This is a genomic window from Streptomyces sp. SYP-A7185 (assembly GCF_046103685.1).
Taxonomy (GTDB): Bacteria; Actinomycetota; Actinomycetes; order Streptomycetales; family Streptomycetaceae; genus Streptomyces.
This window is the reverse complement of the sequence record NZ_CP122310.1, coordinates 6,207,787-6,321,777: the sequence shown is the minus strand read 5'-3', so window position 1 is coordinate 6,321,777 and position 113,991 is coordinate 6,207,787. Positions and strand designations below refer to the sequence as shown.

Annotated in this window: 103 protein-coding genes, 1 tRNA gene and 2 pseudogenes (2 of these 106 cut by a window edge); 45 read left to right on the top strand and 61 right to left on the bottom strand. The window is 69.7% G+C overall.

Annotated elements, in window-relative coordinates:
- The 4 genes from QBL25_RS27915 to QBL25_RS27900 all read right to left on the bottom strand — a co-directional run.
- Nucleotides 1-1,291, bottom strand: the 5' portion of a protein-coding gene (locus QBL25_RS27915) for an ATP-binding protein (RefSeq protein WP_409059714.1). 1,205 nt of this gene lie to the left of the window's left edge; 1,291 of the gene's 2,496 nt are visible here — the first part of the coding sequence; the start codon lies at nt 1,289-1,291; the stop codon falls past the left edge of the window.
- Between the two features lie 247 nt (nt 1,292-1,538).
- The gene (locus QBL25_RS27910; RefSeq protein WP_055696792.1) at nt 1,539-1,862 is read right to left on the bottom strand and encodes an STAS domain-containing protein; all 324 of its coding nucleotides are present in this window, start codon (nt 1,860-1,862) and stop codon (nt 1,539-1,541) included.
- Between the two features lie 163 nt (nt 1,863-2,025).
- Nucleotides 2,026-2,874 (bottom strand): 3-hydroxyacyl-CoA dehydrogenase family protein, encoded by an 849-nt coding sequence (locus QBL25_RS27905; protein WP_409059713.1) that lies wholly within the window; start codon nt 2,872-2,874, stop codon nt 2,026-2,028.
- Nucleotides 2,875-3,030: 156 nt separating this feature from the next.
- Nucleotides 3,031-3,672 carry a TetR/AcrR family transcriptional regulator gene (locus tag QBL25_RS27900; RefSeq protein ID WP_409059712.1) on the bottom strand — a complete coding sequence of 214 codons (642 nt, stop codon included), beginning with the start codon at nt 3,670-3,672 and terminating at the stop codon, nt 3,031-3,033.
- A gap of 84 nt (nt 3,673-3,756) precedes the next feature.
- Between QBL25_RS27900 and QBL25_RS27895 the strand changes: the two genes are divergently transcribed.
- The 3 genes from QBL25_RS27895 to QBL25_RS27885 are packed head-to-tail and all read left to right on the top strand — an operon-like array spanning nt 3,757 to nt 5,923.
- Nucleotides 3,757-4,539: an ABC transporter ATP-binding protein gene (locus QBL25_RS27895; protein ID WP_409059711.1), complete on the top strand. Its 783-nt coding sequence runs from the start codon at nt 3,757-3,759 to the stop codon at nt 4,537-4,539.
- Between the two features lie 42 nt (nt 4,540-4,581).
- Nucleotides 4,582-5,337, top strand: coding sequence for an ABC transporter permease (locus QBL25_RS27890; protein ID WP_409059710.1), 756 nt, complete (start codon nt 4,582-4,584; stop codon nt 5,335-5,337).
- Nucleotides 5,338-5,350: 13 nt separating this feature from the next.
- Nucleotides 5,351-5,923: a cob(I)yrinic acid a,c-diamide adenosyltransferase gene (locus tag QBL25_RS27885; protein ID WP_409059709.1), complete on the top strand. Its 573-nt coding sequence runs from the start codon at nt 5,351-5,353 to the stop codon at nt 5,921-5,923.
- On the opposite strand, the gene QBL25_RS27880 is transcribed toward QBL25_RS27885, so the two are convergent.
- Nucleotides 5,920-6,537 (bottom strand): hypothetical protein, encoded by a 618-nt coding sequence (locus tag QBL25_RS27880; protein WP_409059708.1) that lies wholly within the window; start codon nt 6,535-6,537, stop codon nt 5,920-5,922. The two genes, QBL25_RS27885 and QBL25_RS27880, sit on opposite strands and share 4 nt — an antisense overlap.
- Before the next feature lie 153 nt (nt 6,538-6,690).
- Between QBL25_RS27880 and QBL25_RS27875 the strand changes: the two genes are divergently transcribed.
- The 3 genes from QBL25_RS27875 to QBL25_RS27865 all read left to right on the top strand — a co-directional run bounded on the left by QBL25_RS27875 (nt 6,691) and on the right by QBL25_RS27865 (nt 10,557).
- Nucleotides 6,691-7,896, top strand: coding sequence for a sensor histidine kinase (locus tag QBL25_RS27875; protein ID WP_409059707.1), 1,206 nt, complete (start codon nt 6,691-6,693; stop codon nt 7,894-7,896).
- A complete protein-coding gene (locus tag QBL25_RS27870; RefSeq protein ID WP_409059706.1) occupies nt 7,893-8,546 on the top strand; it encodes a response regulator in 654 nt (217 codons plus the stop codon). Before QBL25_RS27875 ends, QBL25_RS27870 begins: the two co-directional genes overlap by 4 nt.
- A gap of 172 nt (nt 8,547-8,718) precedes the next feature.
- On the top strand, nt 8,719-10,557 hold the full coding sequence (locus QBL25_RS27865) for a glycosyl hydrolase family 18 protein (protein WP_409059705.1): 1,839 nt from the start codon (nt 8,719-8,721) through the stop codon (nt 10,555-10,557).
- Nucleotides 10,558-10,626: 69 nt separating this feature from the next.
- Here QBL25_RS27865 and QBL25_RS27860 read toward each other — a convergent pair whose 3' ends face one another.
- From QBL25_RS27860 to QBL25_RS27810, 11 genes are all read right to left on the bottom strand, one after another.
- The gene (locus tag QBL25_RS27860; RefSeq protein WP_409059704.1) at nt 10,627-11,076 is read right to left on the bottom strand and encodes a DUF2550 domain-containing protein; all 450 of its coding nucleotides are present in this window, start codon (nt 11,074-11,076) and stop codon (nt 10,627-10,629) included.
- 130 nt (nt 11,077-11,206) lie between these two features.
- Nucleotides 11,207-11,581, bottom strand: a complete 375-nt coding sequence (locus QBL25_RS27855; protein WP_409059703.1) for a F0F1 ATP synthase subunit epsilon — start codon at nt 11,579-11,581, stop codon at nt 11,207-11,209.
- 109 nt (nt 11,582-11,690) lie between these two features.
- Entirely contained in the window at nt 11,691-13,133 is a 1,443-nt protein-coding gene (gene atpD, locus QBL25_RS27850; protein ID WP_409059702.1) for a F0F1 ATP synthase subunit beta, read from the bottom strand.
- A complete protein-coding gene (locus QBL25_RS27845; RefSeq protein ID WP_409059701.1) occupies nt 13,133-14,050 on the bottom strand; it encodes a F0F1 ATP synthase subunit gamma in 918 nt (305 codons plus the stop codon). Before QBL25_RS27845 ends, atpD begins: the two co-directional genes overlap by 1 nt.
- A gap of 20 nt (nt 14,051-14,070) precedes the next feature.
- Entirely contained in the window at nt 14,071-15,669 is a 1,599-nt protein-coding gene (atpA, locus tag QBL25_RS27840; protein WP_409059700.1) for a F0F1 ATP synthase subunit alpha, read from the bottom strand.
- Between the two features lie 127 nt (nt 15,670-15,796).
- Nucleotides 15,797-16,618, bottom strand: a complete 822-nt coding sequence (locus QBL25_RS27835; RefSeq protein WP_409059699.1) for a F0F1 ATP synthase subunit delta — start codon at nt 16,616-16,618, stop codon at nt 15,797-15,799.
- Nucleotides 16,615-17,169 carry a F0F1 ATP synthase subunit B gene (locus QBL25_RS27830; protein WP_409059698.1) on the bottom strand — a complete coding sequence of 185 codons (555 nt, stop codon included), beginning with the start codon at nt 17,167-17,169 and terminating at the stop codon, nt 16,615-16,617. The genes QBL25_RS27835 and QBL25_RS27830 overlap by 4 nt, the downstream gene beginning before the upstream one ends.
- Before the next feature lie 41 nt (nt 17,170-17,210).
- Nucleotides 17,211-17,456, bottom strand: coding sequence for an ATP synthase F0 subunit C (atpE, locus tag QBL25_RS27825; RefSeq protein ID WP_365820561.1), 246 nt, complete (start codon nt 17,454-17,456; stop codon nt 17,211-17,213).
- 71 nt (nt 17,457-17,527) lie between these two features.
- A complete protein-coding gene (gene atpB, locus QBL25_RS27820; RefSeq protein WP_409062799.1) occupies nt 17,528-18,298 on the bottom strand; it encodes a F0F1 ATP synthase subunit A in 771 nt (256 codons plus the stop codon).
- 276 nt (nt 18,299-18,574) lie between these two features.
- Nucleotides 18,575-19,012 carry a hypothetical protein gene (locus tag QBL25_RS27815; RefSeq protein WP_409059697.1) on the bottom strand — a complete coding sequence of 146 codons (438 nt, stop codon included), beginning with the start codon at nt 19,010-19,012 and terminating at the stop codon, nt 18,575-18,577.
- A 260-nt stretch (nt 19,013-19,272) separates the two neighbouring features.
- Nucleotides 19,273-20,634, bottom strand: coding sequence for an MraY family glycosyltransferase (locus QBL25_RS27810; protein WP_409059696.1), 1,362 nt, complete (start codon nt 20,632-20,634; stop codon nt 19,273-19,275).
- 673 nt (nt 20,635-21,307) lie between these two features.
- On the opposite strand from QBL25_RS27810, the gene QBL25_RS27805 reads away from it, so the two are divergent.
- Nucleotides 21,308-21,670 carry a hypothetical protein gene (locus QBL25_RS27805; RefSeq protein WP_409059695.1) on the top strand — a complete coding sequence of 121 codons (363 nt, stop codon included), beginning with the start codon at nt 21,308-21,310 and terminating at the stop codon, nt 21,668-21,670.
- A 158-nt stretch (nt 21,671-21,828) separates the two neighbouring features.
- Here the strand turns inward: QBL25_RS27805 and glyA are convergent, their stop codons facing one another.
- The 14 genes from glyA to QBL25_RS27735 all read right to left on the bottom strand — a co-directional run bounded on the left by glyA (nt 21,829) and on the right by QBL25_RS27735 (nt 38,038).
- On the bottom strand, nt 21,829-23,094 hold the full coding sequence (gene glyA, locus QBL25_RS27800) for a serine hydroxymethyltransferase (protein ID WP_409059694.1): 1,266 nt from the start codon (nt 23,092-23,094) through the stop codon (nt 21,829-21,831).
- Between the two features lie 119 nt (nt 23,095-23,213).
- Nucleotides 23,214-23,855, bottom strand: coding sequence for a protein-tyrosine-phosphatase (locus QBL25_RS27795; RefSeq protein WP_409059693.1), 642 nt, complete (start codon nt 23,853-23,855; stop codon nt 23,214-23,216).
- Nucleotides 23,852-24,499 (bottom strand): L-threonylcarbamoyladenylate synthase, encoded by a 648-nt coding sequence (locus QBL25_RS27790; protein ID WP_249587745.1) that lies wholly within the window; start codon nt 24,497-24,499, stop codon nt 23,852-23,854. Before QBL25_RS27790 ends, QBL25_RS27795 begins: the two co-directional genes overlap by 4 nt.
- 47 nt (nt 24,500-24,546) lie before the next feature.
- Nucleotides 24,547-25,392, bottom strand: coding sequence for a peptide chain release factor N(5)-glutamine methyltransferase (gene prmC / locus QBL25_RS27785; RefSeq protein WP_361050016.1), 846 nt, complete (start codon nt 25,390-25,392; stop codon nt 24,547-24,549).
- 53 nt (nt 25,393-25,445) lie between these two features.
- Entirely contained in the window at nt 25,446-26,522 is a 1,077-nt protein-coding gene (prfA, locus tag QBL25_RS27780) for a peptide chain release factor 1 (protein ID WP_409059692.1), read from the bottom strand.
- A gap of 134 nt (nt 26,523-26,656) precedes the next feature.
- Nucleotides 26,657-26,878 carry a 50S ribosomal protein L31 gene (gene rpmE, locus QBL25_RS27775; RefSeq protein ID WP_409059691.1) on the bottom strand — a complete coding sequence of 74 codons (222 nt, stop codon included), beginning with the start codon at nt 26,876-26,878 and terminating at the stop codon, nt 26,657-26,659.
- Between the two features lie 159 nt (nt 26,879-27,037).
- On the bottom strand, nt 27,038-28,162 hold the full coding sequence (locus tag QBL25_RS27770) for an LCP family protein (protein WP_409059690.1): 1,125 nt from the start codon (nt 28,160-28,162) through the stop codon (nt 27,038-27,040).
- A 358-nt stretch (nt 28,163-28,520) separates the two neighbouring features.
- Nucleotides 28,521-30,581, bottom strand: a complete 2,061-nt coding sequence (gene rho, locus QBL25_RS27765) for a transcription termination factor Rho (protein ID WP_409059689.1) — start codon at nt 30,579-30,581, stop codon at nt 28,521-28,523.
- Between the two features lie 373 nt (nt 30,582-30,954).
- Complete coding sequence (gene thrB, locus QBL25_RS27760; RefSeq protein WP_409059688.1) at nt 30,955-31,872, bottom strand: homoserine kinase; 918 nt, start codon at nt 31,870-31,872, stop codon at nt 30,955-30,957.
- A 316-nt stretch (nt 31,873-32,188) separates the two neighbouring features.
- Nucleotides 32,189-33,247 (bottom strand): threonine synthase, encoded by a 1,059-nt coding sequence (gene thrC / locus QBL25_RS27755; protein ID WP_409059687.1) that lies wholly within the window; start codon nt 33,245-33,247, stop codon nt 32,189-32,191.
- 6 nt (nt 33,248-33,253) lie between these two features.
- Nucleotides 33,254-34,546: a homoserine dehydrogenase gene (locus QBL25_RS27750; protein ID WP_409059686.1), complete on the bottom strand. Its 1,293-nt coding sequence runs from the start codon at nt 34,544-34,546 to the stop codon at nt 33,254-33,256.
- A 138-nt stretch (nt 34,547-34,684) separates the two neighbouring features.
- The gene (gene lysA, locus QBL25_RS27745) at nt 34,685-36,076 is read right to left on the bottom strand and encodes a diaminopimelate decarboxylase (RefSeq protein WP_409059685.1); all 1,392 of its coding nucleotides are present in this window, start codon (nt 36,074-36,076) and stop codon (nt 34,685-34,687) included.
- A 44-nt stretch (nt 36,077-36,120) separates the two neighbouring features.
- A complete protein-coding gene (nrtL, locus tag QBL25_RS27740) occupies nt 36,121-37,341 on the bottom strand; it encodes an ArgS-related anticodon-binding protein NrtL (protein WP_409059684.1) in 1,221 nt (406 codons plus the stop codon).
- Between the two features lie 115 nt (nt 37,342-37,456).
- On the bottom strand, nt 37,457-38,038 hold the full coding sequence (locus tag QBL25_RS27735) for a response regulator (RefSeq protein WP_409059683.1): 582 nt from the start codon (nt 38,036-38,038) through the stop codon (nt 37,457-37,459).
- Nucleotides 38,039-38,204: 166 nt separating this feature from the next.
- Between QBL25_RS27735 and QBL25_RS27730 the strand changes: the two genes are divergently transcribed.
- Both QBL25_RS27730 and QBL25_RS27725 read left to right on the top strand, forming a co-directional pair.
- Nucleotides 38,205-38,276: transfer RNA gene (locus QBL25_RS27730), tRNA-Arg, on the top strand.
- Between the two features lie 290 nt (nt 38,277-38,566).
- The gene (locus QBL25_RS27725) at nt 38,567-39,220 is read left to right on the top strand and encodes a hypothetical protein (RefSeq protein WP_409059682.1); all 654 of its coding nucleotides are present in this window, start codon (nt 38,567-38,569) and stop codon (nt 39,218-39,220) included.
- Nucleotides 39,221-39,287: 67 nt separating this feature from the next.
- On the opposite strand, the pseudogene QBL25_RS27720 reads toward QBL25_RS27725, so the two are convergent.
- The 3 genes and pseudogenes from QBL25_RS27720 to QBL25_RS27710 form a co-directional block, all read right to left on the bottom strand.
- Nucleotides 39,288-40,659, bottom strand: a pseudogene (locus QBL25_RS27720) (tyrosine-type recombinase/integrase).
- The gene (locus QBL25_RS27715) at nt 40,656-40,850 is read right to left on the bottom strand and encodes a helix-turn-helix transcriptional regulator (RefSeq protein WP_409059681.1); all 195 of its coding nucleotides are present in this window, start codon (nt 40,848-40,850) and stop codon (nt 40,656-40,658) included. Before QBL25_RS27715 ends, QBL25_RS27720 begins: the two are co-directional and overlap by 4 nt.
- Nucleotides 40,801-41,196, bottom strand: a pseudogene (locus QBL25_RS27710) (replication initiator); the annotation flags it as partial. The gene QBL25_RS27715 and the pseudogene QBL25_RS27710, both read right to left, overlap by 50 nt.
- On the opposite strand from QBL25_RS27710, the gene QBL25_RS27705 reads away from it, so the two are divergent.
- Nucleotides 41,197-42,291 (top strand): DUF1152 domain-containing protein, encoded by a 1,095-nt coding sequence (locus tag QBL25_RS27705; protein WP_409059680.1) that lies wholly within the window; start codon nt 41,197-41,199, stop codon nt 42,289-42,291.
- Nucleotides 42,292-42,772: 481 nt separating this feature from the next.
- On the opposite strand, the gene QBL25_RS27700 is transcribed toward QBL25_RS27705, so the two are convergent.
- The 4 genes from QBL25_RS27700 to QBL25_RS27685 form a co-directional block, all read right to left on the bottom strand.
- Nucleotides 42,773-43,354 carry a hypothetical protein gene (locus QBL25_RS27700; RefSeq protein WP_409059679.1) on the bottom strand — a complete coding sequence of 194 codons (582 nt, stop codon included), beginning with the start codon at nt 43,352-43,354 and terminating at the stop codon, nt 42,773-42,775.
- Between the two features lie 410 nt (nt 43,355-43,764).
- Nucleotides 43,765-44,304 (bottom strand): DUF6932 family protein, encoded by a 540-nt coding sequence (locus QBL25_RS27695; RefSeq protein WP_409059678.1) that lies wholly within the window; start codon nt 44,302-44,304, stop codon nt 43,765-43,767.
- A gap of 635 nt (nt 44,305-44,939) precedes the next feature.
- A complete protein-coding gene (locus QBL25_RS27690) occupies nt 44,940-46,163 on the bottom strand; it encodes a DNA cytosine methyltransferase (RefSeq protein WP_409059677.1) in 1,224 nt (407 codons plus the stop codon).
- A 116-nt stretch (nt 46,164-46,279) separates the two neighbouring features.
- Complete coding sequence (locus tag QBL25_RS27685; RefSeq protein WP_409059676.1) at nt 46,280-50,452, bottom strand: AAA domain-containing protein; 4,173 nt, start codon at nt 50,450-50,452, stop codon at nt 46,280-46,282.
- A 436-nt stretch (nt 50,453-50,888) separates the two neighbouring features.
- Here QBL25_RS27685 and QBL25_RS27680 point away from each other — a divergent pair, with 436 nt between their 5' ends.
- Nucleotides 50,889-51,473, top strand: a complete 585-nt coding sequence (locus tag QBL25_RS27680; protein ID WP_409059675.1) for a dihydrofolate reductase family protein — start codon at nt 50,889-50,891, stop codon at nt 51,471-51,473.
- Between the two features lie 22 nt (nt 51,474-51,495).
- Here QBL25_RS27680 and secD read toward each other — a convergent pair whose 3' ends face one another.
- The 3 genes from secD to QBL25_RS27665 form a co-directional block, all read right to left on the bottom strand.
- Entirely contained in the window at nt 51,496-53,874 is a 2,379-nt protein-coding gene (secD, locus tag QBL25_RS27675; RefSeq protein WP_409059674.1) for a protein translocase subunit SecD, read from the bottom strand.
- A gap of 1,843 nt (nt 53,875-55,717) precedes the next feature.
- Nucleotides 55,718-56,422 (bottom strand): response regulator, encoded by a 705-nt coding sequence (locus tag QBL25_RS27670; RefSeq protein ID WP_409059673.1) that lies wholly within the window; start codon nt 56,420-56,422, stop codon nt 55,718-55,720.
- Nucleotides 56,419-57,420: a HAMP domain-containing sensor histidine kinase gene (locus QBL25_RS27665; RefSeq protein WP_409059672.1), complete on the bottom strand. Its 1,002-nt coding sequence runs from the start codon at nt 57,418-57,420 to the stop codon at nt 56,419-56,421. The genes QBL25_RS27670 and QBL25_RS27665 overlap by 4 nt, the downstream gene beginning before the upstream one ends.
- Nucleotides 57,421-57,740: 320 nt before the next feature.
- On the opposite strand from QBL25_RS27665, the gene QBL25_RS27660 reads away from it, so the two are divergent.
- From QBL25_RS27660 to QBL25_RS27645, 4 genes are all read left to right on the top strand, one after another.
- Nucleotides 57,741-58,067, top strand: coding sequence for a TraR/DksA family transcriptional regulator (locus QBL25_RS27660; RefSeq protein WP_409059671.1), 327 nt, complete (start codon nt 57,741-57,743; stop codon nt 58,065-58,067).
- 143 nt (nt 58,068-58,210) lie between these two features.
- Nucleotides 58,211-58,597: a TraR/DksA family transcriptional regulator gene (locus QBL25_RS27655; RefSeq protein ID WP_409059670.1), complete on the top strand. Its 387-nt coding sequence runs from the start codon at nt 58,211-58,213 to the stop codon at nt 58,595-58,597.
- A complete protein-coding gene (locus tag QBL25_RS27650) occupies nt 58,594-59,445 on the top strand; it encodes a hypothetical protein (protein WP_409059669.1) in 852 nt (283 codons plus the stop codon). Before QBL25_RS27655 ends, QBL25_RS27650 begins: the two co-directional genes overlap by 4 nt.
- Before the next feature lie 83 nt (nt 59,446-59,528).
- Nucleotides 59,529-60,191: a hypothetical protein gene (locus QBL25_RS27645; RefSeq protein ID WP_409059668.1), complete on the top strand. Its 663-nt coding sequence runs from the start codon at nt 59,529-59,531 to the stop codon at nt 60,189-60,191.
- Nucleotides 60,192-60,261: 70 nt separating this feature from the next.
- Here the strand turns inward: QBL25_RS27645 and QBL25_RS27640 are convergent, their stop codons facing one another.
- The 3 genes from QBL25_RS27640 to QBL25_RS27630 form a co-directional block, all read right to left on the bottom strand.
- Nucleotides 60,262-61,755 carry a DUF1254 domain-containing protein gene (locus tag QBL25_RS27640; RefSeq protein ID WP_409059667.1) on the bottom strand — a complete coding sequence of 498 codons (1,494 nt, stop codon included), beginning with the start codon at nt 61,753-61,755 and terminating at the stop codon, nt 60,262-60,264.
- Nucleotides 61,756-61,848: 93 nt separating this feature from the next.
- Nucleotides 61,849-62,112, bottom strand: coding sequence for a type B 50S ribosomal protein L31 (locus tag QBL25_RS27635; protein WP_409059666.1), 264 nt, complete (start codon nt 62,110-62,112; stop codon nt 61,849-61,851).
- A 122-nt stretch (nt 62,113-62,234) separates the two neighbouring features.
- Nucleotides 62,235-63,206, bottom strand: coding sequence for a Ku protein (locus tag QBL25_RS27630; RefSeq protein WP_409059665.1), 972 nt, complete (start codon nt 63,204-63,206; stop codon nt 62,235-62,237).
- Between the two features lie 69 nt (nt 63,207-63,275).
- Here QBL25_RS27630 and ligD point away from each other — a divergent pair, with 69 nt between their 5' ends.
- The 3 genes from ligD to QBL25_RS27615 all read left to right on the top strand — a co-directional run bounded on the left by ligD (nt 63,276) and on the right by QBL25_RS27615 (nt 65,633).
- Nucleotides 63,276-64,211 carry a non-homologous end-joining DNA ligase gene (gene ligD / locus QBL25_RS27625; protein ID WP_409059664.1) on the top strand — a complete coding sequence of 312 codons (936 nt, stop codon included), beginning with the start codon at nt 63,276-63,278 and terminating at the stop codon, nt 64,209-64,211.
- Entirely contained in the window at nt 64,208-65,089 is an 882-nt protein-coding gene (locus QBL25_RS27620; protein WP_409059663.1) for an ATP-dependent DNA ligase, read from the top strand. The genes ligD and QBL25_RS27620 overlap by 4 nt, the downstream gene beginning before the upstream one ends.
- A 115-nt stretch (nt 65,090-65,204) precedes the next feature.
- Nucleotides 65,205-65,633, top strand: a complete 429-nt coding sequence (locus tag QBL25_RS27615; RefSeq protein WP_409059662.1) for a nuclear transport factor 2 family protein — start codon at nt 65,205-65,207, stop codon at nt 65,631-65,633.
- Between the two features lie 85 nt (nt 65,634-65,718).
- On the opposite strand, the gene QBL25_RS27610 is transcribed toward QBL25_RS27615, so the two are convergent.
- The gene (locus tag QBL25_RS27610) at nt 65,719-66,522 is read right to left on the bottom strand and encodes a nuclease-related domain-containing protein (RefSeq protein WP_409059661.1); all 804 of its coding nucleotides are present in this window, start codon (nt 66,520-66,522) and stop codon (nt 65,719-65,721) included.
- A gap of 255 nt (nt 66,523-66,777) precedes the next feature.
- Between QBL25_RS27610 and QBL25_RS27605 the strand changes: the two genes are divergently transcribed.
- The 7 genes from QBL25_RS27605 (at nt 66,778) to QBL25_RS27575 (ending at nt 73,339) form a co-directional block, all read left to right on the top strand.
- Nucleotides 66,778-67,071, top strand: a complete 294-nt coding sequence (locus QBL25_RS27605; RefSeq protein ID WP_409059660.1) for a hypothetical protein — start codon at nt 66,778-66,780, stop codon at nt 67,069-67,071.
- An 82-nt stretch (nt 67,072-67,153) separates the two neighbouring features.
- On the top strand, nt 67,154-67,828 hold the full coding sequence (locus QBL25_RS27600; RefSeq protein ID WP_409059659.1) for a class F sortase: 675 nt from the start codon (nt 67,154-67,156) through the stop codon (nt 67,826-67,828).
- Nucleotides 67,829-67,907: 79 nt separating this feature from the next.
- The gene (locus QBL25_RS27595) at nt 67,908-68,663 is read left to right on the top strand and encodes a hypothetical protein (protein WP_409059658.1); all 756 of its coding nucleotides are present in this window, start codon (nt 67,908-67,910) and stop codon (nt 68,661-68,663) included.
- Nucleotides 68,660-69,961 carry an ATP-binding protein gene (locus QBL25_RS27590; RefSeq protein ID WP_409059657.1) on the top strand — a complete coding sequence of 434 codons (1,302 nt, stop codon included), beginning with the start codon at nt 68,660-68,662 and terminating at the stop codon, nt 69,959-69,961. Before QBL25_RS27595 ends, QBL25_RS27590 begins: the two co-directional genes overlap by 4 nt.
- Nucleotides 69,962-70,091: 130 nt before the next feature.
- The gene (locus tag QBL25_RS27585) at nt 70,092-70,451 is read left to right on the top strand and encodes an SH3 domain-containing protein (protein WP_409059656.1); all 360 of its coding nucleotides are present in this window, start codon (nt 70,092-70,094) and stop codon (nt 70,449-70,451) included.
- Nucleotides 70,452-70,514: 63 nt separating this feature from the next.
- Nucleotides 70,515-71,882: an FtsW/RodA/SpoVE family cell cycle protein gene (locus tag QBL25_RS27580; protein ID WP_409059655.1), complete on the top strand. Its 1,368-nt coding sequence runs from the start codon at nt 70,515-70,517 to the stop codon at nt 71,880-71,882.
- Entirely contained in the window at nt 71,879-73,339 is a 1,461-nt protein-coding gene (locus QBL25_RS27575) for a penicillin-binding transpeptidase domain-containing protein (RefSeq protein ID WP_409059654.1), read from the top strand. The genes QBL25_RS27580 and QBL25_RS27575 overlap by 4 nt, the downstream gene beginning before the upstream one ends.
- Before the next feature lie 31 nt (nt 73,340-73,370).
- Here QBL25_RS27575 and QBL25_RS27570 read toward each other — a convergent pair whose 3' ends face one another.
- A complete protein-coding gene (locus QBL25_RS27570) occupies nt 73,371-74,483 on the bottom strand; it encodes a ferritin-like domain-containing protein (protein ID WP_409059653.1) in 1,113 nt (370 codons plus the stop codon).
- Between the two features lie 185 nt (nt 74,484-74,668).
- Between QBL25_RS27570 and QBL25_RS27565 the strand changes: the two genes are divergently transcribed.
- The 4 genes from QBL25_RS27565 (at nt 74,669) to QBL25_RS27550 (ending at nt 78,015) form a co-directional block, all read left to right on the top strand.
- Complete coding sequence (locus QBL25_RS27565; protein ID WP_409059652.1) at nt 74,669-75,607, top strand: AurF N-oxygenase family protein; 939 nt, start codon at nt 74,669-74,671, stop codon at nt 75,605-75,607.
- Nucleotides 75,608-75,666: 59 nt separating this feature from the next.
- Nucleotides 75,667-76,395: a TetR/AcrR family transcriptional regulator gene (locus QBL25_RS27560; protein WP_409059651.1), complete on the top strand. Its 729-nt coding sequence runs from the start codon at nt 75,667-75,669 to the stop codon at nt 76,393-76,395.
- 33 nt (nt 76,396-76,428) lie between these two features.
- The gene (locus tag QBL25_RS27555; protein WP_409059650.1) at nt 76,429-76,707 is read left to right on the top strand and encodes a hypothetical protein; all 279 of its coding nucleotides are present in this window, start codon (nt 76,429-76,431) and stop codon (nt 76,705-76,707) included.
- 150 nt (nt 76,708-76,857) lie between these two features.
- Nucleotides 76,858-78,015 carry an NlpC/P60 family protein gene (locus QBL25_RS27550; RefSeq protein ID WP_409059649.1) on the top strand — a complete coding sequence of 386 codons (1,158 nt, stop codon included), beginning with the start codon at nt 76,858-76,860 and terminating at the stop codon, nt 78,013-78,015.
- Between the two features lie 18 nt (nt 78,016-78,033).
- On the opposite strand, the gene QBL25_RS27545 is transcribed toward QBL25_RS27550, so the two are convergent.
- The 5 genes from QBL25_RS27545 to QBL25_RS27525 are packed head-to-tail and all read right to left on the bottom strand — an operon-like array spanning nt 78,034 to nt 83,781.
- Nucleotides 78,034-79,266 (bottom strand): styrene monooxygenase/indole monooxygenase family protein, encoded by a 1,233-nt coding sequence (locus QBL25_RS27545; protein ID WP_409059648.1) that lies wholly within the window; start codon nt 79,264-79,266, stop codon nt 78,034-78,036.
- A gap of 31 nt (nt 79,267-79,297) precedes the next feature.
- Nucleotides 79,298-79,927: a GTP-binding protein gene (locus QBL25_RS27540; protein WP_409059647.1), complete on the bottom strand. Its 630-nt coding sequence runs from the start codon at nt 79,925-79,927 to the stop codon at nt 79,298-79,300.
- Nucleotides 79,908-80,312: a DUF742 domain-containing protein gene (locus QBL25_RS27535; protein WP_409059646.1), complete on the bottom strand. Its 405-nt coding sequence runs from the start codon at nt 80,310-80,312 to the stop codon at nt 79,908-79,910. Before QBL25_RS27535 ends, QBL25_RS27540 begins: the two co-directional genes overlap by 20 nt.
- Complete coding sequence (locus QBL25_RS27530; protein ID WP_409059645.1) at nt 80,309-80,893, bottom strand: roadblock/LC7 domain-containing protein; 585 nt, start codon at nt 80,891-80,893, stop codon at nt 80,309-80,311. The genes QBL25_RS27535 and QBL25_RS27530 overlap by 4 nt, the downstream gene beginning before the upstream one ends.
- Before the next feature lie 8 nt (nt 80,894-80,901).
- The gene (locus QBL25_RS27525) at nt 80,902-83,781 is read right to left on the bottom strand and encodes a nitrate- and nitrite sensing domain-containing protein (RefSeq protein ID WP_409059644.1); all 2,880 of its coding nucleotides are present in this window, start codon (nt 83,779-83,781) and stop codon (nt 80,902-80,904) included.
- A 356-nt stretch (nt 83,782-84,137) separates the two neighbouring features.
- Here QBL25_RS27525 and QBL25_RS27520 point away from each other — a divergent pair, with 356 nt between their 5' ends.
- On the top strand, nt 84,138-84,983 hold the full coding sequence (locus tag QBL25_RS27520; protein WP_409059643.1) for a hypothetical protein: 846 nt from the start codon (nt 84,138-84,140) through the stop codon (nt 84,981-84,983).
- A gap of 2 nt (nt 84,984-84,985) precedes the next feature.
- On the opposite strand, the gene QBL25_RS27515 is transcribed toward QBL25_RS27520, so the two are convergent.
- The gene (locus QBL25_RS27515; protein ID WP_409059642.1) at nt 84,986-85,474 is read right to left on the bottom strand and encodes a MarR family winged helix-turn-helix transcriptional regulator; all 489 of its coding nucleotides are present in this window, start codon (nt 85,472-85,474) and stop codon (nt 84,986-84,988) included.
- 278 nt (nt 85,475-85,752) lie between these two features.
- Between QBL25_RS27515 and QBL25_RS27510 the strand changes: the two genes are divergently transcribed.
- Nucleotides 85,753-86,595 (top strand): lysozyme, encoded by an 843-nt coding sequence (locus tag QBL25_RS27510; RefSeq protein WP_409059641.1) that lies wholly within the window; start codon nt 85,753-85,755, stop codon nt 86,593-86,595.
- Nucleotides 86,596-86,670: 75 nt separating this feature from the next.
- Here the strand turns inward: QBL25_RS27510 and lon are convergent, their stop codons facing one another.
- Complete coding sequence (lon, locus tag QBL25_RS27505; protein WP_409059640.1) at nt 86,671-89,100, bottom strand: endopeptidase La; 2,430 nt, start codon at nt 89,098-89,100, stop codon at nt 86,671-86,673.
- Between the two features lie 148 nt (nt 89,101-89,248).
- Nucleotides 89,249-90,076 carry a rhomboid-like protein gene (locus QBL25_RS27500; RefSeq protein WP_409059639.1) on the bottom strand — a complete coding sequence of 276 codons (828 nt, stop codon included), beginning with the start codon at nt 90,074-90,076 and terminating at the stop codon, nt 89,249-89,251.
- 167 nt (nt 90,077-90,243) lie between these two features.
- On the opposite strand from QBL25_RS27500, the gene QBL25_RS27495 reads away from it, so the two are divergent.
- From QBL25_RS27495 to QBL25_RS27475, 5 genes are all read left to right on the top strand, one after another.
- Nucleotides 90,244-90,948 (top strand): spermidine synthase, encoded by a 705-nt coding sequence (locus tag QBL25_RS27495; RefSeq protein WP_409059638.1) that lies wholly within the window; start codon nt 90,244-90,246, stop codon nt 90,946-90,948.
- Between the two features lie 66 nt (nt 90,949-91,014).
- Nucleotides 91,015-91,755 carry a response regulator transcription factor gene (locus QBL25_RS27490; RefSeq protein WP_383269477.1) on the top strand — a complete coding sequence of 247 codons (741 nt, stop codon included), beginning with the start codon at nt 91,015-91,017 and terminating at the stop codon, nt 91,753-91,755.
- 13 nt (nt 91,756-91,768) lie between these two features.
- Nucleotides 91,769-92,854 (top strand): ATP-binding protein, encoded by a 1,086-nt coding sequence (locus QBL25_RS27485; RefSeq protein WP_409059637.1) that lies wholly within the window; start codon nt 91,769-91,771, stop codon nt 92,852-92,854.
- A gap of 260 nt (nt 92,855-93,114) precedes the next feature.
- Nucleotides 93,115-96,924, top strand: coding sequence for a multifunctional oxoglutarate decarboxylase/oxoglutarate dehydrogenase thiamine pyrophosphate-binding subunit/dihydrolipoyllysine-residue succinyltransferase subunit (locus QBL25_RS27480; RefSeq protein WP_409059636.1), 3,810 nt, complete (start codon nt 93,115-93,117; stop codon nt 96,922-96,924).
- A 140-nt stretch (nt 96,925-97,064) separates the two neighbouring features.
- Nucleotides 97,065-97,247, top strand: a complete 183-nt coding sequence (locus QBL25_RS27475; RefSeq protein ID WP_003961784.1) for a DUF6104 family protein — start codon at nt 97,065-97,067, stop codon at nt 97,245-97,247.
- A 39-nt stretch (nt 97,248-97,286) separates the two neighbouring features.
- On the opposite strand, the gene QBL25_RS27470 is transcribed toward QBL25_RS27475, so the two are convergent.
- Nucleotides 97,287-98,126 (bottom strand): hypothetical protein, encoded by an 840-nt coding sequence (locus QBL25_RS27470; protein ID WP_409059635.1) that lies wholly within the window; start codon nt 98,124-98,126, stop codon nt 97,287-97,289.
- A 138-nt stretch (nt 98,127-98,264) separates the two neighbouring features.
- Here QBL25_RS27470 and QBL25_RS27465 point away from each other — a divergent pair, with 138 nt between their 5' ends.
- Nucleotides 98,265-99,167, top strand: coding sequence for a DUF4097 family beta strand repeat-containing protein (locus QBL25_RS27465; RefSeq protein ID WP_409059634.1), 903 nt, complete (start codon nt 98,265-98,267; stop codon nt 99,165-99,167).
- A gap of 1 nt (nt 99,168) precedes the next feature.
- Nucleotides 99,169-100,272 (top strand): helix-turn-helix transcriptional regulator, encoded by a 1,104-nt coding sequence (locus tag QBL25_RS27460; protein ID WP_409059633.1) that lies wholly within the window; start codon nt 99,169-99,171, stop codon nt 100,270-100,272.
- 85 nt (nt 100,273-100,357) lie between these two features.
- Here the strand turns inward: QBL25_RS27460 and QBL25_RS27455 are convergent, their stop codons facing one another.
- The 4 genes from QBL25_RS27455 to QBL25_RS27440 all read right to left on the bottom strand — a co-directional run bounded on the left by QBL25_RS27455 (nt 100,358) and on the right by QBL25_RS27440 (nt 103,560).
- Entirely contained in the window at nt 100,358-100,930 is a 573-nt protein-coding gene (locus tag QBL25_RS27455; protein ID WP_409059632.1) for a Clp protease N-terminal domain-containing protein, read from the bottom strand.
- Nucleotides 100,930-101,139 (bottom strand): helix-turn-helix domain-containing protein, encoded by a 210-nt coding sequence (locus QBL25_RS27450; protein WP_361833496.1) that lies wholly within the window; start codon nt 101,137-101,139, stop codon nt 100,930-100,932. Before QBL25_RS27450 ends, QBL25_RS27455 begins: the two co-directional genes overlap by 1 nt.
- A 76-nt stretch (nt 101,140-101,215) precedes the next feature.
- The gene (locus QBL25_RS27445) at nt 101,216-102,178 is read right to left on the bottom strand and encodes a zinc-binding dehydrogenase (RefSeq protein WP_409059631.1); all 963 of its coding nucleotides are present in this window, start codon (nt 102,176-102,178) and stop codon (nt 101,216-101,218) included.
- Between the two features lie 167 nt (nt 102,179-102,345).
- Nucleotides 102,346-103,560: an NADP-dependent malic enzyme gene (locus QBL25_RS27440; protein WP_409059630.1), complete on the bottom strand. Its 1,215-nt coding sequence runs from the start codon at nt 103,558-103,560 to the stop codon at nt 102,346-102,348.
- 540 nt (nt 103,561-104,100) lie between these two features.
- On the opposite strand from QBL25_RS27440, the gene QBL25_RS27435 reads away from it, so the two are divergent.
- The 3 genes from QBL25_RS27435 to QBL25_RS27425 are packed head-to-tail and all read left to right on the top strand — an operon-like array spanning nt 104,101 to nt 106,801.
- Nucleotides 104,101-105,063 carry an ABC transporter substrate-binding protein gene (locus tag QBL25_RS27435; RefSeq protein ID WP_409059629.1) on the top strand — a complete coding sequence of 321 codons (963 nt, stop codon included), beginning with the start codon at nt 104,101-104,103 and terminating at the stop codon, nt 105,061-105,063.
- A 35-nt stretch (nt 105,064-105,098) separates the two neighbouring features.
- A complete protein-coding gene (locus QBL25_RS27430; protein ID WP_409059628.1) occupies nt 105,099-106,037 on the top strand; it encodes an amino acid ABC transporter permease in 939 nt (312 codons plus the stop codon).
- The gene (locus QBL25_RS27425) at nt 106,037-106,801 is read left to right on the top strand and encodes an amino acid ABC transporter ATP-binding protein (protein ID WP_409059627.1); all 765 of its coding nucleotides are present in this window, start codon (nt 106,037-106,039) and stop codon (nt 106,799-106,801) included. The genes QBL25_RS27430 and QBL25_RS27425 overlap by 1 nt, the downstream gene beginning before the upstream one ends.
- Nucleotides 106,802-106,889: 88 nt before the next feature.
- On the opposite strand, the gene QBL25_RS27420 is transcribed toward QBL25_RS27425, so the two are convergent.
- A complete protein-coding gene (locus QBL25_RS27420; protein ID WP_409059626.1) occupies nt 106,890-107,651 on the bottom strand; it encodes a class I SAM-dependent methyltransferase in 762 nt (253 codons plus the stop codon).
- A gap of 103 nt (nt 107,652-107,754) precedes the next feature.
- Between QBL25_RS27420 and QBL25_RS27415 the strand changes: the two genes are divergently transcribed.
- Entirely contained in the window at nt 107,755-108,384 is a 630-nt protein-coding gene (locus QBL25_RS27415) for a CGNR zinc finger domain-containing protein (RefSeq protein ID WP_409059625.1), read from the top strand.
- Here QBL25_RS27415 and sodX read toward each other — a convergent pair.
- The gene (gene sodX, locus QBL25_RS27410) at nt 108,288-108,728 is read right to left on the bottom strand and encodes a nickel-type superoxide dismutase maturation protease (protein WP_409059624.1); all 441 of its coding nucleotides are present in this window, start codon (nt 108,726-108,728) and stop codon (nt 108,288-108,290) included. The genes QBL25_RS27415 and sodX overlap by 97 nt on opposite strands.
- A 144-nt stretch (nt 108,729-108,872) precedes the next feature.
- Here sodX and sodN point away from each other — a divergent pair, with 144 nt between their 5' ends.
- Nucleotides 108,873-109,268: a superoxide dismutase, Ni gene (gene sodN, locus QBL25_RS27405; RefSeq protein ID WP_160507177.1), complete on the top strand. Its 396-nt coding sequence runs from the start codon at nt 108,873-108,875 to the stop codon at nt 109,266-109,268.
- A 151-nt stretch (nt 109,269-109,419) separates the two neighbouring features.
- Here the strand turns inward: sodN and QBL25_RS27400 are convergent, their stop codons facing one another.
- Nucleotides 109,420-110,526, bottom strand: a complete 1,107-nt coding sequence (locus QBL25_RS27400) for a LuxR C-terminal-related transcriptional regulator (protein WP_409059623.1) — start codon at nt 110,524-110,526, stop codon at nt 109,420-109,422.
- A gap of 190 nt (nt 110,527-110,716) precedes the next feature.
- Between QBL25_RS27400 and QBL25_RS27395 the strand changes: the two genes are divergently transcribed.
- Both QBL25_RS27395 and QBL25_RS27390 read left to right on the top strand, forming a co-directional pair.
- Complete coding sequence (locus QBL25_RS27395; RefSeq protein WP_409059622.1) at nt 110,717-112,135, top strand: FAD/NAD(P)-binding protein; 1,419 nt, start codon at nt 110,717-110,719, stop codon at nt 112,133-112,135.
- Nucleotides 112,136-112,266: 131 nt separating this feature from the next.
- Nucleotides 112,267-113,991 carry the 5' portion of a GTP-binding protein gene (locus tag QBL25_RS27390; RefSeq protein ID WP_409059621.1) on the top strand. 303 nt of this gene lie beyond the right edge of the window, so 1,725 of the gene's 2,028 nt are visible here — the first part of the coding sequence; the start codon lies at nt 112,267-112,269; its stop codon lies off the right edge, out of view.

The window sequence follows — 113,991 nt, the reverse complement described above, 5'->3', positions numbered from 1 at the left end:
CGGCGCTCTGGGCCCGCTCGGCGCTGTCGTCCGCGTACCCGGCGGCTTCGAGCTGGGTGCGCACCCCGGCGGCGAGGCGGTAGTGCGAGCCGACGGGGGTGACGAGCGCGGCGGAGACCAGCTCGGCCAAGGCCGCGTCCGCGTGGGTGTCGCCCACGAGGGCGGGCAGATGCGCCTGGTGCGGCAGTTCACCGCCGAGCGCGACGGCGAAGCGCAGCGTGGTGCGCGCCGACGGGCTGAGGCGGGAGGCGAGCAGCACGGCGGGCGCCGCGCCGTCGGCCAGCGAGGGCAGCGGGACCTCGTGGCCCTCGGTGCCGAAGGGCGCGTCGACCGGTCCTTCGGCGTAGTAGCCGTACTCGTCGAAGGCGTTCGGGTCGGCGCGCAGCTGGTCGCGCTGGCGCAGCAGGGCGCCCGCCTGGACGAAGCGCAGGGGCAGGCCCTCCGACTCGAACCAGAGGTCGCCTGCCCAGCCCGCCTCGTCGTCCGTCAGGACGCGGCCGACGGCGCGCTCCAGGAGTTCGAGGCCGCCGCCGCGGCCGAGGCCGCCGAGGAAGACCTCTTCGAGGTGCGAGTCGGGGGACGGCGCCGCGACGTCGGGGGTCGCGGAGATGAGGAAGGCGCACTCGGGTGTCGCGTCGAGCAGCTCTTCGAGGGCGGCCGCGCCGAACTCCAGGTCGTCCAGGACGACGACCGCGCCGATCTCGTGGACGAGTTCGAGCAGCAGGGCGCGGTCGGGGCGGTGCAGGGGTGCGTCGTAGACCGCGGCGAAGAGGTCCTGGAGCAGGTCGGCGGGCGTCTTGTGGTAGCCGGAGAGCCGGATCACTCCGTCCGGTGCGAGGTCCGCGCAGTCTTCGGCGACGGCGTTCAGGAGCGACGTGCGCCCCGAGCCCGCCGGGCCGGTGAGCCGCACCGAGCGCCCGCGGGCGAGCAGGCGCACGAGTCGCTCGCGCTCCTCCTGGCGTTCCAGGAGCGGCATGCGGGGCAGGGCGGGACCCGGCGGCACGGGCGGCGCCGAGGCGCGGCGCTGCTCGGCCCGCTCGGCGGCGGTGCGCTTGACGGGCCGCGTCGGCCGCTCGCCGGGCGGGCAGGGTTCGATCTCGCTGCCGTCGACGGGGTTCACGGTGAGCAGGAAGTCGCCCGAGACGAGCTGGACGGTGCGGGCGAGCGCGGGTGCGGGCTGCCCGAAGTCCGGCGTCAGAGGATCGCGCGGTGGGCGCACGGGACGCGCCGAATCGTCGTCGTTGATGCCGTCATGGCCGTACTCTTCCGGTCCCCGGTTCATCGGGTCCATGGTCAAAGCCCCCCAGATGCGTCGTGTACACAGCCCCCTCCGGCCTTGTGCACACTGCGCTGTCGCTTCTGGTCCGGTGCCCCCGCTCGGGCGTCTGTCTTCGTCATGACGGTGGGCGACCGAACCCTAGACCTTCGCTCAGTATCTCCGAACGGGCGGGGTACCGCCCCGTCCGAGACGTCACAGTCTCGTGAGGATTGTGCGCGAGATGCGTTTGATGCCCGGATGCCCCGGAGATCGTCGCGCATCACACGCGGGGAAGCGATTCCACCCCGATGCCGCCCTCGATGGCGAGGATGCGGTGGAGCCGGGTGGCCACCAGCAGGCGCTGCATCTGGGGCGGCACGTGGCGCAGCACGAGGCGGCGTCCGCACCGTCCCGCGCGCCGGTGCGCGCCCATGATGACGCCGAGTCCCGTGGCGTCCCACGAGTCGAGTTCGGACAGGTCGAGCACCAGGTCACCGGCGCCGTCGTCGACGGCCGAGTGCAGGACCGTTCGGGCGTCCGCCGCGCTGCGTACGTCGAGGCGTCCCCCGACGACCAGCTGGGCCTGGTCGCCCCTGATGTGCATATGCGCTCCCCGAGAGTGCTGAGTTTCCTGTGACGTGTGTTCCGTATGGCGTCTGCGTATGTCACTGCACTTGACTGCCGCATGGGCGAGGAAGTTGCCGTCTGTAAGCGAACCGATACCGAATTCACTCCGAGGGGTGACCCCGCACGGGTGTAAGCAGACGTCAGTGCTTGTAGAAGCCCTGCCCGCTCTTGCGGCCGATGTCACCGGCGTCAACCATCCGGCGCATCAGCTCGGGGGGCGCGAACTTCTCGTCCTGGGACTCCGTGTAGATGTTGCTCGTGGCGTGCAGCAGGATGTCGACGCCCGTCAGGTCGGCGGTGGCGAGCGGTCCCATGGCGTGCCCGAAGCCGAGCTTGCAGGCGACGTCGATGTCCTCGGCGGTGGCGACGCCGGACTCGTAGAGCTTGGCGGCCTCGACGACGAGCGCCGAGATCAGACGGGTCGTCACGAAGCCGGCGACGTCGCGGTTCACGACGATGCAGGTCTTGCCGACGGACTCGGCGAACTCACGGGTGCGGGCGAGGGTTTCGTCGCTCGTCTTGTAGCCGCGCACCAGTTCGCACAGCTGCATCATCGGCACCGGCGAGAAGAAGTGGGCGCCCACGACCCGCTCCGGACGCTCCGTCACGGCCGCGATCTTCGTGATCGGGATGGCGGAGGTGTTCGACGCGAGCACGGCGTCCTCCCGCACGAGTTTGTCGAGCGTACGGAAGATCTCGTGCTTGACCTCGAGCTTCTCGAAGACGGCCTCGACGACGATGTCCGCGTCGGCGACGGCGTCCATGTCGGTGCTCGTCGTGATGCGCCCGAGCGCCGCCTCGGCGTCCTCGGCGGCGAGCTTGCCCTTGCTCACGAACTTGTCGTACGACGCCTTGATCCCGTCGGTGCCACGGGTCAGGGCCTCATCGGTGACGTCGCGCAGGACGACGTCCCAGCCCGCCTGGGCGGAGACCTGAGCGATGCCGGACCCCATGAGTCCGGCTCCGATGACGGCGAGCTTCCGTGCCACTGTTCCGACTCCCCTACCGCTTATCACGCCTGGCTTACACGCTGTTTACGTTTGCCCTTCCGGCGGACATTAGCGGTCGTGAGCGCGGCTGTGGCGGTGAAGAGACGCGCGTCACGTCTCAGATGACGGACATCACACTGGTACGGCGCACCCGGGTCATTCAGCGCCCCGTACCGCGTAGTTGAGGACCTTCTCGCCCAGCAGGTCCTCCATTTCGTCGAGCAGCACCAGGGCGTCGCGCGACACTTCGGCGGGCTTGCGGCACTTGACCATCTCGTCGCCGATCCACGCCATGAGGGTGCTGTGGACCCAGGAGAGCTGACCCGCGATCAGGCCGGGCAGGGGGTCGTCGGCGGCGGCCTTCGTCTCGGCGGCGAGGGTCTCGGTGAGGCGGCCGAGCGCCTCCTGCTGGATCTCCCAGAGTCGGGAGCGCAGCGCGTGGGCGTCGGTGATGACCTTCATGAAGTCGGCCCAGCCCGTGAAGAGCCCGACGGACGGCGAGACGCCCTCCACGTCCGAGCGCAGCTCGCGCAGGATCGCGGCGGCGGCGGACTCCCCCGGGCGACGGCCGCGCACATGGCCGGAGAGCCGGTCGACGACGGACTCGCCCCGGTCGAGGAAGAGGTCCTCCTTGGCCGGGAAGTAGTTGTAGACGGTGTTCACGGAGACGTCCGCGGCCTCCGCGACGTCCGCGACGGTCACCGTGACGAAGCCGTGCTCCAGGAAGAGCCCCGTGGCGATGTCCGAGATCCGCTGCTTCGTCTGCCGCTTCTTGCGCTCCCTGAGTCCTTCAGCCATGCCCTCACCCTACGGCCATGGACTAGGGCCACTAAAAACTTGGAGTCATTGCAAAATTTAAAAGACTCTGTTTTTGTGGTCGCCATGGCAATCATCAGCACGGCCGGGCTCACCCGGACCTTCCGGACCAAGCGCGCCACCGTCGAAGCGGTGCGCGGCATCGACCTCACCGTCGCCCCCGGCGAGATCCTGGGCTTCCTCGGGCCGAACGGCGCGGGCAAGACGACGACGCTGCGCATGCTCACCACGCTCCTGCCGCCCACCGGCGGCGCCGCCACCGTCGCGGGCATCGACCTGGCCCGCGACCCCGCCGCCGTACGGCGCAAGATCGGTTACGTGGCCCAGTCCGGCGGCGTCGACCTGACCGTCTCCGTACGCGAGGAGCTGATCACCCAGGGGCGGCTCTACCGCCTGACGAAGCCCCAGGCCGAGGCCCGTGCCGCGGAGTTGGCCGCCGAGCTGGGTCTCGCCGAGTTCCTCGACCACACGTGCGCGACCCTCTCCGGGGGCCGGCGCAGGCGTCTCGACATCGCCATGGGGCTCATGCACCGGCCCGACGTGCTCTTCCTCGACGAGCCGACCACCGGGCTCGACCCGGGCAGCAGGGCCGACCTGTGGGCGCTGGTGCGGCGGCTGCGCGACGACCACGGCACCACCGTCGTCCTGACCACGCACTACCTCGACGAGGCCGACGCGCTCTGCGACCGCCTGGTGGTCATCGACCAGGGCGTCGTGGTCGCCGAAGGCACGCCGAGCGCGCTCAAGCTCCGGTACGGCGGCTCCATCGACGCCTCCCTCCAGGACACGTTCCTCGCGATCACCGGACGTGACCTCGCTCCGGCGGACACGACGCCCGTCGCCGTCTGACCTCCCGCCCCCCCGACTCTCCCCCGAACCCCAGGACCCCTCATGACCGCGCTGCTCTCCGACACCGCGCTGATCTTCGGGCGGTACGCCCGCCAGACCCTGCGCTCCAAGTTCCAGATCCTCTTCGGCGTCCTGATGCCGCTGCTCTACCTGCTCTTCTTCGGCCCGCTCCTGACCGGCCTGCCGCTCGGCCCGCGCGGCGACTCCTGGCAGGTGCTCGTGCCGGGGCTGCTGCTGCAACTCGGCCTCTTCGGCGCCTCGTACAGCGGTTTCGCGCTCATCATCGAGAAGCAGTTCGGCGTGGTGGAGCGGATGCGTGTGACACCGGTCAGCCGCCTCGCACTGCTGCTGGGGCGGGTGCTGCGCGATGCCGCGCTCTTCGTCTTCCAGGCGGTGCTGCTGGTCCTGGCCGCCGTGGTGATGGGGCTGCGGGCCCCGCTCGCCGGCATCCTCATCGGCTTCGCGTTCGTGGGGGTCCTGACGGTCGTCCTCGCGTCCCTGTCGTACGCGCTCGCGCTGCTCGTCTCCAAGCCGCACGAGTTCGGTCCCGTCGTCAACGCGGTGAGCATGCCCTCGATGCTGCTCTCCGGCCTGATGCTGCCGATGGCGCTCGCGCCGGGCTGGCTGGACGTGCTCTCGCACCTCATGCCGTTCCGCTACCTCGTGGACGCGGTACGGGCTGCCTACGTGGGCGAGTACGCGGGCACGGCGATGCTGTACGGCGTCCTGACCGCCGCCGCGCTCGCGCTGGCGTCCGTGACGGTCGGCACACGTGTCTTCCGGAGGGCCGGCGCGTAACTAGGCTGACCTCATGGTCAATCTGACGCGCATCTACACCAGGACCGGCGACCAGGGCACCACCGCCCTCGGTGACATGAGCCGGACCGCCAAGACCGATCTGCGGATCTCGGCGTACGCCGACGCCAACGAGGCCAACGCCGCCATCGGCACGGCGATCGCCCTCGGACAGCTCGACGAAGAGGTCGTGAAGGTCCTGGTCCGGGTCCAGAACGACCTCTTCGACGTGGGCGCCGACCTGTCCACGCCGGTCGTCGAGGAGCCCAAGTACCCGCCGCTGCGCGTCGAGCAGTCCTACGTCGACAAGCTGGAGAAGGACTGCGACCGCTTCCTGGACGAGCTGGAGAAGCTGCGCAGCTTCATCCTGCCGGGCGGCACGCCCGGTGCGGCGCTGCTGCACCAGGCGTGCACGGTCGTCCGGCGGGCCGAGCGGTCGACGTGGGCGGCCTTCGAGGTGCACGGGGAGGTCATGAACCCCCTGACGGCGACCTATCTCAACCGTCTCTCCGACCTCCTGTTCATCCTGGCCCGTGCGGCCAACAAGGAGGTCGGCGACGTGCTGTGGGTGCCGGGCGGCGAGCGCTAGCCGCTTCGCCGGGCGGTCGGCCGCTCTTCGGCGGGCGCTTCGTGGTGCGTCACGGAGTTCCCCGCGTCCCTGCCGGGCCCGACCGCCGGGGCCTTCTTCGGGAAGACCGTGTACGTCCCGGCGATGATCACGTTGATGCCGATCAGCCACAGCATCCGCTGCTGCCAGGCCCGCAGCGACCCGATGTCCCCGTCGTCCCCGACGTACCAGACCGCTCCCTGCAACAGCGCCATGGCGATCAGTCCCGCCAGGATCCAGCGGGCGGCGATCTTCCACTCGTGGACCGCGCGGGCCACGCCGTACTTCGGGGTCGACGGCGGCGGGCCGCCCGCGAAGCGGTGGGCGACGCGGACGTCCACCCACTTGATCGTGTAGTGGCCGAGCGCGACGGAGTAGCCGATGTAGACGGCGGCGAGTCCGTGCTTCCAGTCCGGCTCCGCGCCGTTCTTCAGGTCGATCGCGGTCACGACGAGCAGGACGACCTCGAGAACCGGCTCGCACAGCAGGACGGCGGCACCGGTGCGCGGCATCTTCGCCGCGTAGCGCAGGGCAAGGCCGCCGGCCAGCAGCACCCAGAAGCCGACCTCGCAGATGATGATCAGCGTGACGATCACGGTTCGCTCCTCTCGGTCACCTTTCCAGGCTCCCGCCCCCGAGCGCGCTGATCGTCGTCGTCAGTGACGAAACCCGACTGCATCCTTCGATGTAGCGCGCGGTTCCTCCCCCAGGATCAGGCATGGCCCCCGCACGCCGTGTTGGATGGGTGCATGGCCCCGCTCCTCCCCCGCCCGCACCGCGTCGACGTACGGATCTCCGTGGCCAGCGCGCTCGCCGGGCTCGTGTTCTGGGGGCTCGGTCTCGAGATGCAGACCGACCGGCCGCTCGGCCCCGCCTGGGGGCTCGCCCCGCTCTTCGTGCTCGCGGGCCTCGAGCTGCTGCGCAGGAGCAGGCCGCAGTTCGCCCTGGCCGTGGGCACGGTCGCCCTGGTCGCCGACCAGTTCACGGCCGGCAACCTCGCCTCGGTCATGATGTTCACGGACATCATGTACGCGGCCGTGGTGTACGGGACTCCGGCCGCCGCCCGGCGCATCCCGGTGACCACCGGGCTGATCACGGTGGCGGTGACCATCGGGTTCCTTGCCTGGTGGAAGGAGCCGGAGGCGCTCCTCATCGGCGTGGTCACCGGCCTGGTGTCCTTCGCCCCCGCCACCACCGGCGTCCTCGTCCGCACCCACCGCGAGGCCGCCGGCGCCGCGCGCCTGCGGGCCGAGCAGACCGCGCTGCTCGCCGAGATGGACCGCGTCCAGGCGATCACGGCCGAGCGGGCCCGGATGGCCCGCGAGCTGCACGACATGGTGGCCAACCACCTCTCGGCGATCGCCATCCACTCCACGGCCGCGCTCTCCCTGGACGACCCGAAGACCACCCGCGACGCCCTCGCCGTCATCCGCGAGAACAGCGTCGAGGGCCTGGCCGAGATGCGCCGCCTCATCGGGATCCTCCGGGACTCCAGCGAGGACAGGGAGCCGGCGGCCACCCCCACCCTGATCGGCCTCGGCGCCCTGGTGGGCAACGCCCGTACCAATGGTCTGGACGTCACCCTCGACGACACCCGCACCCCGGAAGACTCCAAGCTCCCCGCCCCGGTGGAGCTCGCGGCGTACCGCATCGTCCAGGAGTCCCTGACCAACGCCCTCAAGCACGCCTCGCCCGGCCTGGTGACCGTGACGCTCACCCAGCGGCGCCGCTCCCTCGACGTCCTGGTGACCAGCCCGTACGACTCGCCCTCGGGACCGCGCGCCCCCGGCTCCGGAGCCGGCCTCGTCGGCATGCGCGAGCGCACCGAACTCCTCGACGGGACCTTCGGGTCGGGTCCGGAGAGCGGCCCGGACGGCAAGGTGTGGATCGTGCGGGCGACGCTGCCGGTGGACCCCCTGGACCTCGACCCCGCAGATGAAGGAGTGACCGAATGATCCGCGTGCTCGTCGCCGAGGACCAGTCAGCCGTACGGGCGGGGCTCGTCCTGATCCTGCGCAGCGCCCCGGACATCGAAGTGGTCGCGGAGGCCTCGGACGGCGAGGAAGCGGTGGCGCTCACCCGTGAACTGCGGCCCGATCTGGTCCTCATGGACATCCAGATGCCGCGCCTGGACGGCGTCTCGGCGACCCGGCAGGTCGTCGCCGAGGAGCTCGCGGACGTGCTCGTCCTGACCACCTTCGACCTCGACGAGTACGTCTTCGGCGCGCTGCGCGCGGGCGCATCCGGCTTCCTCCTGAAGAACACCGAGGCCAAGGACCTCCTGGAGGCGGTCCGTGCGGTCGGCCGCGGCGAGGGCCTGATCGCCCCGGCCGTCACCCGGCGGCTGATCGCCGAGTTCGCGGCGCCCAGGACCGCGCGCCCCCGGCGGGCGAACGGACCCGATCCCGCCATCCTCGACACCCTCACGCGACGCGAGCGCGAGGTCCTCGCGTGCCTCGGCGAGGGGCTGTCGAACGCGGAGATCGCGGGGCGCCTCGACATGGCGGAGGCGACGGTGAAGACCCACGTCAGCCGACTGCTCGGCAAGCTGGAGCTGCGCAGCAGGGTCCAAGCGGCCGTGTTGGCACAGGAGTTGGGTGTATGAGCCCGGCTGCACCGGTTTCGACCGGTGCGATCCGGCCATTGGTTCAGACCTCTTGACCGCTGGTCCAGACCTTTCTATTCTCGCGGCACTGCGGTGAGCACTCCCCCACGTGTTCACGGGCGGCGCAGGGTTCCACCCCTATGACCCCCGGATCTCACCCGAGGAGCACACAGTGCGCTTCAGACACAGAGCCGTGGCAGGCCTCACCACCCTGCTGCTCCCGCTCGCCACTTTGGTCGCGCTCGGCGGTCCCGCCGAAGCCGCACCGGAAGCCGCCCCCGCGGCCACCGCCACGTACGCCAAGACCCAGGACTGGGGCAGCGGCTTCGAGGGCAAGTGGACCGTCAAGAACACCGGCACCACCACCATCAGCGCCTGGGCCGTCGAGTGGGACTTCCCCACCGGCACGAAGGTGTCCTCCGCCTGGGACGCCACCGTCACCAACTCCGGCAACCACTGGACCGCCAAGAACCTCGGCTGGAACGGGACGCTCGCCCCCGGCGCCTCGGTCTCCTTCGGGTTCAACGGCTCGGGCGCCGGATCGCCCTCCAACTGTACGATCAACGGCGGCAGTTGTGACGGCGGCAGCGTCCCCGGCGACAACCCGCCCTCGGCCCCCGGCACCCCCACCACGTCCGACATCACCAACACCTCGGTGAAGCTGGACTGGAAGGCGGCCACCGACGACAAGGGCGTCAAGAACTACGACGTCCTGCGCGACGGCGCCAAGGTCGCGACCGTCACCGGAACGTCGTACGCCGACAGCGGTCTGACCGCCGGCACCGACTACTCCTACACGGTCCAGGCCCGCGACACCGCGGACCAGACCGGACCGGCGTCCGGCGCCGTCAAGGTGCACACCACCGGCGGCGGCACCGACCCGGGCCCCGGCCCCGGTGACAAGGTCAAGCTCGGTTACTTCGCCCAGTGGGGCGTCTACGGACGCAACTACCACGTGAAGAACATCGACACCTCGGCCTCCGCCTCCAAGATCACGCACATCAACTACGCCTTCGGCAACGTCCAGGGCGGCAAGTGCACCATCGGCGACGCCTACGCCGACTACGACAAGGCCTACACGGCCGACCAGTCGGTCGACGGCAAGGCGGACACCTGGGACCAGCCCCTGCGCGGCAACTTCAACCAGCTGCGCAAGCTCAAGGCCAAGCACCCGAACATCAAGGTCCTGTGGTCCTTCGGCGGCTGGACCTGGTCCGGCGGCTTCACCGACGCCATGAAGAACCCGGCCGCCTTCGCCAAGTCCTGCCACGACCTGGTGGAGGACCCGCGCTGGGCCGACGTCTTCGACGGCATCGACCTGGACTGGGAGTACCCCAACGCCTGCGGCCTGACCTGCGACACCAGCGGCCCGGCCGCCATGAAGAACATGATGCAGGCGTTCCGCACCGAGTTCGGCAAGGACGCCCTGGTCACCGCCGCCATCACCGCGGACGGCTCCAGCGGCGGCAAGATCGACGCGGCCGACTACGGCGGCGCCTCGCAGTACGCCGACTGGTTCAACGTGATGACGTACGACTTCTTCGGCGCGTGGGCGGCCAAGGGCCCGACGGCCCCGCACTCCCCGCTCACCTCGTACGCCGGCATCCCGCAGGAGGGCTTCACCTCCGCCGACGCGATCTCCAAGCTGAAGGCGAAGGGCGTGCCCGCGAGCAAGCTCCTGCTCGGCATCGGCTTCTACGGCCGCGGCTGGACCGGCGTCACCCAGAAGGAGCCCGGCGGCACGGCGACCGGCGCCGCGCAGGGCACGTACGAGGCGGGCATCGAGGACTACAAGGTCCTCAAGAACAGCTGCCCCGCCAACGGCACGATCGCCGGCACGGCCTACGCCCACTGCGGCACCAACTGGTGGTCCTACGACACCCCGGCCACCGTCAAGAGCAAGATGGCCTGGTCGAAGCAGCAGGGCCTGGGAGGCGCCTTCTTCTGGGAGTTCAGCGGTGACACCACCAACGGCGAGTTGGTGAGCGCCATCAACGACGGCCTGAAGTAACAGGGCCGCCGCTCCACGGACGAAGCCGGGAAGACAAGTACGCCCCTTGTCTTCCCGGCTTCTCGCGTTCTAGGCCACGTTGACCCGCTGGCCGGGAGGCGCCGCCTCCAGCCAGGCCAGGAAACCGGTCAGCGCGTCCTCGCCCATCGCGAGCTCCAGGCGGACGCCGCGGTGCAGACAGCCGAGGACGATCGCGTCCGAGAGCAGCGCGAGCTCCTCCTCGCCGTCCGGGGAGCGCCGGTCGACGACCTCGATGGCCGAGCGCTCCAGGACCCGACGGGGCCGGGGAGCGTACGAGAAGACGCGGAACCACTCGATCCGGTCGCCGTTGTAGCGGGCGACGCCGTAGCCCCAGCCCTTGCCGGACGTGTCGCCCTTCTCCGGGGCGTCCCAGCGCAGGCTGCAGTCGAAGGTGCCGCCCGAACGCTGGATGAGCCGGCGCCGGAGCCCGAAGACGAAGAGCCCCACCAACACCAGAACGACCAACACGAGTCCGCACACGAGCAGAGTGAGGATCATCGGCACCGACCTCCTCGCCTCTTCGAAACGGACCAACAGAATTGCACCCGCATTGCCTCAGCCGCGACCCGGTCCGGATTGCTCCGGACCTGGCCGCGGCTGAGTCACGTCAAACGCCGTCGCGCCGGTTTCAGCGCGACGCCACCGCCCGCAGTCGGACGTCCGCGCGACGCTCGGCGGAGGCGTCGGCCTCCGACTTCGCGCGCTCGAGCGCCCGCTCCGCACGCTGGACATCGATCTCGTCCGACAGCTCGACGATCTCAGCAAGCAGTGACAGCTTGTTGTCCGCGAAGGAGATGAACCCTCCGTGGACGGCCGCGACGACGGTGTCGCCGTCGCTCGTACGAATGGTCACCGGGCCCGACTCCAGCACACCGAGCAGCGGCTGGTGACCGGGCATGACGCCGATGTCGCCGGACGTGGTGCGCGCGACGACCAGGGTGGCCTCGCCGGACCAGACACTGCGGTCCGCGGCGACCAGCTCGACATGCAGCTCAGCAGCCAAGGGTGGCTCCTCGGGTCACCACCCGGCGGCTTCGCCGGGTGTTGGGTCAAATTCTAGTGGGCGTATCGGGAGGGGCGGGACCGGCCCACCCCTCCCGTGAGTCATGGACTCAGGAGACGCCGAGCTCCTTGGCCTTCGCCTTCAGGTCCTCGATGCCACCGCACATGAAGAACGCCTGCTCGGGGAAGTGGTCGTACTCACCGTCGATGATCGAGTTGAACGCGGCGATCGACTCGTCGAGCGGCACGTCCGAACCGTCCAGGCCGGTGAACTGCTTGGCGGCGTGGGTGTTCTGCGACAGGAAGCGCTCGACGCGACGGGCGCGCTGAACGACCAGCTTGTCCTCTTCGCTGAGCTCGTCGATGCCGAGGATCGCGATGATGTCCTGGAGGTCCTTGTACTTCTGCAGGATGCCCTTGACGCGCATGGCGGCGTCGTAGTGGTCCTGCGCGATGTAGCGCGGGTCCAGGATGCGGGACGTCGAGTCCAGCGGGTCCACCGCCGGGTAGATGCCCTTCTCCGAGATCGGACGCGACAGCACGGTCGTCGCGTCGAGGTGCGCGAAGGTCGTGGCCGGGGCCGGGTCGGTGAGGTCGTCCGCGGGGACGTAGATCGCCTGCATCGAGGTGATCGAGTGACCACGCGTCGAGGTGATGCGCTCCTGGAGGAGGCCCATCTCGTCGGCCAGGTTCGGCTGGTAACCCACCGCGGAGGGCATACGGCCGAGCAGGGTCGAGACCTCGGAACCGGCCTGCGTGAAGCGGAAGATGTTGTCGATGAAGAACAGCACGTCCTGCTTCTGCACATCGCGGAAGTACTCCGCCATGGTCAGACCGGCCAGGGCGACGCGCAGACGCGTGCCCGGCGGCTCGTCCATCTGGCCGAAGACCAGGGCGGTCTTGTCCAGAACGCCCGACTCTTCCATCTCGTCGATGAGGTCGTTGCCCTCACGGGTGCGCTCGCCGACGCCGGCGAACACGGAAACGCCCTCGTGCAGCTTGGCCACACGCATGATCATTTCCTGGATGAGGACGGTCTTGCCGACGCCCGCTCCACCGAACAGACCGATCTTTCCACCCTTGACGTACGGGGTGAGAAGGTCGACGACCTTCAGGCCGGTCTCGAACATCTCGGTCTTCGACTCGAGCTGGTCGAAGGCCGGGGCCTTGCGGTGGATCGGCCAGCGCTCGGTGACGTCGGCCTCGGCCTCGGGGTGGTTCAGGATCGCACCGAGGGTGTTGAACACCTTGCCCTTGGTGATGTCACCGACGGGGACGGTGATGCCCGCGCCCGTGTCGGTCACCGCGGCCTGGCGGACCAGGCCGTCGGTGGGCTGCATGGAGATCGCGCGGACGATGCCGTCGCCGAGGTGCTGGGCGACCTCGAGCGTCAGCGTCTTCTTCTCGCCGTCCTTGGCCGGGTCGGCCACCTCGACGTGAAGCGCGTTGTAGATGTCCGGCATCGCGTCGACGGGGAACTCCACGTCGACGACCGGGCCGATCACCCGGGCGACGCGGCCCGTGGCAACGGCCGTATCAACAGTGGTCGTCATTACTTGTCACTCCCCGCGGTCGCGTCGGCCAGGGCACTGGAGCCACCGACGATCTCGCTGATTTCCTGGGTGATTTCGGCCTGGCGGGCCGCGTTGGCAGAACGGGTGAGGGCGTTGATCAGGTCACCCGCGTTGTCGGTCGCCGACTTCATCGCGCGGCGCGTGGCGGCGTGCTTGGAAGCAGCCGACTGGAGCAGCGCGTTGTAGATCCGGCTCTCGACGTAGCGCGGCAGCAGGGCGTCGAGGACGTCCTCCGCCGACGGCTCGAAGTCGTACAGCGGGCGGGCCTCGTCACTCTGGCCCGCCTCCTCGGCGACCTTGTCGAGGCTGAGCGGGAGCAACCGGGAACCGGTCGCTTCCTGCGTCATCATCGAGATGAACTCGGTGTAGACGATGTGGAGCTCGTCCACGCCGCCCTCGGCCGTGTCCGTCTCGATGGCCTCGATCAGGGGTGCGGCGATCTCCTTGGCGTCCGAGTAGGAAGGGGCATCCGTGAAGCCCGTCCACTGCCCGGCGATCTTCCGCTCACGGAAGTTGTAGTGCGCGATGCCACGGCGGCCGACGATGTACGTGTCGACCTCCTTGCCCTCGCCCTTCAACTTCTCCGTGAGCTTCTCCGCACCCTTGATGGCGTTGGAGTTGAAGGCGCCGGCCAGACCGCGGTCGCTCGAGAGGAGCAGGACAGCGGCCCGGGTCGGAGCCTCGGCCTCGGTGGTCAGCGGGTGCTTGTCGTTGGCACCCGTGGCCACCGCGGTGACCGCGCGGGTGAGCTCGGTCGCGTACGGAGTGGAGGCGGTCACCTTGCGCTGTGCCTTGACGACACGCGAGGCGGCGATCATCTCCATCGCCTTGGTGATCTTCTTGGTCGCGGTGACGGATTTGATGCGACGCTTGTAGACCCGGAGCTGGGCTCCCATGAGTCAGGTCCCTTCCGTCGTCACTTGGACGCGTCGACGGCGGCCGGAGCGTCCTCGCCGAGCAGCTTGCCGTCCGAGGTCTCGAACTGCTTCTTGAACTCGGCGACGGCGTCGGCGATGGCCGTGATCGTGTCGTCGGACATCTTGCCGCCCTCCTTGATGGAGGTCATCAGGCCCTGCTCCTTGCGGTGCAGGTACTCGAGCAGCTCGCGCTCGAAGCGCCGGATGTCGGCGACCGGTACCTCGTCCATGCGGCCCGTGGTGCCGGCCCAGATCGAGATGACCTGGTCCTCGGTGGCCATCGGCTGGTACTGAGCCTGCTTGAGCAGCTCGACCATGCGCGAACCACGCTCGAGGGAGGCCTTCGACGCGGCGTCCAGGTCGGAACCGAAGGCGGCGAACGCCTCCAGCTCGCGGTACTGGGCGAGGTCCACGCGGAGCCGTCCTGACACCTGGCGGATCGCCTTGTGCTGGGCGGAGCCACCGACACGGGAGACCGAGATACCGACGTTCAGGGCCGGACGCTGACCGGCGTTGAACAGGTCGGACTCCAGGAAGCACTGGCCGTCGGTGATGGAGATGACGTTGGTCGGGATGAACGCCGACACGTCGTTCGCCTTGGTCTCGACGATCGGGAGACCCGTCATCGAGCCCTTGCCCATCTCGTCCGACAGCTTCGCGCAGCGCTCGAGCAGACGCGAGTGCAGGTAGAAGACGTCACCCGGGTAGGCCTCGCGCCCCGGCGGGCGGCGGAGCAGCAGGGACACGGCGCGGTAGGCGTCGGCCTGCTTCGAGAGGTCGTCGAAGATGATGAGGACGTGCTTGCCCTCGTACATCCACTGCTGGCCGATGGCCGAGCCGGTGTAGGGCGCCAGGTACTTGAAGCCCGCCGGGTCGGACGCCGGGGCGGCGACGATGGTCGTGTACTCCAGCGCGCCGGCCTCTTCGAGGGCACCGCGCACGGAGGCGATGGTGGAGCCCTTCTGACCGACGGCGACGTAGATGCAGCGCACCTGCTTGTTCACGTCGCCCGAGCGCCAGTTGTCGCGCTGGTTGATGATCGTGTCGACGGCCAGGGCGGTCTTGCCCGTCTGGCGGTCGCCGATGATCAGCTGACGCTGGCCACGGCCGATCGGGGTCATCGCGTCGACGGCCTTGTAGCCGGTCTCCATCGGCTCGTGGACCGACTTGCGGTCCATGACCGTGGGGGCCTGCAGCTCGAGGGCGCGGCGTCCGGACGTCTCGATCTCGCCGAGGCCGTCGATCGGGGCGCCGAGCGGGTCGACGACACGGCCGAGGTAGCCCTCGCCCACCGCGACCGACAGGACCTCGCCGGTACGGGTGACCGGCTGGCCCTCTTCGATGCCACTGAACTCGCCGAGGACGACGGCGCCGATCTCGCGCTCCTCAAGGTTGAGGGCGAGACCGAGGGTGCCGTCCTCGAACTTCAGCAGCTCGTTGGCCATGGCCGAGGGCAGGCCCTCGACCTTCGCGATGCCGTCACCGGCAACGGTGACCGAACCGACCTCCTCGCGCGAGGCCGCGTCCGGCTTGTACGCCTGGACAAAGTTCTCCAGTGCGTCCCGGATCTCCTCCGGCCGGATCGTGAGCTCCGCCATCTGGGTTCCCTGCTCTCCTTGTTGGGCCCGAAGTTTCACTTTGGGGGTCTGGGGACTCCCCCCAAGTAAGAGGTGAATCCTCTGCACGGCCCAACTAGGGCCGTCATTCCTACGTTTTGAGTTACTGCTAGCTCGCCATGCGGCGGTGCGCGTCCTCGAGGCGGTCCGCGATGCTGCCGTTGATGATCTCGTCGCCCACCTGCACCGTGATCCCGCCGAGGACCGAGGGGTCCACGTCGAGGTTCAGGTGCATCTGGCGGCCGTAGACCTTCGCGAGGACGGCACCGAGGCGCTGCTTCTGCCGGTCCGAAAGCGGAACGGCGGAGGTGACGACGGCGACCATCCGGTCCCGGCGGTCCGCGGCCAGCTTGGAGAGGGACTCGAGTCCCGCCTCCAGGCTACGTCCACGGGGCGCGGTCACGAGGCGCTCGACGAGCCGCTCCGTGACCTCGTTGGCCCGGCCACCGAGCAGGCTGCGCAGCAGCTCGCTCTTGGCCGCACCCGTGGCGGCGCGGTCGGTCAGCGCCGAGCGGAGGCCGGTGTTCGAGGAGACGATCCGGCCGAACCGGAACAGCTCGTCCTCGACGTCGTCCAGCGCGCCGGACTTCTGCGCGCCGGTCAGGTCGGCGAGGTTGGTGAGCTCCTCGAGGGCGTCCACCAGGTCACGCGACTGCGACCAGCGCGAGCGGACCATGCCGGCCACCAGGTCGGCGGTCTCGCCGCTCACCTGCCCGCCGAGCAGGCGCCCGGCGAGCTCCGCCTTGGCCTCACCGGACTGCGACGGGTCGGTCAGGACCCGGCGCAGGGAGACCTCACGGCTGAACAGCGCGGTGACCGAGGCCAGCTCGTCCGCGAGCCGCTTCACGTCCACCGAGGTGTTGTCGGTCAGCGCGTCGAGACGCTCGCGCGCGGCCGCGACGGCCTCGCGGCTGGCTCCGTGCGCTGTCATCGAGCCGCCTCGGCCTTCTCCTCGAGCTCGTCGAGGAAACGGTCGATGGTGCGGCTCTGCCGTGCGGAGTCCTCCAGGGACTCGCCGACGAGCTTGCCCGCCAGGTCGGTGGCCAGCTGGCCCACGTCCTGACGCAGCGACTGCGCGGCGGCCTTGCGGTCGGCGGCGAGCTGCGCGTGGCCTGCGGCCACGATCTCCTCGCGCTGACGCTGGCCTTCGGCGCGCATCTCGGCGATGAGCTGGGCGCCCTGCTCCTGCGCCTCCTGGCGCAGACGCGCGGCCTCGTGCCGAGCCTCGGCGAGCTGAGCCTTGTACTGCTCGAGCACGCTCTGGGCCTCGGTCTGAGCGGCCTCGGCCTTCTCGATACCGCCCTCGATCGCCTCCCGGCGCTCTTCCAGAACCTTGTTGATGTTCGGGAGGAGCTTCTTCCAGAAGAAGAAGAAGACGATGGCGAAGGCGATGGTGCCGACGAGCAGCTCGGGGCCCGGCGGAATGAGCGGGTTCTGCTCCTCCGCATGCTCGGCCGCCAGCTGTACCAGGTTGGCGATCACATCAGTGCCTTTCGTCGAACGGGGCTAATCGTCTTGGGCGATCAGGAGCCGTAGACGAACGGCATGACGATGCCGATGAGGGCGAGCGCCTCACAGAAGGCGAAGCCGAGGATCTGGTTGGCACGGATCAGACCAGCGGCTTCGGGCTGCCGGGCCAGAGCCTCGGTGCCCTTACCGAAGACGATGCCAACACCGATGCCGGGGCCGATCGCGGCGAGACCGTAACCAATGGAGCCGAGGGCCTTGAGGTCACCGGTGACGGCGGCGAGTTCGAGAGTCGCGGACATGCCGTTACTTCCTTCTCTTTCATGGACCGGTGGGGGTTGGCCACCGGGCGCTTTAGGGGTTGCGGAGGGGCTCAGTGGTGCTCGGCGAGAGCGCCCTGAATGTACGAGCAGGCAAGGAGCACGAAGACGTACGCCTGAACGGCCTGCACGAAGAGTTCGAAGAGGATCATGCCGATCGTCATCGCGAAGGAGACGCCGGCCGCGGGGATCAGCCAGCTGTTCAGCAGGTACCAGGAGGCGACGGTGAACATCACCAGCATCAGGTGACCGGCGAACATGTTGGCGAAGAGTCGCACCGCGTGCGTGAAGGGACGCACAAGCAGGTTCGAGAAGAACTCGATGAACGACACGAGCCACTTGATCGGACCGAGTGAGTTGTCGTAACCGGTGATGTTCTTCCAGCCACCGACGAAGCCATGCTTCTTGAAGGTGAGCGGCACCCAGATCAGGTAGACGATGACCGCCAGAACCACCGGGTAGGCGAAGATCGACGCGACCGGGAACTGTGCGAGCGGGATCACCGACCAGATGTTCATGATCCAGATGAAGAAGAAGAGCGACACCATGAGCGGGACGTACTTCTCGCCGTCCTTCTTGCCCATCGTCTCGTAGACGATGCCGCGGCGAACGAAGTCGTAACCGGCCTCGCCCACCATCTGCAGCTTGCCCGGAACAACCTTGGCCTTGCCGAACGCCGCGTAGAAGAAGGTGACAACGACGAGCGTGGCCAGCAAGGCAAGGAGCATCACCTTGTTGAACTCGAACCCACCGACGGTGAAGATCGGCTTGAAGAGGAACGAGTGCAGGCCCGGAGCCGGGAAGCCGCAGCCGTTGTCGGACATGATCCGACAGCTCCAATTGAAGGCGAGCTCAGTTTGGTCAGCACTCACCGCGGGCTCCTTCGGCGTGACGCATAGGTACGGCAACCTCGTTGTCGTGTCGGCGCGGCGCGCAGCCGCGATTCGGCACCAGACTGGTGTTTCGGATGTGGGCGCGGCGTTCAGGCATCGAGCCTCGCGAACGTGCAGGCGTCAGCTCAGATGCCCGCGCCAGCAGTGCCGCAGTTGGCACCGGACGATAGCAGCATCTCGAACGTGCATTTATCCCGGCCCTACCCTTCACGTGGAGGACCCCGACTTCTCCGGCTTGTCGTTCTGCTCGGAGTGGGGTTCAACGTAAAGGATCTTGGCCTTCATGTGTGCACGAGCCTGTGCGGCCATCCACGTAACCGTCGCGACCACGAGGGCGACAGCGAAGGCCTTCGGGTTGAAGAGCGTGGTGTCCTTGAACAGGCTCATGAAGACGAGGAGCAGCAGGAGTTGCGCGACGTAGAGCATCAAGCCCATCGCCTGGAACAACTGCGGAAGCGATTTCGCCGTGCGTTGCAGTACGAACAACCCGAGCCCCATGAAGGCAATGACCACCAAGGTGCCGACGACCGCGCCGAGCGCTCCCTTGCCGCCCGCGACCACGGCGCTCACCGCAGCGGTGATCGCACCGGCGGCAGCAGTGGGCACGGCGGACTGAAGGAGAGTTCGGGTGTCTTGAGACGGCATGGCGGCGCTCCGCTTACTGATGGGGGCAGGGTGTCGTCATGGACGAGCGTAGTCCGGGGTCGAGAGTGTCCCTCGGGCCAATGGACCGTCGCACTACGGTCCTTCGGCTCTATCCCCTGGTTTCGTGAACGGTATCACAAACTATTTGATGAGGTCTTTACCTGCTAGGTGTGCTCGGTGTCACACATGAGAGTTAATCCGCGCGTATGTGCATGCGAGGCGGCAACTTGTCTGGTATTGGGCACGTTTGACGATGGGCGTCAGCTCGACGAACCGGCCTTCCGCCGATCCTCGAAGCGCGAGCGGGTGCCGACGGCCGTCGCTCCGTTGACGCCCGACCCGACCGGAGGCCGACCCTCCGACTCTGCGTCCGTCACGTCCGACCCGTCTGCCCCGTCCGCCCCGTCCGTCACGCCCGCCTCGCCGCCCGCCGGCTCCTGCGCGGCAGCCTGCTTGCGCCGCCGGTAGCGCGGCGGCACGAACGACTCGGCCCAGCGCGGGATGTGCGGCCGGAACCTCGGCAGCATCAGGAGCACGAGGCCCACCGCGCTCAGGGCGACGATCAGCAGCAGGATCCACATGCTGGCCGAGTGGACCGAGTAGGCCACCGTGCCGAAGCCGATCAGTGCCGACCAGAAGTACATGATCAGCACCGCGCGGCTGTGGGAGTGGCCGATCTCCAGGAGGCGGTGGTGGAGGTGGCCGCGGTCGGCGGCGAACGGCGACTTGCCGTTCCACGTACGCCTGACGATCGCGAGGACCAGGTCGGCGAACGGGATCGCGATGATCGTCAGCGGCATCAGGAGCGGGATGAAGACCGGGAGCATCGCGTGCGTGGCATCGCGGCTGCCCCCGAAGTTCAGGCTCATGGCGTCGCCGTCGATCTGCCCGGTGGCGGAGATGGCGCCCGCCGCGAGGACCAGCCCGATCAGCATCGAGCCCGAGTCCCCCATGAAGATCCGGGCGGGATGGATGTTGTGCGGCAGGAAGCCCAGGCACATGCCCATCAGGATCGCCGCGAAGAGCGTGGCGGGAGCCGCGGCCTCGATGCCGTAGCCGTACCAGATGCGGTAGGCGTAGAGGAAGAACGCCGTGGCCGCGATGCACACCATGCCCGCGGCGAGGCCGTCGAGGCCGTCCACGAAGTTGACCGCGTTGATGGTGATCACCACGAGCGCGACCGTCAGGAGCGTGCCCTGGCCCTGGTCCAGGAGGACCATGCCGTAACCGGGGACGGGGATCCACAGGATCGTCAGGCCCTGGAGGACCATGACGCCGGCGGCGATCATCTGGCCGCCCAGCTTGATCAGGGCGTCGATCTCGAACTTGTCGTCCAGGACGCCGATGATCCAGATCAGCGCGGCGCCGGAGAGCAGCGCGCGCGGTTCGTTGGACCGCTCGAAGACGTCGTTCAGGTTCGGCAGGTGGTCGGCGACCAGGAGTCCGGCGCACAGACCGAAGAACATCGCGATACCGCCGAGCCGGGGCGTGGGCTCCCGGTGTACGTCGCGGGCGCGGATCTCCGGCATGGCGCCGGCCACGATCGCGAACTTCCGCACCGGGCCGGTCAGCAAGTAAGTCACCGCGGCCGTGATGCAGAGCGTCAGCAGGTATTCACGCACGGGCTTCCCCACAGGTATCGCTGGCCATCTCAGCCCCACAGCCTAGCTATGTGTGCCTGGGACTGAGCACGCTCGGTGCCCTGACGAGGCTATGTCTCAAAGCGAAGGGTACGCGCCTGCGGGCTCGACCCCACCTCCACAGGCTGTCAGCTCACCCATCCTTACTGCTGTGTCACAGGGCGGCTCAACGCGCGCACCGTTGACGGCCGCAGTGGGGTGAGCCCAAGGGAGAACGCCGCAGCGGCACATATACCGCTGGGGCGAAGGGGGCTTGCGGGCGCTCTCTGCCCTGTCCGTAGTGACTACCTGGCCGATTCCATCCGTGTCAAATCATTTGCGTAATTTGCTAACTCAACTATTCACTGTTCAATGATTCCGCTAAGTAGCCATCGAGAATCAGTCAACATCCACAATGCATGACACCTCACGCCGCCAGGTTGACCGCAAGGAAAAGTCCTTCCGTCTGCATCTTTCTTCACAGTGCACCTCCGCTCACGAATTTCCGGCAGAAAGTCAAGAACAATTCAGGCCATCAACTGACGGTGAAACCTCCCCGATCGAAGATCACCCGTTGATTCCATTCGCTTGCTCGCGATAGAAATACTGAGCAAACGGGGGTCGACATGCTCATGACCAAATGTCGACGCTCTCTTTGGTATACCAAGGAGGTAGCATGCGAAAGATTGCAGGAACCGCTCTAGCTGCGGTCATCATGATGGGGACGCTGGGCGTTTCGGGTAGTGCCGTAGCGGCCGAACCGCAGTCCGGTACACCGGTCTCCGTCACCACGCAGAGCACTTCGGGAGACGTTGAGGCCCAGCGGCGCAAGTGTGTGTCCGTGAAGAAGTGGTACAACAAGCGCTTCAACCGCATGGTGAGGGTCAAGAACGCCTGCGGCTACAAGGTCTGTTTCTCGGTGACCGTCGCGGCATCGAGGGACCCCGAGTTCGCGATCGGCGCTCGCAAGACCGAGGACTTCCGCTACAGCGGGATCGCGTGGACGAAGGGGACCGGGATCAAGCGCGTCTCGTGCTGATTGCGCGGCCGAGACTCGCTGAGTAGCCCCATCACCCTCGGGTTCGCTTGCGGTTACCTGCAGTAGGCCTTCTTGATGGGGCTCCGCGCACGTATGCGTGTCTACAGAGGTGGCCCAGCCTGATTCTCCAGGCTGGGCCACCTCTTCGCGTTTCACCCTCAGTACGGCGGAAATCTCCCCACCAGTTCGCGCACTTCCTCTCGTACTTTCGCGTCGGTCGCCTCCTCGGATTGCTCACGCAGCGCGTCGGCGAAGAGCCCCGCGATCCGCACCATCTCCGCGTCTCCCATGCCCTGCGTGGTGACGGCCGCGGTGCCGAGGCGCAGGCCCCGCCCGTCGGCGTAGGGCAGGGCGCAGGTGTCGAGGACGATTCCGCAGGCGGCGAGTCTGCCGCGGGCCGTGTGCGCGTCGATGCCGAGGGGCGTGGGGTCGGCCAGGATCAGGTGCGTGTCGGTGCCGCCGGTGGTGATCGCGCAGTCGGCCGCGCCCAGGGCCTGGGCCAGGATGCGGGCGTTGGCGACGACCTGGTGGGCGTACGCGGTGTACGCCGGGGTGGCCGCCTCGCCGAACGCGACGGCCTTGGCGGCGATCGTGTGCATCTGCGCGCCGCCCTGCGTGAAGGGGAACACCGCCCGGTCGATGCGCGATGCCAGCTCGGCGCCGCACAGGATCAGGCCGCCGCGCGGGCCGCGGAGCACCTTGTGGGTCGTGGCGCAGACGACGTCGGCGTACGGCACGGGGTTCGGGGCGGCGCCTCCGGCGATCAGGCCGATCGGGTGGGCGGCGTCGGCGATGAGGTACGCGCCGACGTCGTCGGCGATGTCGCGGAAGGCGGCGTAGTCGATGTGCCGGGGGTAGGCGATGGAGCCGCAGACGATGGCCTTCGGCTTGTGCGAGTGGGCCAGCGCGCGGACCTGGTCGTGGTCGATGAGGCCGCTCTCCGCGTCCACGCCGTAGCCCACGAAGTCGAACCAGCGCCCCGAGAAGTTCGAGGGCGAGCCGTGCGTGAGGTGTCCGCCGTACGGCAGGCCCATGGCCAGGACGGTGTCGCCGGGGCGCAGCAGCGCGGCGTACGCGGCGAGGACCGCGGAGGATCCGGAGTGCGGCTGCACGTTGGCGTGCTCGGCGCCGAAGAGGGCCTTGGCGCGGTCGACGGCGATGCGCTCGGCGACGTCCACCAGCTCGCAGCCGCCGTGGTGGCGGGCGCCGGGGTAGCCCTCGGCGTACTTGTTGGCGAGCGGGGAGCCCAGGGCGGCGAGCACCGCGGGCGAGGTGAAGTTCTCCGCGGCGATCAGCTGGAGGGCGGACGCCTGCCGCTCCTGCTCGGCGAGGAGGATCTCCGCCATCTGGGGGTCCGCGCGGCGGAGCGCGTCGAAGTCAGCGGGCGCCGTCGGGGCGGCGGTGGGTGCGGTGCTGACCGGCATCTTGGGCTCCGGGCCTCGCGAGGGGTGCGGGTCCCTCCAATGTAGGCCTGCCCCACCCCGCCCGCGCGGCGTCGGCCCGGATCTTCCGCCCCGGGGGCGCCGGAAGCCGACAGAAAGGTTTAAGCCTTCGCCCGGACGCCCGTCAGCGCCGTCACCACCGGATCGAGCGCCTCGTTGATCTCGTCGCCCACCGAGCGGAAGAAGGGCAGCGGCGCCCCATAGGGGTCGTACACCTCGTCCGCCTCGGCCGTGGGGGCCAGGAGCCAGCCACGCAGCGCCGCGGCGGCCCGTACGAGGGCCCTGGCCCGCTCCACGACTCCCCCGTCGGGGTCCGGCAGCGTCGCCGGGTCTATGGCCCGTACGAGGCGCGTGAACTCCTTGAGGGTGAAGGTGCGCAGGCCCGCCGAGTGGCCCATCGAGATGACCTGCGCCCGGTGGTCCCGGGTGGCCGTCAGGACGAGGTCGGCGCGGATGACGTGCTCGTCCAGGAGCTCGCGCCCCTTGAAGCCGGAGGCGTCCGCGCCGAAGTCCGCGAGCACCGCCTCCGCGTTGGTCTCCATGGGGGCGCCCTCGTGCCCCCACGTGCCCGCGCTCTCCACGATCAGGCCGCCGGTGAAGGGATCACCCAGCCGGTCGGCCAGGGCATGCCTGGTCAGCCGCTCGGTGATCGGTGAGCGGCAGACGTTGCCCGTGCTGACGTGGAGGATGCGGAACGAGTCGGGAAGAGCCGCTATGCCACGCCCCGTCTCAGGGGCTGTCAATTCGCCACCTCGAGGTCGGGTACCACCTTGCGGAGCTCCTCCGCGTCGAGGGCGCCCGCGCGCAGCAGTACCGGCACCTTGCCGGTGACGTCCACGATCGACGACGGGACGATGCCCGGCGTCGGGCCCCCGTCGAGGTAGACCGAGACGGAGTCGCCGAGCATCTCCTGCGCGGCGTCACAGTCCTCGGGGGCCGGGTGGCCCGTGAGGTTGGCCGAGGAGACGGCCATGGGGCCGACCTCGGTGAGCAGTTCGATGGCGACGGGGTGCAGCGGCATCCGGATCGCGACGGTCCCACGGGTGTCCCCGAGGTCCCACTGGAGCGAGGGCTGCTGCTTGGCGACCAGGGTCAGGGCCCCGGGCCAGAAGGCGTCGACGAGCTCCCAGGCCGACTCCGAGAAGTCGGTGACCAGGCCGTGCAGCGTGTTCGGGGAGCCGATGAGGACAGGGGTGGGCATGTTGCGGCCCCGGCCCTTGGCGTCGAGCAGGTCGGCGCACGCCTCCGGCGTGAAGGCGTCGGCACCGATCCCGTAGACGGTGTCGGTGGGCAGGACGACCAGCTCGCCACGGCGGACGGCCGACGCGGCCTCGCGCAGACCGGTCGTACGGTCGGTCGCGTCGTTGGTGTCGTATCGCCGTGCCATTTAGCTGGCCTCCTCGTACACGTACAGCTGGGTTGAAGTGGGTGTGCTCACGGCATGGCCTTGCGGGCCGTGGCGAACCTCGGCCGGTTGTTCAGGTCGGGGTGGTCGGCCGCGTCGGCCCAGCCCCGCTCCTCGGTGAAGATCCACGGCACCTGGCCGCCCTGGGTGTCCGCGTGCTCGATGACGACGACGCCGCCGGGCCGCAGCAGCCGGTGGGCGGTGCGCTCGATGCCGCGGATCAGGTCGAGGCCGTCCTCGCCCGAGAAGAGCGAGAGTTCCGGGTCGTAGTCCCGGGCTTCCGGAGCGACGTACTCCCACTCGGTGAGCGGGATGTACGGCGGGTTGGAGATCAGCAGGTCGACCTGGCCGTCGAGCTCGGGCAGCGCGTCACGCGCGTCGCCCTGGGAGAGCTTGACCCGGGATCCCTCGACGTTCTTGCGCGTCCACTTCAGGGCGTCCTCGGAGAGCTCCACGGCGTGCACGCGCGAGCGCGGGACCTCTTGGGCCATGGCCAGGGCGATGGCCCCGGAGCCCGTACAGAGGTCGACGATGAGCGGCTCGACGACGTCCATCGCGCGCACGGCGTCTATGGCCCACCCGACGACCGACTCGGTCTCGGGGCGCGGCACGAAGACTCCGGGGCCGACCTGAAGTTCGAGATAGCGGAAGAAGGCGCGTCCGGTGATGTGCTGGAGCGGTTCGCGGGCCTCGCGGCGCGCGATCGTCTCCCAGTAGCGGGCGTCGAAGTCCGAATCCTTGACGGAGTGCAGCTCGCCCCGCTTCACGCCGTGCACGAAGGCGGCGAGCTCCTCCGCGTCGTTGCGCGGCGAGGGCACGCCGGCGTCGGCCAGCCGCTGGGTGGCCTGGGCCACTTCCGCGAGCAGCAGGTTCACGCTGGTCCTCCGGGGCTGAGCTGAGCGATGGGCGGGTGCGGTCCGGTCGGGGCTCAGGCTGCCGCGAGCTTGGCTGCGGAGTCCGCGTCGACGCAGGCCTGGATGACCGCGTCGAGGTCTCCGTCGAGCACCTGGTCCAAGTTGTACGCCTTGAAGCCGACACGGTGGTCCGAGATCCGGTTTTCGGGGTAGTTGTACGTCCGGATCTTCTCGGAGCGGTCGACGGTGCGGACCTGGCTGCGACGGGCGTCCGCCGCCTCCTTCTCCGCTTCCTCCACAGCCGCGGCAAGGAGCCTGGAGCGCAGGATACGCATCGCCTGCTCCTTGTTCTGCAACTGGCTCTTCTCGTTCTGGCAGGACGCCACGACGCCGGTGGGCAGGTGCGTGATGCGCACCGCGGAGTCGGTGGTGTTGACGGACTGGCCGCCGGGGCCCGAGGAGCGGTACACGTCGATGCGCAGGTCGTTCGCGTGGATCTCCACGTCGACCTCCTCGGCCTCGGGCGTCACCAGGACGCCGGCCGCGGAGGTGTGGATCCGGCCCTGCGACTCGGTGGAGGGCACGCGCTGCACGCGGTGCACGCCGCCCTCGTACTTCAGCCGCGCCCAGACGCCCTGGCCGGGCTCGGTCGCGCCGTTGCCGCCCTTGGTCTTCACGGCGACCTGGACGTCCTTGTAGCCGCCCAGCTCGGACTCGGTGGCGTCGATGATCTCGGTCTTCCAGCCCACGCGCTCCGCGTACCGCAGGTACATGCGCAGCAGGTCGCCGGCGAAGAGGGCCGACTCGTCGCCGCCCGCGCCCGCCTTGACCTCGAGGATGACGTCCTTGTCGTCGTTGGGGTCCCGGGGCACCAGGAGGAGCCGCAGCTTCTCGGTGATCTCCTCGCGCTGCTTCTCCAGGTCCTTCACCTCCGCGGCGAACTCCGGGTCCTCCGCGGCCAGTTCACGGGCCGTCGCGATGTCCTCGCCGGTCTGCTTCCAGGCGCGGTACGTCGAGACGATCGGGGTCAGCTCGGCGTAGCGCTTGTTGAGCTTGCGCGCGTTGGCCTGGTCGGCGTGGACCGAGGGGTCCGCGAGCTTCGTCTCCAGATCGGCGTGCTCGCCGATCAGTTCCTCGACCGCCTCGAACATCGGGGTCTCCTGAGTTTTCTACGCGAAGGTACTGCGCAAGGGTTCTACGCGAAGGTGGCTGCTGCGTCAGACGGCAAAGCGCCGGTCCCCACCGCCCCCTCCCGGGGGCGGCCGAAGACCGGCGCAGTGGCTCGCTACTTGTTGGCGGCTGCAGCCTTGCCGAAGCGGGCCTCGAAGCGGGCCACGCGGCCACCGGTGTCGAGGATCTTCTGCTTGCCCGTGTAGAACGGGTGGCACTCGGAGCAGACCTCGGCACGGACGGTGCCGCTGGCGATCGTGCTGCGGGTGGTGAACTCCGCGCCGCAGGTGCAGCTGACCTGGGTCTCGAAGTACTCGGGGTGGATGTCGCGCTTCAAGGTGTCTCCTAGTTTCGGGAGGGCACCGGGTCGTACGCGCGGATTGCTCGTACGTGAACCGGGGCCGACGGACCAGTCTGCCAGGACTGGTCGCATCTGCCCAAACCGGGGTGGGTTCCGTTCTATTCCCGGCGGGCCGTGCGGCGGGTGCGGGCGCCGCTAGCCGCTGGTCACGACGTCGCGTGCGTCACCCTTGTCGCCCGCGGACTTCTCCGTGGCGGACTTGGGGATGGGCTTGTCGGCCTTGAGCGCGTCCCAGACCTGCTGGTCGGCCTTCTCCAGGGGCAGGACACGGTTGGGGTCCGCCGGGTCGTACTGGACGGGCAGCGTGACCATCTTCATGTCGCCCGCGCCGATGCCCTTGAGGCCGCCCGCGAAGCCCGCCAGGCTCTTGACGTCGTTCAGGTCGGAGTCGGTGGTGATGGCGCTGGTCGCGTCGTTCGCCAGGTCGTAGAGCTTCTTCGGGTTACTGAAGACGCCGACGTCCTTGACCTGGTTGATCAGGGCCTTGATGAAGGCCTGCTGGAGCTGGATGCGGCCCAGGTCGCTGCCGTCGCCGACGCCGTGCCGGGTGCGGACCAGGCCGAGGGCCTGCTCGCCGGTGAGCTGGTGGGTGCCCGCCTCGAGGTCGAGATGGCTGTCCTTGTCGTTGATCGCCTTCTTGGTGGTGATCTCGACGCCGCCGAGGGTGTTGATCAGCTTCTTGAAGCCCGTGAAGTCCACTTCGACGTAGTGGTCCATCCGGATGCCGGACATCTGCTCCACGGTCTTGACGGCACAGGCGGGGCCGCCGACCTCGTACGCCGTGTTGAACATCTGGCGCTGCCCGCCCGGGTCCTTGCCGCCGTCGTCCGTCGCGCACTCGGGGCGTGATATGAGGGTGTCGCGGGGTATGGAGACGACGCTGGCCGACTTGTGCCCCTTGTTCACGTGCACGACCATCGCCGTGTCCGAGCGGGCGGCGCCCTCGTCCTTGCCGTACTTGGCGTTGTCCCCGGAGCGGGAGTCGGAGCCGAGGACGAGGATGTCCTGCGAGCCGTTGTCGACGTCCTGGGGGCGGTCCGTGCCCAGCGCCGCGTTGATGTCGACGCCCTTGATGTTGCCGTTGAGCTTGAAGTACACGAAGCCGAGGCCCGCGCCGCCGAGGACGACCACCGATGCCGCGGTCCACGCGGTGACGACGAGGACCTTGCTGCGCTTCTCGCGCGGCTTACGACGCCGACCGCCACCGCCCCGGGAGCGTTTCGGTGCCGGTTCCGCCGCGGGTGCGCTCTCGTCGGCCATGTGCTCCTCAGTCCTCGTCGGGTCGGTACCCCCTGCTTTCAGGGTCAGGCGTGGTTTGTCGTCACTTGTCAGACGTCGAAACCGAAAGAAGGGTTGCACAGCGCTTTGTGAGCGCCCCGGCGCGCGCTCGTGACCCGTCGTGCACTCCTTCCCCACGCTTCAAGCTTCTCACCTGCGGTTTTTTTCGTCCTGGGACTACTGCCCGTGACCGTGAGAATCTCTTAAGGGTGTGGCCAAGGTCATTCACCGCCCCCTGCGCGCCCCCTCCACACCCTCCACACCCCCGCCCACGCAAAAGGCCGCCCCCGTCGTGTGACGGAGGCGGCCCTGCGTGACGCGTGACGCGCCCGCGCGAGGACTAGTCGTTGCCGTTGCCCGGCGTCGGGGTCGTCTTCGCGATCTGCATGAGGAACTCGGCGTTCGACTTCGTCTGCTTCATCTTGTCGAGAAGCAGCTCGATGGCCTGCTGCGAGTCGAGCGCGTGCAGCACCCGGCGCAGCTTCCAGACGATCGCGAGCTCTTCGCTGTTGAGCAGGATCTCTTCCTTGCGGGTGGAGGACGCGTCGACGTCCACCGCCGGGAAGATGCGCTTGTCGGAGAGCTTCCGGTCGAGCTTGAGCTCCATGTTGCCGGTGCCCTTGAACTCCTCGAAGATCACCTCGTCCATGCGGGAGCCGGTGTCGACGAGCGCGGTCGCGAGGATGGTCAGCGAGCCGCCGTCCTCGATGTTGCGCGCCGCACCGAAGAAGCGCTTCGGCGGGTAGAGCGCGGTCGAGTCGACACCACCGGACAGGATGCGGCCGGAGGCCGGGGCCGCCAGGTTGTACGCACGGCCCAGACGGGTGATGGAGTCGAGCAGGACGACCACGTCGTGACCCAGCTCGACGAGACGCTTGGCGCGCTCGATGGCCAGCTCGGCGACCGTGGTGTGGTCCTCGGCCGGACGGTCGAAGGTCGAGGAGATGACCTCGCCCTTCACCGACCGCTGCATGTCGGTGACCTCTTCCGGACGCTCGTCGACCAGGACGACCATCAGGTGGCACTCGGGGCTGTTCGTGGTGATCGCGTTCGCGACCGCCTGCATGATCATGGTCTTGCCGGTCTTCGGCGGAGCCACGATCAGACCGCGCTGGCCCTTACCGATCGGCGACACGAGGTCGATGATGCGGGTGGTGAGCACGCCCGGGTCGGTCTCCAGACGGAGCCGGTCCTGGGGGTAAAGGGGCGTCAGCTTGTTGAACTCCGGTCGCCCGCGCCCGGATTCGGCCGCCATGCCGTTCGCCGAGTCGAGGCGGACGAGCGCGTTGAACTTCTCGCGGCGCTCGCCGTCCTTGGGCTGGCGGACGGCGCCGGTGACGTGGTCACCCTTGCGCAGACCGTTCTTGCGGACCTGGGCGAGCGACACGTACACGTCGTTCGGGCCGGGGAGGTAGCCCGACGTCCGGATGAACGCGTAGTTGTCGAGGATGTCCAGGATGCCCGCGACGGGGATCAGTACGTCGTCGTCGGCGACCTGCGGCTCGTTGGCGCCGCCGAACTCGTCGCGGCCACGACGGCCACGGCGGTCGCGGTACCGGCCGCGGCGGCCGCGCCGGCCACCGGCCTCGTCGTCGAAGTCGTCCTGCGGGCCGTTGTCACGCTGGTCCCGCTGCTGACGGTCCTGGCGGTCACCGCGGTCCTGGCGGTCCTGACGGCCTCCGCCCTGCTGGCGGTTGCCGCCCTGCTGCTCGTCGCCCTTGTTGCCGCGGCGGTCGCGGTCACGGCCGCGGCCCTGGCGGTCACGGCGGTCACGACGGCCGTCGTTGTCGCCGGAGCCGTCGCCCTTGGCCTCGGACTGTCCGTCCGTCCTGGCCTCGTTCTTGGCGTCGTTCTTCGGCTCGCTCTTCGCCTCGGCGGTGACCGTCTCGGGGCTGCCCGCGTCGGCGGTGGCACGGCGGCGGCCGCGGCGCTCGCCCTTGTCGGCACCCGCGGGCTGGCCCGGGATGTCGATCTGCTGCTGGGCGGCCTCTTCGGCCTGGGCGGGCGCGGGCTGCTCGGCCTTGTCGGCCTTGCTCGCCTTGGCGGGCTTGTCCGTACCGGCTGCGGTGTCCTCACCCGTCCGGGCCTTCGAGGTCGCGCGGCGCTTGGGCTTCGTCTCGGCCTCGGCCGGCGAAGCGGAGGACGCGGCGGCCTTGGCGGGGGCGCCGCCTGTGGCCTGCGCCTCCTTGATGACCTCGATCAGCTGGCTCTTGCGCATCCGCGCGGTGCCCTTGATACCGAGGCCGGATGCGACCTGCTGCAGTTCCGCCAGCACCATGCCATCGAGGCCGGTGCCGCGGCGCCGCCGGGACCCGGCCGATGCACCGGTGGCAGGCGCCGCAGAGGCGTCCGTGGCGGGCGTGTCGGCAGTCACGCCCATCAGATCGGTGGTGTCGCTCACGAAGGGTCCTTCCCTGGAGCGGACGTCGGCCTGTCTGGCTCGGCGACCGGTTGTGCTGTCCGGAGGTCCTTTGGTGTGTGGACCGTGCCGGGGCGGTGGTCCGCCAACGCGCGGCGGAAGAATTCACTGGTGATGGCGAGTCCCGGTGAGGTGCCACTGAGGTGCGGTGTCACTCGGCTCGGTCACGCCGGTTCCGGAGCGTGCTCGGCACCGCTCAGTGCGGGGCACAGAGCAGTTTGGGAGGCTCCCGGAAGGATGGATGTCCCGGACGGGGACACAAAGCACCTCGCCATGGTGGGGTCGGGTGCAGACTTGAGGTTAACACTACCGGATCCAACAAACATTCCCCCTCTCTAATCCGGCTACCCAGGTGTCAAGGCGCGAGCGGCAGCACGCTCGCACCCGTCGCGTCGAGCGCCAGGCGATTGGCCGCCCAGCCCTCTCCCGCGAGGCGCGCGACCTTGTCCGCCGCACTCTCGTCGGCCAGCGCGAGGACCGTGGGTCCCGCGCCGGAAATCATCGCCGGGACGCCGTCCGCGCGCAGGCGTTCCACCAGTGCGGCGCTCTCGGGCATGGCGGGTGCGCGGTACTCCTGGTGGAGCCGGTCCTCGGTGGCGGGGAGCAGCAGCTCCGGGCGCCTGGTCAGGGCCTCTACGAGCAGGGCGGCCCGGCCCGCGTTGGCGGCCGCGTCGACGTGCGGGACGGTGCGCGGGAGCAGTCCGCGCGCGGTCTCGGTGAGGACGGGCTTTCCCGGTACGAAAACCACCGGAACGATGGAATCGGCGGGCTCCATCCTGATCGCCCGCGCCGCTCCCCCGTCCATCCAGGACAGCGTGAAACCGCCGAGCAGACAGGCGGCGACGTTGTCCGGGTGGCCCTCGATCTCGGTGGCGAGTTCGAGCAGGGCGTTGTCGTCGAGCCGGGCGTCCGCGCCTATCGTCACGGCGCGCGCGGCGACGATGCCCGCGCAGATGGCGGCGGAGGATGAGCCGAGGCCCCGGCCGTGCGGAATGCGGTTGGCGCAGACGATTTCCAGTCCGCGCGGCTGTCCGCCGAGCAGGTCGAAGGCCGTACGCAGGGAGCGTACGAGCAGGTGCGACTCGTCGCGTGGGAGCGTCTCGCTGCCCTCACCTGCGATGTCGATGTTCAGTCCGGTGTCGGCCACCCGCACGACGACGTCGTCGTACAGACCCAGCGACAGGCCGAGGGCGTCGAAGCCCGGGCCGAGGTTGGCGCTGGTGGCGGGGACGCGCACCCGGACGGCGGCGGCGCGGAACGCGGGACCGGCCATCGCTCGATGACTCTCCTTGAGCTGCGATCTTTTGAGGACTTGCCACGTGATGAGGCTCTACCCGAAGGCCGCTCGGCGGCAGCACCGCGGCATATGCGGCGGGGCGGGTTCGGTACAGCCTATCGAAGGAAGGTTCTGTGGCGACATAGGGCGCACAGGAGGCGCACGATGCGTGTCGTAAGCCCCCTGTGCACCCCCTGTACGGAGTTGCGGGTTTTCCAGGCGGTTATGCCCGCCGTCCGGTAGCGGTTATCCCCGACCGGGACGGTTATGCCGGTCCGGCGGTAAATCCGCCGGACCGGAATCGGCCGTTCGGTCAGGCCAGACCCAGGCGTTCGGCCGCGGCGGCCGAGTCGACCGGGACCGTGACCGGCTGCGGAGCGCCCGCGACGGCCCAGTCCGGGTCCTTGAGGCCGTTGCCGGTGACGGTGCAGACGATCTTCTGCCCCTTGTCGACCTTGCCCTGCTCGGCGGCCTTCAGGAGACCGGCGACGGAAGCGGCCGACGCCGGCTCGACGAAGACACCCTCCTGGGAGGCCAACAGCTTGTAGGCGCGCAGGATCTCACGGTCCGTCACCTCGTCGATGAAGCCGTCCGACTCGTCGCGCGCGTCGAGGGCGTACTGCCACGACGCGGGGTTGCCGATGCGAATCGCGGTGGCGATGGTCGACGGGTCCTTGACGATCTCACCGCGCACGATGGGCGCGGAACCGGAAGCCTGGAAGCCCCACATACGAGGAGTGCGCGACGAGATCGAGTCGGCGGCGTACTCCTTGTAGCCCTTCCAGTAGGCCGTGATGTTGCCCGCGTTGCCGACCGGCAGGACGTGGATGTCCGGGGCGTCGCCGAGCGCGTCGACGATCTCGAACGAGGCGGTCTTCTGGCCCTCGATGCGGAACGGGTTCACCGAATTGACCAGCGCCACCGGGTAGTTCTCGGAGAGGGCGCGGGCGAGGTTCAGGCAGTCGTCGAAGTTGCCGTCGACCTGGAGGATCTTCGAGCCGTAGACGAGCGCCTGGCCCATCTTGCCGAGCGCGATCTTGCCCTGCGGCACGAGGACCGCGCAGACCATCCCGGCGCGTACGGCGTAGGCGGCGGCCGAGGCCGAGGTGTTGCCGGTGGAGGCGCAGATGACGGCCTTGGCGCCCTCCTCCTTGGCCTTCGTGATCGCCATCGTCATGCCGCGGTCCTTGAAGGACCCGGTCGGGTTGGCGCCCTCAACCTTGAGATGGACCTCGCAGCCCGTGCGCTCGGAGAGCACCTGCGCGGGGACGAGCGGTGTGCCGCCCTCGCGGAGCGTCACGACCGGCGTCGTGTCGGAGACGGGAAGACGGTCCCGGTACTCCTCGATGATTCCGCGCCATTGGTGGGTCATTGCTGCCTACTCCCCTTCAACCCGCATGATGCTGGCGACACCACGCACGGTGTCGAGATTCCGCAGTGCCTCGACGGTGCCGGTGAGGGCGGCGTCGGGCGCGCGGTGGGTGACGACGACGAGGGAGGCCTCGCCGTCCTTGCCCGTCTGACGGACCGTATCGATCGATACGCCGTGCTCGGCGAAGACCGTCGCGACCTGGGCGAGGACACCCGGCTTGTCGGCTACGTCGAGGCTGATGTGGTACCGCGTGACGACCGCGCCCATGGAGTTCACGGGCAGCTGGGTGTACGCGGATTCGCCGGGCCCGGTGGCCTCGCCGAGCTTGTTGCGGCAGACGGCGACGAGGTCGCCGAGCACGGCCGACGCGGTGGGGGCACCGCCCGCGCCGGGGCCGTAGAACATGAGCTGTCCGGCGGCCTCTGCCTCGACGAAGACGGCGTTGTACGCCTCGCGGACCGAGGCGAGCGGGTGGCTGAGCGGAATCATCGCGGGGTGCACGCGCGCGGTGACGGACCCGCCGTCGGCGGCCCGCTCGCAGATGGCGAGCAGCTTGATGGTGCAGCCCATGCGCTTCGCCGACGCGAAGTCGGCGGCGGTCACCTCGCTCATGCCCTCGCGGTAGACGTCGTCGAGACGCACGCGCGTGTGGAAGGCGATGCCGGCGAGGATCGCGGCCTTGGCGGCGGCGTCGAAGCCCTCGACGTCGGCGGTGGGGTCGGCTTCCGCGTACCCGAGGGCGGTGGCCTCGTCGAGTGCTTCCTGATAGCCGGCGCCGGTGGTGTCCATGGCGTCGAGGATGAAGTTGGTGGTGCCGTTCACGATGCCGAGGACGCGGTTCACCTTGTCGCCGACGAGGGACTCGCGCAGCGGCCGGATCAGCGGGATGGCACCGGCGACGGCGGCCTCGTAGTAGAGGTCACGGCCGTGCTCCTCGGCGGCGGCGTGCAGTGCGGCGCCGTCCTGCGCGATGAGCGCCTTGTTGGCGGAGACGACGGAGGCGCCGTGCTCGAAGGCCGTGGTGATGAGGGTCCTGGCGGGCTCGATGCCCCCGATGACCTCGACGACGACGTCGATGTCGCCGCGTTTGACCAGGGCGGTCGCGTCCGTGGTGACCAGTGAGGGATCGATTCCCTCACGCACCCTGGACGGACGACGGACGGCGACCCCGGCGAGCTCCACCGGGGCGCCGATCCTGGCCGTGAGGTCGTCGGCGTGCGTCGTCATGATGCGCGCCACCTCTGAGCCGACAACCCCACAGCCCAGCAGCGCCACCTTCAGCGGACGCGTACGCATCATCCGACCTCACTTCTCATACATCTACAGTGGGACCAGTCTCACCCACCGGATCGCGGTTTCCGTCCACGGTCCGGATGGTGAGACATCTATTTCACTGGCCGATACTCTGCCAGACGTTGTTCCTCGGCCGGTATTTCCTCAGCCGACATCCAGACGCAGGAGATCTTCCTCCGTCTCGCGCCGGACGATGACCCGCGCCTGTCCGTCCCGCACGGCGACGACCGGCGGACGGAGAGCGTGGTTGTAGTTGCTCGCCATGGACCGGCAGTACGCACCGGTCGCGGGCACGGCGATCAGGTCTCCGGGCGCGAGGTCGGCGGGCAGGAACGCGTCCTTCACCACGATGTCCCCGCTCTCGCAGTGCTTGCCGACGACGCGCACGAGCATGGGCTCGGCGTCGGACGTCCGCGACACCAGCGCGACGCTGTACTCGGCGTCGTAGAGGGCCGTACGGATGTTGTCGGACATGCCGCCGTCCACGGAGACGTACGTACGCAGTCCTTCGAGCGGCTTGACGGTGCCGACCTCGTACAGGGTGAAGGCGGTGGGCCCGACGATGGCGCGCCCCGGCTCGACGGAGATACGGGGCGTCCGCAGGTTCGCGGCCTCGCACTCACGCGTCACGATCTCGCCGAGGGCCTTGGCGATCTCGTGCGGCTCGCGGGGGTCGTCCTCGGAGGTGTAGGCGATGCCGAGGCCACCGCCGAGGTCGATCTCGGGCAGCTCGACGCCGTGCTCGTCCCGCACCTCGGCGAGCAGCTGCACCACGCGGCGCGCGGACACCTCGAACCCGGCCATGTCGAAGATCTGCGAGCCGATGTGGCTGTGCACGCCGATGAGTTCGAGACCGTCGAGCCGCAACGCCCTGCGCACGGCCTCGGCGGCCTGTCCCCCGGCGAGGGCGATGCCGAACTTCTGGTCCTCGTGCGCGGTGGCGATGAACTCGTGCGTGTGGGCCTCGACGCCGACGGTCACGCGGATCTGCACGCGCTGGCGGACGCCGAGCCGGTCGGCGATGTGGGCGACGCGCACGATCTCCTGGAAGGAGTCGAGGACGATGCGTCCCACGCCGGCCCCGACGGCCCGCTCGATCTCGTCCTCGGTCTTGTTGTTGCCGTGGAAGGCGATGCGGTCGGCGGGCATGCCGGCGGCGAGAGCGGTGGCGAGCTCGCCGCCGCTGCACACGTCGAGGTTGAGCCCCTCCTCGTGCAGCCACCGGACGACGGCACGCGAGAGGAAGGCCTTGCCGGCGTAGAAGACGTCGGCGTCGGCCCCGAAGGCGCCGCGCCAGGCGTGGCAGCGGGCGCGGAAGTCGTCCTCGTCGAGGAAGTAGGCGGGGGTGCCGAACTCCTCGGCGAGCTGCGTCACCTTGATCCCGCCGACGGTGACGACACCGTCCGCGTCACGCCCGACGGTCTGCGCCCAGACCTTCGGGTCGAGGGAGTTCAGGTCGTCGGCCGGGGCGGTGTAGTGCCCTTCGGGCAGTACGTCGGCGTGGCGGGGCCCGGCGGGGTGTGCGGAACGGCTCATGTCGCGTTCGTCTCTCTCACTTCATTCACGTCTGTCTTCACGTGTCACAGGTACGCGGGGGCGCTGATGCCGAGCAGGGACAGGCCGCCTGCGAGCACCGTCCCGGCGGCTTCGGCGAGCGCGAGCCGGGCGCGGTGGGCGGCCGAGGGTTTCTCGTCACCGATCGGCAGGACGGCGGGCTGGAAGCCGAGGAGGGCGTCGGCGGTCACCACGAGATGCCGGGCGAGCCGGTCGGGCGCGCGGTGCCGGGCGGCGGCGGCGAGGACGCGGGGGTAGTCGGCCAGGGCGTCGAGCAGATCCTGCCCGTACGGGGGTATGCCACCGCCTCCCGGACCGGCCAGGTCACCGGGGACACCGGTGAAACCGAGATCGGCGGCGTTACGGGTCAGGGCCCGGGCCCGGGAGTGCGCGTACCGCACCCGGAAGAGGGGATTGCTCGCGCGCTGCACCAGGTGCTCGTCACTGATGCGGGGCCGATCGTGCACGGCGGGAGACAGCAGGGCCCAGCGGGCGGCGTCGGGGCCGAGGGGGGCGGGGTCAGCGGGCGCGGGGACGGCTGCGGGGAGCGGGGCGGGCCGCTCGGCCTCGTTGCTCGGCGCGCCGTGGGTGGGGCGGAGGGGGGTGCCCTGGGAGCGGAGGATGCGGTGCAGGGAGTCGGCGAGGGCGGCGGCGCGGGGGTTGTGGGAGCCGTGTGAGTTGTGGGAGCCGTGGGAATCGTCGGGGGTGGCCGGGGCGGGGTGGGGGGTCGGCTCGGCGGGGGGGTGGGGGGCGTGGCCGTAGAGGGGGCCGCGGTCGAGTACCTCACGTACGAGGGCGGCGCTGGTGCCTCGGGGGTTGGTGGCATCGGCGGGGGCTCCGGAGGCACGGGCGTCACGGGCGTCAGCGGAGCCACGGGCGTCACCGGCGGTACCGGCGTCACGGGCGTCACGGGCGAGGGTGATGTTGAGGAAGCCGGGCCCGGTGATGTCGATGGCCGCGATGCCGGGCTCCGCGGCGATCCGCGGGGAGAGCACCTCGGCCACGCGCCGGGGCGACTGCCCGGCGGCACGGGCGACCTGGAGGGCGACGTTGGTGGCGTAGTCCCCGCAGCCACCCGGGCGAGGCCTCTCGACGACGACACGCCAGGCCTGGCCGCCGGTGCCGCTCCCCTCGAGCCCGCTCAGCCGCTCGACCCCGCTGAGGTCACCAAGACCACCGAGCTCGCCGTCGTCGACGGCACCACGCATGGCGCGCAGCACGGTGCGGGAGAGCTCGACGGGGGTCACGGGTCAAGCGTATGGGAGGAGGGGGGTGGGGACGCGACCTGGTTTACCCGATGGTCCGGGATGTGGACGGGGACCGCTGCGGGAGGCGGGGGTGACCGAGGGGCGGGGGCGGAGGTCAGCCGCCGGACCGCCCGGCACGCTCGGCTTCCCCGGAGGCAGAGGCCCCCAGCTCACCACTGAGCGCACCAGCACCACTGCTATTGCTACCCCCGTCAGTGCCGCGGGCGTCAAGGGTGTCGCGGACGTCGAGGGCGTCGAGGCTGTCGACGCGAGTACCAGATTCCCTCAACTGCCGTACGATTCCCAGCAGTTCGGCAGGCTCAAAGGGCTTGGCAAGGAAGGCGTCCACGCCGACCTCGAGCCCGCTCTCGACCTCGTACTGGGTGCAGGCGCTGACGATGACGATGGGCAGATGCCGGGTCCGCGGATCGGAACGCAGCCGAGCGGCGGTGCGCAGCCCGTCCAGGCGGGGCATCACGACGTCGAGGGTGACGACATCGGGTCTGACCTGGTGCACGACGTCCAGGCATTCGGCACCATCGGCCGCGGTCACGACCTCGAAGCCCTCCAGCTCGAGGTTGACCCTGATCAGCTGCCGGATGACCTTGTTGTCGTCCACAACAAGCACGCGGCCTGACACGCCTGACACAACTCGAGAGTAGGTCCGCGCCCACCGCCGCGTCCGGGTTTTCCCCACTTCCGCCCCGTGCGGGGTAGGACGGGACGAAGCCGGGGGTGACCTCTGGGACGCAGGGTGCGGATGCGACGGCCCTCACGGCCATGGAGTGCGGAAATACCTGTTCATGGGGAGCCGTTCGGAGCTGGTAGGGTTCTACACGTCGCCGCGCGAAGCGGGCCGACACGCCCCCGTAGCTCAGGGGATAGAGCAACGGCCTCCGGAGCCGTGTGCGCAGGTTCGAATCCTGCCGGGGGCACCTCGTATTGGGTGCCCAAGACCCCGTCACCAGCGGAAACGCTGAGGCCGGGGTCTTCGCGTATGTGCAGCCAGATGCTGCCCGAAGCGACCGTACGTCGGGGTCCGTGGACGAGGCGTGGACGGGATCTTGGATCATTCCCGCAGGTGATGCGACCCATTGGAGCCAAGCGGGCCCACTCCTCGTTATCGTCGTCCCGGTCTTGGACCGTGCCGCGGGTGGGGAGCCGGAGCGTTGCTGGGGGCCGTCGTGCAGTCTCCAGCCGCTGGCCGCTGGCCGCGGGCAGATGAATGGACGAGTTGGGGGATCTCGTGGATGTGACCACGCTTGCCGTCGCGCTCATCGGCGTCGGTGGAACGCTGGGCGGAACTCTGGGTGGGGCAGTGCTCAGCCAGCGCGTCACCCGGGAGCAGAACCAGCGTGCCGATCGTGAACGGGCAGAGGACCGCCACGACCGCGCGCAGGAAGCCAGGCGGGATCTCTATGCCCGTCTGAACACCGCGGCTCGCGCTTACCGGGTCGCTGCCCGAGACGCAGTCCGAGCAGCCGAGCGCGGTGAAAGCGTCGAACCAGCAGTCCTCGACACCGCCAAGGAAGCGTGGTCAGAGCAGTACTCTTTGGCACAGATGGCACTGCCGAAAAATGTCCATCAGATTGCCTCGACCCTCAACAGGGCGCTCGGAGTCGGGTACTCCGTCATAAAGCAGTTGCCGAGCAGCCCTGCCCCAGACGGGTCGTACGACCGGGCCAAAGCCTGGTTCAGTGGCCCGCTGTCCGACGGGGTGTATCTGTTGCGGGTCGCCCTGCGCCACGACCTCGGCGTCGAGGTCGAGCCCGACTTCGAACGCACTCGCACACAGATGCTCGCTGCGCTCGACACTGAGCGGAGAAGCCTTGAGCGCCAGCTCGCCTCCGAACAGGCCCAGGCCACTAGGCCCACTTGACGGGCAGGGCAAACGACGAGGCCCCATGGCGTCACGCCAGAGGCCTCGGGGGCACGGTCAGGTACCGTCACTCGTATTCGCGCAGCAGGTCCTCGATACGTCGGTTGGCGACGTCCTGACGTCCGTCGAGTCACTTGGCGTAGCGGGTCAGCAGGACCTCAACACTGTTGCCGGCGCGCTCGGCCACCTCGGTGGGGTCGACACCCGCGTTGAGCCACGTCGACAAGGCGGAGTGCCGAAGGTCGTACGGCCGACTCGCGAGAGGCGAAGCCGCTACGGCCGTGGGCAGCGCGAGCAGCCGAGCCTCCTGCCACACGCGGTAGTACGTCGAGGACGGGACGACGGCCCCCTTCTCGCTGAAGAACAACCGCCCGTCATCTGCCGCGCCGAAGGTGGCCAGGTGCTCGCGAAGCACGGCGACGAGGTGAGGCGGGATGGGCACTCGCCGGACATCCTCGTTCGGTCGATTTTTCAGCCCGCGGTCGTCATGGGTCTCCCCCGAGTCGGTCCACTGCTTGCCCACCGACGGGCGAGTTCGGTGGAGCAAGGCCGATCCCCATCCCAGCTCTGGGAGGATCAGGTCCGTCTCAACGAGCCCCACCGCCTCAGCCGGCCGGAGACCGCCGAAGTACATGGCGGCGAACAGACCCACAAGGCGACGGCCACGAGCTCGCCGGTATCCGCCCACGTAGGAAACGGCCGCCAGCAGATTGCGTGCCTGCTCCGGGTTGGCGACAACGCGGGGCGATCTGGTTGGACACCTTCGGCTTCTGCCAGCGGACAGCTGTGATGGGGTTCTCACGAAGCTCTCCCAGGTCGACCGCGTAGTTTGCAGCGTTGACGAGCGTCCGCCGCTTACGCCGTACGGTTTCAGCTGCTGCGGCGGTGCCGTCGAGCTTGAGCTTCAGCGAGTCGAGAACTGCACGGGCCGTGGCGGGTTCGGCAAGGTCGGCGAGGGGCCGGGATGCCTTGGACACCCAGTGAAGAACGTTCCGCACGTCGTCCGGGATTTCGCGGTCGTTGGGCCCCGGGAGCACGAAAGCCCAGTTCCGAAGCGCCTTGCGGATCACTTCATCCGACGGCCGTCCGGCGCGCTCGTCGAGGAGCTCCACTGTCACGCTGGTGAGCGATTCGTTGATGCCATCCCGCGTGTTGGGGGCGGCATGCGGCCACTTCATCGCGAGGTACCTGAGGGCGAAGCCGTACCACGACACAGCCGACTTCTTCTCTTCCATCGAGGCGGGAAGGCCCGACTCCGTGTCGAACTCCTCGCCGTCGCGCATCGCACGCATCAGCTTCGTGCGGTAGTGATCGGCGAGGGCCTTGGTACGGAAGGAGTCGGAGAAGACGTTGCCCGCCACGGACCAGCGGACTCCGTAGGAGGGCGTTTTAGTGTCGCGCTTGCGTACGGCCCACACCTTCACGTCGAGAGACTTCACGCTGCCGCCTCCAAGTGCCTCAGCCACGTGGTGAAGTCACTCCGCCACACCCGGAGCTCCCCGTTGGGCAGCTTGAACACGGCCGGCCCGTATCCGAGCTCACGCCAGCGATAGAACGTCCGGCGAGAAACACCGCCCAGCTCATCCAGGACTTGGCAAACAGTCATCAGCTCGTCGCGACGGTGGTCCATGTCGGTCCCCTTCCGTTCCGGGGGCGGGTTCGAGGGACACGGCGAGCCAGGCTTCGGCGTTGCTGAGCCCGGTTCCGGCGAAGACCCAGTGAGAGAGGACGAGGGTCGATTCCGGGGCCGTTTCGGTCGCCGGGGTGGCTTGTGCTCGGCGCCATTCGGCTCGTGCGTTGCGGAGTGCGCCGAGGGTGGTGGAGTAGCGGCGGGACTTGGTGGAGAAGTGGCCGCGGAAGCCGAGCATGTGAGCCCAGGCCCGAAGGCGGAGCTCGGCGAGTACGGGGCGAGCGCCGAGACTCCAGGCGACGCGGATCATGCGTTCGGCGTGTTCTGAGATGCGTGCCTGGGCCACATGACGCGGTTGATCGTCGCAGCAGGAGGAGGGGGCGACGCAGTCGCCGCCGCAATGCTTGACGCCGCCCTTTACGGCGACGAGGACCAGGCGGTGATCCTCACGTACGCGTGGGACCGCCTCTTGGTCGACCCCGTCCCAGGCCCCCGAGGCCCATCCGACTTCACGGGCCTCGAACCCGTCACTCCCTCGGTCTGGTCGGTGCCGGCCGAAGCCCGCCCGATCGCCCCGGCAGGATCCACCCTCCCGCGACTCGCAGCGGAGCTGCCGCACACTTTCGCTCTGATCGACCCACACCACGGAGCCGAAGGCATCACACGCCAACTCGAAGAGCTCGTCGACCACTTGGAGCCGAGCTCGATCGATCTCCTGGACGTGGGCGGTGACATCCTCGCGCGAGGCGACGAACCGACACTTAAGAGCCCGCTCGCCGACGCCCTCACGCTGGCCGCGTGCTGCCAGGTGACCGCTCCCGTCAGGCTCTTGGTTGCCGGTCCCGGCCTGGATGGTGAACTCCCGATCGACAAGGTGCGCAGCTTGCTCGGGCCCCTCGTCCGCACATTGACCGCCAAGGACGCAGAGTCGGTCAGCTCGGTCCTGGAGTGGCACCCGTCCGAGGCCACCGGGATGCTCGCTGCAACAGCGCGCGGAGTACGAGGCATCTGCGAAGTACGGGACGCCGGACTCCCCATTCCGCTCACGGACGACGGCCCGGCGGTCCATGAAGTCGACCTGGATGACGCCCTGCATCGCAACGAGCTGGCTCGCGCCATCCTGTCGACCGCCAGCCTGGACGAGGTGGAGACCTACAGCCGCGAAGTCTGCGGCTATTCGGAAATCGACTACGAGCGCAACAAGGCCGCTTGGCTCAAGGACCAGCCAGCGGTCAACCTTGACCGCGACAACGTGCTCTCGCGGCTCGCCCGGTTCGAGGAGGCGGCCCGAAGCCGCGGAGTAACCCACACGACGTTCCGCCACCTCACAGAGATCCTGAACCTCAACGGCTCACAACGCGATGACCTGCGCCAGCTCCTCATCAGTAGCCGTCCGGAGCGCTACGTCGCACCGCTGTGGCACATCCCAGCCGATGCCTGAGTAACAACCTTCTCTACGGTTTCAAGCACCCGGCTGCGCTCCGCTCCGCCGGGCGGGCTTCCCGGCTCCGCTCGGGGCGCCGCTCCTGCCTCCGGCCCGCTCCGCCCCGGCTGCGCCGACGCCCGCCCACGTGGATAGGGCCGAAGGCCAATCGGCGATCACCGCACGAAGCGGACCCAGAACAGGGCCATGCCTCCGGCGGGGGCGCTCAGACTCTGGGATGGAGGGGGCGCCGTACGGAGTGCCGGCCCGTCGTGGCGTGCGTGGGGAGCTCCCATCCCGTCCGCCATCGCCCCAGGCAGAGCCGAGCAGACGCGGTCCATGGCGTCCAGGTCGTTCGTACAGTGGCGCGCTCCACCTGGACGCCATGGACCACGCCCGCTCCACGGTGTGTGGGTCGACGGCGGACGGGATGGGAGCTGGGGAGAGTGGTGGGAAGTGTTGGCGTAAAAGACAAGGTCTGAAGCAGCGAGATGGTTCCCTACTCGTCTGCATTTTCCTGAAGGGATAGATCGAGCAAGGCGTAGCTGCGGTGCTCTCGACCACCTGGTGAACGAGCTGTGAGAACGTGCACGTCAGCCACTACGTGTCGCTCTGCGTACGCAGCCACGAGCGCGGTTACGTCCTCCTTTAGAGTCCGGATGACCACCACGCCGCTCCCCTCTACTTCAATCTCAATTACTCCCCGCACCTTGCTCCCGCCGACCACTGTCCCCTCGAGCCGGGCATTGGAGTCCTCCACCTGTGCAGCCCGTAGCGCACTGCGGCACCGTTCAGCACTCTCCGAACTGAAAGAAGCCCGTCGCGCAGTTGCCTTGGTCTCCCAGCTGAGAGTGACATCCGTACCCGAGGAGGCGAGCACATCCGACAATTCGGATAGATGCTTTATGACGCGGCGGCCTAGTGGCAGCGCCGCATCCAAGACCGCTTCTTCCGCACCAATCCCAGAACTCGCGCGGTCAGCCACGTCGAAGATTCGGTTGATCGCCCTGTCTAGCAGGGCATCAGTCCCAATGCCGGGTAGCTCAGCCTGCGCCGAGTCCGCAGCCCCCTCCAAGATCATGCCGTAAGACGATGCGAAGACAGGCCCAGAGAAGAGCTTGGTTGCTCGCTGAATCTCTCTGGGCACGGGCCCCGCGTCGCGCGTGGGACGCAGGTCATCGATCGCATTGGCAACGGACTGGACAGCCGCTTGCAGGGCGCGTAGCCAGTCCCCCAGGACAGCCGATTCGACTCGATTGGCACGCACGGTCTCTCCGTCCAACGCAAAACGGAGGACTGGACGGCCAGGACGATCAAGAGCTTCCGTCCCGGCCTCGGTATGAAGTGACCGCGCGAGGCGCCTGAGCTGGACCGATCGCAGCTCAGACAGATTACGAGGCACTGGCTTCTCCGACGACTCCGACCGCCTAGCCGCCAACCAAGCCCGCATGGCCTTCTTGTCCGTAGCGTCAGGCAAGCTGTGAGGAGTGCTCATAGTGCTACCTCCACGTAGCCCCTACGCTGGCGGTGACCAGCGCGGCAACGCTGCCAGATTTCGTCGTAGAGACCAAGCATCTGGAAGACCTCACTGTCTCCCGCCGCCATCGCGCCAACCGTACCCAGGTCCCGGAAGTCCACAGTGGCAGGCAAACTCAGCAAGTAGGCGTCGATGCGCATGCCGTGCTTCACACACCACTCCCGATCGCTGAGGTTGGCAAGGTCTGCAATCTCGTCAGGCTCGGTGACTCCCCTGTAGGCGTCCGCGTCAATCAGGTAAGCCAGGTCGATATCGCTGGGGTCCAGTTTGCCGCTTACAAAGCTACCTGCGAGCCAAATACGCGTCACGGAACCAAACAGGCACTCAACCAGGGCCCTGTGTGACTGGAGTTCGACCCAGAGGCCCGGTCGAGTGCTCGACGCCTTCCAAGCTGCTGCCCTCACCAGCGAGTACTCAACCTCCTCCCAGGTCATGGGGTATCGACCAGGAGGCGGACACTGCGTGTCCGAGGCAAACGGCGGTAGGGGAGGCATACGGCTCCAAGGACCAAGCGGAGTAGTCCCGACACTCTAGGTGACTCATGCCTCACGCACAGAGTGATCCGGTTGTTCGCGGGCAGACCTTCGGCTGACAGATGGTTGCCTAGAGAGAGCCCCACCAGGCTCGAGCAGTCCCCAAGGGGCCGAAGGACCGAAGAGCAACAACAAGGGGTCGGCGGCGGGCCACCGGCCGGCCGCCGCCCCGCCGCTCAATGTCTGCGCCACCGCCTCGTGTCACCGTCGCCCCCCTCTGCACCCCAGTAACCAGAGCCCAACAAACGGGCCGTGAGAGGCCAGGGAGTCACCACACCACCGGCAACGGACACCTTGGGTTACTGAGGAGGCCGGATCGCGGGAGCTGACAACTACGGGCGGAACCTACTCCCTGGGCCGTTCCCCCGCAGCTGAGGCCAGTCGGCCCCACGGCCTTAAGCAGTCACTTTGGGGCGAGCCTCTAAGGTCATGGACCCAGCGTCGTGGTTAGCGGGCAGTCCACAGACTGCCCAACTCGCCGGAAGCTTAAGGGGCGACCTAGATTCGTCGTCATCTCACCGGTGGTCGACAAAAAACATCACCGACTACGTCTCCATCTGAGGCCACGGAGGCTGATCCCAAGAACCCCCTCTGGGCTAAGCGACTTCCTCAATGGCCATTCGAGGAGATGGGCCACGTCCGTGGCCTGGATGCGCTGCCTTCGCTCCGATGTGCTCTCGGTAGGCGTCTGGTACGGCGAGCACAGGGCCTTCGCTGGGGATCAGTCGGCGTCGAGATCGGAGCAAAGTGGGACGCCGAGACATGAGCTGTACACGCTCCTCGTCCTCTCCCAACCCCAGTTGCGCAACAATTGATCGGCCTAGCACCTCGGCCAACAGAGGAGGGGTCGCATTCCCAACGACTCGTCGCTGCACTCGCTCCATTCCCGAGAATCTCCAGGCGTCCGGGAAACTCTGAAGTCGAGCTTGCTCACGCACAGAGAGGGGACGGTTTTCCCAGTGGAATGGACCTGTACTTGGCCCAGGCGAGGCGGGCAAAGTCCACGACGGGCGATCCTTCGCCAACTTTAGAAGAAACGACCAATATCGGGTACGCCAGCCGAAAATCTCTTCTCCATTACCCCGTGCCGTATGGTGAAGGTAATTGCTACCTTCCGGAATCGAGGGCAACAACCCGGACCAGTAGCCGGAAGGCTCGGGCTTCTTTTCCTCATTGAGATCCCAGAGGGCATCCCAGGACCTCACAGGTTTGCCAAGGTGCGTTGGCCTCGGAAGTTGCACGGCCTGACCTTCACGGTAAGCAATTGCAATAGCTCTCTGCCGATGCTGCGGTACACCGTAGTCAGCTGAGTCAACAATCTCCCACGAAAGGGAATAGTTTGTACTATTCTTCCGATTTATTTCGTCGAGCCGCTCCATCACGACGTCGACTGCACTCTCTTTACCCTGGAGGAATCCAGAAACATTCTCAAGGAGCAACGCCTTCGGGAGGAAGGCGTCGATCAGATCGAACATGCCATGGATGCTCTGTGCGCGGGGATCACGCATTCCTGCACGGGCCGCCCTGTTCCACTGCGCAGCCTTTGAAAATGGCTGGCAGGGAGGCCCGCCCGCGATCAGGTCCAGATCGCCCCGCTTCAGCCCAAGTGCTGCTGGATCCAGCCAGCTTGCTGCGGCCGCCACGTCACCGTTAGCAGGCAGCCACCACGACGGCCTGTTCGCCCGTAGGACAGCCTGGGCATCACCGTCAGTCTCAAGGCATGCGATGGTTGCCAACCCCGCACGCTCAAGGCCGAGGTCTAGGCCGCCAGCGCCCGAAAAAAGGGATAGAACACGCCCGATGGGCCTGCGCGCCCGCACCTGGTCCGCCTCCTGTGGCCTCGATAAGCCGTCATGTCGAGCTCACAGTATCTGAGACTTGGTGTCAAGTGACCTGGTCGTTTGCCGACCGCGCAGGCCCACACCGCCGTCTTCTTCTAATGATCAAGCTGCCGCGGGACTGTGTACACCTCATACTCGGCATCGGCCATACTCCCCTCTCCGACCTTGCGAGTGCAGAGAGAGCGCAGAGACTTCCACAGCAGAGCTGCATGGTAGTCCTCTAGCTCCGCCGGCAGCGCGTCCAGCAGAGACCGGGCGCAGACGACGATGAGGCGCTCCTGTGCCCTACTGAAGGCCACGTTTGACCGATTGAGGTCGAGCAAAAACCGTGCGTTCGACGAGATGGCTGCAGGGTCGCTCGCTGTGCCACTCACGATGATGGTTGGCCTCTCGCCTCCTTGGAGCCGCTCCACAGTGTCAATGACACCCACGCCCTGATTTGTGATCTGAGCCGAGAGCATAGATCGCTGGGCCCTGTGGGGGGTGATGATAGCGACGCTATCCGCAGGTAGCGAACTGTTCGATTCCAGCACTTGCTGAATAATTTCGAGCTCGACAGAGTTGCTCTGTCTCGACGACTTATCGTCGTGCAGAACGAGATATAGCCCTGCTTCCCCACGCCATACCTGCTCTAGACCCTGCCGGTCGACGTCGTCATCAACCTCCCCATCACTAAACGACGCTTCCTTTAGGCTCTTGAGCTCGATCTCGTCGAGGCGGTAAAGGCGAGCGATCACCTCAGTGATCAGCGGTGGCATTCGGAAAGTCAATTCAAGGGCTGAGCGACGCACCGAATTGGGACTGACGTCGTCACGTGCCCCGATCCCACGCAGCGCGTTAAAGGCGCTGGAGAAGGGCTGATACACGACGGACGGTGGACGGTCTTCGTGATCCCAGTCATGAGCAACGATCGGCTGCAGCTGACGATGGTCACCAGCAACAAGTACGTCGCCGTCTGTGGACACCAGTGTCGCCAAACCCAAGAAATGAGGCAGAACCATCATCGAGCCCTCATCGACGACGAGCAAGGGGGCGGAAAACCCACCCCGCTTTTGCCACGTCACCTTAGAATCCAGGCTCTGTGCCATCTTCAGCAATGCAGCCGTCGTACCTCCGAGCACAACAACCGCGTTTTTGCTCAGTTTCTTAATCGCATTGGCGCTCGAGGTAGATAGAATATCTGTCGCACCGAAGGAGTTTCCCGCTACCGGGATCTTCGACGAATGAATTCGCCCAATTTCGATGTCCGGGATTGCCGCACCAGTCTTGCTACCAGCTGCATGAACATCCGGAAGAACTCGTTGCAGACGCTCAAGCAAAGTGTCGACGGCAGCATGTGTATGCGCCGCCACCAAAATAATGTCGCCAACTTGCAAACGATGCGCCGCCCGAATTGCTATAGCCACGCTCGTCGTCTGGGTTTTCCCAGTCCCAGGCGGCCCCTGCAGCACCTGCATACGCGTATCCAGGCCTTCGAGGACAGCTTGCGTTTGGTCCGGAGATAGACCGAACCCGCCTGAAAACTCGATTCCTTCCACGACCGATTTCCACTTAGCTGTTTCAGCCGACGTCAGTGACGGTCGGGGAGCAACCCGCGGACGCTCCGGATCAAGCCACGGATAGACATGAGAGCCAACCGCCGCCGTAAGCCGATCCTCAACTTTACCGGCTACGTAATCGGACGGGGATTCATCCAATGTTGCGAAATCAAAGACGGATTCAGGGTCCTTGCTGGACCACGCGTGGAGGACATACCGAGATTCAGGATTGAAAAACTCTTCGATCTCAATGTCTCCGGTGATCCAATCAATGGTTTTGATAGTCCCCGTGCGTCCACCCTTGCGCAGCTGACGGATGCTTTGCCCCCGATAGGTATCGTCACTGCACGGGTTGATCCTGCACATTGATCCCACTTGAATAGGGGTTCTATTTCGAAGTTCTTCGAGCTCCAAACCGTATTCCGTTGGCACAATTTTACCAACGAGGCGTCCCCGCCCCAAACTTTCCACCCCTTCTAGTGGCAGCGTGCGGCCTGTTGGAACGCGAGACGCCGGCGGTTGAATGTTGGTCGCAGTCCAGTCGTTCAGCTTTACAAAGTGATCTAGTCGCAGGAAGTCGATTCCTGCTGCGGCGACATCATTCACTCCGAGAGTGAAGCGTCGAAGATCCGCAACCTGCAGAGTCGGCTTCACGATGTCGGAATTCTTGAAGGCGATGGCTTCCTCGACCCACCGCAGAGCGAGGATACGGGCTTTCAGGTACTCCTTCAGCATGCCAATCTCGCCGGCTTGCTGGTAACGCCGAATGGCATTCCGCGTATTCGCGGGAATATCAATGACGCTACTATCGGGATCCGGCAGCGTGTCCCAGGCTGCATGCCAATACGGAGCAGGTAGGCTGTCGTGGAATCGGCTTCGAATTTCGAAGCGGTGCGATAGGATCGAATCTTGCGGGCCTTTGGCCCAGTTCCCTTGACCGTCCACCCCGAGCGCGGTCTTGAAGTCGAAGATGTCTTGCGTAAATACCTGATCCAAATCTACTTCTTGACCAGCTACCCGTCGACGCCAGTGGTAAGAGCGGCCGAACCAGGGCAAGGAGGTAACCACAGAGAGCCCTCTCCCTGTCCAGCCCAAGGCGTAGCGACTGTTCACCTCGTCCTGCACACAGGAATAGATGAGCTGCTCAAGGCTTTCCCGGCAGCCGAGCAGCTCCCGCAGAGCGCTGAGAAGCTTGCCGCTGGTTCGCGAGCAGGCCTCGACAAGCCTGCTCATCTCACTGCGGGACCATACATAGAAGTGCAACTTAACGTCTCCGCCATCCGAAATTTCGGCGACGGCCGTGGTCAAATCATTAAAGAATGACTGCAGAATTTGACGTTCGGAACCTGTGTCAGAGCGATACTCTCCGCTCCATTCGGACGACTGGAAATGAACAATCGACTGCCCTTGCACCGGCCGGGGTTCGCCCCACTGCTTCCGCCCCTGAGAGTCAACGGTGTTCAACCGCTCAACCACATCCGGGCTTGGCTGACGAGTCTCACCCTCTTCATCACGCCAAGGCGTATGAATCGTGCCATCACTCTTCGTGATGTGTGCCGCTACCGCACCGATTCGATTCTCCGTGTAGTCGTAGTCGACGGAGAGATACACACGAATAACCCTCTGGCCATCCTGTTCGTATTCAGGAAGCTGACTCGTGGGCGAGGGGCGATAAGCTTGCACACGGAAATTATCCGGGTTCTGGTCACCGCCAGGCAATGTCGAGCGGCGGGTAGCCGCGAGGGTGCGTAGCCGTTCAACTGGTTCTGTGAAGCCGGGGTCCGCTCGGACCATCCGAGCGCGCGGGTCATCTGAATCAATCTCGGCGAGATCATCGATCGTTTCGATCCCCGCTTGCCGAAGCGCAGCTGCCGTCGGCGCACTGATTCCCAATAGTTCGTGACGCCTCTGACGGGCGCTCTCCGTCAAACAGTCGACGCTGAACACACACCCGTCACACTTGGCGTCAAGCTGATAACCAAGGTCATCGAGATCGGTTGCCATGATGTCGGCAAGCGTGCCGTCGTCGGCTACCAGCCTCAGGGCATCTGCCTCTTCAAGGGAAAGATCCAGCGGCGCCATATTCATAATCTGCTGCCGCTCATTGGTCTCTGCATCGATTCTAGCTACGACACATTCAACGCGCTCAGGGTCAAGCCGCTCGCCCGCTACAAATAGAGGCCGAGAGGTTAGCCTGTCCTTAATGAGCAAGGCGTAGAAGGCAACTTGCAGCCTCTGATAGGTCCTGTCCCGGCGGCTAGCCTTGCACTCGACCACCCGAAGTACTGGCAGCCCTCCCTCCCACAGCAGCAACAGGAAGTCGGCACGCCCCTCGACGTCAAAGGCACCCAAGCTGCCAGCCAAGCGGATCTCGCGCCCGTACGCAGTGTGCTGAGCCTCCAAGCCCTCAAGAGCGGCAGCAAAATCGTCCCATGAGGGGAAGGCGCCGGTCTCCTCCACGCTGGGCATGTGCGAGGTGACCTCGCTGAACCCAGCCTCCTGGAGCTCCTGCTCCCAGTGAGTCTCCTGCTCCTTGCCGCGCGCAGACAAGACATAGTCCAGCGGGTTGAATAGGCGCTCAGCAAACGGGAGACGCCGCGTGAGTCGTCGGCGGTTGGAGTCCAACTTGAACCGTCGCTGACACGACTGGTGCCGAACAAACTCACCGATCTCGGAGACTCGTACCTGCGGACGAACCGCCCCCGCCGAGACCGCACTTGCCTCTTGCACTGTCCAGCCCTCCCGTACCGACCTTGGTCGAAGTCTAGGCGCGGGGTACGACAACTGGCCCTGGCTTGCGGACTATCCGTGGACGGAGAGCGCGGTTGGCTCGGCGCTCAGGCGCGCTGACCTGGTCATTCCTGGTAGGGCGAATCGGCCTCCGGAGCCGTGTGCGCAGGTTCGAATCCTGCCGGGGGCACCTTGTATTGGGTGCCCAAGACCCCGTCACCAGCGGAAACGCTGAGGCCGGGGTCTTCGCGTATGTGCAGCCGAGCAGGCTTGGCGTGGCCTCGGAGTCGGTACAGGGCCTAGCAGGCGTCGGAGTTGATCACGTGCCCTGCATTCGGGGGGCATGTGTGGGAATTCTTTGCTTGTGGCGGCGATGAGTTTTTGCGTTCAGGGGTGTCCCTCCTTGTGACATGTGCTTCGTCATTGGGAGGTTGTCGTGTCCGTCAGTTATACGTTCGATGTGTTCTCCAGTCTTGATGGCTTTGGGGCCGCCGGTGGGGACTGGACCGGGTATTGGGGGAAGCAAGGGCCCGAGCTTCTCGATCGTCGGCTTGCGTTGTATCGCCAGGAGCAGCGGATGGTCTTTGGGGCCCATACGTATCGGGCGTTCGCGCAGATGGTGGCCGCGAGTGCCGATGACGCCGATGTGCGTGACCCCTGGGTCACTCGGATGCGGAATCTGCCGGCGACCGTTGTGTCCAGCACGCTGGAAGGGCCTCTCGACTGGCCCGATGCCGAAATTTCCAGGGGTGACGCCGTCGACGTGGTTGCTCGGCTCAAGAAGGAATCCCCTGTGCCGCTGCGCTCGCACGGCAGCCTTGCGATGAACCGGGCGTTGATGGCCGCCGGGCTAGTGGATCGCGTACAGGTGACGCTCTTTCCCGTGATCACCGGTCGGACCGGGTTGGATCCGATCTTCCGGGGGTCCGCCGACTTCGACCTTGAGTTGATCGAGCAGCGGACCCTTGACGGGCATATCCAGGATCTCGTCTATCGGCCCATCTTGCATGGGCATGGGTGAGTTCTCTTCTCTCCTTCGCGTCCTATCCCGGTACTCGGTTTTTCAGTTCTATGGCCAGGGGTGTGGCCGTGAACATGGACGAGTACGTGCCTACCGCCAGGCCGATCAGGAGCGCCAGGGCGAAGTCCGTCAAGGGTGGATCTCCCAGCGTTGCCAGGGCCGTGAGGATGAATGCCGCGCCCATTCCTGTGTTGATGGTGCGGGGCAGGGTTTGTAGGAGTGCCTTGTTGGTTGTTTGGGCGTAGGGGGTGGTGCGGGTGGTCGGATTGCTGTGGGGGGTTGCGGTTTGCTTTTCGCTTCTGGTTTGGGTTTTGGGTTGGGTGCTCGCGTTAAGGGGATTCTGGAGTTTTTTCGTCTTTGTTAGTTCTCTGATTCTGTCGAATACCACCACCGAGTCGTTCACCGAGTAGCCGATCACCGTCAGCAGTGCTGCCAGGAAAATGCCGTCTATCGGCTTGCCCAGCCAAGCGAAGACGCCGACGAGGATGACCACGTCGTGGGCCAGGGCAGCTACCGCTGCCGTTCCGAGCAGGAGGCGGAAGCGGGCCGCCAAGTAAGCGAGTTGGGCTGCCAGGGCTACCGCTAGCGCTATGAGGGCGCTCTGGCGTAGTTCCTTGCCCAGGCTGGGGCCGATCGTCTCGTCTCGGAGTTTCTTCGGGGCTGCGGCTGACTCTTCGTCCGTCAGGGTGGCGATTGTTGCTGTGATTTTGTCCGCTTGGGGGTTCGTCAGGGGTTCGGTGCGGACCATCAGGTGGTTTTCGTCGGTCGTTTGCACCAGCGCCTTCCGGAATCCGGCTTCCGCCAGGGCCGTTCTGGCCTTTTCCGGGTCGATCGGGGCCTTGATGGCGTACTCGATGACGCGGCCGCCCGTGAATTCGATGCCGAAGTCCAGGCCGCGCAGGACGATTCCGGACCCGGCCAGGACCAGGGCCGCCGCTGAAGCCGCCAGCCATCTGCGGGGGTGGCTCATGAGGTGGGGGTTCGCCTTGATGAGGCGGGCGCGGATCGTGCCGATTCCTGCGATGCCGGTCAGGGCGGGGCGGCGGCGTATGGCGGGACGGGCCGCCGCGTAGTCGGCCAGGGCGCGGGTGATGACCAGGGCGCTGAACATCGAGGCCAGGACGCCGATGCCCAGGGTGACGCCGAAGCCTCGTACCGGGCCTGACGCGAGGAAGAACAGCAGGCCCGCGGCGATGAGCGTGGTGATGTTCGAGTCCGCGATCGCGCTGAAGGCGCTGCGGAAGCCGGCGGTCAGGGAGGAGCGGGGCGTGGGGCGGCTTCGGGCCGCGTACTCCTCGCGGGCCCGTTCGAAGACGAGGACGTTGGCGTCGACCGCCATGCCGATGGCCAGGACGAAGCCGGCGAGGCCGGGGAGGGTGAGGGTGGCGCCGAGGGCGGCGAGGGCCGCGTAGGAGATGAGGCCGTAGGCGGCGAGGGCGAGGGTGGCCAGGAGGCCCATGAGGCGGTAGATGGCGATGATGAAGAGGGAGGTCAGCGCGGTGCCGATGGCGGCGGCCCAGATGCTGGCCGTGATGGCTTGTTCGCCCAGGCTGGCGCCTACCGTGCGCTGTTCGACGATTTCCACGGGGACGGGTAGGGCGCCGCCGCTGATGAGCAGGGCCAGTTCGCGGGCTTCGGTGTCGGTGAAGGAGCCGGTGATCTGGGTCGAGCCGCCGGTGATACCTGTTCCGCACTGGACCGAGGGGTCCACCTGGGGTGAGGAGATGATCTTGCCGTCCAGGACGATGGCTACTCGGCGGGACGGGTCTCCGGGTTGGTGGCAGGCCGCCTTGCCGGTCAGGCGGGCCCAGCTGGCCTGACCGCCGGGGCCGTCGCGGTCGTCGGGGTCGTCGGGGCCCTTTGTGTTGGCTTGGTCGCCTTGGCCGGCGGAGTCGTCGGTGTTCTTGAAGTCGACGTTGACGTGCCAGCCGGCGCCTGCTTGTTGGTCGAAGCGGTTCGTTGCCTTTTCGACGTCCTTGCCTGTCAGTGAGGGTGGGGCGAGGTGCAGGGATTCACCGGACCCGCCGGACTCGCCCGCTTCGTTGGATTCGTCGGGCAGGACTTGTTCGCCGGGGCGTTGCTTGGGGTGGGGTTGGTCGGGGTTGCGTGGTGCTGTGCCGAGTACCTCGTGGAAGGTGAGTTCGGCGGTGCGGCCGAGCATGTCCGCCGCTTTGGTGGGGTCCTGGGCGCCGGGTAGTTCGATGACGATGCGGTGGTCGCCGGAGCGGGCGATGGTGGGCTCCGCGACGCCCAGCGCGTCGATGCGGCCGCGGAGGACCTCCATGGTGCGGTCGGTTGCCTGCTTGCCCGTGTCGGAGGTGGCGGTGGGGCGGGTCTCCAGTACGAGTTGGGTGCCGCCGCGTAGGTCCAGGCCGAGTTGGACGGGGACGGTCAGGGCCACGTAGAGGGAGAGGGCTACTGCGGCCAGGGCCAGTAGGGCTCTGAGGTGTGGTGGGCGGCGGGTCGCGGGCGGGCGTGGGAGCCGGGAGTTCGCTTGGCGCGGGCGTCGGGTGGTTGCTGGGCTCGGGGAGCGGGGGGTGGAGGAGAGGCGCGGGGTGGCGGGGCGTGGGGTGGCTTGGCGTGGGGGGTGGTTCGTGTCTGGCTCTGGGGGGCTTTTTGCGTCCGGGGGTGTGGAGCGGTTCGCGTCGGGGTTTGTGGGGCGGTTCACATTGGGGCTTGTGGGGTGGTCTGCGTCGGGGCTTGTGGGGTGGTCTGCGTCGGGGCTTGAGGGGTGGTCCGCGTCGGGGTTTGAGGAGCGGTTCGCGTCGCGGCGTGCGGGGCGTTGCACAGGTGACCTCCGGCAGGCATGCCGCGGCCAAGGCAAGGGCCGCGGTCAAGGGAAGAGGGGGAGCTCAGGTGCCGGGGGTGGGGGCGGTGCGCGTACGCCGGGAGGGCCGGCCGCCTTCAGGGACGCGGGCGGGAGTACTGCCGCCGGGGGCGTCCACGCGGGCTGATGTGCGGCGGCACGCGTGCAGCCTGCCGTCGGGGCGGCGGGGGGCGGCGGCGACGGGCGCTCGCCGGTGGTGTCGCGGTGGCTGCGGGTCGCGGCGCTGGAGACTGCGGGGTCCGCGTCGTCTGCGTGCGGTGCGCTGTGTGTGCGTGGGGTGTTGGGGGTTGGCGCGGCCTTGGACTCGCCGAGTGCGTGGGTGTGGGGAGATGCGGCTGTTGAGCTTGGTGGGGCGTGGGGCTTGCTGAGGGGCTGCGCGGGTCCAGGGCCTGGCTGGGCGTGCACCGCGCGCAGGATGCGTGCGGGCCTCGGGCTTGAGGAGAGGTCCGCCTGGATGGAGGCGTGGGTGGGCTTGGCGGTGTTCGGCGGAACGTAGAACCCGCTGAGGACCTGCGCCGGTCCGGCGCTTGGCTGGGCGTGGGCCGCGCTGGGGATGCGGGCGCGTTCCGGGCTCGTCGAGAGGTAAGTCTCGCTGACGGCGTGGGTGGGCTCTGCGCTTGGCGGGGCGTGGGGCTTGCTGGGGAGGTGGGGGGACGTCTCGTACGGGTGCGGCTGGGGGCCGTTGTGGGGCGGGCCGGAAGGCGTGGCCGGCGTTGCGGCGTTCGCCGTTGGTTGGGGGGCGCTGCCCTGCTCGGGTGCGCCCAGCAAGGCCACGAGGACGGCCAGTACTGCGGCGAGTAGCACTGCCGGGCTCCCGCCGATGGCACGCGGGGGCGTGTGCCGGACCGCACGCGGAGGCGTGGGTCGGGTGGCGCGTGAGGGCGTGGGTCGGGCGGCGCGCTGGAGCCTGTGCCGGGCTGTGCGCGGCACCGCTGTGTGCGGGACGGCGTGCGGGGAGCTTGGCACGATCCGTCCCCTTTCGTGTCGGTGGTGGTTGCCGGTGGGCCTGCTCCGGTGGGCGGCTCAGGTTTGTCCGGGGCGGGACCTCAAGGCCCAGCTGGGGAGTAGCAGCCGGGCCTTGAGGCGGTCTGGTGGTTGGTTCGGGTCGTTCCGGTCGAGTTCGCGAAGTGGTGGTCGGGCCTGTCGGCTCGGCCCTGGTGGTTCCGGCGGTCGTGGTCCCGGCCCCGGTGGTTCCGGCGGCCGTGGTCTCGGTGTCGGTGGTCACGGCGGCCGTGAACCCGGGGCTGGTGGTCCCGGCCGCCCTGGTCCCGGCGCCGGTAGTCCCGGCGCTGGTGGCCCCGGCGGCCCTGGTCCCGGCACCAGCGGTCCCAGCGGCCCTAGTCCCGGCACCGGCGGTCCCGGCGCCAGTGGTCCCGGCACCAGTGGCCCCGGCGCCGGTAACGCGCGGGCCCTGGCGTCAGGGTTCCGTCAGGCCTGCTCTGATGGCGTAGCGCGTGAGTTCCAGGCGGTTGCGTAGGCCCAGTTTGTGGAGCAGGTTCTCTCTGTGCCGGTGGACCGTCTTGATGCTGATGAAGAGCATCTCCGCGATCTCCTTCGAGGAGTGCCCCTCGGCCACCAGCTTGAGGACCTCCTCCTCCCTCGGCGTGAGCACTTGGTCCGGTGGTTCCTCGCCCTGGCGGATTCGGTCCAGGTAGTTGCGGACCAGGGCGGTCACCGCCCCCGGGTAGAGGAACGGCTCGTCGCGCATGGCCGCGCGGCACGCGGCGACCAGGTCCCGGTCCGCCACCGACTTCAGCACGTATCCGCTCGCCCCCGCCTTCAGCGCCTGGAAGAAGTACTGCTCGTTGTCGTGCATCGTCAGCATCAGCACCCGTACGCCCGGCTTCAGCGCGGCCAGTTCGCGTGCGGCCTGGAGACCGGTCATCCGGGGCATCGCGATGTCCAGGACCGCCAGGTCCACCTCGTGCGTGCGGGCCAGCGCGACGGCTTCCGCCCCGTCCCCCGCCTCGGCGACGACCTCCAGATCCGGCTCCCCGTCGAGGATCAACCGCACCCCACGCCGTACCAACGCGTGGTCGTCCGCCAAAAGGATGCGGATCCTGGCCGGCCCGGCGTTCGAGGCGCTCCTCGCGTGGGCGTCAGGGGTGTCACTCGTGTTCATCGCCGCGCCTGCCCGTCGTGCTCATCGTTGTCTTCTGGGGGTGGGGCCGGGGTCCGTACGGGCATCGGCACCGTCAGTCTGACCTGCGTGCCCGCCCCCGGCCGTGACGTCACGTCCAGCGACGCCCCGATGAACAGCGCCCGTTCGCGCATCCCGCGGATCCCCGCCCCCTCGTGCGCGACCCCCGTGCCCCGGCCGTCGTCCTCGACGCACAGGACCACCCCGCCGCCGGCCCGGGCCAGGCTCACCTCGACCCGGTCCGCGTCGGCATGGCGGGCGGCGTTGGTCAGAGCCTCCTGGGCCACCCGGTAGAGGACCAGTTCCGCCTGCTGGTCCAGTGGGGGCAGGTCGGGGTCGAAGCCGCGTACCACCCGCAGGCCCGCGTGCGTGGCGAACTCCGTGGTCAGCGACGTCAGGGCGCTGATCAGGCCCAGGTCGTCCAGCACGCCGGGGCGCAGTCTGCGTACCAGGCGGCGTACTTCGTCCAGGCTCCCCCGGGTGATCTCCTGCGCCTGGCGCAGCTCACCCCGCAGGGGTTCGTCCGCCGCGTCCGACGCCCGTTTGAGGGCCAGCAGGACCGCGGTCATCGTCTGACCCACCTCGTCGTGGAGCTCCTGGGCGATACGGCGCCGCTCGGATTCCTGCGCCAGGAGCACGCGGGCACTGCTGGCGGCCCGTTCCTGTTCCAGCCGTTCGAGCATGGCGTTGAACGTGCGGATCAACTCGGCGGTCTCGCCCCCGCCCTGCTCCGGCAGCCGGTGCCCGGGGCGCAGCAGGTCGACGGTGGTCATCAGCCGGGTGAGCCGTTCCAGCGGGGCCAGGCCTATCCGCAGCAGGGCCGCGTTGGCGACCAGCATGACGGCAAGACCGCCCACGAGGATGACCGCCTCGGTCAGCACCACCGGCACGGAGACGGTCACCGGCGCCCACAGGAGCAGGGCGGTGGCGCTTCCCAGCACCACCGCGTTGAGCGCGAAGATCCGCCAGAACAGGGACAACGGGGTGGCGCCTTTCTCTCTGCTCGCTTCAACGACTTCGTTGATCTTCGTTGATCTTGGTTGACCGGTTGCCGCTGATCTTGGTCGACCGCTTGCCGCTGATCTTCGTTGACCGCTTGCCGCTGATCTTGGCCCGCCTCCTGTCCAGCCTGCCCGCTCCCCTTCCGTCCGTCGATGGGGCCCAATGCCCATTTCCCCACCTCCGGTCCCGGCACAGATGGGTATCGCGCCCGATGGGTTTTACGTCGGGCAGCGGCCACGGTGGGGGGTACGTACGCGCCGCCCTCCCGGCGGCCACCCTGTCGGAAGAAGGACCCGCCATGTCGCTCGACACTCCCCCGCTCGCCGCCCGCACCGAACGGCTGACCCCGCACGACGCCCGTCGGCGCCTGGAGCACGAACGTGCCTCGCGGCTGACACAGTTGCGGGCCATCGACGAAGCCGGGCACGAGGCGGAGGAACAGGTGATGTCCGCGCAGAAGGACACCATCGAACGAGTGCTCAAAGAAGTCGACGCCGCTCTCGCCCGCGTCCGGGACGGCAGCTACGGAACCTGCCCCGCCTGCGCCAAGCCCATCCCCGTCGAGCGCCTGGAGATCCTGCCCTACACGCAGTTCTGCGTGCCCTGCCAGCGCAAAGCCGACTGAACCGACCGGCAGCCCGGCCTCCCGATACCCCGGTATACCCCGGTATACCCCGGCCTCCCGGCCACCCCACACACCGATAGACCGCAGTCTCCCGGCCGACCGCCGGTCCCTCTCTCCGTCTCCCGCCCTGCCCGAGGGGTGAAGTGGTGAACCAACAAACCGTCGACGACTCCCGTACGCGGCAGCTCTCGCCCGAGGATCTCGCCGCCCTGCACGAGAACCTGCGCGAGCAGTTCCTGTTCCGCCGCGAACAGTTGCAGCAGCTCTCCGCCTCCGCGCTGACCCGCGCCGACGCGCTCCTCGACCGGCAGAGTTCCTCCCGTACGGAGGTGCGCATCAAGCTCGCCGCATCCGCCCGCATGGTGCTCGCCGACGTCGAGGCAGCCCTCGTACGCATGGACCGCGGCGATTACGGCGCCTGCCACCTGTGCCGGCACCCCATCGACCGCGAGCGCCTGATGATCGTGCCGCAGGCCCGTTACTGCGCTCGCTGCGCCCACTGCCGGCAGGTGCGCGGAGGCGACCGATGAGCGCGCCCTCGACGACGGCCACCACCTACGTGCCCCGCGGCCGGCACCGCTCCTGGCCCCGGTGCCGGCAGTGCTCCGGCATCGCCCTCGACCTGGGCAGCGCCCGGACCCGCGCCTGGACGTCCGGGCGGCGGATGATCCTCGACGTGCCCACGGTGACCTTTCACGGCGGCTCCGCCGTCTACCCCGTCCGGCGCGGAGCCATCGTCGACACCCCCGGCACCGCCCTGATGCTCGACCGGCTGCTCGGCCCACGGCTGCCCCGCTTCGGGCGGCCCCTGCTCATCCTGACCGCGCCCGTCCTGGGCGGGGTCGCCTACCGGGCCGAGGCCCGCGCGGCCGTCGAGGTCCTCCGCCCGCGGGCCGTCCTGACCCTTCCCACCGCGCGCGCCGTGGCCTCGGCCGTGGACGCCGATCTGTCGCGTCCCCTGCTGGTCGTGGACATCGGCGCCCACCTCACCGAGGTCGCCCTGCTCGCCGACGGTGACGTCGTCGACGCGCGGCACACCGCCCTGGGGACCAGTGACGGAGACGGGCCCACGGGTCCGTGCACCCCCACCCGGATCACCGACAGCGTCCTCGCGATGGTGACCGCCATGCTCGAACAGGACCGCACGTCCCGGACCCTCGAAGCCCTCCGGCGCGGCGCGCTGCTGGCCGGTGGCGGCGCCCTGCTGCCCGACGTCACCTGCGGTCTCGCCGCCGGGCTGCACGCCCCCGTCCAGCCCGTACCCGCCCCGCACACCGCAGCCGTCCGCGGTGCCGCCAAACTCCTCCGGGCCGCCCACGGCCACCCCTCCACGACCGGCAGCCGCAGCGAGGACACCGGCCCCATACGCCCCCATTAGCCCCCGCCTTCCGCTTCTCTCTCCCCCCGTTAGCCCCCCTCCCCTACACCGACCCCGCCCCCTCCACCCCATAAGGAGCTTCCGTGGCCGGCCACATCCCCCCGGCACAGCCGCCTCCCGACAAACACCCGGACCTCCGCTCTCGCCCCAGCCCCCGGCCCGTCCGCCCGTTCCTCCTGTGGCGCTGGCGTCGCAACCCCCTTCGGCGCCGCACCGACCTCCTCCAGGGCTGGATCGCCGTCGGCCTCTTCCTCGCCGTCCTGGTCGCCACCCCGGCCGCCGTCGTCCTGGTCGGTGACACGGCCCGGCGCCATCTGGAACAGACCGCGCGGCACCAGGCCGACACCCGGCACCGCACCACCGCCGTGCTCGTCCACGACGCGCCCCGCCATCCCGAGCCCGGCTCGGCCGAGGCGAGGAAGACCCGGTATCCGGTCACCGTCCGCTTCACCGACCGCCACGGGCACGGCCACACCGCGCAGGCGGACGTCGAACCCGCCCTGGCCGCGGGGGACTCCGTCCGCGTATGGGCGGACGACGACGGCGAGCTCACCGGGCCGCCCCTCACCACGGACGAGGTCCGTGACCACACCACGGGCTACGTCGTCCTGGCCGCCATGGCCGTCCCGATCCTGGGCGCCGCCGCGTACGCCGGCGTCCACCGCAGGCTGGAGCGGCACAACCTCGCCCGCTGGGAAGCGGCTTGGGCGCGTACCGCCCCTCGGTGGACCACCACTCCCCCGTGAGCGCGCCTGATCACGCCCGATCACGCCCCATCCCGCCTGGTCACATCCGATCACGCCCGCCGGGCAGGGCTCAGGCGCGGCGGATCGGCGGCAGCTCGTACGTCCCGTCGAAGACCGCGGCCCGCGGCATGTACATCCGCAGGACCGGGCGGAAGCGGCCCTCCGGCGTGGGGAGCCAGTTCGCGGCCGTCTTGTCGTCGGCCGGGCGCTGCCGCTGGAGGAGGAGCGTGAGGGAGCCGTCGTCGTCGTGACTCAGGCCCGGGGTGCGGTCGCCGATGGAGTGGCGCTCGACGGGGTCGGCGACGAGGCCGCGGTCCGGCAGGCCGTACATCGTGACCGACCAGAACGCGTCCACGGGCGGCGGCTTCTCGAAGCGCAGCGTGTACGCGTGCTCGCCGTCCAGCGGCCTGCCGTCGCCGTCGTCCCACGCCATCGCGTACGCCGCTTCGTATCCGTGCTTGCCCCAGAGCATGGTGTGCGCCGACGTGGCGCGCCGCATGCGGCCCGACTCGCGGTCGGCGCAGATCCATTGGGGGTCCTTGCGGGTGCCGACCTCGAAGTGGTCGGCGTTGAAGTCGAAGGCGTGGTACGAGGGTTGCCAGCCGTTCTGCCGTGCGTCGCCTTGGTCAGCGTGGGCGGATGCGGCGGATGCGGCGGATGCGGCGGATGCGACGGATGCGACGGCTGCCTGCTCGACCTGCTCCTTGCCCGCGGCGAACCCCGCGCGCAGCGCTTTCGCCAGCTCCGGTTCGGGGTGGGCATAGGGGCTCTCGGCGTCCAACAGGCCGAGCGGCGCGAAGCGTTGCTGGTAGGAGCGGTCCGCCGGGGCAGGCGGGAGGGCGGCCATGCGGGCCCGCAGCTTCTCGTAGAAGCGGATTTCCGGTTCCTCTTCGGGGATGTACGTGTGGGTCGGCAGCCCGTGGGACTCTCCGGTCGCCGTCCAGTACGGCTCCAGAAGCGTGTCCTCCTGGAGGGCCCGTACCGCCGCCGCGTCGTCCGGGCCCGTGCAGGCCCACCTGCCGACGATCGTCGCCAGCTCGGTCGGTACGGAGATCCGCGTGGCGCCCAGGGGGACCTCCTCGTCCCAGCCGGGGGGCGTGAGGAGGTAGCTGGCCTCGCCCGTGCCGGTGGCGCGGCGGCCGACGTAGGCGAAGTTGTTGGTCCAGGCGTCCACGAACTGGAGGACGTAGTAGCGGCCGCCGGTGTCCGGGACGGTCAGGAGCAGGGCTCCGCCGGAGAGGTCGAGCTGGGCCAGGGAGTAGAGGAGGTCGTCGTTGGGGTCCGGGGGTGCCGGGGGCTCAGGGGGGCCGGCGGAACCGGCGGGACCGGCACTGGCGTCGGTCGGCACGTCGGAGCCTGGGGACGGGCTGGGACCTGGGCCTGGACCTGGGCCCGGACCCGCGAGCTTGGTGCCGTGGCTGAACTCGTTGAACGGCGCGGGAGGTACCGATCCCAGGCCCGTGCGGGAGACGCGGTCGACTTGGTCGAGGTTGAGCACCATCGGGTAGCCGTAGATGTACGCCTCGGCCGCCAGCGCCTGGAGATCGGTCGTGCCGTCGGTCATGCCCGTCGCCTTCTCGTGGTCAAGCCGGTTCGCTGCGTGGAGAGTCCCGGGGGCCGGGGTCCGGAAGCCCGGCGATCCAGGCTCCCCGGGGCACTACGAGGTCGCCGGAGGTTCCTGGTCGCCGAAGCGGCGTTCGAACTTGGCCACCTGGCCCTCGGAGTCCACGACGCGGGCGCGGCCCGTGTAGAAGGGGTGGCTCTCGGAGGAGATCTCCACCTCCACCAGGGGGTACGTCTCTCCGTCGTCCCACTCGATGGTCTGGTCGCTCTCGGCGGTGGAACGGGTGAGGAAGGCGTAGCCCGCCGAGCGGTCGCGGAAGACGACGGGGCGGTAGTCGGGGTTCTTGTCCTGGGTCATGTCTCCAGGGTCGCCGCGTACGGGGGCCGGGGCGACCCTGGGGACGCCACGCGGGGTACTGAACGGCGGGGCACTGACCTCCGGGGGCACTGAACCGCGGGCACGGATCGCAGGGGTCTTCCCTACGCCCGCGCCCGCTTCTTCGCCTCGGGCTTCTTCTTGGGGGTCGTCTTCTTGGCCGTCGACTTCTTTCCCCCCACCTCCTTCGGCGTGGCCCTCGCCGTCTTCTTCGCCTGCGTGCGCTTCGCCGCCGTTCCCTGCGTGCGCTTCGCCGCCGTCCCCTTCAGCTGCGTCACCTCCGCCACCTCCCCGTCATCCCGGTCCTTCTTCGCCGCGCGCACGCTCTTCTCCAGGGCCGCCATCAGGTCGATCACCTTGCCGTCACCGGAGTCCTCCTCCGTGGGTCGCGCGGGGGCCGTGCCCGAGGCCTTCGCGGCGATCAGTTCCTCCACCGCCGCGCGGTAGTCGTCGTGGAGGGCGGCGACGTCCACCTCCCCCAGCGTGTCCATCAGCGCGTCCGCCAGGTCCAGTTCCGCGTCCCGCACCTTCACCTGCGTGTCCGGGGCCACGCCCTCCGCCGGGCGGATCTCGTCCGGCCACAGCAGCGCGTGCATCGCGATCACGTCGTCCACCACCCGCAGCATCCCCAGCCGCTCGCGCCCCCGCAGCGCGTACCTCGCGATCGCCACCTTCCGGCTCCGCTTCAGCGCCTCCCGCAGCAGGATGTACGGCTTCGTCGCGGGCACCCCGTTGGCCGACAGGTAGTACGCCGTGTCCATCTGCATCGGGTCGATCCCGTCCGCCGGCACGAAGGCGACGATCTCGATCGTCTTGGCCGTCGGCAGCGGCAGGGCCGCCAGGTCCTCGTCCGTGATCGGGATGATCGAGCCGTCGGCGTCCTCGTACCCCTTGCCTATCTCGGCGGGCGTCACCTCACGCTCCTCCAGCTCGCACACCTTGCGGTAGCGGACCCGGCCCCCGTCCTCCAGGTGGATCTGCCGGAAGGACACCGCGTGGTTCTCGGTGGCGTTCATGAGCTTGATCGGGATGCTGACCAGCCCGAAGGAGATCGCACCGTTCCATATGGATCGCACGTCAGGCACCTCTCAGCAGCCGATCCCGGTTTTGGGGTGATTCATCCGCATTCGTGGGACTCTCATCGTATGACGCCGATCACCGAGGTGGAGGGGCGGCGACTGGCCCTCAGCAATCTCGACAAGGTCCTCTACGCCGCATCCGGCTTCACCAAGGGCGAGATGCTGCACTACTACGCCAGTACCGCCGAGGCCCTGCTGCCCCATCTGCGCCACCGGCCCGTCTCCTTCCTCCGCTTCCCCGACGGGCCCGACGGCCAGCGCTTCTTCGCCAAGAACGTGCCCCCGGGCACCCCCGACTGGGTGCACACCGCCGACGTCCGGCGCTCGGACGGAACCTCCCGGCAGGTCGTCGTGGACGATCTGGCCACCCTGATGTGGGCGGGCAATCTCGTGACCGAGTTCCACACCCCCCAGTGGCGGACGGACGCCCCCGCCCGGGCGGACCGGCTCGTGCTGGACCTGGACCCCGGCGAGCCCGCCACCGTCGTCGAGTGCTGCCGGGTGGGCCTGTGGCTGCGCGAGCGCCTGCGGGCCGACGGCCTCGACGTCTACGCGAAGACTTCGGGCTCCAAGGGCCTGCACCTGCTCTGCCCCCTGGAGCCGACGCCCTCCGAGCAGGTGACCGCGTACGCGAAGAAGCTCGCCCAGGACGCCGAGGCCGAGCTGCCCGACCTGGTGGTCCACCGGATGACGCGCAGCCTGCGCCCCGGCAAGGTCTTCGTCGACTTCAGCCAGAACGCCGCCGCCAAGACCACCGCCACCCCCTACACCCTGCGCGCCCGCCCGGAGCCGACCGTCTCCACCCCCGTGACCTGGGAGGAGGTCGAAGGCTGCGGCGACCAGGACCAGCTCGTCTTCCTGGCCGCCGACATCGCGCCCCGCCTGGAGCGGTACGGGGAGCTGCTGGGTCCGCTCAACGACCCCGGGCAAGGCCGGCCCCTCCCCCACGGACCCCACGGACCCCACGGCCCCCGCGGACGCACCCGCGAGGCCGGATCATGATCACCCCGCCGCTCCGGGTCGCCCTCGCCGATTCCGTGACCGCCCTGCCGACGGGCGACGGCTGGGCCTACGAGCCGAAGTTCGACGGCCACCGCCTGGTCGTCTTCGCCGACGGCCGCCGCGTGCGGCTCCAGGCCCGCTCCGGGCGCTTCGTCACCAGCGCGTTCCCCGACATCGCCGAGGCGGCGGCACGGCTGCCGGCCGGGACCGTCCTCGACGGCGAGGTGGTCGTCTGGGTGGAGGGGCGCATCGACTTCGGTGCCGTCCAGCGGCGCGCCGCCGCCACCCGCGCCCGCGCCCCGCAGCTCGCGCGCACGCTCCCCGCGTCGTACGCCGCCTTCGACCTGCTCGCCGACGGGGGCGAGGATCGCCGCGCCCTGCCCTACGAGGAGCGGCGCGCACGTCTCGTACGCCTCCTGGAGCCGCTCGGCCCGCCGCTCCAGCCCGTCCCGATGACGACCGACCGCGCACTGGCCCTGACCTGGTACGAGGCCCTGCCCGCCACCGGCATCGAAGGCCTGGTGGCCAAACGACTCGACGGCACCTACCGGGGCGGCACGCGCGCGTGGCTGAAGCTGCGGCACAGCGACACCCGGGACGCGCTGGTCGTGGGCTTCACCGGCAGCGGGGCGCGCCCGCAGGCACTCGTGCTCGTCCTGCCGGGGGACGGCACGCCCGTGGTGTCGTCGCCGCTCTCCCCCGCGCTGCGGAAGGCGGCAGGGGCGGCGCTGCCGGTGGCCAGGGGCGAGGGGACCGCGATCGCCGCGGGGATCGGCGAGGTCACGTATGCCGCCCTGCCGTCCGAGCCGCCCGTCACGGTGGAGGTGCGGCAGAACACCACCCGGCACGCGACCGCGGTGGTCGTGCGCTTTCGCTGAGCCCCGGTCCGGTCCAGTCGTGACCGGCATCACAGCTAATCAAGTTTGACTAGACTATCGAGCGAGCATATCTTTCTTCGCGTAGCCCAGTAGTCAAACTTGACGAGGAGAGCGCATGACCGTTCTGCCCGAGACCGGATACGTCCCGACCGACGAGGACCGCGCGAGCCTGGCCGCCTGGTTCGCCGAGTACGACGCGCACAGCGCCAAGCGTGACGTGGAGCGCATGGCGGACCTGGCCGTCTTCCCGCTCAACCTGGTCAGCGACGACTCCGCGGGCGACGGCCGCTCCGCGCAGTGGGACCGGGACCAGTTCGTCGGGACCATGACGCACGTGATGGGGGACGGGAGCGAGGACATCACCTTCGAGTCCACGCGCACGCCCGTCTTCCTCTCCCCCGCCATGGCCGTGGTCTTCACCGACTCGGTGATGACCGCGAACGGCGAGACGCAGCAGCTGCGGTACGCCGACATCCTGCTGAAGCGGGGCGGGGCCTGGGCGTTCCAGACCATGATCCAGGGCGGCTGGGGCGACAACCTCTGAGCGGCCGCCGCCCCGCCCGTCCGGAGACTCTGAGCGGCCACCTCCCCGCCCGCCCGGAGGCGCGGGCCCACGGGCACGGTCCGGGCTAGACCCGCAGCCACGTCCGCCGGTCGCGCGCCATCGCGTGCAGCGCCTCCACATCGGCCGGTTTCAGTACGCCGCCGGTGCGGGCCAGAGCCGACACCTCCCCGTCGCGCACGATCCGTACCTCGCGCGGCGGGGAGATCACGTCCAGGTCAACCGCCCCGCAGAGGGCGAGGACCGGGCGGATCTCGGCGGTCAGCGCGAAGGAGGCCCGGTCGGCGTCGGCGCGGACCTCCCTCACGAGTGGACGCGGGTCCGCGCGGCCGACCGTGATCATCGGGTCGGCGACGCGCACCCGCTGCTTGCGGGCGGCGAGCGTGTGGACGCTGAACAGACCGCCGGGGCCGATCAGGAGGTGGTGGATGCGGGCGCCGCCCGGCAGCGGCACCGAGTGCAGGGTGTGCCAGCCCGCGCCTTCGAGGCCGTCGAGCACCTCCCCGACCGCCTGCTCGGCGGCGAGCGCCCGCTGCCGCGGGTCGGCGCGCAGCCTGCGGGCGGGGGCCGGCTCGCGGTCCAGGGCGATCAGGAGTGCCTCGCCGGGGCGGTTCGGCGCGAGGTCGTCGTCCGGGTGGAGGGAGAGGCGCGCCAGCTCGGCGGGGGTGGGGACGGGCGGCGGGCCGATCGAGAAACCGCCGGTCAGGAAGGGGGCCAAGGCACGCAGGACGGCTTCCCTGTGCTCCTCGCCGAGGAGGTTCACGCGGGACGACTCCCTCTCGTACCACGCCACGTTCCTGCCGTCCGCGAGGCAGACGTACAGCCGCTCCTGCCCGTGCCGCCAGGCCGGTATGACGCGCAGTCCGCTCATGCACCATCACCCCACCGACCATGGGAGCAGCAAGGACATGCCTGGGGCAAGAACCTGGGCGACGCGGAGAGAAGTTGAGCCACTCGTCACGGCACCGCCTCCGCAGCTATGGCTCGTTGTTACATAGCTGACGAATTGCCGCAATGAAGGACATCTAGCTTCAGAGGTGACCCTTTCACTCCTCCTCCCTCTGACCGCCTTCTGCGGATCACCTCCTCTACTCCCCCACCGTCTCCCCGTAAGGACCGACCGCTCATGAGCAGCCAGCGCCGTCGCACCCTCCTTCGTTCCGCCGCCGTGACCACCGTCGTCGGCGGCGCGCTCCTCGTGCCGGCCGTGGCCGCCGTCGCGGACGCGCCGGAACACTCCGAGGGCACGCGGACGGTGGCGCCGCTCGCGCCCGGCACCCCGGAGGGCGGGGTCAAGGCCGGCACCGAGGGGTTCGACGGCGGCGACCCGGTGGTCATCGCCGCCGGTGGCGCCATGGCGGCGGCCGGTGCCGCCGGTCTCGGGTACGCGATGCTGCGCCGCGGCCGCACCGACGCCTGAACCCCCCGCCGCACGCGCCCCACGCGCCCCGCACCCCCCCAGGCCACCGACCCCCGGCCACCGGCCACCCCAGGAGCCCCCCATGAGCACCCCCACCGAAGAATCCCCTGCCCCCGCACCCGCACCCGCCCCCGCCCCCGCAAAGCCCCGCCACACCGCCCGCATCGCGGCCGCCGCCACGCTCACCGCCGCCCTCGGCCTCGGTCTCATCGCCTGCGGCCAGGGCTCCGGCCACCACCCCGCTGCCGACATCAAGGTCGACAACGCCACCGCCGCACCGGCCACGGCCGGCCCGCACGCCCCGCTGAAGAAGTCCCGGCCGACGGGCCTGCGCATACCGGCGGCCGGTGTCGACGCGCGGTCGATGCTCGATCTGGCCGTGGGCGCGGACGGCGCGCTGGAGGTGCCGTCCGTGGACCAGGCGGACGAGCCCGGCTGGTGGACCGGTGGTGTCACGCCCGGCGAGAAGGGGGCCGCCGTCCTGGTCGCGCACTACGACACCGCGCGGGGGCCCGCGCTGATGAAGGACGTGGCGAAGGTGAGAATGGGGGACGAGATCGAGGTGCCGCGAGCGGACGGGAGCACCGCGACGTTCAAGGTCCGCGAGATACAACAGGTGGACAAAAAGAACTTCCCCACCCATAAGGTGTATGGGGCGACCGACCGTCCCGAGCTGCGCCTGCTGACCTGTGGCGGACCGATCAAGGACGGTCACCGCACCGACAACATCATTCTCTACGCCGACCTCGTGCCGTAGCCGGAGCTGCGGCGCGCCCCCGACCCCCGCGCCGCGACGGGGCAGCCCCAGGGCCGCTCCACCGGCAGGCAGGAGTGCAGTGCACCGGAGCCGTCTCGCGCTCGCTGCGGCCGTCGTGCTGCCCGCCGTCCTGCTGGCGGGCGGCTGCGGCGACCCCGGTGGTCTGCGGGGCGCGGGCGCGACGCCCACCGCGGAGGCGCCGACCCGCCTGTGGCCGAAGCTGCCGCTCCCGTCGACGGCCGCCGAGGACTACGGCACCGTGGAGAGCGTGCCGGTCAAGGGCGTGGACGTACCGGACGGGGACCTGCACCAGGCCGATCCGGTCACCGTCGTGAAGACCGACTTCGACAAGAACCCGGGGACGTACGACCGCGCGGACGCGGTCTACAAGGAGACCGTCCGGCAGCTCGCGGACTGCGACGGCGGCCAGGTCGGCGACGCCAAGTGCCCCGTCCTGAAGGCCTACTACCGCGACCTCACCGGGGACGGCAAGGACGACCTCATCGTCGGCGTCCGGCTGGCCCGCGGGCACGCCGAGAACCTCGACATCCGCGCCTACGCCATGGAGAAGCGGCAGCTCACGCAGATCATGGCCATGAGCGACTCGGTGCTCGGCGTGGAGCTCGCGGGCCGCGAGGTGATCGTCCGGGCCGTCTCCGGCATGCAGGACTACGAGTACCGCACCGTCTGGTCCTGGGACCCGCACCGCGGGGCCATGCTGCCGACGACCGACGAGATCGTGCGCTCCCCGAACGCGCCGAAGAGGAAGCCGTCCCGCAAGCCCGACCCGGGGGCGAGCACCCGGCCCGTGCCGTCCCCGAGCGACGGCCGATGAGCCACCGGCTGCCGCGCGGGCCGCGGCTTCCCGCCTGGACGGCGACGCTGACCTGGAAGGCCGCCGTCTTCATCACCGTCATGTGCTGCGCGCTCGCGGCGCTCCTGGGCGCGCTCGTGCACGTCTCGGTGACGAACCAGACCGTGGGCCAGGCCCGCGAGCACGCCCTGGACCGGCTCGACGACGCCACCGAGGCGTTCGAGGCGGGCGACGATCTGGGCCCCGGCGCCGGGGTCGATCCGCCGGGCCTTCCCGCGCGGCTGCGGGATCTCGCGGCGGGCGGTGAGCGCGGCACGATGGTCGACGCCCATGACTCCCGGCCGACGATGTGGGCCGCGGGGCCCGCCAGGGACGGGCGCGCCCTCGCCGTCCAGGTGGACTACGCCCAGGGCGCCCGCACCATCGACGGGCTCGACCGGGCCATCCTCGGCTCCTCGGTCCTGGCGATCGGGGCGACGCTCCTGGTCGGCGCGTTCGCCGTGAGCCGGGTGACGCGGCGGCTGCACCAGACGGCGACCGTCGCCCGCCGGATCAGCGCGGGCGACCTCGACGCCCGGGTGAACGACCCGCGCACGCGGGAGCCGGCACGCCGGCAGGACGAGGTGGCCGACGTCTCCGGCGCGCTCGACACGATGGCCTCCTCGATGCAGGGCAAGCTCCAGAGCGAGCAGCGGTTCACCGCGGACGTGGCGCACGAGCTGCGTACACCGCTGACCGGGCTGCACGCGGCGGCCGAGCTGCTTCCGCCGGGCCGCCCCACGGAGCTGGTGCGGGACCGGGTGGCCGCGCTGCGGACCCTCACCGAGGACCTCCTGGAGATCTCCCGGCTCGACGCGAAGAGCGAGCGCGTCGACCTGGACGACCACCATCTCGCCCCACTGGCCGAGCGGGCCGTGCGGGGTTCGGCGGTCGACGCGGAGCTGGTCGTCGTACGGGACGTGTGTGTGGTGACCGACCGGCGGCGTCTGGAGCGGGTGCTCGGGAACCTCATCGCCAACGCGGCCAAGCACGGGCGCCCGCCGGTCGTGGTGACCGTCGACGGCCCGGTGGTCTCGGTGCGCGACCACGGCGACGGATACCCCGGCTACCTGGTGGAACACGGGCCGCAGCGGTTCCGCACGGAGGGCACGACCCGGGGCCACGGGCTCGGCCTGACCATCGCGTTGGGCCAGACGGCGGTGCTCGGCGCCCGGCTCTCGTTCGCGAACGCGGCGGACGGCGGGGCGGTCGCGACGCTGACGCTGCCCCACGAGGAGTCCGGCCGGGACCGTGCCGCGGGCTCCGACGGAGCGCTCTGAGGGGCGGTTTGACGCCGCGTGACCTTTTGCGTGCGCAGGATGCCGATTTTAGTGTGAATCGCGGCCTATGACCCATCTTTCGGGGGTTGGCGGCCGGCATCGCATCCGCACTTCTCGCAGAGGAGATCTCATGTCGCTTCGGCCCACCGCCACCCGCACCCGGCTCGGCATACTCGCCGCCGGCGGCGCGCTCGCCGCCCTCACCCTCACCGGACCGGCCTTCGCGGCCGACGACGCGGGCAGCGGTCATCCGCGCGTCTACAAGGGCCGCGTCACCGCCAAGAGCGGGCTGCTGCTGCGCACCGCCCCCACCCGGGGCAGCAAGGTGGTCCGCAGCGTGCCGTACGGCAAGGTCGTCTCGATCTACTGCAAGACGACCGGCGACCACGTGTCCGGCAACAACCGCTGGTACCTCCTCACCAACGGCACCTGGGCCTGGGGTTCGGCCCACTACATCGCCAACATCGGGCCCGCCCCGCGCTGGTGCTGACGCACCACAAGGGAACGGTGACATAAACGGACATTGGGGCCTATCGCTTGCTACGTTCCGGGCATGACCGGAACAGCGACGGCGCCCTCCTCCGTATCCGCTGTTCGCGTACCCCGGCGCCGTGGCACCGAGGTCGCACTGATCGTCGTGGCCGTCCTGCTCTCGGTCTACGGCTACTGCGACGTCGGCCTCGCCAAGAACGGCACCGTGCCGCCCGGCGCCGCAGGTTACGGCGCCGGGCTCGGCGTGCTCGCGCTCCTGGCCCATCTCGCGATCCGCTTCCGCGCGCCGTACGCCGACCCGCTGCTCCTGCCGATCGCGGTGCTCCTCAACGGCCTGGGTCTCGTCCTGATCTACCGCCTCGACCTGGAGACGCCCGGCGACGAGGCCGCGCCCACGCAGCTCGTCTGGTCCACCGTCGGGGTGACGCTCTTCATCGCCGTGGTGGTCCTCCTGCGCGACCACCGGGTGCTCCAGCGCTACGCGTACATCTGTGTCGTCTCCGCGCTCGTCCTGATGATCGTGCCGATCTTCTTCCCCGCCGTGAACGGCGCCCGGATCTGGATCAGGGTCGGCGGATTCTCCATCCAGCCCGGCGAGTTCGCGAAGATCCTGTTCGCGATCTTCTTCGCCAGCTATCTGGCCGCCAACCGCAACGCCCTCGCCTACACCGGCCGTACGGTCTGGAAGCTGACGAGGCTCCAGCTGCCGACCGGGCGCGTGCTCGGTCCGATCGTCGCGATCTGGCTGCTCAGCGTCGGCGTCCTCATCCTCGAACGGGACCTCGGCACCTCGCTGCTCTTCTTCGGGCTCTTCGTGATCCTGCTGTACGTCGCCACCGGACGGACCGGCTGGATCGCGGTCGGCATGATGCTCGCCGGGGTGGGGGCCTTCGCGGTCGGCTCGCTCGAACCCCACGTGCACGGCCGGGTCGAGGACTGGCTGCACCCCTTCGCGTCCATCGAGGCGGGCGACGGGCCCAACCAGCTGGCCCAGTCCCTCTTCGCGTTCGCGGCCGGCGGGATGCTCGGGACCGGGCTCGGACTCGGGCACTCCATCCTCATCGGGTTCGCCGCCAAGTCCGACTTCATCCTGGCGACGGCGGGCGAGGAGCTGGGTCTTGCCGGGCTCGCCGCGATCTTCCTGCTCTACGCGCTCCTGGTGGAGCGGGGCTTCCGGGCCGGGCTCGCCCTGCGGGACTCCTTCGGGCGGCTGCTCGCGGTGGGGCTCGCCTCGATCGTCGCGCTCCAGGTCTTCGTGATCGCGGGCGGGGTGACCGGGCTCATTCCGCTGACCGGCATGGCGATGCCCTTCCTGGCGCAGGGCGGCTCGTCGGTCGTGACCAACTGGATCATCGTGGCGCTGCTCATCCGGCTCAGCGACTCGGCGCGCGGCCAGCCGGTGGGGCCGCCCCCGCGGGAGGACGCGTGACGAGGTACATCCGGCATGCCGCCGCGTTCTGCGCGCTGCTCCTGATCGCCCTGCTCGTGAACGCGACCCGCGTCCAGGTCGTCCAGTCCGAGTCCTTCGACGAGAACCCCGCCAACCGCCGCCAGGCCATCGCCCGCTTCGGCCAGCCGCGCGGCGACATCATGGTCGACGGCCGCGCGGTGACCGGCTCCCGGGACACCGGGGAGCAGCTCCGCTACGAACGGACGTACCGGCACGGTCCGTTGTACGCGCCGGTGACCGGGTACGCCTCGCAGGTCTACGGCACGACCTTCCTGGAGAACGCCGAGGACGACATCCTCTCCGGCACCGACCCGATGCTCGCCCCGCTCCCCCTGTGGAACGACGTCAGCCGCGCGCGGAATCCCGGGGGCACGGTGCGGACCACGCTCCGGGCGGCGGCGCAGCAGGCCGCGTACGCGGGGCTCGGCGGCAAGAAGGGCGCGGTCGCCGCGGTCGAACCGTCCACGGGGAAGATCCTCGCCCTGGTCAGCACCCCTTCGTACGACCCCGAGCGGCTCTCCGGGACGAACGGGTCGGTGGCCCGGTCCTGGGCGGCGCTGAACGGCGACCCCGACAAGCCGATGCTGAACCGGGCGATCCGCCAGACCTACCCGCCCGGTTCGACGTTCAAGGTGGTGACGGCCGCCGCCGCGCTGGACGCGGGCACGGTCACGGACCTGGACGCCGCCACCAAGTCCCCCGACCCCTACACGCTGCCCGGCACGAGCACCCAGCTGACGAACGAGGTCGACGGCTGTACGAACGCGACCCTGCGCCATGCCTTCGCGTGGTCCTGCAACACGGTCTTCGCCAAGCTGGGCGCGACCACGGGCCTGGACGCCATGGTGGGCACGGCGCGGAACTTCGGCTTCAACGACGGCGGCCTGAAGATCCCCTCATCCGTGGCGGCGAGCAACTTCGACACGTCGATGGACAAGGCCCAGCTGGCGCTCTCCTCGATCGGCCAGTTCAACACGCGCGCCACGCCCCTTCAGATGGCGATGGTCTCGGCGGCGGTGGCCAACGGCGGCTCGGTCGAGGCGCCGCACCTGGTGGACGAGACCACGGCCGACGACGGCGACGTGGTGGCGAACACCGGCACCAAGTCCCTGCACCAGGCGATGAACCCGGCCACGGCGATGCAGCTGCGGGAGATGATGACCGACGTCGTCGAGGAGGGCACCGGCGGCAACGCGGCGATCCCCGGGGCGACCGTGGGCGGAAAGACCGGCACGGCCCAGCACGGCGTCGACAACTCCGGCACGCCGTACGCGTGGTTCATCTCCTGGGCCCAGAAGTCCGACGAGCCCCAGCCCTCGGTGGCGGTGGCGGTGGTGGTGGAGGACGCGGCGGCGGACCGGGGCGACATCAGCGGCGGCGGCAGCGCGGCCCCGATCGCGAAGGCGGTGATGGAGGCGGTGCTGGGCGGGGCCTAGGGCGGGGCAGCCGCCTCCACGCGGTCGCGGCTCAGGGGTTCGGGGCGGCGCCCGAGGTGATCATGTCCTCGACCTCCGCGACCCGCAGTCCCTCTTCCTCGGCGAAGCGTTCCGCGTCCAGCTTTTCGGCGATCTCCTCGTCCTGGGCCATCAGCTGGTCGAGGTTGGTGTTGCCCATCTCGAACACGCCCATGTCGACGTACGCCTCCTGGAGGCGCTTGCCCCACAGGCCGATGTCCTTGACACAGGGCACGATGCGGCTGAAGAGCAGCTGCCGGAAGATGGCGAGGAACTCGGAGTTCTCGCTGGCCTCCTCGGCCTCCGCCTTGGGGATGCCGAAGTTCTCCAGGACCTCGACGCCGCGCAGCCGGTCCCGCATCAGGTAGCAGCCCTCGATGACGAATTCCTCGCGCTCGCGCAGCTCGGCGTCGGAGAGCTGTTTGTAGTAGTCCCGCAGGGCCATGCGGCCGAAGGCCACGTGCCGGGCCTCGTCCTGCATGACGTACGCGAGGATCTGCTTGGGCAGCGGCTTGTCCGTCGTGTCGCGGATCATGCCGAAGGCGGCGAGCGCGAGGCCCTCGATGAGGACCTGCATGCCGAGGTAGGGCATGTCCCAGCGGGAGTCGCGCAGGGTGTCGCCGAGCAGGGCCTGGAGGTTGTCGTTGATCGGGTACAGCATCCCGATCTTGTCGTGCAGGAAGCGGCCGTACACCTCCGCGTGCCGCGCCTCGTCCATGGTCTGGGTCGCGGAGTAGAACTTCGCGTCGAGGTCGGGGACGGACTCCACGATGCGTGCCGCGCACACCATCGCGCCCTGTTCGCCGTGCAGGAACTGGCTGAACTGCCAGGAGGCGTAGTGCTTGCGCAGCTCGCCCTTGTCCCGCTCGGTCATCTTCGCCCAGTGCCGGGTGCCGTAGAGGGAGAGGGACTCGTCGGGGGTGCCCAGGGGGTCGTACGGGTCGACCTCCAGGTCCCAGGCGATGCGCTTGGCGCCGTCCCACTGCTTGTCCTTGCCCTTCTGGTACAGGGCGAGCAGCCGGGCACGGCCCTCGTCGTACTCCCAGCTGAAGCGGGCCGCGCCGTTCGCCGGTATCTGCCAGATGTTCTCGTCAGGGGCGTGCGTGTAGAGCTCGTGCGTGGACACTGACGGCTCCTCGGGATTGGCCTGGACATCTCCGTAATCGCCTCGTACTGCCGGTAGTTGGCAGGCTCACATGGTCGTAGACGTGGGGTCAACAAGTCGTGCGCAAGGGATTGACGCCCTTGCTGACAGGCAGTCTCATAAGTCGTGACCGCCGGTAACTCTGACGACGAGGCAGGGGCAGAGCCATGACGACCATCACGGAGGACGCGGCGATCGAGGGGCTGCGGGACGCGCTCGGACTGCTCAAGGACCGGGAGCAGGTGGCCGAGCGGCTGCTCGACTCCTCCGCCAAGCACTCCTTCGATCCCGACAAGGAGCTGGACTGGGAGGCACCCTTCGAGGAGGGCAAGTGGTTCTGGCCCCCGGAGCTGGTGTCCCTGTACGGCACGCCGATGTGGCGCCGGATGAGCGAGGAGCAGCGCATCGCGCTCTCCCAGCACGAGGCCGCCGCGCTCGCCTCGCTCGGCATCTGGTTCGAACTGATCCTGATGCAGCTGCTCGTACGGCACATCTACGACAAGCCGGCGACGAGCGCCCATGTGCGGTACGCCCTGACCGAGATCGAGGACGAGTGCCGCCACTCGAAGATGTTCGCGCGGCTCATCTCGCGCGGTGACACCCCGTACTACCCGGTCAGCGCGGTGCACCGGAACCTCGGCCGCCTCTTCAAGACCATCTCCACGACGCCCGGTTCGTTCACGGCCACGCTGCTCGGCGAGGAGATCCTGGACTGGATGCAGCGCCTGACGTTCCCGGACGAGCGCGTCCAGACCCTTGTGCGCGGCGTCACCCGCATCCACGTCGTGGAGGAGGCCCGCCATGTGCGGTACGCCCGCGAGGAGCTGCGCCGCCAGATGGTGACGGCGCCGCGCTGGTCCCAGGAGTTCACCCGCCTCACCTCGGGCGAGTTCGCCCGCGTCTTCTCCGTCGCCTTCATCAACCCGGACGTCTACACCAACGTCGGCCTGGACAAGCGCGAGGCCATGGCCCAGGTCAAGGCGAGCGCCCACCGCCGCGAGATCATGCAGACGGGAGCCAAGCGCCTGACGGACTTCCTGGACGACATCGGGGTGCTCAGGGGCGCGGGACGGCGGCTGTGGAAGAGCTCTGGACTTCTGGCGTAGCCGATCGGGTACGCAGGGTTCCGGGGCGCTTGTTCGAAAGGGCGGTTACGCTGCGAGGCATGACCTCGCCTGCTCCCACCCGCGCGTACCGGCGCCTCAGTGTCGAAGAGCGGCAGCGGCAGCTCAAGGAGGCCGCCCTGTCCCTCTTCGCGGTGCGCGCACCCGACGAGGTCTCGCTCGACGACGTCGCGGAGGCGGCCGGGGTCTCCCGGCCGCTGGTCTACCGCTACTTCCCGGGCGGCAAGCAGCAGTTGTACGAGGCCGCGCTGCGGTCCGCGGCCGACGAGCTGGAGCAGTGCTTCGCCGAACCGCCCGAGGGCCCGCTCACCCAGCGCCTGGCGAACGCCCTCGACCGCTACCTCGCCTTCGTCGACCAGCACGACGCGGGCTTCAGCGCGCTCCTCCAGGGCGGCAGCGTCGTGGAGACCTCGCGGACCACCGCCATCGTGGACGAGGTGCGCAGGACGGCCGCCGAGCACATACTCGCCCACCTGGAGGTCGTGGGCGCCACGGGCCCGCGGCTGCGGATGACCGTGCGGATGTGGATCACCTCCGTCGAGGCGGCGTCCCTGATCTGGCTGGACGAGGAGAAGCAGCCGCCGCTCGACGAGCTGCGGGACTGGCTCGTCGAGCAGTTCATGGCGGTCCTGGTGGCCTCCGCGGGCCGCGACCCGCAGACCGCGGAGGCGGTACGGGTCGCGCTGGCCATGGAGAGCCCCGACGGCCCCGCGGGCTCGCTCGCCCGGCGGGTCCTGCCCGTGGTGAGCGACGCGGCGCACCTGCTGTGACGCCCGGCCCCCGGCTGCTGTGACACTGGCCGGGTGAAGAGCGAAGACACCCCCTTCGTGGGTGGCCCCCTGGACGGCCGCGTCCTGCCCGTCCTCCTCGGCCCGACCGGCCACCCCCCGAAGGTGTACCGCGTCCCGGTGCCGGACGAGGCCGGCGGCCCGCCGACCGTGCTCGTGTACCGCCGCACGGCCAAGGCCGCGGGCAAGCGGCTCGGGCTGCACCAGGGCTGGCGGTACGAGTACGACCCCGAGGCCGACACGGCCGGGTCCGGTCTGAAGTGGCCCTGGTCGAAGCCGGGCGGGGCGGGCTGAGCACAGGCTTGGCAAGGGCGGCGCGCCGTGGGGCCCTGGACGGGTGACCGCATTGCGCCAACCCGCGCACCCTCCGGAGGCGGCCCGCCCGGGCGCGGCCGATGCTCGCGGAGCGGGGCGGAGCCTCCGCCGCGCGCCGGAGGTGATGGCATGTCAGGCAGGTTGCTGCGAGGGGTGTGCACGGGCGCGGTGGTCGGGGCCCTGCTCGCGCCCGCCGCCCCCGCGTACGCCGTCCCGGGGCCCGACGGCACCGGGGAGCGGCCGGTCTCCGAGCTTCTGACCGACCTTCAGGAGCTGTACCGCAAGGCCGAGGAGTCGACGGAGACGTACAACGCGACCGCGGAGAAGCTGAAGGAACAGCGCGCCGAGGTCACCCGCCTGAACGGCAGCCTGGCCCGCGCCCGGACCTCGGTGCGCGACAGCCGGGGCGCAGCGGCCCGCTTCGTCCGGCAGCAGTACCAGGGCACCTCGCAGATCTCCCCCTACGTACGCCTCCTGCTGGCGCGCAACGCGCAGCAGGCCCTCGACCAGGGGCATGTGATCGGGCGGGCGGCGGCGGAGCGGGCCGCGACGGTGAAGCGGCTCGTCGGCGGCGAGAAGACGGCGTCCGAGCTGGCGGCCAGGGCGAAGGGCGCCCTGGAGACCCAGCTGGCGCTCGCGGCCCGGCAGAAGGAGGCGCGCGACACGGTCAAGGGGCAGCTCAAGGAGGTCGAGGAGCTGCTCGCCGGGCTGAGCGCGGAGCAGCTCGCCGAGCTGGCGCGGGCCGAGGAGGAGGGGATGGCCGCGGCCCAGCGGAGGTTCCTCGCGTCGGGGTCCCTGAGCGGGTCCGCGGGCTCCGCGCCGTCACGGCCGCCCTCACGGCGCGGGGACGAGGCCGTCGACTACGCCGTGCGGCAGATCGGCAAGCCGTACAAGTGGGGCGCGGAGGGGCCCAAGGCCTTCGACTGCTCGGGGCTCACCTCGCAGGCGTGGGCGGCGGCCGGCAAGGACATCCCCCGCACCTCGCAGGAGCAGTGGGCCAAGCTGCGGCGGGTCTCCCTGCGCAAGCTGCGGCCGGGCGACCTGATCGTCTACTTCCCCAAGGCCACGCATGTGGCGATGTACCTGGGCGACGGCATGGTGGTCCAGGCCCCGCGCCCCGGAGCCCGGGTCAAGGTCTCCCCCATCGCGGCGAACCCCCTGCTGGGCGCGGTACGCCCCGACCCCTCGGCCAAGCCCATGAAGGGCTATGTGCCGCCGAAGCTGCCCCGGGGCGCGCGCAAGGGCGGCGACGCGGGGTACGGGCGGGCGGGAGCACCCACGGCGTGATGCTCCCGCACGAGGGGATCAGCCCGTCAGGGACGCCAGGTACGCGTCCGTCTTCTCGGGCTCGTAGAAGAAGTTCTCGAAGTCCGAGGGGTCGTTGAAGCCGTTCGCGAAGCGGTCCGCGGCCGGCTGGAGCTGGCCCGCGGCGCCGATCAGGTTCAGGACGTTCTCCGGCGGCGGCGACAGCATCGCGTTCGTCCACTTGGTGACGTGCTGGGCCGTCTCCCAGTACCGGTCGAACGTGGCCTGCATCCACGCCTCGTCGAACGGCTTGTCGCCGTGCCCGATGATCGAGGAGAGGTACGCGGCCGCGCACTTGGACGCCGAGTTGGAGCCCTGTCCGGTGATCGGGTCGTTGGCGACGACCACGTCCGCGACGCCGAGGACGGCGCCGCCGCCGGGCAGCCGGCCGATCGGGTTGCGCACGGTCGGCGCGTAACGGCCGGACAGCGTGCCGCCCGCGTCCGTCAGCTCGACCTTGGTGGCCCGCGCGTACTCCCACGGCGTGTACTTCTCCAGGAGCTCCAGCGTCAGCGCCAGGTGCTCGGAGGGGTCCTTGATGCCCTGGAAGACGTCGAGCGGGCCGCCCGGCACGCCCTCCCAGAACAGGATGTCGGCGCGGCCGGAGGTCGTGAAGGTCGGCATGACGAAGAGCTCGCCGACGCCCGGCACCAGGTTGCACCGCACCGCGTCGAACTCGGGGTGCTCGGGCCGCGGCCCCATCCCGTGGACGTACGCGACGGCCAGCGCGCGCTGCGGGGCGTCGTACGGGGAGCGGGAGGCGTCACGCTCGAACATCGAGACCAGCTCGCCCTTGCCCGCGGAGACGAGCACCAGGTCGTACGTGCGGGAGAAGTAGTCGAGGTCCGAGACCGCGGCGCCGTGGATGACCAGCTGGCCGCCCCGCTGCGCGAACGTCTCCATCCAGCCCGCCATCTTCACGCGCTGGTCGACGGACTGGGCGAACCCGTCCAGCTTGCCCACCCAGTCGATGACGCGGGAGGAGTCCGGCCCGGCGACCGAGACGCCGAGGCCCTCGATCTTCGGGGCCTGCGACTCCCAGAAGTTCAGCTGGAGGTCGCGCTCGTGCTGCAACGCCGTGTGGAACATGCACTGCGTGGACATCACACGGCCGGACCGGACCTCGTCCGCCGTGCGGTTGGACATCAGGGTGACCTCGTACCCCTGCGACTGGAGTCCGAGGGCGATCTGGAGCCCGGCCTGACCGGCTCCGACGACGAGTATCTTCCGCATGCGGCAACTTCTCCTACTGCTCAAGCAAAAACTATTCGGGGGTTGCTTCGAGGGCGTGACCGACGAGCGAGAGCAGTGACTCGATCACCGAGATCCGCTGCCTCGCGTCCATGATCAGCACCGGTATGTGCGAGGGGATCGTCAGCGCCTCGCGGACGTCCGCGGGCTCGAACTCCTCGGTGCCGTCGAAGTGGTTGACGGCCACGACGTACGGCAGTCCGCAGCTCTCGAAGTAGTCGAGCGCGGGGAAGCAGTCGGGGAGCCTGCGGGTGTCGGCGAGGACGACGGCACCGATCGCGCCGCGCACCAGGTCGTCCCACATGAACCAGAAGCGCTGCTGCCCCGGCGTGCCGAAGAGGTAGAGCACCAGGTCGTCGTCGAGCGTGATCCGGCCGAAGTCCATGGCGACCGTGGTCGTGGTCTTGTCCGGGGTCGCCGTGAGGTCGTCGGTGTCCTCGCTCGCCTGCGTCATCAGCGCCTCCGTCTGGAGGGGCGTGATCTCGGAGACCGCGGTGACCAGGGTCGTCTTGCCGACGCCGAAGCCGCCCGCCACCACGATCTTCGTCGCGATCGGGGCCCGGGTGCGGTCCGTCTGCCAGGCTTGGAGGTTCTCGTCCGGGTCGGGCCCCGGACGGCGGAGTTCAGAGACGGCGGAGTCCACTCAGCACCCTTTCGAGCAGTGCGCGGTCCGGCTGTCCCGGGCCGTGGCCCGTTCCGTACACGCGGATCTTTCCCTGGTCTGCGAGGTCGCTGAGCAGTACGCGGACCACGCCGAGCGGCATCTTCAAAAGCGCGGCGATCTCCGCGACCGTACGCATACGGCGGCAGATCTCGACGATGGCCCGCATCTCCGGCATGACGCGGGCGGTGGCGTTGCCCTGCGGCAGCTCGCGGCGCTCCTCGGGAGCCTCCAGAGCGGCCACGAAGGTCTCCACGAGCAGGACGTGGCCGAAGCGGGTGCGCCCGCCGGTGAGCGAGTACGGGCGTACTCGGGCGGGTTTGCGTTCGCCGCCCCGCTGGGGCAGCTTGCCGGGCTTACTGCTCATCGGACGCTCTCCATCGACTGGCGCAGCTCACTGCGGAGTTCGGGGGTGAGGACATGCCCGGCGCGGCCGACGAAGAGCGCCATGTGGTACGCGACGACGCTCATGTCGCAGTCCGGGGTGGCGTGCACGCCGAGCAGCGAGCCGTCGCTGATCGACATGACGAAGAGGCTGCCCTCCTCCATCGCGACGACGGTCTGCTTCACGGGCCCCGCGTCCATCAGCTTCCCGGCGCCGATGCACAGGGAGCCGAGGCCGGACACGATGGTGGCGAGGTCGGCGCTGGAGCCCTTGGGCCCCGAACTGTTGTCGACCGTCTCCTCGTTCCTCGCGGGGTCGGAGGAGAGCAGGAGCAGGCCGTCCGAGGAGACGACCGCGACCGACAGGAGGCCAGGGACCTCCTCGACGAGGTTCGTCAGGAGCCAGTGCAGGTTGCGTGCTTCGCTGCTCAGTCCGAACGCGGCCGGGCCGGCCTTGGGGCCGCCGGGGGACGAACTACCGGTGGGCGAAACGCCGGTCGCTGAAGCGCCGGTGCCTGAAGCGTCGGTGCCTGAACCGCCGGTGGAAGATCTGGGCGAGCGCATGGGCGCAGTCAATTACTTGCCTCCTCGACTGTGTCCCCCATGTTTTCGGTCTCTTCGGTCCGTTCGGTCAGCTCGGCCTCCACGTCGCGGCGGCCGCTGATGGCGCCCTGGTGGAAGCCGCCGAGACGCTTGCGCAGCGCTTCGGCGTCCACGGAGCCGCTGCGCGCCTTGGGCACGGTGGGCTCGGGCGCGGTGATCTTGGGTGTGCGCTTGGGGAGGCCCTTGTCGGTGACGCGCTCCCACTTGGGGGCGGGGGCTTCCGGGGCTTCTTCCGGGGCTTCCGCTTCGGGGGCCTCCGTCTCCTCCGGGGCCTCCTTCAGGGTCTCCTCCGGGACGGGTGGAATCGCGAGTTCCATGGTCGTCTCGGGCGAAACGTCGGGCGCGGCCTTGGGCTCCGCCTCAGCGGCCCGCACCGTCTGCTCCGCGGCCGCGATCAGCGGGTCCGCGTCCACTGGTACGTCCGGCGCGTCCGGTACGTGCGGCGCGTCCTGTACGTCGGGCGCGTCCTGCGCGGCCGTCGCGGCTGCCCCCGAGGCACGCCCCGGCAGCACGTTGGAGTTCGCCTCGGCCTCCGAGCCGGGCAGGTGCACCGCGGGCGCGGCCCCGGCGACCGGGACGCCGACCGGCGGCGCACCCATCGCGGGCGCCGCGGCGAGGATGGACTTCGGGAGCACCACGACCGCGGCGACGCCGCCCTGCTTCTGCTCGCGCAGCCGCACCCGTGCCCCGTGCCGCGCGGCGAGCCGTGCCACCACGTAGAGGCCGAGCCCGAGGCCGTCCCCGCTCTCCTGGTCGTACGCGTCGTCCGGACGGAACTCCGCGAGGCGGGCGTTGAGCTCGCCCATGCGGTCCTCGGTGACGCCTATGCCCTCGTCCTGCACGGAGAGCATCACCTCGCCGCTCTCCAGGAGCCACCCGGAGACCTCCACGGAGGCGTCCGGCGGCGAGAACGAGGTCGCGTTCTCCAGGAGCTCGGCGACCAGGTGGCTGATGTCGTCCGCGGCGAAGCCGGCGACGTGCGCGTGCGGCGGCAGCGTGGCGATGCGCACCCGCTCGTACCGCTCGATCTCGCTGACGGCGGCGCGCACGACGTCGACGAGCGGGACCGGTCCCGGGTGCTGGTGGCCGTGCTCGGCACCGGCGAGGACCAGGAGGTTCTCGCTGTGGCGGCGCATGACCGTGGCGAAGTGGTCGAGCTTGAAGAGCGTGGCGAGGCGGTCGGGGTCCTGCTCGCGGTCCTCCAGGTTCTCGATGACGGCGAGCTGCCGCTCGACCAGGCCGAGCGTGCGCAGGGCCAGATTCACGAAGGTGCCGTGGATGGACTGGCGCACGCGCTCCAGGTGCGCGGAGGCCTCGGCCAGTTCGGCGCGCAGGGTGGCGCGCTCGTCGGCCATGGACTGCCGCTGGCCGATGAGGTGCTTGCGGTCCGCCTCCAGCGTCGTGAGGCGCTCGGTGAGGGCGGCGGCGTGCTCGTGCAGGGCGTTGACGGACCGGACGACCTGGGCGAACTCGTCGTCGCGGCCGGTGAAGCGGATGGGGTCCTGGGGCGCGGGCTCGTGGGCGAGCCGGGCCGAGCCGATGCGCAGGACGGCGAGCGGGCGGGTCAGGCTGCGGGCCATCGCCATGGAGACGCCGACCGCGACGAGCAGCGTGACGCCGATGAGGGCGACGCGGATCTCCAGGGCCGTCACGTCGTCGTCGCGCAGCGCGGCGAGGTCCTTGGTGCGCTGCACCGTGAGCGCCGACTCGGCGCCGCGCATCATGTCGATGCGGGCGGAGAGCGCGGCGTCGAGCTTCTTGCGGTCGTAGCCGCGCTCGGCGGCGGAGAGCGTGGGCTGGTCGGTGAGGCGGTCGAGGTACTTCTCGGCCGTCGTCACCTCGCTGCCGGTGACCGCCGAGTCGTACGTGGTGCGGGCGCCGTCCGTGGCCGCGTCCCGGAAGTCGGCGAGGGCCGCCTGCGCCCGGACGTGGGCCTGCTGGCCGGCCGCGCTGAGGGCGTCGCGGGTCTTGCTGACGGCCGGGGACTCGTCGACCACGGTGGTGGGCAGGCCGGTGACGGGGTCGACGCCGGTGCTGGTCTCCGTGGAGCTCGGGACGGCGAGGGTGGCGAGGAGGAGGCCGCGGGCGCTCGCCGCCTGCTCGACGGCGTGGTCCAGGTCGGCGAGGGCGTACCCGCCGGAGCCCGCGCGGGGCGGGGTCTTCTCGGCGAGTTCGCGGGTGAGGCCGTGCAGTTCGGTGATGACGTTCGAGTACGCGGTGTGGGCGTCCAGAGCGGTGCTCTTGCCGGTGAGCGCCGCTCTGCGCACGGCCGCGATGTCGGCGAGGTCCCCCCGCAGGTCCGCCGGGGCGTCGGTGGTGCGCAGTTCGTCGATCTGACGGTCGACGCGGGCGCTGCGGCTCTCGGAGAGCCCCTTGCCCTGCGGACGGCCCGCGGCGATGAACGCGGTGACCTCGTCGCGTTCGTCGGCCAGGGAGTGGCCGAGGGACACGGCGTTCTGGGTGCGCTCGGCGAGGGTCACCAGACGCTGCGCGTCGCTCAGTTGCCCGGAGGCGGCCATGATGGCGGGCGCTCCGGCGCCGGCGATCGCGGCGGCCACCACGGCGACGGCGACGATCAGCCGATTGCGCACGCGCGCGGTGGGCTTGGAGTTGACGGACTTCACCGGCTCGGCGGGCTTTGGTCCGTCAGGAACCGGCGTGGCGGGCTTTGGTCCGTCGGGAGCCGGCACGGCGGGGGCTGTGTGCTCTCCCGTCGTGGGCTCGGGGTTCTCTCCCGCTGTGGGCTCGGGCGAGCGCTCCGCAGGGGTGGTCGCGCCCGGCGTGGCCCCTTCGGAAGCCGTCTGCTTGCCCTTGCGCCCAGGCCGCATCTTCTGCACCGGTGCTCGCATTCTTGTTTTTCGTCTGCCCATGGGCCCGGGTGACGATCCGTCAACACACGCGCCCCCCGGTACGGCTCCAGACCCTTCCAGTGCCGATGGGTGGCAGTCGTGCATCACATGCCTGGCCACCCGAAGGAGTGAACATCGGCGGGGAGTTGGCGAGCAAGTCTCCGAACGGGCGGAGAGTCCCGGCCACGGAGCGCCGGTTGGACGTCGACCGCAGGCTTTGGCAGGATGCGCCGCCACACGCCGCTGGAAGCGATCATTCCGACTGAAATCCGGCGTCTGACCTGCTGGTCCGGGCCAACCCCCGGCTTTTCGCGGCCTCCCGGACGCCTTGTGAAGGCCTCGTGCAGACTGGCCGGATGCGCATCGAACTCGCCACCGAGCCCGGCGACCCCGCACGCCCCAACGAGGACCATGCCGCGGTGATCCTTCCCGCTGCCGGACAAGGCGGTTCGCTCGTCCTGCTCGACGGGGTGACTCCGCCTGCCGGGGATGACGGCTGTCTGCATTCCGTCCCCTGGTTCACGGCGCGACTCGGGGGCGCACTGGGCGAACTGTCCGTTTCGCGACGGGATATGACGCTCTCTGAGATCCTCGCGGCGGCGATCGCGCGCACCGCCGAGGTTCATCGCCACACGTGTGACCTTTCTCACCCGCGCACGCCTCAGGCGACCGTGATTCTGGTGCGTTGGGACGAGGAGCAGGTCGAACACCTCGTCCTGTCCGACTCGGCGCTCCTGGTGGCGGGCCCGGACGGCCGGATCACGCCGGTGCTCGACCGGCGTCTGGCGCAGCTGCCCCCGGCGGTCCGGGCGATGCGTGACGCGGTGCGCGCGCTGCCGCGCGGTTCCGCCGAGCGGGCGGAGGCGGGCCGGGCGTACGGCGCCGCCGTCGAGGCCCTGCGGAACGCGGAGGACGGCTTCTTCACCGCGGCGGCGGACCCGGCGGCGGCGGACCGCGCGGTCACCGGCACCTGGCCGCGCGCGGAGGTGACCGCGGTGGCGGCCCTGACGGACGGGGCCGGCCGCTGGGTCGAGACGTTCCGGCAGGGCGACTGGGCGGAGTGCTTCGCGCTGCTGCGCAAGGACGGTCCGCAGCGCCTGGTGGACCGGGTGCGGGAGCTGGAGCGCGCGGACCCGGAGGGCACGGCGTACCCCCGCGGCAAGCGCCACGACGACGCGGCCGTCGTCTACGCGGAGTTCTGAGCTCAGGACTCCGCGGACGTGTTCAGCTGCCGCAGCAGACGGGCCAGCTCCGCCACCTCGTGCCGGTCCCAGCCGGCCAGCTGCCGCACGTACCGCTCGCGCCGCGCGGCCCGCACCGTACGGAAGCGCGTCCGGCCCTCGGTGGTGAGGTGGACGAGCCACGCGCGCCCGTCGGCGGGGTCGGGTTCGCGCGCGACGAGCCCCAGCTCCTCCAGGGCCCGCAGCTGACGGCTCATGGTCGCCTTGCCGACGCCGATGAACGCGGCGAGATCCGTGGCGCGCTGCGGGCCCGAGTCGTCGAGGCAGACCAGCAGTCCGTACGCGGCGGGCTCCAGGTCGGGGTGGACCTGGCGTGCCATCTCGCCGGACGAGGCACGCGCCCGGCGCAGGAGGAGCGTCAACTCCCGCTCCAGGGAGAGGAACTCACGATCGACCCCCCTGTTCACGTCGACTCCACCGTCGTTCTCGCCCTCGTGCACTTCAGCACCCATGGCACGCTTTCTTTCCGGATCAGAGAAGTTTTCCGCCCCGCACGGCGGCAGACATCCGCGTCGGCCCATCGCCGCAGCTCGCCCAGTATTTCGTAACGCCCCCGGCGGCCATGCCCGGGACACCGCCGCAGGAGTAGACCAACGGCAGACACCGGATCCCCTTCCCAGCCGCGGGTCTACGTGCGTAGCGTCGTACATGACATGTTCACACCAGGAGCATGTCGCGAGGTCCCCCCACGAGCTCCGACGAGCTCACCGAGGCCCACGGAGGCACGCCCATGCCCGTGCACAGACCCGGAACGCCCCGCCGCTCCCGCCGGTCGGCGGCAGGAATCCTGCTCTCAGTCCTCTCCGCGCTCTCCCTCCTCCTCACCCTGCCGGGCGCCGCACAGGCCGCCGACGGCGACGACACCCCGGCCCGCGGCTCGGCCCGCATGGGCCAGGGCGTCATCGAGCACGACGGGCAGGGCAGTCTGCCCCCCGGCGGCGACGCAGTACAGACCGAAGGCGTGGACGTCAGCAGCCATCAGGGCAACGTCGCCTGGTCCACGCTCTGGAACAGCGGCGTGAAGTGGTCCTACGTGAAGGCCACCGAGGGGACGTACTACAAGAACCCCTACTTCGCCCAGCAGTACAACGGCTCGTACAACGTCGGCATGATCCGCGGCGCCTACCACTTCGCCACGCCCGACACGACGAGCGGCGCCGCCCAGGCCAACTACTTCGTGGACAACGGCGGCGGCTGGTCGCGGGACGGCAAGACGCTGCCGGGCGCGCTCGACATCGAGTGGAACCCGTACGGGGCGGCCTGCTTCGGCAAGTCCCAGTCCGGGATGGTCACCTGGATCCGTGACTTCCTGAACCAGTACAAGGCGCGCACCGGGCGCGACGCGGTGATCTACACGGCCACCAGCTGGTGGAAGCAGTGCACCGGCAACTACGGGGGCTTCGCCGCCAACAACCCGCTCTGGATCGCCCGCTACAACACCTCGCCGGGCGAGCTGCCGGCCGGCTGGGGCGTCCACACGATGTGGCAGTACACCTCGACCGGCCCCACGGTCGGGGACCACAACAAGTTCAACGGCGCCCTGGACCGGGTACAGGCGCTCGCCAACGGCTGAGCGCCCCTCGGCCACGCACACGTGGGCCCGGGACCCCTCGCGGGGCCCCGGGCCTGCACGCGCCGGCCTCCTCCGTCACGCGGCGGCCGGAACCCTCACCTCGGCCTCCGTCAGGGCCAGTTCGAGCACCTGGCGCACGTCCGTCACCGGGTGGACGTCCAGCTTCTCCAGGATCTCCGCCGGGACGTCGTCCAGATCGGCCTCGTTGCGCTTGGGGATGATCACCGTGGTGATCCCGGCGCGGTGCGCGGCGAGCAGCTTCTGCTTGACACCGCCGATCGGCAGGACGCGCCCGGTCAGCGAGACCTCACCGGTCATGGCCACGTCCGTGCGGACGAGCCGGCCGCTGAGCAGCGACGCCAGGGCGGTCGTCATGGTGACGCCCGCGCTCGGCCCGTCCTTGGGGACCGCGCCCGCCGGGAAGTGGATGTGCACGCCGCGCTCCTTCAGGTCGGCGACGGGCAGTTCCAGTTCGGCGCCGCGTGAGCGCAGGAAGGAGAGCGCGATCTGCGCGGACTCCTTCATCACGTCGCCGAGCTGACCGGTCAGGGTCAGTCCCGCGGCGCCGGTCTCCGGGTCGGCCAGCGACGCCTCGACGAACAGGACGTCACCTCCCGCTCCGGTGACCGCGAGCCCGGTGGCCACGCCCGGCACCGCCGTGCGCCGCTCGGCCGGGTCCTGCGCCGACTCGGGCACGTGGTGCGGGCGCCCGATGAGACCGCGCAGGTCGTCCTCGCCGACGGTGAAGGGCAGCTCCCGCTCGCCCAGTTCGTGCTGGGCCGCGACCTTGCGGAGCAGCCGCGCCACGGACCGCTCCAGGTTCCGTACGCCCGCTTCCCGGGTGTACTCCCCCGCGAGCTTGCGCAGCGCGCTCTCGGCCAGGGTCACCTCGTCCGTCTGGAGGCCCGCGCGCTCCAGCTGGCGCGGGAGGAGGTGGTCGCGGGCGATGACGACCTTCTCGTCCTCGGTGTAGCCGTCGAGCCTGACCAGCTCCATGCGGTCGAGCAGCGCCTCGGGGATGGCTTCGAGGACGTTCGCCGTGGCCAGGAACACCACGTCGCTCAGGTCGAGCTCGACCTCCAGGTAGTGGTCGCGGAAGGTGTGGTTCTGCGCCGGGTCGAGGACTTCGAGGAGGGCGGCGGCCGGGTCGCCCCGGAAGTCGGAGCCCACCTTGTCGATCTCGTCGAGGAGCACGACCGGGTTCATGGACCCGGCCTCCTTGATGGCCCGCACGATCCGGCCGGGCAGCGCGCCGACGTACGTACGGCGGTGGCCGCGGATCTCGGCCTCGTCGCGTACGCCGCCGAGCGCGACCCGCACGAACTTGCGGCCCATGGCGTGCGCCACGGACTCGCCGAGGGAGGTCTTGCCGACACCGGGCGGGCCCACGAGCGCGAGGACGGCGCCGCCGCGACGGCCGCCCACGACCCCGAGGCCGCGGTCGCTGCGCCGCTTGCGCACGGCGAGGTACTCGGTGATGCGCTCCTTCACGTCCTCCAGGCCCGCGTGCTCGGCGTCGAGGACGCGCTGGGCGCCCTTGATGTCGTACGCGTCCTCGGTGCGGTCGTTCCAGGGCAGTTCGAGGACGGTGTCCAGCCAGGTCCTGATCCAGGAGCCCTCGGGCGACTGGTCGCTGGAGCGCTCCAGCTTGTCGACCTCCTTGAGGGCGGCCTCGCGGACGTGCTCGGGGAGGTCGGCGGCCTCGACGCGGGTGCGGTAGTCGTCGGACTCCTCGGCCGTGTCCTTGCTGTCGCCGTTGAGCTCGCGCAGCTCCTTGCGCACCGCGTCGAGCTGGCGGCGCAGCAGGAACTCGCGCTGCTGCTTGTCGACGCCCTCCTGGACGTCCTTGGCGATGGACTCGGCGACGTCCTGCTCGGCGAGGTGCTCGCGCAGCTGCTGGGTGGCGAGCTTCAGGCGGGCGGCCGGGTCGTCGGTCTCCAGGAGCTCGATCTTCTGCTGGGTGGAGAGGAAGGGGGAGTATCCGGAGTTGTCGGCAAGGGCGGAGACGTCGTCGATCTGCGTGACGCGGTCGACGACCTGCCAGGCCCCGCGCTTCTTCAGCCAGCTGGTGGCGAGGGCCTTGTACTCCTTGACCAGTTCGGTGACGGCACCGGGCAGCGGGTCGGGCACGGTCTCGTCGACCTTGACGCCCTCCACCCAGAGCGCGGCACCGGGCCCGGTCGTGCCGGCACCGATGCGCACACGGCTGCGGCCGCGGATGAGGGCGCCGGGGTCGCCGTCGGAAAGCCGCCCGACCTGCTCGACGGTGCCGAGGACGCCGGTCGCGGCGTACCTCCCGTCGATGCGCGGAACAAGAAGGACCTGCGGCTTGCTGCTCCCGTTGGAGCGGGCGGCCGCCTGGGCCGCCTCCACCGCTGCTCGTACGTCGGCGTCGGACAGGTCGAACGGAACCACCATGCCGGGCAGGACGACCTCGTCGTCGAGCGGCAGCACGGGCAGGGTGAGCGGCGTGGACGCCTTCGGCTCAGCGGACTCAGCAGACATGATCTCCCCTTCGGCATTCAAGTTGAGCTATGTGGACTCAATGCTCGTGAGTCCATGAATGTTCCCCGGGGGATGTTCGCTCTGAGCGATCACTTCGGCGCATGCCGGAACGCACGGTCACGAAGGGGGGTGTGGAGGGCGGTTCCGGTCAGGCGGGCAGGCGTCGGCGGCGTACCAGCGGCCAGGTGGCGATGCCGAGTGCGAGGGCGAGGAGGTGGCCCCAGTTCGTCATCGGGTCCGTGAACGCGATCAGGTCGTCGATCAGCATGCCGCCGAAGCCCGCGAGCACCAGCCACCGCAGCCACGGCCGGAACAGCCCGGCCAGCGCGCCGACGCTCGCCGCGACGCCGAAGCTGATGCCGTAGTCGAGGCGGTGCAGGGAACTGTCCGGCAGATGGCCCGCGAGGACCGAGAGGCCCACCGGGACCTCGGTGGCGAGGGTGGCCACGACATGGCCGAGCAGGAAGACGCCCGCCGTGCGCAGCGCGCCTATGCGGCGCTCCAGGGCCGTGAGGACCAGCAGGAAGCCGATCGCGTACGGCGACGCGATGCCCCCGGCGATCCACAGGGCGCTGGCCACCAGGACGAGCAACGGCTGCTGGGCCAGGTGCGCGACGTCCGTGCTGGAGTGCCGGTGCAGCTCCGCGATCAGGGACGGGTCCGCGTACGAGGTCAGGAGAGACGTCAGGGCGAGGACCGCCGCGTACCCGAACGTGAAAGGCGTCCCGGTGGGGGTCGGCAGCAGCCTGCGGAGGTGCGGAAGGCGCGGGCGCAGAGCGCCGCCGGCGGGCGCGGACGGCGCGCTCGTCCCGGAAGCGGCCGCCGGGACGGCCGGCTCGCATGCGTGGTCCCGCTGACGGGGGATGCCGTCGAGGCCGGGCGGGGCGATGACCGCGGGGTCCTCGGGGTCCTCGGGCTCCTTGGGGCCCTCGGGCTCCCCGGGTGCCGTGGGGGCAGCCGGCGCACTCCGGTTCACGGTGTGGCGCTCCTTCCGTCCCGTCCACCCTTTGATGATTTTTCCGGCGCTGTCTATGACCGGCGCCACGTGAGACGCGAATCACATCAACCCCACGGGCCTCCACCGCGTCCGCGTCGCCGAATATCCCGAGCCTTCCCCGATACCGGGCCCCTACGCTGACCGCCATGCACACCCACACCACCGCCCCCGTCGTCATCGACCGGCGTGAGGGGCCGTACGGCGAAGTCGTACTGCGGCGCCACGGTGCGCTGCTTCAGATCATCGCCAACGGCTGTTTCCTGATGGACACTTCGGACGGCCGCTCGGAGCGGCTGCTCGTCGACGCGGCGTACGACGCGCTGACGGACCCCCGTGAGCCCACCGTGCTCATCGGCGGCCTGGGCGTCGGCTTCTCCCTCGCCCACGCGGCCGCCGACCGGCGCTGGGGCCGCATCACGGTCGTGGAGCGCGAGCAGGCCGTCATCGACTGGCACCGCGCGGGGGCGGACGCCCCGCTGGCCGGGATCTCGGGCGCCGCGCTCGCCGACCCGCGCACGGAGATCCTGCACACAGACCTCGTGGCCCATCTGCGGGGCACCGACGTCCCGCGCGGCGCCCCGAGGACGTACGACGCGCTCTGTCTGGACATCGACAACGGACCGGACTGGACCGTCACCGAGGACAACAACTCCCTCTATTCCGCCGCCGGTCTGGCGGCCTGCCGGGCCCGTCTGAACCCGGGTGGCGTGCTGGCCGTGTGGTCGGCCCAGCCCTCGTCCACTTTCGACTTCGCTCTACGGAATGCCGGATTCCAGTCGGTACGGACGGAAGAGATGCCCGTTGCCCGAGGCGTACCCGACGTGGTGCACCTCGGCGTAAGGGCTGCGTAGCCGAGGTGCCTTCGCGACCCGTACCCTGCTGACCGAACACAAGCGATCAGTGTCAGGGGCGGGGCGATGGAGCAGACACACACCTCCCACAACGGCGCGACGGCGGCGATGCCAGGCGCCCAGCGCCGGGTTCTGGTGGTCGAGGACGACCCGACGATCGTCGACGCCATCGCCGCCCGGCTACGTGCCGAGGGTTTCGTAGTGCAAACGGCGGTGGACGGCCCATCGGCCGTCGACACCGCGCAGGCTTGGCAGCCCGATCTGCTGATCCTGGACATCATGCTGCCGGGCTTCGACGGGCTCGAAGTGTGCCGCCGGGTGCAGGCCCAGCGGCCCGTGCCGGTCCTCATGCTGACGGCGCGCGACGACGAGACGGACATGCTGGTCGGGCTCGGCGTCGGCGCCGACGACTACATGACCAAGCCGTTCTCCATGCGGGAGCTGGCCGCCCGCGTGCACGTCCTGCTGCGCAGGGTCGAGCGGGCCGCGCTGGCCGCGACCACCCCGCGCAGCGGCATCCTGCGGCTGGGCGAGCTGGAGATCGACCACGCCCAGCGGCGGGTCAGGGTCCGCAGCGAGGACGTCCACCTCACACCGACGGAGTTCGACCTCCTGGTCTGCCTGGCCAACACGCCGCGCGCCGTCCTCTCGCGCGAGCAGCTGCTCGCCGAGGTGTGGGACTGGGCGGACGCGTCGGGCACCCGGACCGTCGACAGCCACATCAAGGCGCTGCGCCGGAAGATCGGTGCCGAGCGGATCCGCACGGTGCACGGCGTGGGCTATGCCCTGGAGACCCCGACCCCGTGAGGTGGGCCCTCCCATGACCGGTCCCTTCGGCGGGCTGCGGCCGTTCTCCATCAAGACCAAGCTCGGCACCCTCGTGGTCGTCTCGGTCTTCATCACCACGGGTCTGCTGATGGTGGCGATGAAGACGGAGACGGAGCTGCGCTTCATCACCGTCTTCTCGGTGATCGCCACGCTGCTGATCACGCAGTTCGTGGCCCACAGCCTCACCGCGCCCCTGGACGAGATGAACTCCGTGGCGCGCGCCGTCTCGCACGGCGACTACACGCGCCGGGTGCGCGGCGCGGACCGCCGCGACGAGCTGGGCGACGTGGCCACCACGATCAACCGCATGGCGGACGACCTGGAGGCCCAGGACCAGCAGCGCAAGGAGCTGGTCGCCAACGTCTCGCACGAGCTGCGCACCCCCATCGCGGGGCTGCGCGCGGTCCTGGAGAACGTCGTCGACGGAGTCTCCGCCGCCGACCCGGAGACCATGCGTACGGCCCTGAAGCAGACGGAGCGGCTCGGGCGCCTCGTGGAGACCCTGCTCGACCTCTCCCGCCTGGACAACGGCGTCGTCCCGCTGCGGGCCCGCCGCTTCGAGGTGTGGCCCTACCTGTCGGGCGTCCTGAAGGAGGCCAACATGGTGGCCTCCGCGCGCGCGGGCATGGCCTCGGGCTCCGGCAGCCACACCCGTACGGACGTGCACCTGCACCTGGACGTGACGCCGCCCGAGCTGACCGCGCACGCGGACGCCGAGCGCCTGCACCAGGTGGTGGCCAACCTCATCGACAACGCGGTCAAGCACAGCCCGCCGCACGGCCGCGTCACCGTGCGCGCCCGGCGCGGCCTCTACCCCGAGTCCCTGGACCTGGAGGTCCTGGACGAGGGCCCCGGCATCCCGGAGTCGGAGTGGCACCGCGTCTTCGAGCGCTTCAACCGCGGCAGCCACACGAACAGCCCGCCCCAGGGACCCGGCAGCGACGGCGGCACCGGTCTCGGCCTCGCCATCGCGCGCTGGGCGGTCGATCTGCACGGCGGGCACATCGGAGTGGCCGAATCCCCTCGTGGCTGCCGCATCCAGGTCACCCTTCCGGGCCTGCCCGAAGTGCGAAGTTGACGTAGGGTTCGAAAAGGAAGCGATTCGCGGGCGCATCCGGTTACGCGCCCGGGTGACGCCGCCGCGCTGGGCAGGGCCCGCGCGGCAATCCTGCGTTCCGGAACCTCGCTTGTTTCCCGCCATTCGAGCCGCCGAAACCATCCCTCCAATGTGACTTACGCGACGGATGACGGGGCCGGTCTGCACCTGGCGGCAATGGAGGCGTAGCCTTAATTCCCGCTGTCCATCACCTTGTGAAGCGGAAGAGGGCGGTTACCGCCGTGTCGTCACAGTCCCCCAGTAGCTCGAGCATCTCGACCGACCAAGACGGTCAGGGCAAGGACCCTGCTGCTGCCTTCGGTCCCAACGAGTGGCTCGTCGACGAGATCTATCAGCAGTACCTCCAGGACCCGAATTCGGTCGACCGAGCCTGGTGGGACTTCTTCGCCGACTACAAGCCGGGAGCAGCCGCGTCACCGGCCGCCGCCCCGGCCAAGCCGGCGGGTGACGCAGCCGCGGGGGCTGCGGACACCACGTCCCCCGCAGCTCCCGCCGCACCCGCGGCCGCGCCTGCCGCCCCCGCGGCTCCCGCAGCACCCGCCGCGCCCGCAGCCCCGGCTGCGAAGCCCGCGGCAGCCGCTCCCGCCCCCGCCGCCAAGCCGGCCGCCGCGAAGCCCGCCGCCAAGGCGGAGCCCGCGGCCCCTGCCGAGGAGGCCCCGGCCGGGCCCGAGTACGTGACGCTGCGCGGCCCCGCCGCCGCGGTCGCGAAGAACATGAACGCCTCGGTGGAGGTCCCGACGGCCACGTCGGTCCGCGCCGTCCCGGTGAAGCTGCTCTTCGACAACCGCATCGTCATCAACAACCACCTCAAGCGCGCCCGCGGCGGGAAGATCTCCTTCACGCACCTCATCGGGTACGCGATGGTGCAGGCCATCAAGGCCATGCCGTCGATGAACTACTCCTTCGTGCAGAAGGACGGCAAGCCGACGCTGGTCAAGCCGGAGCACATCAACTTCGGCCTCGCCATCGACCTCGTGAAGCCGAACGGCGACCGCCAGCTGGTCGTCGCGGGCATCAAGAAGGCCGAGACGCTGAACTTCTTCGAGTTCTGGCAGGCCTACGAGGACATCGTCCGGCGCGCCCGCGACGGCAAGCTCGGCATGGACGACTTCACCGGTGTCACGGTCTCGCTGACCAACCCCGGCGGCCTCGGCACGGTCCACTCGGTCCCCCGCCTGATGCCCGGACAGTCGGTCATCATGGGCGTCGGCTCGATGGACTACCCCGCGGAGTTCCAGGGCACCTCCCAGGACACCCTGAACAAGCTCGGCATCTCGAAGGTCATGACGCTCACGTCGACCTACGACCACCGGGTCATCCAGGGCGCCGCCTCGGGCGAGTTCCTGCGGATCGTCGCGAACCTGCTGCTCGGCGAGAACGACTTCTACGACGAGATCTTCAAGGCGCTGCGCATTCCGTACGAGCCGGTCCGCTGGCTCAAGGACATCGACGCCTCGCACGACGACGACGTCACGAAGGCCGCCCGCGTCTTCGAGCTGATCCACTCCTACCGTGTCCGCGGCCACGTCATGGCCGACACGGACCCGCTGGAGTACAAGCAGCGCAAGCACCCCGACCTGGACATCACCGAGCACGGCCTCACCCTGTGGGACCTGGAGCGGGAGTTCGCGGTCGGCGGCTTCGCCGGCAAGTCGATGATGAAGCTGCGCGACGTCCTCGGCGTCCTGCGCGACTCGTACTGCCGCACCACCGGCATCGAGTTCATGCACATCCAGGACCCGAAGCAGCGCAAGTGGCTCCAGGACCGCATCGAGCGCACCCACGCCACGAAGCCCGAGCGCGAGGAGCAGCTGCGCATCCTGCGCAGGCTGAACGCCGCCGAGGCCTTCGAGACGTTCCTCCAGACGAAGTACGTCGGCCAGAAGCGCTTCTCCCTGGAGGGCGGCGAGTCCGTCATCCCGCTGCTGGACGCCGTCATCGACAGCGCCGCCGAGTCGCGCCTGGACGAGGTCGTCATCGGCATGGCCCACCGCGGCCGTCTGAACGTCCTCGCGAACATCGTGGGCAAGTCGTACGCCCAGATCTTCCGCGAGTTCGAGGGCAACATGGACCCCAAGTCCATGCACGGCTCCGGCGACGTGAAGTACCACCTGGGCGCCGAGGGCACCTTCACCGGCCTGGACGGCGAGCAGATCAAGGTCTCGCTCGCCGCGAACCCCTCCCACCTGGAGACGGTCGACCCGGTCATCGAGGGCATCACCCGCGCCAAGCAGGACATCATCAACAAGGGCGGCACGGACTTCACGGTCCTGCCCGTCGCCCTGCACGGTGACGCGGCCTTCGCGGGCCAGGGTGTGGTCGCCGAGACGCTCAACATGTCGCAGCTGCGCGGTTACCGCACGGGCGGCACGGTCCACATCGTCATCAACAACCAGGTCGGCTTCACCGCCGCCCCGGAGTCGTCGCGCTCCTCCATGTACGCCACGGACGTGGCCCGCATGATCGAGGCGCCGATCTTCCACGTGAACGGCGACGACCCCGAGGCCGTCGTCCGCATCGCGCGGCTCGCGTTCGAGTTCCGTCAGGCGTTCAATAAGGACGTCGTGATCGACCTCATCTGCTACCGCCGCCGCGGTCACAACGAGTCGGACAACCCGGCGTTCACGCAGCCCCTGATGTACGACCTGATCGACAAGAAGCGCTCGGTGCGCAAGCTCTACACCGAGTCCCTCATCGGTCGCGGCGACATCACCCTGGAAGAGGCCGAGCAGGCCCTCCAGGACTTCCAGGGGCAGCTGGAGAAGGTCTTCACGGAGGTCCGCGAGGCCATCTCGCAGCCCGCCGAGGCCGAGGTCCCGGCCCCGCAGGCCGAGTTCCCGGTGAACGTCGACACGGCGATCACCCAGGAAGTCGTCAAGCGGATCGCCGAGTCCCAGGTCAACATCCCCGACCGGGTCACCGTCCACCCGCGTCTGCTGCCGCAGCTCCAGCGCCGCGCGTCGATGGTCGAGGAAGGCACGATCGACTGGGGCATGGGCGAGACCCTCGCCATCGGCTCGCTGCTCCTCGAAGGCACCCCGGTCCGGCTCTCGGGCCAGGACTCGCGCCGCGGCACGTTCGGCCAGCGCCACGCGGTCCTCATCGACCGCGAGACGGGCGAGGACTTCACGCCGCTCCAGTACCTCTCCGAGGACCAGGCCCGCTACAACGTCTACGACTCGCTGCTCTCCGAGTACGCGGTGATGGGCTTCGAGTACGGCTACTCGCTGGCCCGTCCCGAGTCGCTGGTCATGTGGGAAGCGCAGTTCGGTGACTTCGTCAACGGCGCGCAGACGGTGGTGGACGAGTACATCTCGGCCGCCGAGCAGAAGTGGAACCAGCACTCCGGCGTCACGCTGCTGCTCCCCCACGGCTACGAGGGCCAGGGACCGGACCACTCGTCCGCCCGCATCGAGCGCTTCCTCCAGCTGTGCGCGCAGAACAACATGACGGTCGCGATGCCGACCCTTCCGTCGAACTACTTCCACCTCCTGCGGTGGCAGGTGCACAACCCGCACCACAAGCCGCTGGTGGTCTTCACCCCGAAGTCGATGCTGCGCCTCAAGGCGGCGGCCTCGAAGACGGAGGAGTTCACGACGGGCGGCTTCCGTCCGGTCATCGGCGACGAGTCGGTCGAGGCGTCGGCGGTCCGCAAGGTCGTCTTCTGCGCCGGCAAGCTGTACTACGACCTGGAGGCCGAGCGAAAGAAGCGCGAGGTCACCGACACCGCGATCATCCGCATCGAGCGTCTGTACCCGCTGCCGGGTGCCGAGCTCCAGGCGGAGATCGCGAAGTACCCGAACGCCGAGAAGTACCTGTGGGCGCAGGAGGAGCCGGCGAACCAGGGCGCGTGGCCCTTCATCGCCCTCAACCTCATCGACCACCTGGACCTGGCGGTCGGCGCGGACATCCCGCACGGCGAGCGCCTGCGCCGCATCTCGCGGCCGCACGGCTCGTCCCCGGCGGTCGGCTCGAAGAAGCGCCACGAGCAGGAGCAGGAGCAGCTGCTGCGCGAGGTCTTCGAGGCGTAAGCCAGTAGTCCGTACGCCGGTGGGCCCGGTCCCGAGTGCTTGTCACCCGGGGCCGGGCCCACCGGCGTACCGGCTTATCCTGAACGTCCGTCCCAGAGCACGTCGGCCCTCCGGCCGCCCGTCCCATCGCGGAGCCTGTCTTGTACTTCACCGACCGTGGCATCGAGGAGCTGGAGAAGCGGCGCGGCGAGGAGGAAGTCACCTTCGAGTGGCTCGCCGAGCAGCTCCGCACCTTCGTGGACCTCAACCCGGACTTCGAGGTCCCGGTGGAGCGCCTCGCCACGTGGCTGGCGCGTCTGGACGACGAGGACGAGGACGAGTAGGGAGCTTCTCAGGCGTGTGGGGACGCCGCGTCGGCCCTCTCAGGCCTGTACTGCCGCCGCGTCGGCCGCCCGCACTCTGTCGTAGGCCAGGCCCAGGGAGCCCTGCACCAACAGGAGCGCCCCTGCCGTGGCCCAGCCCCCGCTGCGGCGCCGCAGCGCCCATGCGGTGAGCGGCAGTCCCGCGGCCATCTGCGCCACGGCCAGCGCGCGGGCCCGGGGTCCTCGCAGCCACGGTCCGAGGGGCCCCCGCTCGACCACGTCGAGTTCCGCCCGCACGGCGTCCCGCCACCCGTGCCATTCGACTTCCCGCGCCCCCGGCGCCACGCGGGCCACCTCGCGCAGCCGGTCCGCGGGTTCGCCGGGGCTCAGACCGGCCGGGAGAGCCACTCCGGCGCGCCCCAGGACGGCCAGGAGACCCAGGAGGCGGGTCCGGGCGTCGGAGTCCGTGTCGGGGCGTCCCAGGGCCTCCAGGGCCTGAAGGTCCAGGACGGGGTCGAGCCCGAGCCGCGCGGCGAAGGTCCGCAGGGCCTCGTCCTCGCCCACGGGGGTGCCGTTCGCCAGCCACACGTACTCGACCGTGCGCCGGAAGCCCGCGGCGAGCGTGCAGCCGGAGCGGTCCGCGTCCCACCACAGGGCGAGCACGGGCCAGGGCGCACCGACGGCGAGCGCGGTGGCCCAGCCGGTGAGCACGCGGTCCACCGGTTCGTCGCCGTGCGCCCAGGGCTTGCCCTCGGGCACGAGCACGCTCCAGTCGTGCCCCGCGGGAGCGAGCAGCATCTGTTCGCGCAACAGGCGGGCGGCGGGCTCGACCACGTCGGGTTCGGCCCGGCAGAGCAGCAGCGCACCGGCGGAGGCCTGCTCGAAAGCTTCGGACGACATGGCCCCACGCTAGGTCAAATCACCATTTTTGGCGCAGAGAAGCGAAGGTGTCTTGACTTTCCGTGACCGCGATATATCGTGTGTTGAGAGACGCGATATGGCGCGTTGTCGTTCAGCTCGCCCGAGGAGGTCAGCCCGATGTCAGAGTGGTCCGTCGCCGAGCCCCAGAAGCTCACGTTCGACGCCCCCGTGAAGACCCTCCGTGTGCGCGTCGTCAACGGAACGGTGAACGTCGTGGGCACCGACGAAGTTTCCGCCCGCCTTGAGGTCTCCGAGATGGAGGGCCCGCCCCTGACCGTCACGCAGGAGGACGGCACGCTGACCGTCGCCTATGACGACCTGCCCTGGAAGGGCTTCCTCAAGTGGCTGGACCGCAAGGGCTGGCGCCGCAGCGCGGTGGTCTCCCTGGCCGTGCCCGCGGGCACCCGCGTCGAGGTGGGCGTGGTCGGGGCGGTGGCCGTGGTCTCGGGGATCGAGGGGAGCACCGAGGTCAAGGGCGTCACGGGGGACACCACCCTCGTGGGCCTGTCGGGCCGGGTCCGCGCCGACACGGTCTCGGGCAGCCTGGAGGCCCAGGGCATCACCGGCGACCTCCGGTTCAACTCCGTCTCCGGCGACCTGACCGTCTTCGAGGGCGCGGGCTCCTCCGTTCGGGCCGATTCGGTGAGCGGCTCGATGGTCGTGGACCTCGACCCCGCGGGCACCCCGGCCGACATCGGTCTGACGAGCGTCTCGGGCGAGATAGCCATCCGGCTGCCCCACCCGACGGACGCGGACGTCGAGGCGAACACCACGAGCGGCGCCGTGTCGAACGCCTTCGAGGATCTGCGGGTCAGCGGCCAGTGGGGAGCGAAGAAGATCACCGGCCGCCTGGGTTCGGGCAGCGGGAAGCTCAAGGCGACGACGGTCTCCGGGTCCATCGCGCTGCTGCGCAGGCCGCCGACGGAGGACGAGCCGTCACCCCAGGCCCCGCCGGCCGCCTCGCCCCAGGACACTCCCCCGACCGACGGCATCGCCCCGACCGACAAGAAGGTGCTCTGAGATGGCCCCCGTGTTCGCCCACGGCCGACTGCGCCTGTATCTGCTGAAGCTCCTCGACGAGGCACCACGCCACGGGTACGAGGTGATCCGCCTCCTGGAGGAGCGCTTCCAGGGGCTGTACGCACCCTCGGCCGGCACGGTCTACCCGCGCCTGGCGAAGCTGGAGGCCGAAGGCCTGGTCACGCACACCACGGAGGGCGGCCGCAAGGTGTACGCCATCACGGACGCGGGCCGCGCCGAACTGGCCGACCGCAGCGGTGAGCTGGCCGACCTGGAGCTGGAGATCCGCGATTCCGTCGCCGAGCTCGCCGCGGAGATCCGGGACGGCGTGCGGGGTGCGGCCGGCGAGCTCCGCCGGGAGATGCGGGAGGCCGCCAAGGAGGCGCGCGCGTCCGGCGGCACGCCCGAGGGCAAGAGCGGCACGGGCAACGGCTCCGGCACCGGCACCGGCACCGGGAAGCCCTTCCCCGACCCCGCGGACTTCTTCGACGGCTCCTGGGGCGACAAGGAGGGCTGGCGCCAGGCCAAGGAGGAGTTCAAGCGCGCGCGGCAGGAGTGGAAGGAGCAGGCCCGGCGGGCGAAGGACGAGACCCGCAGGGCGCGCGAGGAGGCCCAGCGCGCCCGCCGCCAGGCACAGGACGCGCAGGACACCGCGCGCGCCCAGGTCCAGGAGGAGGTGCAGCGCATCGCGCGGCGCGTCCAGGACCAGGTGCAGGACCACTTCACCCGGGGCGACTGGCCGACGGGCGTCCGCGAGGGCCTCACCGAGCTGGCCAAGGAGTTCGGCGACTTCGGCAAGGACCTGGGCAAGGACTTCGGCAAGGACTTCGGCCGCAAGGGCTCACGGCCGGCCGCCGAGGAGCCCAAGTTCACGGCGGCCCCGGAGGACGGGGTTCCCGCGGAGTACGTCCCTCAGTGGGCCCAGGAGGACACCACCGGCCATCCGGCGCGTGACCTGGACCGCCTGTTGGACCGCTTCCGGGACGACATCCGTGACGCGGCCCGGGACCACGGCGTGACGGAGGAGCAACTGCGCGACGCCCGCCGTCACCTCTCGTCGGCGGCGGCCCACATCGCCGCGACCCTGCGCACCCCGAAGGCGTGACGGGAGCGGCCGCCCGGGAGGGCGGCCGCTCGGGGTCATTCGTGCTCGGCCGCTCGGCGGTCACGGGTGCTCGGCCGCTCGGTGGTCACTGCTGGGCGGCGCCTCCGCCGTACAGCACCCTCTCCACCGACTCGTGGGTCACGCCGTGGTCCGCGAGGACCTCGGCGACGGGGCCGGGGCGGACGGTCAGGGCGAACAGGATGTGCTCGTCGCCGATGTGCCGGTCCCGGCGCGCGGTGGCGATGCGCAGGGACTTCTCCAGGGTGTCCTTGGCCTCGCGGGTGAAGGGCCGGTGGCCGGTCCAGCCGCGCCCGGACCGTCGGCCGGTCCTGCCGCCGCCGGCCAACGCACCCACGCCGTGGGCCTCTTCGACCCGCGAGACGATCTCGGACACGTCGATGCCGAGTCCGGCCAGTGCCTCCGTGTCGGCCTGCGAGAGGCCGCCTCGGCGCCGCGACTCTCCCAGGGCGTCCTCGATCGACTCCCGGCGGCGCGCGGCGCCGAGCGAGGCCAGGGCGAAGGACGCCCGGCTCGCCTCGCGGTCGAGCAGGGCGAGCAGCATGTGCCCGTCGTCGACGGAGGCGGCGTCCTCGCTCTCGGCGTGCTCCACCGCACCCTTGACCACGGCGCGGGCGTCCTTCGTGAACCGCTCGAACATCACTGCCTCCCGTACTTCTTGTGCACGGCCTGCCTGCTCACTCCGAGCTCCGCGGCGATCCCCTGCCACGACCAGCCCTGCCGGCGCGCACTGCGCACCTGCACGGCCTCCAGCTGCTCCACCAGCCTCCGCAGCGCGGAGACGGCTCGCAGTCCGACTCGTGGGTCACGGTCACCCGCACGCTCGGCGAGATCCGTAGCTTCGGTCATGCACGTCAACTTACGTTGACATGAGAGGCGCGTCAACCATGGTTGACGCTTCGAATGACGGTGGGGTCGGCCCGGATCAGACCTCCAGGACGACCTTTCCGAACACGTCGCCGGACTCGATGCGCTCGAAGCCCTCGCGCGCCCGGTCCAGCGGCAGGATCTCGTCGATGACGGGACGCACGCCCGTGGCCGCGCAGAAGGAGAGCAGGTCCTCCAGTTCGTCCTTGGAGCCCATCGTCGAACCGACGATCTTCAGCTCCAGGAAGAAGACCCGGGTCAGCTCCGCGTGCGAGGGCCGGTCACCGCTGGTCGCACCCGAGATCACCAGCGTGCCGCCCGGCTTGAGGGACTTCACGGAGTGCGACCAGGTCGCCGCCCCCACCGTCTCGATGACGGCGTCCACCCGCTGCGAAAGACGCGCACCGGACTCGACGGCCTCCACCGCGCCCAGTTCGAGGGCCCGCTTGCGCTTGGCCTCGTCGCGGCTCGTGGCGAAGACCCGCAGTCCCGCCGCCTTGCCGAGCACGATCGCGGCGGTCGCGACGCCACCGCCCGCGCCCTGGACGAGCACCGAATCCCCGGGGCGCACACCGGCGTTGGTGAAGAGCATGCGGTACGCGGTGAGCCACGCGGTCGGCAGGCAGGCGGCCTGTGCGAACGACAGCTCCTTCGGCTTCGGCAGCACGTTCCAGGTGGGGACGGAGACCTGCTCGGCGAACGTCCCCTGGTACTTCTCGGTCAGGATGGAGCGGCCTTCGGTGGGGCCGACCCCGTACCCGGTCTGGCCGATGACGGAGTGCAGGACGACCTCGTTGCCGTCCTCGTCGATCCCCGCGGCGTCGCAGCCGAGGATCATCGGCAGCCTGGCCTCGGGGAGGCCGACCCCGCGCAGGGACCACAGGTCGTGGTGGTTGAGGGAGGCGGCCCGGACGTTCACGGTCGACCAGCCGGGCCGGGCCTCGGGGGCGGGACGCTCCCCCAACTCAAGGCCACTGAGCGGCTGGTCACGGTCGATGCGGGCGGCGTAAGCGGCGAACATGAGGCAGACGATAGGCGCGGGCCCTACCCGTACGTAACCGGGAGCGCCTGTGACACACCCCGCACCGGGTCAGGGGCCCGCCAGAGACCGACGGCGACCGACGGCCGCCCCAAAACGACCGGGGCCCCGCCACCACGTGGCGGGGCCCCGGTCGGGCGAACCGGCGATCAGCGTCGGGCCACGCCCTCGGCGCGGGCCGCCGCGGCGACGGCGGCGGTCACGGCCGGCGCGACCCGCTCGTCGAACGGCGAGGGGATCACGTAGTCGGCGGAGAGCTCGTCGCCCACCACACCGGCCAGTGCCTCGGCCGCGGCGATCTTCATCGTCTCGGTGATGCGCGAGGCCCGGACCTGGAGCGCGCCCGCGAAGATGCCGGGGAACGCGAGCACGTTGTTGATCTGGTTCGGGTAGTCCGAACGGCCCGTCGCGACGACCGCCGCGTACTTGTGGGCGATGTCCGGGTGCACCTCGGGGTTCGGGTTGGCCATGGCGAACACGAACGAGTTCGGCGCCATGGAGGCGACCGCGGGCTCGGGGACGGTGCCGCCCGAGACGCCGATGAACACGTCCGCACCCGCGAGGGCGCTCTCGAGGGAACCGCTGAGCCCGGCCTTGTTGGTGATCTCCGCGAGCTCACGCTTGACCGGGGTGAGGTCGTCCCGGTCCCTGCTCACGACGCCCTTGCGGTCCGCGACCGCCACGTCGCCCAGGCCCGCTTCGAGCAGGAACTTGGCGATGGCGACCCCGGCCGCACCGGCACCGGAGATCACGGCGCGCAGCTCACCGAGCGTGCGCCCGGTCAGCCGTGCCGCGTTCCGCAGCGCGGCGAGCGTCACGACCGCCGTGCCGTGCTGGTCGTCGTGGAAGACGGGGATGTCGAGCCGCTCCTGGAGCTTGCGCTCGATCTCGAAGCAGCGCGGGGCCGAGATGTCCTCGAGGTTCACACCGCCGAAGGACGGCGCGAGCCGCACCACGGTCTCGACGATCTCGTCCGCGTCCGTGGTCGCGAGCGCGATCGGCACCGCGTCCACGCCGCCGAACTGCTTGAACAGAATGGCCTTGCCCTCCATGACGGGGAGGGAGGCCTCGGGACCGATGTCACCGAGACCGAGCACGGCCGTGCCGTCGGTGACCACGGCCACGACGTTCGACTTCCATGTGTAGTCGTTCACCAGCTCCGGCTGCTCGGCGATCGCGGTGCACACTTTCGCGACGCCGGGCGTGTACGCCAGGGACAGGTCGTCCTTGTCCCGCACGGGCACGGTGGCCTGCACGGCCATCTTGCCACCACGGTGCAGCGCGAACGCCGGATCGAAGGGCTCGTCCGCGCCTTCGTGACCCGTAGTGCTGTCGCTGCGAGGATTGACGATCTCCGCTGCCACTTGTCTGACCCCTTAAGTCTTAAATCATCAGTTGAGGGTGTCCACTCCTGGTTGAGAAGTGGGCGGGCACCGCGTCTGTTCCCCGCCTGTCGGCGGAGGGAGGTACAGACACGCGAGCGCGCCGCACACGCGCTCTGGGCCCCGGATGAGGGGTGTAACGCACCTTTCTACCTGACGGCGCTCGGCATGGGCGAGTGGGATTGGTTACCTGAGGTGCCCCTGGCCGTTGTAGTGGTCCGACAAGAACGGATGACGGGCCGATGCCCGAATTTTTCGTGGACCATCCACCGGCGGTCCACATCGCGAGATTCATCCGGGATTCACCGAAGATCTCAAATGGCGGTACTTCGTTCCGGGGCGGTACGGCCCTGTTGTCCCGGCCTGTCTGGGTACCGGGATCACCCGTTATCCGATTTTGACATCTCTGGCACCCAGAATCGGACGGTCCGAATGGCAAGATGCCGTCATCACACGAGGTCGCGACACCCGAAGGTGTGTGCACGACCGCTCGGCAACTCCCTCATCCGCCGGAGGACCCTCATGACCGCACGCTCCATTTGTCGTACCACCGCCGGTAAGTCCGCGAAGTCCCGGATGGCCACGGTCGGCGCGATCGCGGTCGCCGGCGCGCTGCTGCTGACCGGCTGCGGTGACCAGACCAAGAGCAAGGACGAGGGCGGCGAGAAGGTGAGCAACGCCCCGCTCGCCGACAAGCTCCCCAAGGACATCCGTGACGCCGGAGTCATCAAGGTCGGTTCGGACATCGCGTACCCGCCCGTCGAGTTCAAGGACAAGTCCGGCAAGACGGTCGGCATCGACCCCGACCTCGGCGACGCCCTGGGCAAGCAGCTCGGCGTGGAGTTCCAGTTCGACAACGGAACGTTCGACACCCTGCTCGGCGGTCTGCGCTCCAAGCGCTACGACCTGGCGATGTCGGCCATGACCGACACCAAGAACCGCCAGGAAGGCGTCGACGAGGAGACCGGCAAGAAGATCGGCACCGGCGTCGACTTCGTCGACTACTTCACGGCCGGCGTCTCGATCTACACCAAGAAGGGCGACGACCAGGGCATCAAGACCTGGGCCGACCTCTGCGGCAAGAAGATCGTCGTCCAGCGCGGCACCGTCTCGCACGACCTGGCCAAGGCCGAGTCGAAGAAGTGCAAGAGCGGCAAGAAGATCGCCATCGAGTCCTTCGACAACGACCAGCAGGCCCAGACCCGGCTGCGCTCCGGCGGCGCCGACGCCGGCTCCTCCGACTTCCCGGTCGCCGCGTACGCGGTGAAGACCTCGGGCGGCGGCAAGGACTTCGAGCTGGTCGGCGAGCAGGTCGAGGCCGCCCCGTACGGCATCGCGATCTCCAAGAAGAACCCCGAGCTGCGCGACGCGATCAAGGCCGCGCTCGACGCGATCATCAAGAACGGCGAGTACGACAAGGTCATCTCGAAGTGGGGCGTCGAGGACGGCGCGGTCAAGGAAGCCCAGATCAACGGCGGCAAGTGACCGCACCGTCGTCTCGCCGCTGAAAGGCCACTCCCGTGACAACCGACATCTCCAAGAAGGGTCCGGAGGACACACCCCCGTCCTCCCACCCTGAGGCCATCAAGGCCATCCCCGTCCGGCACTACGGCCGGTACGTCGCCGCGGTCATCGCCATCGGGGCGCTCGCCGCGATCGTCTACGCGTTCTCCCAGGGCGACATCAACTGGAACGCGATCCCGGACAACTTCTTCGACGACCGCATCCTGCGGGGTGTCCGCGAGACGTTGATCCTGACGGCCCTGTCGATGCTCATCGGCGTGGTCGGCGGCGTCATCCTCTCCGTGATGAGGATGTCGCGGAACCCGGTGACCTCGTCGATCGCCTGGTTCTACATCTGGTTCTTCCGGGGAACGCCGGTCCTGGTCCAGCTCTTCGTCTGGTTCAACCTCGGCTTCGTCTTCGACTACGTGAACCTCGGCCCGTTCTACAAGGACGAGTGGTCGGACTTCATGACGCCGTTCCTGACGGCGCTGCTGGGCCTCGGCCTCAACGAGGCCGCGTACATGGCGGAGATCTGCCGCGCCGGCCTGCTCTCGGTCGACGAGGGCCAGACCGAGGCGTCCCAGGCGCTCGGCATGAGCCACGGCAAGACGCTGCGCCGGGTCGTGCTCCCGCAGGCGATGCGCGTGGTCGTGCCGCCGACGGGCAACGAAGTCATCAACATGCTGAAGACGACCTCGCTGGTCGCGGCCGTCCAGTACTACGAGCTCCTGCGGTACGCCCAGGACATCGGCACGTCGTCCGGCGCGACGGTGGAGACCCTGCTGCTCGCCGCCTGCTGGTACCTGATCATGACGTCGATCCTCAGCGTCGGTCAGTACTACCTGGAGCGCTACTACGCACGTGGTTCGTCGCGCTCCCTGCCGGACACCCCCTTCCAGAAGATCAAGGCCAACATGCTGTCGCTCGGCAACCGCGCGGGAGGTGTGCGCTGATGACCACCGCCATGGTGAAGTCCGAGGGCGTCCACAAGTCCTTCGGCCCCGTCGAGGTCCTCAAGGGCATCGACCTGGAGGTCAAGTCGGGTGAGGTCTTCTGCCTCATCGGCCCGTCCGGCTCCGGCAAGTCGACGTTCCTGCGCTGCATCAACCACCTGGAGAAGATCAACGCCGGGCGGCTCTACGTGGACGGCGAGCTGGTCGGCTACCGGCAGAAGGGAGACAAGCTGTACGAGCTCAAGGACAGCGAAGTCGCCCTCAAGCGCCGGGACATCGGCATGGTCTTCCAGCGCTTCAACCTCTTCCCGCACATGACGGCCCTCGAGAACGTCATGGAGGCGCCGGTCCAGGTCAAGGGCGAGTCGAAGGCGGCGGCGAAGGCACGGGCCGGGCAGCTCCTGGAGCGCGTGGGCCTGGCCGACAAGGCGAAGAACTACCCCTCGCAGCTCTCGGGCGGCCAGCAGCAGCGCGTGGCCATCGCCCGCGCGCTCGCGATGGAGCCGAAGCTGATGCTCTTCGACGAGCCGACGTCCGCGCTCGACCCGGAGCTGGTGGGTGACGTGCTCGACGTCATGCGCGACCTCGCGGAGTCCGGCATGACGATGATCGTCGTCACGCACGAGATGGGCTTCGCGCGCGAGGTCGGCGACAGCCTCGTCTTCATGGACGAGGGCGTGGTGGTCGAATCCGGCCATCCGCGCGACGTGCTGACGAACCCTCAGCACGAGCGCACGCAGTCGTTCCTGTCGAAGGTCCTGTAACGCGCGCACGTCCCGTGACGCGCACACACGAAGGGGCGGTACGGATCGCGGATCCGTACCGCCCCTTCGTGCTGCCGTGCCCGGGGCCTTACTTGAGGCCCAGCACCATCGCGTCCGAAGGCGACGCCCACACCGTGCGCGCCTCGCCGAAGCCCGCGTCGCGCAGGGTCCGCGCGTGCCACTCGGGCGAGGGGGTGTCGCCGTCCGCGTGCTCGCCGTAGATCTCGAACCGCTTGGCGGTGGGTCCGGCGAGCACCGGGTCCTTGGCCGCGAGCTCCCACCATTCGCGCCAGTCCAGGGCGCCGTCGGCCTTGGCCCGATCCATCCGGGCGTGCCGCTGGGCGCGGTCGGCCTCGTTCAGGCGGGGCGTGGCGGGGTCGGGCATGTGGTCGGCGTTCAGGAAGACGCCGCCGTCCCTGACGAGGCCCGCGAGCTGGCCGTAGAGCGTGGTCAGGGGCTCGCTGTGCAGCCAGTGCAGCGCGGTGGCGGTCAGGACGGCGTCATAGGAGTCGTACGGGAGCTGGGCGGTCCAGTCCGGATCCTTGAGGTCGGCGGTCACGAACGTGACGCGGTCGTCCCCGGCGAAGGTGCCCTCGGCGATGGCGAGGAGCGCGGGGTCGAGGTCGACGCCCGTACTGACCGCGTTCGGGAACCTCTTGAGCAGCCGGTCCGTAATACTCCCCGTACCGCACGCGAGGTCGAGGACGCGCGGCTCGGTGCCGACGACCGCCTCGACCATGTCCAGCATGACCCTGAACCGCTCTTCGCGGTCGGGCAGATACCACTCCTGCTGCCGGTCCCAGCTGTCCTGCCAGGCGCGCCAGTCGGCCTGGGACACCGTTTCCGTCATGAGAAGCCCTCCCGTACGTAATACGCTCTCGTAATACCCTAGAAGCACGCGCAACCGTTACTTACGCACTGACGAAGATAGCCCGCCCCGGTAAGGACTACAAGTGGAACTGGCCTATTACTCGGACTACGCCGTACGTCTGGTCAACAGCGAGGAGCCGGGTCGCAACAAGGACACGCTGACCTCGGTGGAGGCGGTCCGCGAGCTGTTCGGAGGCAACGCGCAGGCGGCTCGCCGGGCCACGGACTCCGACGTGACCCGCTTGCGCTCGGTGCGGGCCAGGCTCCGGGCGGTCTTCGAGGCGGCCGACGGCGGGGACGAGACCCTCGCGGTCGACCTGCTGAACTCACTCCTGATGGAGTTCCCGGTCAGCCCGCAGATCTCGGGGCACGACCACCGCGACGACGACGACAACCCGCTGTGGCACATGCACCTCGCGGACCACCCCTCGAACGCGACGTCCGGGTACGCGGCGATCGCCGCGATGGGCCTCGCCTTCCACCTCACCGAGCACGGGGTGGACCGCCTGGGCCTGTGCGAGGCAGCGCCGTGCCGCAACGCCTATCTCGACACGTCGACGAACCGCTCCCGACGCTACTGCTCGGACCGCTGCGCGACCCGCGCCAATGTCGCCGCCTACCGCGCCCGCAAACGCCTGGAGACCGAACGGTCGGCCAGCACCGGCCGCGCGGCCGACACGGCCCAGCGCAGCAGGGCGAACGGCGAGCGCTGACCGGAGGGGAACTGGGGCGGGCGGTAGCGGAACCACACCTTCCCCAGGACGAGTTCCTCGGGCACCGTGCCGTAGTCCGTGCTGTCCCCTCCCGCGAACGTGTTGTCCCCGAGCACCCACCAGCCGCCCTCGCGCCGCTCGGCGGCCCGCTTGACGACCAGGAGATCCTGCTGGAACGGATGGCGGAGCACCACGACGTCACCCGCTCGGACCCGTGCGCCCCACTGCACCACCAGACGGTCCCCGTGGAACAGCGTCGGCACCATCGAAGGGCCGGTCACCTCGGCCGCGCCCCACGGCAAGATGGCCCTTCTCCCTTCGCTCTCCTGCGACAGCTCCGGCATCACCGCACCTCCCCGGTCCTATCCTCCACGAGTCCCAGTCTGACCCTGGACTTTTGTCCTAAGCCCATGGGGGCACTCGCGAAAAGCCGCCTCTCACGGAGTAATGTCCCACCTGAGAAGACGATCACGAGGAAGGACCGCTGCATGCTTTCCCGCCTGTTTGCCCCCAAGGTAAAGGTCAGCGCCCACTGCGACCTCCCCTGCGGCGTGTACGACCCGGCCCAGGCCCGCATCGAGGCGGAGTCGGTCAAGGCCGTCCAGGAGAAGATGGCCGCCAACGACGACGCGCAGTTCCAGACGCGCGCCATCGGCATCAAGGAGCAGCGCGCGGAGCTCGCCAAGCACCACGTGTCGGTGCTCTGGAGCGACTACTTCAAGCCCCCGCACTTCGAGAAGTACCCGGAGCTGCACCAGCTGGTCAACGACACCCTGAAGGCCCTCTCGGCCGCCAAGGGCTCGTCGGACCCGGCCACGGGCCAGAAGGCGCTGGACTACATCGCCCAGATCGACAAGATCTTCTGGGAGACCAAGAAGGCCTGATCTTCGGCCGGGCCGTCCGACCCGCGATTTCCGCGGGCCGCACCGCCCACCTGACCGCGCCCGGTCCGCGGGCCGCCGAACACGGTGGCCATGGCGGACCGGGTGCGGTCTTTCTCCGCCCGGCCGCAGGCGCGCACGGGCCGTGCTGCCCTCATACGGGCCGGTGGTGCCCGGCGAACAGCCGCGCGACGAGCTCGCCCCGGCTGGACACCTCCGCCTTGCCGAAGACGGCCTTGAGGTGGTCGCGCACGGTGTGCGGGGAGATGAACAGCGTCGCGGCGATCTCGGCGGTGGGCAGCCCGCGCGTGACGAGCAGGGTGATCTGGAGCTCGCGCGGCGTCAGTCCGTACGCCTCGGCCATGAGGACCGCCCGGTCGGCGGCGGCCGCCGGTTCGATGACGAGCGCGACGGGGCCGGGTCGCCCGCCGGGGCCGCTGAGGCAGGAGGCGTGGCACGTCAGCCAGCGGCCGTCCACGGTCCGGATGCGTGTCCTCGCCCCGCCCGCCCGCTCCCTGCCCCGGGCGATCGCACGGGCCTGAAGGGCGGTGGTGACCAGCCAGATCGGCAGCCTCAGCCCCAACGGCGTGGGGATGGAGGGGCCTTCGGGGAGCCGTGCGAGGTGCTGCCGCGCCTCTTCGTTGATCGAGGTCGGCTCACCGGAGGGATCGAAGAGCACCAGGCCGGGCGGGGACCCGTCGGCCGCGCCGTCGGACGGCGAAGGGCGGGCGAACCGGCGAAGGCGCGAGGCCAGCGGAGCGGACAGACCGGCGAGCAGCGTGGTCTCGTCCGGGCCGAACGCGGCGCCGTCGCCCGTACGGAACAGGCTGATGACGGCCCACGGCCGGTCGCCGGTCCGCAGCACGGCCCGCAGTTCGTCGGCCACGCCCTGGCTCCTGAGCAGCCGGCGGAAGCGCGCGCTGCGTGCGGGCAGATCGCCGGTGGCCGCGCGCAGTCCGGCCACCGGGACGGCCGCGCGGGCGAGGTCACGGAACGGCAGGACGTTCTCCTCCAGGAGCTCGCTCTCCCAGTAGGCGGCGCAGTCCTCCCTCGGACCGAGGTTCTCCACCAGCATCGGCGCGGTGATGAGGCCGGTCTCCGGGTCGGTGGCCGCCCATACGGCCGAGTCGAACGGCACGAGCCGCCGCAGCGCCGCCGACGTCAGCCGGAAGAAGTCGTGGGGGCCGGTGGCCCGCTCCGCGCCCGCGAGCACTCTGGCGTGCGCCGATGGCGCGTCGGTGCGGCGATGTGCGACGGACATGGCGACCCCCCGTGGTCTTGATGCGGGCCAGCCTGCCCGCCCTCGTGTCCTGCCGCCAACCCCTCGTCTGAGGGGGGTCGTTCCCGGCCGGTCCCCGCCGGGGAGGGATGGGACGCGGCGCGGGCGGGGGCGAGGCTCGTCGAGGCCGCGGCTCCTGTCCGCGGCGGCCCACGCAGCGAAGGAGAAGAGCATGGACATCGCAGTCGTCGGAGCGGGTGCCGCAGCGGTCGCTCTGCTGGACGGCCTGGCGGCCACCGCCGACGGGCCCGGGACCATCACCGTGTTCGAGCCGTCCCCGCACCTCTGGCGCGGCCGCCCGTACGGACCGGACCTGGACGCGGTGCTGGTCAACACGCCACCGGCGCTCATGTCGATCCGGGCTTCGGACGTCGGGCACTACGCGGCGTGGCTGGGCGCGCGCGGCGCCGATCACCTCGACGACCGGCTGGGGCAGCCGCTGGTCCCGCGCGCGCTGTACGGCGACTACCTCGCGCACACCGCCGAGACGGCGCTGGCGGCCCTGCGCGCGGCCGGGCGGCACGTGCGCGTCGTGAGAGGCCGCGTCACCGGCGCCGTCCGGTCCGGGGCCCGCTGGTCGCTGCGCACCGAGGACGGCGGCGCCCACGAAGCGGACCACCTGGCCCTGTGCGTGGGCGGCGGAACACCGCACGACCACTACGGTCTCGCCGGCGCCCCGGGCCACGTGGACGATCCGTACCCGCTGGCCCGCACACTCGACCGGGTCACGCCCGGCGACGGCGTCGCGGTGATCGGGAGCGGCCTGACCGCGGTCGACGTCGTCGTGGCGCTCGCCGCACGCGAGCACACCGGGCCGATCACGCTGCTGTCCCGCAGCGGTGTGCTGCCCCACGTCTGGCAGCGCCCGGTCGGCCACCGGCCGCAGCACGTGACCGCCGAGCGGGTGGCGGAGCTGCACCGGCGGCGCGGCAGCCTCACCCTCGACGACCTCGGCGGGCTGCTGCGCGCCGAACTGGCCGAAGCGGGTGAGGACTTCGACGCCTTCGTGGCCGACCTGCTCGCGACCGGGACCGAAGACCCCATGGTGCGCCTGCGGCGACAGCTGGCCGCCGTCGACGACCCCGGGATCGGCCGCCGGGTCCTCCAGGAGACGGCGCACAGCGTCGGCCCGTACGCGTGGCGCCTGCTGCCCGAGTCCGACCGCGCCCGCCTGCGGCGCCACTTCCGCCTGGCGACGAGCGTGGCCTCCCCGATGGTGCCGGTGAACGCCGCCGTCCTGCTGCGGCTGTGGGACTCCGGGCAGCTCACCGCCGTCGCGGGCCTGAACAAGATCGAGGCGGCGGACGGGGCCTTCACGGTCCACGGCGACCACGGGGAACGCACCTTCGACACCGTCGTCAACGCCGTGAACCCGCCGCCGAGCGCGTACCCGCGGGCGGCCGGGCCGCTGATCACGGCCCTCCTCGCCGACGGTTGGGCCGCACCGCACCCGGCCGGGGGCCTGGTTCCGGCCGACCCGCGGCTGCACGTGGTGGGCGACCTCGCCGGGGGCGGCCCGTTCATCACGTCGGGCATCGCGGGCACGGCGGCCCGGGCCGCCCGGTGCGCGAAGGAGATCGCCGCGCGGTAAATCGGTTGCCGTCCCGCCGTGCGCCCTGGTGCACTTGCGGCACACCCCGACCCGTCAAGGAGACGCAATGCGCCGTTCGTTCATGTCCAGCCAGAAGGGAATCGCCGTCGACCCAGAGGACATGACACGCAGTGCACACGTCGAGCACGCCCCGCACCCTGAACCTGGGGATCCTGGCGCACGTTGACGCCGGAAAGACCAGCCTGACCGAGCGGCTGCTGCACGCCGCCGGTGTCATCGACGAGATCGGTCGCGTCGACGCCGGAACCACCCGGACCGACTCCCTCGCCCTGGAGCGGCAGCGCGGCATCACCATCAAGTCCGCCGTCGTCTCCTTCGCCGTCGACGACGTCACCGTCAACCTCATCGACACCCCCGGTCACCCGGACTTCATCGCCGAGGTGGAGCGGGTCCTGAGCGTGCTCGACGGCGCCGTGCTCGTCGTCTCCGCCGTCGAGGGCGTCCAGGCGCAGACCCGCGTCCTCCTGCGGACGCTGCGCAGGCTCCGCATCCCCACGCTCGTCTTCGTGAACAAGATCGACCGACGGGGCGCGCGCCACGAGGATCTGCTGCGCGAGATCGCCGAGCGGCTCGTCCCCGACATCGTCCCCATGGGGGCGCCCCGTGACCTCGGCGGACGCGAGGGCGCCTTCGTGCCCTTCGACGGCGGCGACCCCTCCTTCACCGCCCGCCTCGTCGACGTACTGGCCGCGCACGACGACGACCTGCTGTCCGCGTACGTCGACGACGAGGCGGGCCTGTCCTACCGGCGGCTGCGCGCCGCGCTGGGCGCGCAGACCGGGCGGGCGCTGGTGCACCCGGTGTACTTCGGTTCGGCCGCCACCGGCGCGGGCGTCGCGGAACTCGTCGCGGGCATCCGGGAGTTGCTGCCGTCCGAGGACGGCACCCCGCTCGCCGACGCCCCGGCATCCGGCACCGTCTTCAAGGTCGAGCGCGGGGACGCCGGGGAGAAGATCGCGTACGTACGGATGTTCGCGGGGACGGTCCGCACCCGTGACCGGCTGCCGTTCGGCGGCGGACGCGAGGGCAAGGTCACCGCGGTGAGCGTCTTCGACCGCGGGTCGGCGACCCCGCGCGAAGAAGTCCGTGCGGGGCAGATCGGAAAGCTGTGGGGGCTCGGCGACATCCGGATCGGTGATGTCGTCGGCGTACCGCGGGCGGACGGGAGAAGGGGCGGCAGCGGCCGGCACCACTTCTCGCCGCCCACCCTCGAAACCGTCGTCGTCCCCGCCCGGCCCGGCGACAAGGGGGCGCTGCATCTGGCGCTCACCCAGCTCGCCGAGCAGGACCCGCTGATCGACCTGCGCCAGGACGACCTCCGCCAGGAGGTCCACGTCTCCCTCTACGGCGAGGTCCAGAAGGAGGTCATCGAGGCGACCCTCCTCGACGAGTACGGCATCGCGGTCGCGTTCCGCGAGACCACGACCCTCTGCGTCGAGCGCGTGACCGGCAGCGGAGCCGCCCACGAGATCATCGACAAGGACGACAACCCCTTCCTGGCCACCGTCGGGCTGCGCGTGGACCCCGGAGTGCCGGGCTCGGGCGTGGAGTTCCGCCTGGAGGTCGAGCTCGGTTCGATGCCGTACGCGTTCTTCCGCGCCGTCGAGGAGACCGTGCGGGAGTCCCTGCGGCAGGGGGTGCACGGGTGGGAGGTGAGCGACTGCGTGATCACCATGACCCACTCCGGTTACTGGCCCCGGCAGAGCCACGCGCACGGCACCTTCGACAAGAGCATGTCGAGCACGGCCGGTGACTTCCGGCAGATGACCCCGCTGGTCCTCCTGAGCGCGCTGCGCAGGGCGGGCACACGGGTGCACGAGCCGCTGCACCGCTTC

Coding starts and splice junctions, on each gene's coding strand:
- sodX (WP_409059624.1), bottom strand. CDS start 108,728: ATGCCGGAGCTGTCGCAGGAGAGCGAAGGGAGAAGGGCCATCTTGCCG.
- QBL25_RS27450 (WP_361833496.1), bottom strand. CDS start 101,139: ATGACCGAAGCTACGGATCTCGCCGAGCGTGCGGGTGACCGTGACCCA.
- QBL25_RS27525 (WP_409059644.1), bottom strand. CDS start 83,781: ATGCGAGCACCGGTGCAGAAGATGCGGCCTGGGCGCAAGGGCAAGCAG.
- QBL25_RS27695 (WP_409059678.1), bottom strand. CDS start 44,304: ATGCCTCCCCTACCGCCGTTTGCCTCGGACACGCAGTGTCCGCCTCCT.
- QBL25_RS27600 (WP_409059659.1), top strand. CDS start 67,154: ATGAGCACCCCCACCGAAGAATCCCCTGCCCCCGCACCCGCACCCGCC.
- QBL25_RS27875 (WP_409059707.1), top strand. CDS start 6,691: ATGGCCCCGCTCCTCCCCCGCCCGCACCGCGTCGACGTACGGATCTCC.
- thrB (WP_409059688.1), bottom strand. CDS start 31,872: ATGGCCGGTCCCGCGTTCCGCGCCGCCGCCGTCCGGGTGCGCGTCCCC.
- QBL25_RS27400 (WP_409059623.1), bottom strand. CDS start 110,526: ATGTCCGTCGCACATCGCCGCACCGACGCGCCATCGGCGCACGCCAGA.
- QBL25_RS27565 (WP_409059652.1), top strand. CDS start 74,669: ATGACGACCATCACGGAGGACGCGGCGATCGAGGGGCTGCGGGACGCG.
- QBL25_RS27455 (WP_409059632.1), bottom strand. CDS start 100,930: ATGTTCGAGCGGTTCACGAAGGACGCCCGCGCCGTGGTCAAGGGTGCG.
- QBL25_RS27715 (WP_409059681.1), bottom strand. CDS start 40,850: ATGGACCACCGTCGCGACGAGCTGATGACTGTTTGCCAAGTCCTGGAT.
- QBL25_RS27590 (WP_409059657.1), top strand. CDS start 68,660: ATGAGCCACCGGCTGCCGCGCGGGCCGCGGCTTCCCGCCTGGACGGCG.
- QBL25_RS27560 (WP_409059651.1), top strand. CDS start 75,667: ATGACCTCGCCTGCTCCCACCCGCGCGTACCGGCGCCTCAGTGTCGAA.
- QBL25_RS27900 (WP_409059712.1), bottom strand. CDS start 3,672: ATGGCTGAAGGACTCAGGGAGCGCAAGAAGCGGCAGACGAAGCAGCGG.
- QBL25_RS27535 (WP_409059646.1), bottom strand. CDS start 80,312: ATGAGCAGTAAGCCCGGCAAGCTGCCCCAGCGGGGCGGCGAACGCAAA.
- QBL25_RS27635 (WP_409059666.1), bottom strand. CDS start 62,112: ATGACCCAGGACAAGAACCCCGACTACCGCCCCGTCGTCTTCCGCGAC.
- QBL25_RS27395 (WP_409059622.1), top strand. CDS start 110,717: ATGGACATCGCAGTCGTCGGAGCGGGTGCCGCAGCGGTCGCTCTGCTG.
- prfA (WP_409059692.1), bottom strand. CDS start 26,522: ATGTTCGAGGCGGTCGAGGAACTGATCGGCGAGCACGCCGATCTGGAG.
- atpE (WP_365820561.1), bottom strand. CDS start 17,456: ATGTCCGCGACTCTCGAACTCGCCGCCGTCACCGGTGACCTCAAGGCC.
- QBL25_RS27425 (WP_409059627.1), top strand. CDS start 106,037: ATGACCACCGCCATGGTGAAGTCCGAGGGCGTCCACAAGTCCTTCGGC.
- QBL25_RS27435 (WP_409059629.1), top strand. CDS start 104,101: ATGACCGCACGCTCCATTTGTCGTACCACCGCCGGTAAGTCCGCGAAG.
- QBL25_RS27885 (WP_409059709.1), top strand. CDS start 5,351: ATGGTCAATCTGACGCGCATCTACACCAGGACCGGCGACCAGGGCACC.
- QBL25_RS27515 (WP_409059642.1), bottom strand. CDS start 85,474: ATGGGTGCTGAAGTGCACGAGGGCGAGAACGACGGTGGAGTCGACGTG.
- QBL25_RS27620 (WP_409059663.1), top strand. CDS start 64,208: ATGATCACCCCGCCGCTCCGGGTCGCCCTCGCCGATTCCGTGACCGCC.
- thrC (WP_409059687.1), bottom strand. CDS start 33,247: ATGACCCACCAATGGCGCGGAATCATCGAGGAGTACCGGGACCGTCTT.
- QBL25_RS27890 (WP_409059710.1), top strand. CDS start 4,582: ATGACCGCGCTGCTCTCCGACACCGCGCTGATCTTCGGGCGGTACGCC.
- atpD (WP_409059702.1), bottom strand. CDS start 13,133: ATGACGACCACTGTTGATACGGCCGTTGCCACGGGCCGCGTCGCCCGG.
- QBL25_RS27550 (WP_409059649.1), top strand. CDS start 76,858: ATGTCAGGCAGGTTGCTGCGAGGGGTGTGCACGGGCGCGGTGGTCGGG.
- QBL25_RS27805 (WP_409059695.1), top strand. CDS start 21,308: ATGCGAAAGATTGCAGGAACCGCTCTAGCTGCGGTCATCATGATGGGG.
- QBL25_RS27545 (WP_409059648.1), bottom strand. CDS start 79,266: ATGCGGAAGATACTCGTCGTCGGAGCCGGTCAGGCCGGGCTCCAGATC.
- QBL25_RS27895 (WP_409059711.1), top strand. CDS start 3,757: ATGGCAATCATCAGCACGGCCGGGCTCACCCGGACCTTCCGGACCAAG.
- QBL25_RS27610 (WP_409059661.1), bottom strand. CDS start 66,522: ATGAGCGGACTGCGCGTCATACCGGCCTGGCGGCACGGGCAGGAGCGG.
- QBL25_RS27445 (WP_409059631.1), bottom strand. CDS start 102,178: ATGTTCGCCGCTTACGCCGCCCGCATCGACCGTGACCAGCCGCTCAGT.
- glyA (WP_409059694.1), bottom strand. CDS start 23,094: ATGCCGGTCAGCACCGCACCCACCGCCGCCCCGACGGCGCCCGCTGAC.
- lysA (WP_409059685.1), bottom strand. CDS start 36,076: ATGAGCCGTTCCGCACACCCCGCCGGGCCCCGCCACGCCGACGTACTG.
- QBL25_RS27580 (WP_409059655.1), top strand. CDS start 70,515: ATGACCGGAACAGCGACGGCGCCCTCCTCCGTATCCGCTGTTCGCGTA.
- QBL25_RS27530 (WP_409059645.1), bottom strand. CDS start 80,893: ATGCGCTCGCCCAGATCTTCCACCGGCGGTTCAGGCACCGACGCTTCA.
- QBL25_RS27770 (WP_409059690.1), bottom strand. CDS start 28,162: ATGGCCGACGAGAGCGCACCCGCGGCGGAACCGGCACCGAAACGCTCC.
- QBL25_RS27705 (WP_409059680.1), top strand. CDS start 41,197: ATGACGCGGTTGATCGTCGCAGCAGGAGGAGGGGGCGACGCAGTCGCC.
- QBL25_RS27640 (WP_409059667.1), bottom strand. CDS start 61,755: ATGACCGACGGCACGACCGATCTCCAGGCGCTGGCGGCCGAGGCGTAC.
- QBL25_RS27660 (WP_409059671.1), top strand. CDS start 57,741: ATGTCGCTCGACACTCCCCCGCTCGCCGCCCGCACCGAACGGCTGACC.
- QBL25_RS27650 (WP_409059669.1), top strand. CDS start 58,594: ATGAGCGCGCCCTCGACGACGGCCACCACCTACGTGCCCCGCGGCCGG.
- QBL25_RS27420 (WP_409059626.1), bottom strand. CDS start 107,651: ATGACGGAAACGGTGTCCCAGGCCGACTGGCGCGCCTGGCAGGACAGC.
- QBL25_RS27790 (WP_249587745.1), bottom strand. CDS start 24,499: ATGGCACGGCGATACGACACCAACGACGCGACCGACCGTACGACCGGT.
- QBL25_RS27815 (WP_409059697.1), bottom strand. CDS start 19,012: ATGCCGTCTCAAGACACCCGAACTCTCCTTCAGTCCGCCGTGCCCACT.
- QBL25_RS27845 (WP_409059701.1), bottom strand. CDS start 14,050: ATGGGAGCCCAGCTCCGGGTCTACAAGCGTCGCATCAAATCCGTCACC.
- QBL25_RS27835 (WP_409059699.1), bottom strand. CDS start 16,618: ATGACAGCGCACGGAGCCAGCCGCGAGGCCGTCGCGGCCGCGCGCGAG.
- QBL25_RS27725 (WP_409059682.1), top strand. CDS start 38,567: ATGGACGAGTTGGGGGATCTCGTGGATGTGACCACGCTTGCCGTCGCG.
- QBL25_RS27520 (WP_409059643.1), top strand. CDS start 84,138: ATGCGCATCGAACTCGCCACCGAGCCCGGCGACCCCGCACGCCCCAAC.
- QBL25_RS27860 (WP_409059704.1), bottom strand. CDS start 11,076: ATGATCCTCACTCTGCTCGTGTGCGGACTCGTGTTGGTCGTTCTGGTG.
- QBL25_RS27750 (WP_409059686.1), bottom strand. CDS start 34,546: ATGATGCGTACGCGTCCGCTGAAGGTGGCGCTGCTGGGCTGTGGGGTT.
- sodN (WP_160507177.1), top strand. CDS start 108,873: ATGCTTTCCCGCCTGTTTGCCCCCAAGGTAAAGGTCAGCGCCCACTGC.
- QBL25_RS27470 (WP_409059635.1), bottom strand. CDS start 98,126: ATGTCGTCCGAAGCTTTCGAGCAGGCCTCCGCCGGTGCGCTGCTGCTC.
- QBL25_RS27495 (WP_409059638.1), top strand. CDS start 90,244: ATGCACACCCACACCACCGCCCCCGTCGTCATCGACCGGCGTGAGGGG.
- QBL25_RS27465 (WP_409059634.1), top strand. CDS start 98,265: ATGTCAGAGTGGTCCGTCGCCGAGCCCCAGAAGCTCACGTTCGACGCC.
- QBL25_RS27490 (WP_383269477.1), top strand. CDS start 91,015: ATGGAGCAGACACACACCTCCCACAACGGCGCGACGGCGGCGATGCCA.
- QBL25_RS27585 (WP_409059656.1), top strand. CDS start 70,092: ATGTCGCTTCGGCCCACCGCCACCCGCACCCGGCTCGGCATACTCGCC.
- QBL25_RS27700 (WP_409059679.1), bottom strand. CDS start 43,354: ATGATCTTGGAGGGGGCTGCGGACTCGGCGCAGGCTGAGCTACCCGGC.
- QBL25_RS27910 (WP_055696792.1), bottom strand. CDS start 1,862: ATGCACATCAGGGGCGACCAGGCCCAGCTGGTCGTCGGGGGACGCCTC.
- QBL25_RS27485 (WP_409059637.1), top strand. CDS start 91,769: ATGACCGGTCCCTTCGGCGGGCTGCGGCCGTTCTCCATCAAGACCAAG.
- QBL25_RS27870 (WP_409059706.1), top strand. CDS start 7,893: ATGATCCGCGTGCTCGTCGCCGAGGACCAGTCAGCCGTACGGGCGGGG.
- atpB (WP_409062799.1), bottom strand. CDS start 18,298: ATGTCCGACAACGGCTGCGGCTTCCCGGCTCCGGGCCTGCACTCGTTC.
- QBL25_RS27460 (WP_409059633.1), top strand. CDS start 99,169: ATGGCCCCCGTGTTCGCCCACGGCCGACTGCGCCTGTATCTGCTGAAG.
- lon (WP_409059640.1), bottom strand. CDS start 89,100: ATGTCTGCTGAGTCCGCTGAGCCGAAGGCGTCCACGCCGCTCACCCTG.
- ligD (WP_409059664.1), top strand. CDS start 63,276: ATGACGCCGATCACCGAGGTGGAGGGGCGGCGACTGGCCCTCAGCAAT.
- QBL25_RS27510 (WP_409059641.1), top strand. CDS start 85,753: ATGCCCGTGCACAGACCCGGAACGCCCCGCCGCTCCCGCCGGTCGGCG.
- QBL25_RS27615 (WP_409059662.1), top strand. CDS start 65,205: ATGACCGTTCTGCCCGAGACCGGATACGTCCCGACCGACGAGGACCGC.
- QBL25_RS27670 (WP_409059673.1), bottom strand. CDS start 56,422: ATGAACACGAGTGACACCCCTGACGCCCACGCGAGGAGCGCCTCGAAC.
- atpA (WP_409059700.1), bottom strand. CDS start 15,669: ATGGCGGAGCTCACGATCCGGCCGGAGGAGATCCGGGACGCACTGGAG.
- QBL25_RS27605 (WP_409059660.1), top strand. CDS start 66,778: ATGAGCAGCCAGCGCCGTCGCACCCTCCTTCGTTCCGCCGCCGTGACC.